The sequence below is a fragment of the Fictibacillus nanhaiensis genome (assembly GCF_036213205.1).
Classification (GTDB): domain Bacteria; phylum Bacillota; class Bacilli; order Bacillales; family Fictibacillaceae; genus Fictibacillus; species Fictibacillus nanhaiensis_E.
In genome coordinates this window covers 402,487-517,829 of sequence record NZ_JARMFC010000001.1, presented here as the reverse complement: position 1 = coordinate 517,829, position 115,343 = coordinate 402,487, and the positions used below count along the sequence as shown (strand labels likewise).

Genomic DNA, 115,343 nt, shown 5'->3' with positions numbered 1-115,343 from the left:
TACCTGCATCTTTAAAGGTGATGAGAATGGATTTTTCTCTCTTTTCAACAGTTATCTCAATACTTCCATCAGGATTATTATATTTAATGGCATTCGTTAAAAGGTTGTCCCATACGGCATTCAATAGAGAAGGATCGCCGAAGAACTCGGTATCTGGTAAGGAATAGCTCAGCATGATTCCTTTTTCATTCGTTAGCCACTGATAATTTCGAACCAGTTCTTTAATCTGCTGTGAAAGATTGAACGATTTTTTCTGTAGGATATCTTCGTTACGATCCAGTGAGGCAAGAAGTAATAATTGTTTCGTTAAGTTCGATAGTCTATTGATCTCACCATTTATAACTGTGATGTATTGCATTCTATCGTTTGAACTCAGATCTTCTTTTTCTAACAGGTTTGTGTACCCCTTTATATTGGATAGTGGAGACTGTATATCATGAGAAATATTTGAAATGAATTCTTTTCGCATCTCATCTGATTGTTGTAGCTTTGTAGCCATCTGTTTGAAGCTCTGAGAGAGCACACCTAATTCATCACTCCGCTTTGTATCGAGCTCAACTGAATAACTTCCTTTTGAAAGTGACTTTGTGGCAATGGTTAATTTTGATATGGGTTTAACTAAATATTTTGCACTTATGACTACCATCAAAATACTGAGGACGATCATCAAGCCAAAAAGCCAGCCGAATAGAACATGCATCTCATTAAAAAGAAGTTTAATATCAGGTCGAATAAACAGTGCATAATTTTCCCCGCGATGCGTTAGCGGTACGCCGATCGAATTACTTAATTCGTTTGCAAAAAAACCAGTTACAAATGTTTGCTTCGGAAAATGAAGAATCCCATGATAGACCTCACCATTTAATACACTCTCTTTTGTTGAAGAAGAAAGTGCAGTGTTACGAAATTTTGCACCGAAGTACGTTTCCTTGCCTGTTCGTTCTACAAGGTAGATTTGATAACCGATCGTAGAAAGGTTCTTTAAGTATTCGTTCAGATCGATGGTGGGGTGATCTTCGACAAAGGAAGCCATCTCATATGCAATCGCTGTATTTTTTTGATCATTAGCTGGTTTTAATTTTTGCTGATAGTATGTATTGGAAGCGACAAAGGCTAATACACCGCTTAAAAGCATAATTCCTATTGTTACGAAAACAAATTTGGTATATAGCGACCTCATTTTTTTGCCTCCAATAAGTATCCGACGCCACGGACGGTTTTAATTTGAAAGTCATCCGTTAATTCAGAGAATCGCTCTCTTAATCTTTTGATATGAACATCTACCGTTCTTTCGTCTCCTTCATAATCCAAACCCCAGATGTGCTCTATTAATTGAACACGTGAAAATACCTGCATTGGATTAGAAGCGAAGAAATACAAAAGTTCAAATTCTTTCAATGGTAAAAGGATCGTGACGTTACCGATATGTACTTCATAGCTCTTTTTGTTGATTATTGTTCTTCCTAAAGTAACAGTTGCTGAATCTGATTGCTTATCATACCGTCTTAACAAAGCTTTAATTCGAAAGAGTAATTCTTTCGGTTCAAACGGTTTAACAAGATAATCATCAGTTCCTGATAGATAGCCTTGTTCTTTATCTTCAATTTGATTTTTAGAAGTTAGTAAAATAATGGGTATGTCAAAATTTTGACGGATCTCTCTTGTTAAATGATATCCATCCATATAAGGCATCATTACATCAACAACGGCTAACTGGCAGTTTGTTTGACGTAAGATTTTTAAAGCTTCTAAACCATCTTGAGCTTGATATACCTTATAACCGACTTCTGATAAAAAAGTATCTATAAGTTCTAAGATATTACGATCATCATCGACGATTAAAATATTTGTCATTTTAGATACTCCTAACCAAATGTTTAGTTTTTTTATAGTATGGGTTAATCACCATATTAAGTTGTAGACCAGTTTTTCTCTATACTAAGTTTGGATGATTCGTTTCCTGTTTACTATGTTAATGTACCTTCTAATGACTTAGGCATATGATGAAATATAAGACATGGAAGGGAATGATTGATCTGGAACAACAAGGACTTGAAGCCCTTTATACGGGAATTGTCAGAGAACAATTACTTGTGGAAATTTACAATCGGTTGGCACCTGAAGCTCCTGATTTGATTCAAAAAAATAATATCCTTTATGCTATTGAATGTAAAAAGTCCAATTTGAATGAATTAGTAAATGTGTTTGCGGCGCTCACAGGAAAACAGCCCCATTACCAAAATGAAGTATTGTCTTTTGGTAGTTATGAAGAGGGATTGAGAATGGCTCATCAAGCAGAACTATTGGATTGCAATCGATATCAGCATGACTATTATCGCTGTAAGCAGCCACATGTACAACAGGTTTTGCTACAGACCTATTATCAGAAGTGTGAAGACGCAACACGAATAGGCTGGTTAAAAAAGCGGTTACCGATAAAATTAAAGGACTATGGCGGACAGCCGTTTGTTGTAAATATAGATGAAGCTGCCAAACAAAACAAGACGTACCGCACCGCTCTTTGGACAGGAGAAAAGCTACAAGTAACGTTGATGAGTATAGCAGTAGGGGATGACATTGGTTTAGAAGTACATCCGACAACCGATCAATTTATAAGGATCGAAGAGGGTCAAGGTGTTGTACAAATGGGGGATAGCCAAGATCAGTTAGATTATACGGCTGAAGTATATGATGACTTTGCGATTATGATACCTGCTGGCAAATGGCATAACTTAACGAATACTGGGAATAAACCAATTAAACTTTACGCTATTTATGCACCACCAGAGCATCCGTTTGGCACCGTTCATGAAACAAAAGCGATAGCGATTGCTTCAGAAGCCAGTGAGTAAGTGGGTTGGAATCTCTTTGTTTTATATGAAAAAAGCTAACCAAAAGGCTAGCTTTTTTTGTGGCTTTAATAGATTTGATTAGCCGATTCTCTTCTTGTTTTTCTTGCTTTTGGCACGTTTTTTAGAAGATAGAACCCCGTTTAAGATACTAATGAAACTCACTATGAATTCCCCCCATATAGAATCTCCGAAAAGAGAATATTCGGTGTATCCTCTCTTCTCCATATCTTATGCAGACTCGATTAAAGTGTTTGGACAAACTGTATCCATACATAAGCAAATAATAAAATACATATGCACCTAATGAAACATTGAAAAAAATTTTCTAAGGTTATGAATAAGTTTGTAAGTTAGTGGGATTCTAAGATTAGAAAAGAAAGGGAGGTGAATAGAATGGCTAAAAACAACAGCAACCAATTATCAGTACCTGGAGCTCAAGGAGCTCTTGATCAAATGAAGTACGAGATCGCTTCTGAGTTCGGTGTAAACCTTGGACCAGACACTACTTCACGTGCAAACGGATCTGTAGGTGGAGAAATCACTAAGCGTCTTGTAGCACAAGCTTTAGGCGGACAACGCTACTAATTTTCAAATCTTTTGCTATGGCTATCTGTTTTATGCAGATAGCTTTTTTTTATGAATTAAAAGTTAAACAACCGTTTAAACTATCTCTGTTGGAGGTGAATGTTTAGATGAATGAAGATAAACCGATCCATTATGATGGGAGTCTTTTAAACCATGAAGTTTTCAATGATGATTTGTCTCAAGAGGCTTTTCTTTTAACGGATGACATGAGGGCGAACATTGCTGGGAATCCTTATAATCATTCGTGATTGCAGTTCATTTAATGAAAGTCGTTGATTTCCGCTCCAGGTTGCTCGCTTTCCATGGGGCGAACGGTGAGCCCCTTGCCGCTTTGCGCCATTAAGGGTCTCCACCCGACCGCTCGTCCCATAGGAGTCTCGCACCTTGCGCTCCAAACAACTTTCTTAGAAGATAAAACATTTAAAAGCAATAAACATCGATAAGAAATCAACAAACTGAAAGGCTGTGTAGGATTACATGACAAAGGTATTATATATTACAGCGCATCCTCATGATGATCAGGTCTCTTACAGCATGGCTGTTGGGAAAGCATTTATTGATGAATACAAAAAAGTTAACCCTGATCATGAATTGATTCACGTGGATTTGTATAAAGAGGACATCCCGCACATCGATCTTGATGTCTTTAGTGGATGGGGAAAACTGCAATCAGGTACAGGATTTGAGGAGCTGTCTTCTGAAGAGAAGACGAAAGTAGGAAGACTTTCAGAGCTTTGCGAGCAGTTTGTTGCTGCTGAAAAATATGTATTCGTAACGCCGATGTGGAATTTTTCATTTCCACCTGTTATGAAAGCGTACATCGATTCAGTAGCTGTAGCAGGCAAAACGTTCAAATATACAGAGCAAGGACCTGTTGGACTTTTAACCAACAAGAAAGCTTTACATATACAAGCTAGTGGCGGGATTTATTCAGAAGGGCCTGCAGCAGCAATGGAGATGGGGCACCGTTATTTAAGCGTGATCATGCAATTTTTTGGCGTACCATCGTTCGAAGCATTGTTTGTAGAAGGACACGCGGCGATGCCGGATAAAGCAAATGAAATTAAAGAAAATGCGATTGCTCGTGCTAAAGATTCTGCACATAGGTTTTAACAGTTAGAAACCTCCCAAAAAGAAAACTTGTAGACCTTGTCTGCAAGTTTTTTTATAATGAAAAATCCTTGTCTACCAAGTAAAAACAACATTTGTAAACAATTGTATGTAAAAAACTCCTTGCAATTTTGAATGCGTTTTCATAGAATAAAAAGCAACATCCATATTGACTGAATTTTTTTAATGTAAAAGGTAGTGATGTTTAATTAAAGGTACCTATGTTAATTCGTTGATTAAAAAGAGGAGGTTTTAAGTTGTCGCATCTAAACCTGAAAGAAGAAAGCCTGATTATTGAGCATGCTAGAGATGATTCATTTAAGAGTTATGGAAAAGTGATCACAGGCTATGATTTTACACGATTAATCAATACGATGAAGCAATCTACGGAAATTCCAGAGCATGAAAATGTATATGTTGCTTCAGAATCGATTCTAGAAGAGGATCCCGTAAAAACACAGATTGAGACTTACTTTTATGGTGAGATGCCTGCCCAGATTGGTTATTGCAATGGTCGTAATTCAACGTTAAATGGCCTTGAATATCACAAAGGAAGTGAGATCAACATAGCTGTGACTGACCTTGTCCTCCTTCTTGGGAAAGTCCAGGAAATCGAAAATAATTCATTTCATTCGAATAATGTAAGGGCTTTCTTTATTCCTGAGGGAACGGCAATTGAATTATACGAGACGACATTGCACTTTGCACCTTGTAAAGTTCAAGAATCAGGATTCAAATGCATTGTTATTTTACCAAAAGGTACGAATGAACCGTTAGAAGTTGCGCCAGCACAGCGTAAAAATAGTACTGATGAAGATCACTTGCTTTTTATGAAGAATAAATGGCTGATCGCACATCCAGAACGAAAACAGCTGATTGAAAAGGGAGCTTATCCTGGAATTGTCGGTGACAACATAGAAGTCTTGTTTTAACTATCACTATTAAAAAGGACAGGGGTGTTCGATATGTTTTCAGGCATTGGATTTACACTTTTATCATGTACATTTTTTATGGGGCAGGTCGCTTGGATCTCCTATTTAAAAACAAAGGGTGAAACAGAAGATTCTACGGGTTATTTTTTAGCAGGGCGAGGGTTGAATGGGACATTTATCGCCGGATCACTTCTTCTTACCAATCTTTCTGCTGAGCACTTGATCGGTTTGAATGGACAAGGGTATCGAACGAACATGTCCAACATGGCTTGGGAAGTAACGGCTGGCTTTGCCATTGTTATCATGGCTCTCTATCTATTACCGAAATATTTAGGAGGAGCTTTTACAACATTACCAGAATTCCTGAGCACGCGATTTGATGAAGGAGTTCGCCGCTATACTGTTTTATTATTTATGCTCGGCTATATTTTAGTTACGATTCCATCAACCCTTTACTCAGGGGCACTGACTATACTTAAACTCTTTGATGTGCCTGGCCTTTTAGGCATTTCCTATACGCAGTCGGTTTGGCTTCTAATTTGGGTGATAGGAATCATCGGTGCAGTATACGCAATCTTTGGTGGACTAAAAGCCGTTGCTGTATCGGATACGATTAATGGCATTGGACTTTTGATAGTCGGACTTTTAGTGCCTGCTCTTGGCTTCTTAGCACTTGGAGACGGGAACATGTTTGAGGGTATGAAGACGATAGCAACAAACAGTCCGGAAAAATTAAATGCGATTGGATCGAGTACCGACTCGGTTCCGTTTGGGACAATCTTTACGGGGATGATTTTTGCCAACTTGTTCTATTGGGGAACGAATCAGTACGTGATTCAACGTACGCTTGGAGCACAAAACTTAAAAGAAGGTCAAAAAGGTGTGCTTTATTCTGGTTTCTATAAGCTTGCGATTCCACTATTTATGATGATTCCTGGGATTATCGCTTTTCACCTTTATGGCGGAGGTTTGAACCCAGTTGACCTTGCTTATCCAACATTGGTAGCAGATGTTCTGCCAAAATACTTATCAGGTTTCTTCCTTGCTGTTTTGTTAGGTGCTGTATTCAGTACATTTAACTCGTTGCTTAATTCAGCAGCAACCATGTTCGCTCTTGATATCTATAAACCGCAATTCAATCCGAAAGCTACTGACGATCAGTTGATTCGTATGAGTAAATGGTTCGGTACAGTAATCGCACTTGTATCATTCTTTATCTCACCATTGTTGATGAACGCACCTGATGGTCTTTGGGATCTGATCAGACGTTTTACAGGGTTCTTTAATATTCCGATCATCACGATTGTTCTTGTTGGTATCTTTTCTAAACGAATTCCTGCACTTGCTGCAAAGGTAGTAATCATTTTTCATGTTATTACGTACTACTTGCTCGTTTGGGGCTTGGATCAGCTGTTTGGCATTCAAACCACCATTAACTTTATTCACATCTACGCGATTCTGTTCTTTGTAGAAGTTGGAATTATGATCGCTATAGGAAAATGGAAGCCTTTGCAAAAACCTTATGTGTATAAAGCGAATGCCCAAGTTGACATGGTACCATGGAAATACGCACTTCCCGTAACGTTTATCTTACTAAGTTTGCTTGTTAGTATGTATATCGTATTCTCTCCGATTGGGTTGGCTTATCAGGATTCGATCGTGTCAGGTTATTTCTGGCCAGCGATTGCAGGATTGGCAATTATAACCGGAATTCTAATCTACCTTTCGCTTAAGGTTTGGAATCGTAAGTATGCAGATTTCTTAAGTGAACAGCACAAAAAAGAAGTAAAAGAAGCAAGAAAGCTAGCATAATAAGGAGGTTCTTATGGCTCTTCAATTAAGTGATACGGCATTAAAATTACGTGAAATCGATAATGGTTTTGAAATAGAAGCTGATGGCAGACTTCTATTTCATCACTCGCTTCAGCAGCCCATGCTATATGTAGGATACGGTGAAGAAACAATCAACATGTACCGAGGAAATTTTGACATTCACGATTATGTAGTAGAGCGCATCGGGCTTCGTTATGTTGATGTTGTTAAAACAGAGAATGGTTTTCAACTTTCTTTCTCAAAATTTGAAGGTGGACCAACTGATCTTGAGATTCTTCTAACCGAAGAGAACGGAAAAGTTAAACTACATTTTACAAAGAGTTCATCAGAAATAAACCGTTTATGGATACGTGTACAAGCAGATGGAAACGAGAAAGTCTACGGTTGCGGTGAACAGCTCTCACTTTTTAACTTGCGTGGCAAAAACTTTCCGCTATGGACTTCGGAACCTGGTGTTGGAAGAAATAAAAACACGTACACAACATGGCAGGCGGATGTAAAGGATAAAGCAGGTGGTGACTACTACAACACGAACTATCCGCAACCAACCTTTATTTCTACTAAAAAATATTATTGCCATGTTGAAACTACCGCTTATGCCGACTTTGACTTTCGAAATGAGAAATATCATGAACTTCAAATATGGGATATTCCGAAATATGTACTCTTTGAAACGGCGGAAAGCTATGTGCAACTTGTTGAAAAGTTAACAGATGTGTTTGGCCGTCAGCCCGAATTACCAGATTGGACGTATAACGGAATCTGGCTTGGTTTACAAGGTGGAACCGACACTGTTCAAAAAAAGCTGGACTTAGCTCTCGAAAAAGGAATAAAAGTCGGAGGCGTTTGGTGTCAGGACTGGCAAGGTAAACGCATTACTTCATTCGGTAAGAGATTGATGTGGAACTGGCGTTGGAACAGTGACGAGTATCCAAATCTTGATCAAAAGATTGAGGAATGGAAAGCAAAAGGCATCCGCTTCCTGGGCTATATTAATCCTTACGTTGCTGTTGAAGGCGATCTCTACAAAACCGCGGCAGAGAAAGGATACCTTGCATTAAATGAAAAAGGGGACATCTACCTCGTTGACTTTGGAGAGTTCAACTGCGGAGTCGTAGATTTTACAAATCCTGAAGCTTGTACGTGGTACAAATTAGTGATTAAAGAAAACATGATTGATTTTGGTCTTGACGGTTGGATGGCTGATTTTGGTGAATACTTACCAACAGATGTTCAACTCTATAACGGTGAATCGGCTAAAATCATGCATAATGCATGGCCGGCACTATGGGCGAAAATAAATTATGAAGCAGTGAGTGAAGCTGGAAAATTAGGTGAAGTCACATACTTCATGAGAGCCGGTTATACGGAAATACAGAAATATTGCCCGTTATTATGGGGTGGAGATCAAAGTGTGAATTGGTCGCTAGATGATGGATTAGCTTCTGTTATACCTGCTGCTCTCTCAGCTGGTATGACGGGCTGTGGGTTACACCATAGTGATATTGGAGGCTACACAAGTCTTCACGGCAACAAACGAAGCAAAGAGCTGCTTCTTCGTTGGTTAGATATGGCGGCTTTTACTCCAGTGATGCGTACACATGAAGGAAATCGTCCTGATGATTGTTTCCAATTTGATGGAGATGAAGAAACGCTGCAGCATTTTGCTCGAATGACAAATCTTTATGTAAAACTTGCACCGTATACGAAAGACATCGTAAAGGAGAATGCTGAAAAAGGAATTCCAGTACAGCGTCCTTTGTTCATGCACTATGAGAAAGACGAAGCAGCTTACGACATTCAATATCAATATTTATACGGAAGAGATCTTCTAGTGGCACCGGTTTATGAAGAAGCTGCAACCCATTGGAACGTCTACTTACCTGAGGATGAGTGGGTGCATGTTTGGTCAGGAAAAGAATATCGTGGCGGATATACGGAAGTTGAAGCACCAATCGGACAGCCGCCTGTATTTTACAGAAAGAATTCTCCGTACAAGGAATTGTTTGAATCCTTAACGAACTAGAATAATAGAGGGGACAGGTGTAGGTTTGTCCCCTTATTCTTTTAAGCTTTTGAAAACTTTTATAAATATTAAGGTAGTAATATATTTTAAAAGGTAGTAACCTTTTGTTATACTTATTTTTAGAAAGCTCTTTTATAAAGATTGTTGCTTTTGGCTTTATCTATTCTCATCATTTGCAAGTTGATTGGAGCGCAAGGTGCGAGACTCCTACGGGACGAGCGGTCAGTCTGAAAAGGGGAAGTGGCTCGTTCAGACCCGACCAGCAAAAGTTGAATGGGCATTTGGAGGCGCAATTTGCCTTCTTGACCGTTAAACTTTTGACATCGAGGGGCTAGCCACTGCAACTAGACAGGTGGAGACTCCTAAGGGCGCAAAGCGGCAGGAGGCTCACCGCACGCCCCGTGGAAAGCGAGCTACCTGGAGCGGAAATCAACTACTTTCAGATAGCAACAAGATATACGAAAACAGCTTTAAAGATAGAACAATATGAAGGATGTGGACAACTATGCAAACGCCATCAATCGTATATATCCCAATTGGCAGAAAGACATTTGATCTAGAAGCTGGTGAGCAATACCGTAAGCAAAGCTCTGAATGGCTCAACAAGACGTACCACACAGTGTATGAACCAGAAGAAATTCTTACGTCTGTGGAAGATCTACAGCAATTCCTTGAAACCCTAGCAAATAAGAACATTGATTCCATCATCTATCAAAGTGTTACGTTTGCAGATGGAGAATTTATCGCGAAGGTCCTTCAATATCGAAACGAACCTGTTGTTGTATGGTCTGTAAGAGAACCAAGTGTAGGCGGGAGGCTGCGACTTAATTCTCTAACTGGAGGAAACAGTACGAGTAATGTTCTCATGCATCAACGTCATCCTTTTACATTCGTACTTGGTAACCCGGACGAAGAACAGCTTCAAAAGCAGCTTTCACGCCAAATCAGAGTGAATGTTCTGGTGAACAAGCTGAAGCAGCTAAAAATTGGAGTGATCGGAGAACATCCACCAGGTTTCTTTTTCTCAGATACAGATGAAGAGCTTCTTCAGCAAAAACTTGGAGTAACCCTTAAAAAGATGGATCTGTTAAAAGCGTTTCAAGAATGTGTAGAGCTGCCAGAGGAAGAATGGACAGGTGCTATAGATAGAGCTGAACAGCAAGTCATTGGATTAAATCGATCTGATGAAACGGTAAAGAAGTTTGCGCAGTTTTCCACGTATGTGAAAAAGTACATCGAACAAGAAGATATTGCAGCACTCGCTGTAAGATGCTGGCCAGAATTTTTCAATGAATTAGGAGCAGCTGCGTGTTCGACTCTATCTCAGTTTACCGAAGATGGTGTGGTATCTTCCTGTGAGTCAGATATTCACGGTGCGGTTTCGATGTTCATTCTACAAGAATTAAGTGGAGGAAACGCTCCGTATCTCGGGGATCTTGTTCATGTGAACGAACCAAATAATTCAGTTGTTTTCTGGCATTGCGGAGCAGGTGCTTATTCGCTCGCAAGTCCGTCAACTGGCGCACAATCAGGCGTACATCCTAACCGTAAAATGGGCTTTACGATGGACTTTGGATTAAAAGCTGGCGAAGTTACGATCTTTAGACTCGGGTATACGCCTGATGGATATCGCCTTCTTGTGATGAAAGGTGAAGCGCTGGATGTTCCGCAGCCGTTTTCAGGTACATCTGTTGAAGTGAGATTAAACGGAAATGTTTCAGAAACGGTAAGTGCACTTATGGAGAGCGGCTATGAACCTCACTTTGCTGTCGTGTATGCAGATGTAGCTGATGATCTATTACAGCTAGGTAAGCAGCTCAATATTCCTACTGAGGTGTACGTATAGGAAGGGAGCGAACTTAGATGGCAAAGAGAGTAGCAATTGGGCAGGCTGGGGGTCCAACAGCCGTCATCAATGCCAGTTTAGTAGGTTTTGTAGAAACGCTCCAACAAGAAGTAGAGTTATTCGGCGTTTATAACGGTTATCAAGGTTTATATGAAAACGACATCGAAAAGCTTGATGCTGAACTTTTAGGATGGATTAAATCACATAAATTTGTCAACGGTGCATGCCTTGGTTCAGGACGTTATGAATTTACAACTGAAAAAATCCAAAAATCACTTTTGCATCTAAAAAAGCATAAAATTGATACGCTTGTTTTTATTGGCGGCAATGGTACGATGGCTGCTCTTCATAAGCTGGCTGAGGAAGCGTGTCACATTCACTATGATCTTCAAGTCATCGGCATACCGAAGACGGTTGATAATGATCTAGCTGAAACGGACCATGCGCCTGGCTTTGGAAGTGCAGCGCGTTATGTAGCAACAGCCGTCAGAGATATTAATAGAGATCTATGTGCGATGCAGAATTTTGAGCAAGTGAGAATATTAGAAACGATGGGGCGTAACTCAGGATGGCTTGCTGCAGCAAGTGGTCTATTGCGAAATGGGGAAGATGATGGGCCACATATTCTTTATGTTCCGGAACGCATCATTGAACCAGAACATTTTTTAGCAAATGTTAGTGAAGCTGTCCGATCTTTTGGCTTTGCAACGATTGTTGTTGCCGAAGGGTGTAAAATTAATATCTTTTCAGATCAGGTCGAGAAAGCGAATGTTCAAGGCAGGACGATTCTAGGTGGCATTTCTGGCGTGCTTGAGAAAATGGTCAAAACAGAACTGGGTGTGATGGCGAGAGCTGAGATTCTTGGTATGAATCAGCGTAGCTCATCAGCTGTTATTTCTAAGCAAGATCAAGTGGAAGCTTATGAAGTGGGACGAGAAGCTGCAAGACTTGTATTACATGGTGAGACGGGGAGTATGGTTACCATACAACGATCGGCAAATATAGATTATACTTTTAGTATGAATAGCTGTCCTCTGCAAGTTGTTGCGCAGGGCGGGGAAAGTTTCCTGCCTGATGCATTTATTGATGACCCGGAAGCCTATTACAAATGGCTCCGACCTCTCGCAGGGGAAGATCTACAGCCTTATCCCACTGTGAGAAAGAGGAGATTATTATATGAAAAGCAATAATACAGCACTTTATCTGCAAGTAAAAGATCATTTGATTGAGAAGATACAACAGCAAATTTGGCGTCCGAACCAACTTATTCCAACTGAACAAGAGCTTATGAAGCAATTTGGTGTGAGCCGCACGACCATTCGTCAAGCGATCAATATGCTTGTAGCTGACGGTCTTTTAGAAAAACAACAAGGTAAAGGAACGGTTGTAAAGCCACAACAACTTGTTGGCTCATTAAAAAGGTTAAAAGGATTTGCAGAAGAAGTGATGGAGAAAGGACAAGTTCCTCACTCGAAAGTTCTCCGTGCAGAATTTATTGATACGCTTTTCTTTGAAAAAACAAAGCTTGGATTAAATGAAGATGAAAAAGTCCTAATCATTGAACGCATCCGATTTGCAGATGATGTCCCAATCGCATTAGAGCGATCATGTTGGCCAGAAGCGATCGGAAAGTTACTGATGAAACACGATCTAGATACTGCTAAATTTTATTCTATCCTTGAAGAAGACAATATTTTGTTAAAGCGTGCAGATGAAAAAATTTCTGCTATAAATTCTACGATATCTGAAGCAGATCTACTTGGAATTCGTGCAGGAGAAGCGCTTTTGGAGATGACTAGACTGAGTTATGGACTCAACGACAAGCCGATCGAGTATACAAAAACAAGATATAGAAGTGACCAATACCATTATGACATTGAACTAAGACGTTAATTTAAAACATTCGGAGGTATTTCAATGGGATATATATCAGGAAAAGAACTGTTAACACAAGCTTACGAGAATCAATATGCTGTTGGGGCATTTAGTGCACATAACGCAGAAACCATTCTTGCGATTTTAGAAGCTGCTGAACAAGAACAAGCACCAATCATGATTCAAGTTGGTCAAAAAGTGATCAACACGATCGGGCTTGAACCGATGAAGGCAATGATTGATGTATTCATGAAAAACATATCTGTTCCTGTCTGTATCCATCTGGATCACAGCAGAGAATATGAACAAACAATGAAAGCCATCCAGCTTGGTTTTCAATCCGTTATGTTTGATGGCTCTGCTCTTTCGTTCGAAGAGAATACGTTTATAACGAGAAAAGTAGTTGACGCTTCACGTGCGCTAGGCATAGGTTCTGAAGGTGAGATCGGTAAGATTGGCGGAACAGAAGATGACATAACGGTTGCTGAAGAAGACGCAATGATTACAGCAACAGAAGAAGCTGTAGCATTTGTGGAAGCGACGGATGTAGATTATCTTGCTGTCTCAATCGGCACAGCACACGGTATCTATAAAAATCCTCCAAAACTGGCATTTGAAAGATTAAAAGAAATCTCAGCAGCAGTTAACCGTCCAATCGTTCTTCACGGTGGTTCTGATGTGCCGGATGAGCAGATTACAAAAGCAATTTCGTTAGGTATTGCAAAAATCAATGTGGATACAGAACTTAGACAATCATTCACAAAAGGAATGCAGCAAGTTTTTGAAGAAAATCCTGAAGAATTTCATCTAGCTGTTTCCCTTGGCAGAGGCCGTGAAGTTATGCAGAAAAAAGTTCAAGAGAAAATTCGTCTATTCGGAAGTGCAGGAAAAGCAAGTGAATTCACAACGCGTGAAAAGGTCGTAACGTTATAAAATAGGGAGTGATGATTTGTGGCGGTAAATACAACGTATCAAACGTACGGACTATGGCTTAACGGTGTTTGGAAAGAAAAATCGGAAGTCTTGGAAGTTCTCAATAAATATACGCATAATGTGGAAGCTACAATTGCGCGCGCTGAAAAAAAGGATGTAGATGAAGCGGTAGAAGGAGCCAAAGAAGCATATAAAGAAACCTTCTCGTCATACGACCGTTATGTTGTGCTGACCAATGCAGCACGAATATTATTGGAGAAAAAAGAAGAGTTTGCTAGAGTGTTAGTTGCTGAAGTAGGTAAGCCGATCCGTGATTCAAGAATAGAAGTAGAACGAGCTGCACAAACACTTGAAATCTCAGCTGAAGAAGCAAAGCGTATTCACGGTGAAGGTGTGCCTGTAGAATCAGCACCTGGCTCTGAAAATCGAATGGCGTTTACATTGCGAGTACCAGTTGGTGTTATTGCGGCAATTACACCATTTAATGTACCATTGAACCTTGTTTGTCATAAGATTGGTCCAGCTCTTGCAGCAGGAAATGCGGTCGTGCTAAAGCCAGCTGAAGTTACTCCATTGTGTGCTCTTATGTTAGCAAAAGTCTTTCAAGAAGCTGGCTTACCTGATGGAAGGCTCCAAGTTATTACAGGTGATGGTGCAGAAGTAGGGAGATGGCTGCTAGAAAATCAAGACGTTAAGATGTTTACTTTTACCGGAAGTCCAAGAGTTGGTGAAATCATTAGGTCAAAGGCAGGACTTCGTAAAGTGTCACTTGAGTTAGGAAACAACTCAGCAACGATCGTTCACAAAGATGCTGATCTTGATAAGGCTGCCGCACTCATCGCGAACAAAAGTTTTAATAATGCAGGTCAAGTATGTATTTCGGTTCAGCGTGTATTTGTTCATCAAGATGTGAAATCGCCGTTTATCCAACTATTAAAAGATAAAACAGAACAGCTGCAATCTGGTGATCCACTGGATGAAACAACCGATATCGGCCCAATGATCCGACAGGCTGAAGCAGAGCGTGTTGAAGAGTGGGTGAATGAAGCAGTGGCTGACGGAGCATCTCTTGTAACGGGTGGTAGACGTAATGGAGCGTTTTACGAGCCAACTATATTATCAGAAGTTAAAAGTGAAATGAAAGTTTGCAAACAAGAAGTGTTTGGTCCTGTTGTTGGGATAGACACATATGCTACGATAGACGAAGTGATCGATCAAGTGAATGACTCGGAGTATGGATTGCAAGCAGGTCTGTTCACAAACGATCTTGCTTTCGCTATGAAAGCGGCGAAAGAGATTGAAGTGGGCGGTCTTATTGTAAACGATGCTTCAGCCTATCGAGTGGATCACATGCCATACGGTGGCGTAAAGAAAAGCGGGACAGGAAAAGAAGGTCCACGCTATGCGATTGAAGAGATGACTGAAGAACGAATCATTGTTTTGAATTTGTAGCGAGAAAAAGTGCTGATCTCTCTTGGTCAGCCTTTTTCCGTTGTAGTTAACAGAGAGAAGGGGTAAGACATGATAGAGTTGCTGAGCATCATTCTTCCGGTATTTGCGATCTTTGGTATCGGATTTATCGGTCAAAAAACGATAGGTTTCGAAACACAAACACTTTCTAAGATGGCACTTTATCTGATGTCTCCTTTTTTAGTATTTCGTACGTTTTATGAAACTACTTTTACGAAAACGTATGGATATATGCTCATCTATACGCTCATTCTATGTTTTACGTTAATCGGTCTTGTGTATGTGATCAGTTATTTTAAAAGATACAATGTAAGGGAAACATGCGGAGTCATTTTGGCTTCTGCTTTCATGAATAACGGGAACTATGGAACACCAGTCGCCCTATTCGCGTTTGGTGCCGCTGGTTTAGATTATGCGGTTGTTCTTATGGTTATCCAGCAGTTAGTCATGTGTACAGTGGGGGTCTATTATGCCGCAAAAGGCAGTCCGGAGAACGATGGGATCTCTTCAGCATTAAGAGCGGTGCGGCGTATGCCGATCGTATACGGAGCGATAGCGGGTGTAGTCTTTCAACAGTTACACATACCGATAAAAGGTTCTGTGTCTGAAGCTCTTGATCTTGTGGCGAACTCTGCGATCCCGACCATCATGATCATACTCGGTATGCAGCTAGCGAAGATATCATTGCGCCATGTACAAGTCGAGAAGTTAACATATTCGTTGCTACTAAAATTAGCGGTATCACCTCTGATTGCATTTTGTATCACGTTGATTCTTCCTGTAGATGATATGCTCGCATCGATTATGATTCTTATGGCCGCGATGCCATCAGCGGCAAACACGACAATGTATGCGTTACAGTTTGGAACAGAGCCCGATTTTGTATCGAGTGCAACGTTAGTGAGTACACTTTTTTCACTGATTACTCTGCCAATGTTGCTCGCGATTTTATTGTAAAAAAACTCACAGATTAGTGAGTTTTTTTCTTTTATCTGTTACTCAATTATCTCATCAGCAATCAATTCCTGACATGGCTTTTACCCTTCGAATCATACTCCGTGAATTACCTGGTACTTACAACAAAAAACGTTCTGTGTGCATCATAGTGAAAGGAAAAGCATCATCAACGAGCTTCACGTATTGTTCATTTTTTTGAAGTGGTGCGAGCTTCCTTTTTCCATAATGGCATCCCTTTGTTTTGCAGCAACTTATACAGAGTGATATAGGTGAATGGAAACAAGAAGGATAGCAAAGTAAAAAAGATGAATCGCCAAGAAAGAATACGGTTTAATAATTCATGTGTTTCAAACATCTCTTATCTTAATCCTCCTGCTGAACTAATTGTCGTATTGATTTGTGTATTTATCTTCACTTGGCTGAAATGATTTTCACCTGTTTCCCAGTCATTTCTTAGTTTTAACCATTCTTTATGATGATGCTTTTCCAAGTAGACACCAAGACCTAGAACATCGGTTTTATATTGGTTTTGAAGTTTATTAATAAATCGCTCTGTTTTTATTGCCAATTGTTTCTCTACCTCTTTTTTTACACGATCTGCTGAAGTGGTACGAGTGTCCATCTGTTTATTGACTTCTTGTATCTCTCCCTCTAGGGAGACAGTAATTTTAAATGTAAGCTGCCCGTTATTTGTTGACTGAAGTTTAATTTTGCTTTTTGATTTATCAACCTTATAGATATAAAGGTTATCCTTAAGTTCAATCAGAAGCATACCTTTTTGGAATTCACCGTTTAGTATGTTTAACGCCTCAGTATCTTTTTCGTTTAGAACATGCGTTAATCTGCTCGATTCTCCTTTTATGATGGCTGCCCCGCCAAGCTTAATCTCATCTGTGCTTTTATAATGCAAGACAGGTAATACGAATGAACGATGAGCTAAAAGATCTTCTTGCAGATCGCCTAGACGCTTTATACTTGCAGTACGTGAATGATTCTGTACATTCGCCGACAGCGTATCAATATAGAGTGAAGGCAGTTTTTCGTTGTTTTCAACATTAAGAAATTGCTTTGTATCCCCTTTTGTAATAAAGACACGAACACTTCGTCTAATATCTTCATGTCTAACAAAAAAGTCTAACAACCGCTCCATTCTTTGGGGTTGTTTGGCCACCTTATCCGAAACCAAAATAATCTGGTTGTGTGCAAAATAGAGTTCTTTGTTTGAGATTTGAGCAATTTTTGAAATCTGTTCTGATATATCGTGACCTTTTTCCTCGAAATTCTGGTATGCTTTACCGTTTGTTACTTCAGGTTTTAGAGACCTTGGAACAGCCACTTGAAACGTACCGTTCATCACCGGCAGACTAGTAGCGTCTTCGTTTTTTCCTTGGTCAATTCCAACTCCGATCACAAAAGCCTTCTTCTCAATCTCTCGTGCTCCGCATCCTTGCAGTAAGAAAGAAAGGAGGAGGATCGATACGACATAACAACGTTTTATCATTTTTTCACTCCTCGAATCTTAGCGATTATATAAAGAGGGACCGGCACGATTGCAGTTAATGCTAAGCTCAGTCTTCCTATGAAAGTTCCCATTGCCTCCATTTCTTCCATACCGATTGGAACCATCGAAACAAAGAAAATAATAGGAGCAAGGATCACGATAAGTGTCTCTTTCTTAGTTTTTTTAAAGAGAGATTCTAAGACAATGAGTGAAGAATCCATAGACATCGATGTTGTATTGAAGATGGTCATGATCCATATCGTAAAATAGACAGATTCAAATCTTTCAAAAAAACCGCCAGGAAGCTCTATTTCCTTACCTAGTTCAATCGTTGGGTTCTCTAAAAAATCAGTACCTAGGTTTGAGAAGACAGCGACACACGAAACAAAGACCATCGCATAGATGATAATAGAGATAAAAACTCCTTTTACTGCAGCAGACGATGCTTTCTCAGGTTCATTAACGAGGTAAGAGTAGCTTATGATAATGGAGATACCCGTAAATGAAAAGAAAATATTGATCATCCCTGAGCCATATCCTTTTAAATCTGTTGTAAGTAAGGGATAAAAGTTATCAAAATGCATGATTCTTATATTTAAAACGACTAATAATAGAGAAACGATTAATACCACAGGTAAAAACATTGAATTAATACGAATGAGTGCTGTACGTGAACCAAAGAGCGCATAGAGTGTGACAAGCAGAAAGAGTAGACTTAAGATATCGGAACTAGTGTTTGGTAGCAGATATTTTTTCGTGATCTCGGCGATTGCACGTATTTCATATGCGGCTAATAAAGCAAAAAAAGATCCATAAACAATGATTAAGAGAAAGGCGATCGGCTTTGGAATGATAGAGAGTAATATTTCATAGATTCCTTTCCTTGGATACATTCGTACAAATTGACCCATGATCCAGACGATAGCTAGAACGAGGCCTCCCATCAGTAGAATACTTATCATACCGTCGATGCCGTTTGTTACGGTTGTGATATAGCGAGGCAGATTAAAGATACCAACACCAATTACCATGGAAGCTACGGCATACATTAACTCTTTAGCACTGATGGAACGATCGGTGTATTTAACTTTGCTCACAGTTTATTCCTCTTTCTCTGAACGGACTTCATCTACAGGATCTAAAAAAACAGGCCGCTTTTTAATAAAAGCAATCGGTAAACGGACGAATAGCTCTTTCCAGTCGTTGATAAATATTGGAGCAAGAGGAGCAGCGTAAGGTATACCTAGACTGGTCAGATTAACAATGTGTATGACGAGTACAATAAAAGCTAGTGATATTCCATATAGCCCCATCATTCCTGCAGCAAAGATAAAGCTGAACAAGAGAATTCTATAGGTCACACCCATGCTATAGACCGGTAATGTGAAGGAAGCGATCGCTGTAATGGCGATTACGATGACCATTACGGTACTAACGATCCCAGCTTGAACAGCCGCCTCTCCAATAACAATTCCTCCCACAATACCAATTGTTTGTCCGATGGGCTTCGGAAGGCGCAGTCCTGCTTCACGAAGAAGCTCCATCGTGATCGCCATCATAAGAGCTTCAATAAATGCTGGGAAAGGAACACCCTCACGTGAAGCTGCGATTGAAAAAGCAAGACGCGAAGGAATTAAGCCTTGATGAAAAGAAACTAGAGCTATATAAAAGGACGGTAGGAATAATGAGATAAAAACAGCGAATGCACGCAACATGCGCAGCAATGAGCCGATGTGCCACCTTTCATAATAATCTTCAGGTGACTGAACCGTATCCAGAATCGAAATGGGAGCGATGAGTGCGTTTGCTGTTTGATCAGGAATGATCGCTAGCCTTCCTTGCAATAGTGAGAGTGAAACTTTATCAGGACGCTCCGTGCTAATAAATTGCGGAAAAGGAGACATAAAGTTGTCTTCTATCGATTGCTCAATAATTCCTGAATCAATTGGAGCGTCAATGCTGATATGGTTTAAACGGTGTCTCGCTTCTTCTACAATGGCAGGATTAATCACATCGCCAATATATAACAAAGCTACTTTTTTCTTTCCTCGTTCACCGATCACAAAGGTCTCTACCTTTAAGTTCTCATCGGTAATCTGTTTGCGAATCATCGCGATATTGACACCGATCTCTTCTGTAAAGCTTAATTTTGGCCCCCGAATAAGAGATTCAGTTTGTGGTTCCTCGATTGCTCGAACTTTGCCGCCATACGTATCCACACTAAAGCATTCATTTATAGAATCCATTAAGATAATCGTTCTTCCGTTTAATAAATGATTGGTCACTTCATTCATTTTTGATATCTTTTCAGTTTGAGCGGTCAGATAGATATCACTATACATTTGCTCAAATAACGATGAATCCACAGGTGGTGCGTATTTTATATATTTGATTGATTTTAAAATGTTCTGCAGCTTATCCGAATCCACTAAATCTGCCATATACAGAATCGTTATAGGTATATTCCTAATCTCGTACTGTAGCATCTTTAAATCAGGGGTAGGACCGAGCGTAGTTTGAATCAGTTCCAGATTGCTCGAAAGACTGTTACATAATAATGGGGAGTGGTCTATATGTGGATTTCCTTCTCTTTTCAAAGCAACAGACCTCCCTCGTTTTTTACTAGGTATGTCCATAGAATGAGGGGTTTATTCTTTTAACAGGGGAGAAGAGAAAATATATAGGGACGTGCAAAAGAAAAGAGAAGCCCATATGCTTAAATGGAGCTTCTCTTTTTAAGCTTTTTTGTTATTTTAAGGCATCATTGAGAAGTTGATTGGAGTGAAGGGTGGAAGACTCCTGGGGGATCAGTGTGCCAGGTGAGCCACCTTATGGCGCAAAGCGTCAAGGTGGCTCACCCACGCCCCCCCCCCGGAAAGCGAGCACCTGAAAAGGAAATCAACCACTTGCAAGAACAACATTGACATTAAGAATAGATTAGTGGCCTTTAATTATTTCTAAATTTACATAAAAACAAAGAACAACTATTATAAATGCATATCCATTTATTTGGAATTCGTTCGCAGTTAGAAAGGAAATCAATCATGGACGTTGATCTTAATATATTATTGCAAGAAATTAAAATCTGCCGTGAGAAAATGTATGATCTTAAACCAAATTCCAATGATTTTTCAGATGCGGATCTCGTCAAACAGAGCCAAAAGCTCGACAAGCTAATCTATCTTTATCAAAAAAGGATAATGGATGAGCGATCTTTAAAATAATTATTTATTTAGTAAATACTTAACCTTCTCTTTAAATTCTTTCGCTTCTACGGACAGCTCTTTTGTTAAAGGATACAATGTCCAAAAGTCTTGGTAGATCAGATCAGGCTGAAGAAACGGAATAATCGCTAGTTTGCCGTTTTTTACATCAGCATTGTTTTTAAAAGTAAAGTTAAAAACAAAAGAAAAAGCATGTCCATCCAAGATAGCTGAACGCATGACTTCAATATTGTTGGAGGAGAATAAGATCTGTTCGTTCTTTACGTACCTATCGTTGAATGTTATACCGCCTTTTGAATTGTAGATTACTAGTTTCTCGTCACTTAATTCATCTGGGGTTAGGAAATCTTTGTAATACAATGATGATTTCTTACCTGCACAAACGCAAACATGTCCTGTATACAGTAAATCATAGTCTACTCCTTTTTCATGCTGCAGGTTAGAAACTTCATAATCTGTAAAAGGGCTTAAACCTATATCGATGTGTCCATTCTTCATCTCTTCTAATATATGATCTTGATCAATCTCTCGAATCATTACGTTTGTTTCAGGAAATTGCTCATGAAATAATAAGAAGGCATCATACACGATGTACATCAGTGCTGGTGCACATCCCACTTTTAATACATGTTTTTTAGCATGTTGTTTATCCGCCAACTCTTCATGAAGCTCCTGCATCTTCTTAAGAATCTCATAAGCTTTTGAGACGATAAATTTCCCATCAGAAGTGGGAATAGTACCTTGTCTTGATCGAGTAAAGATGGTAACTCCGAACTCTTTTTCAAGTTGTGTAATAGATTGCGAGATTGCTGAAGGAGATAGATGTAGTTTATCTGCTGCCTTTGTGATGGAACTTTCTTTAGCTACTTCTACAATATATTTCATCTGTTCTAAGTTCATTGATTATCTCCTTTATTTAAGTTCTATTTAACAAAGTTGATTTTATTTCATTTTATCTTAAATGATGATGAAGTTGCTAGGGTATAAGACATTTAGGTGTAAAGAAATTTAAAGGTGGACCTTCATTTTCTAGAGACTAAGAAAAAGATTTACAGGTAATTCATACTTATTACCGAATACTTGCATTGAAATAGATGCGATGTAATTGGTGTTTCTTAACAATAGTAAACCGATTGAAAAAAAAATAACTGACAGAGAGGGCAAGTATAAATGATTGAAACGAACCGACTCTTATTATTACCATTTACGTTTGAGCTTGCAGAAGCAACGATTATGAGTAAAGAGAATCTAACCAACGTACTGAACTACAATGTCTCCAAAGAGTGGCCAAGTCCGCAATATATGAAGTTGATTAAGATACAAAAAGACAAACTGCAGCAAAATCCTGAAGCTAGTGCATGGGGCAGGATAGCTATCCATAAGGAAACGCAAACTTTAATCGGAGAGATTGGGTGTAAAGCTTTACCCGATGAGAATGGGAAAGTTGAGATTGGATATGGGATGGTAAGTGAAGCACGTAATAAAGGTCTCGCTACAGAAATGGTCATAGGGTTCACAAAGTGGCTGATCTCACAACCAGATGTTAAAAATATCTCTGCAGAGTGTCTCGTAAGCAATATCGCTTCTGCAAAAGTATTAAAAAAATCAGGATTTAACATAGTAAAAGAGGGAGAAGATACGATTTATTGGCAAAAGGCATAAATTATTTACTTTGATAAGTAAAATAATGTTTTAAACCATCTCATTCGGGTATCCAAAGAGTGTTGTCCATATCTTGCCAAACGAAGTGAAACAGCATGTAATTCAATAGAAAGGGTAGATGCAGTATGAACCTTTCAAAGGGTGAATTGAATGGACACACTTTTTTAGCAAAACTCATTACTCAATATGCCCACATTCATAAAAAAGCGATTGGCCCCGCTGCGGAAAGATATATCGAGCAGCTTGGCCTGCGTACTGGTGAATGGATAGAGAGATTCTATGATGATCCATTGGATTGGACGGTTGATCAATACGTTCATGTTATTGTGGATATAAAAAATTCCATCGGCGGGCATTTTGAGATTGTCAGTGTAAAGCCTGACCATGTAATAGTTCGTGCAAAAGAGTGTCCTTTCGGGGAATTTGTTAAGGATGCACCGCACTTATGCAAAATGACATCCAGTGTACTTGGAGGAATAGCTGCACGAAAATTTGGTTACGGAAAAGTTGCTCTACGCCAAAGAATCGCCTTAGGAAGCCCAAATTGTGAAGTAGCTATTTACTTTCAACCTGATGAGCGAGAACAAGGAGATATCTATCAAGATCTTCCGACAACACCTGAGAACGGTGATCCTTTTTCATGGGAAGAAGAAACCATTAGTATGCTGAATAATGAGTTGAAAAAATGCGATGAGATGGTAGAATCGCTTCTACAAGAGTTAGAGGAATTAAAACGTGAGAACTCTTAAAAAATGATTAAAACAGACCCTATATCAGAGTCTGTTCTTTTTGTTTGTATGATCGGTTTTGTTTAATTTTCCATACCCAAAGTCAGCCAATGCCTGAAGCAGATTTCCTTTTAACGTGATCTCATCGAAATCTAAATTCAAACTTACGGATGTTTGTGCGATCTCAGGGCTTAAACCTGTTAGAGTTGTTTTGACGCCTAAGAGTTTCAGTGTTGAGACAAGTTGGAAGAGGCGGTGAGCAACCATTGTATCGATATAACTCACACCGGATAGATCGATAACTAGGGAAGTGATTTCATGATCTAAGCACTGTTGCAGCGTAGCTTCGAGCAGGAGCTTTGCACGGTTCGTATCAATATCACCGACGACCGGCAGAACGGCTACTCCAGGGAAAAGAGGAACAACAGGAACGGATAGTTCTTGAAGAGAGAGATGAAATTGTTTCGTCATTTCTCTGTAATTATTCACATAAGACTTACTGAAAGCTTGTACTGCGTAATCGATCATCGGATTGATCGTAGTTGAAATATGTAAAACCGACTCCAACGACATCGATTGTAGTGAACCTTCTTCTTTTATAAAATCCCATATAACTTCTCGATAGTATGATGTACTCTCAAGTGTCGTATCGAGCGGCTGGCCAGAATGAACGGCAAGCATGCCGATATGTTCACCCCACTCAAAAATCATTTTTCTAGAATCGGAAACCTTTCCAGAAACAGCTTCCCCAATTAAACGTATGAATGAGATAGATTGTTGAAGTTCCTCATATTCATTCAAAGGAGCGTTTTGTTGTAGTGAAACATAGGCGTTACTATTTTGTATGTTAGTTATGATCTTCTCTGCAATTTGAGGTGCATTTTCAGCAATTCTTGTACCGATTTCAATCTGATCTTGTTTCTGCTTCAAGTGAAGATCCATTTTGAACTCCTAATTATTTTAGACGTTAAATGTATTTTAACAAAAATAATTAATACATGTTTGAATTTACTGAAAAATTTTTAAAAAGGTAAAGCTTTTATATTGAGGGCAATAAGAGGGTACAAAAAAACAGGCCTCTTTTTCAAGAGTCCTGTTCATATATTGGGTTATTATGCTTTACGTACGTTAGTAGCTTGAGGTCCGCGTTGTCCTTGTTCAACTTCGAACGTTACGTCTTGACCTTCGTCTAAAGATTTGAAACCGTCAGCTTGGATAGCTGAGAAGTGTACGAATACATCGTCTCCACCTTCGCGCTCGATGAATCCGAAACCTTTTTCTGCGTTAAACCATTTAACCTTACCTTGTTCCATTTTTGTTGCCTCCTGTCGTGCCAATCCGCACAATAATACTATCTCTGCTCAAAAATATCAAGATAATAGGTTACCTGTACAATCGAACAAAAATAATTCCTATTTATCGTAACACTTTACTAACCAATAAACAAGTACAACAAGAAAAAGGAAAACATTAAAAATTAAGTAGGAACATGAAAAGCTGTTGGAACAAGGGATAGTATAGTAAAATGAATGAAAATTTGGTAATAATGATCTATTTAAAGGAATAATTAGTGATTATGAACTAAACTCTTTCTTTAATAGAAGATCAATTTTGTAAGTAGTTCTGGTTTTAACTTCCTTTTATTCGTGGTACATTGATAAAAATACTAAAACAAATGATGTGATGATATGCATGAAAGTAATGGAATCACTGATCGTTTTCATCGTCCGCTTCAGGACTTGCGGATTTCGGTAACCGATCAATGTAATTTTCGGTGTACCTATTGTATGCCGAAAGAAATTTTCGGACCAGAATACCCATTCTTAACTTCAACAGAGCTATTATCGTTCGATGAGATTGTACGGATTGCTTCACAATTTGCAAAAGCTGGCGTTGAGAAAATACGAATCACTGGCGGTGAACCTTTACTTCGAAAAAATCTGCCTGATTTATTGAAGCGTCTTCGAGCAATTGAAGGAATCCGAGATATTGCATTAACGACAAATGGTGTGCTTCTTCCGAAGATGGCTGTGTCATTAAAGAAAGCAGGAATGGATAGAGTAACGGTAAGCTTAGATACGCTTGATAATGATCTGTTCGGCTTTATAAACGGACGAGGTGTTGGGGTATCCCCTGTATTAAAAGGAATAGAAGCTGCACATCGAGCAGGACTTGCAGTCAAAATAAATATGATGGTCAAAAAGGGAATTAACGACAAAGAGATTCTCCCGATGGCTCGTTATTTTAAGAATTCACCGTATGTTTTGCGTTTTATTGAATATATGGATGTGGGGACTTCAAACGGTTGGAATTGGGATGATGTAGTATCAAAGAATGAAATCTTAAACTTGATTAATTCAGAGATGCCGTTAAAGCCGGTCGATCGAAAGTATTATGGAGAGGTAGCAAAACGTTACCAATATGCCGATGGTCAGGGAGAAATCGGTATTATATCTTCAATCAGTGATACGTTTTGTTCGACTTGTACGAGAGCAAGATTGTCCGCTGACGGAAAAGTATACACGTGTCTATTTACAGGGCGAGGAACTGATCTAAAAGAATTTGTACGAGACGGTGCCACTGACGAAGATCTGTATAACCGTATTGTTCAAATATGGCGGGATCGAACTGACCGTTATTCAGATGAAAGAAAAGAACAGAGAATGAGCGAAAGAAAAAAAATAGAAATGTCCTATATTGGAGGCTGATGCGATCAGCCTCTTTTTCTTTGCTACTTATTGCGAGTTGAAGTTTGTTAATAACTATTTTATAATAACTTACATAAAGTAATTTAGTTATGTGTAACGTAAATAATTTCGCTATTAAATAGGAAAGAAGGAAGAAAGATGACGCCTATTCATAAAGATACTCAAATCGGAAGTGTGTCTTTAAAAGTAAGGAATTTGGAGAACCTTGTGACCTTTTACACAGAAACGATCGGTCTACAGATTTTAACAAAACGAAAATCTAGCGTGGAATTAACGGCAGATGGCAAAACGCCACTTATCATTCTAGAAGGTAATCCAGAGCTTCGTCATAGACCAATAAAAAGTGCAGGTTTATATCACTTGGCTTTGCTTGTTCCTACTAGAAAAGATCTTGCGAATACTCTTCATCACTTAATGGAGACAAAGGCGCCTCTAATAGGAGCATCTCACCATAAATTCAGTGAAGCCATCTATCTGCAAGATCCTGAGAATAATGGAATTGAAATTTACAGAGATGTCGATCGGAAAGATTGGGTGCGGGATGAAAGAGGAAAATTACCAGCCGTCAGCGAACCTTTAGATGTACAAAGTCTTTTAGCAGAACGAGAACCAAAATCTTTCAGTCGCCTCCCTGAAAATACGGTGATGGGTCATATACATCTGAATGTAGTGAATATAGCTGAGGCTGAAAATTTTTACAGAAACGTATTGGGTTTTGAAGAACAGACGAGGATCGGGAACCACGCCTTATTCATTTCCGCAGGAGGGTATCATCATCATATCGCCGTTAATATTTGGAACGGATCCGATTCATTATCTAACCGAGAGGACGTTACAGGTCTTCTCCGGTATGAGATCATCGTTCCATCAAAGTTAGAAGTTGAAAAAGTTTTAAATGCTCTAGATCGGGAGCAAGTTCCATATGATATAGAATTGGAAAACATTTTGTTAAAAGACCCTTCAGGTAACGGAGTCATGATTAGAGCCAAACAACGCTAACGTTTACAAACTCTCAGAATCAGGAATATTAAAAGTAAGAAAAAGTGGCAAAGAGGGGGGTTTTATGAAAAGAAGCACATTGGTGAAAATCACAGTAATCGTATTGCTAGTCATGTTTCTATTTGCTCTCAACCACTTTGTCTTTAAAATAACCCCCATATCTTTGCGAGATTGGGTATTATCTTTTGGGATGGTCGCTCCAATCGTCTATATTATCGTAAATGTCATTCGTCCCTTTACTTTATTTCCTATCTCGGTTCTTTCTTTAGCAGGTGGTTTAGCATTCGGGGTAGTATGGGGAACGGTTTATACAGTATTCTCAGCTACGATTGGTGCTATATTATCCTTTTACATCGCCAAGCATCTTGGGGCGAAATGGATAAAACAGAAACCTGATTCTCCTTCAAGAATTGCAAAATGGCAGAATCAATTGAAGGAAAAAGGATTTGTTTATATCTTCCTTTTAAGAATCATCCCAGTGTTGAATTTTGATGTTGTGAGTTATGTTGCTGGGATCTCTAAGCTTAAACTCCGATCATATATACTAGCTACAATGCTTGGTGTTTTGCCTGGAACACTCGCCTACAACTTGTTAGGTGACAGTTTTATAAAAGGAAATGGAACGATCATTGCAGTGGCAGTTGGTTTAGCACTTTTCGTTGCTTGTATTCCTATTCTACTGAAAAACAAACCGGTGATGACCAGTCAAATTCACCAACATAAAGAAGATAATGCATAGCCTCACTCAACATATTTGAGTGAGGCTTTTTTGTGTTTTCTTTATGAGGTGAGCACAATACTTGTTCCTTGTTAATAATTATTATAAATTAGTATTGACTTCAAAAAAGAAGTGAGTATAATAAAGAATGTAAACGCATGATAATGATATTCATTATCATTTAAATAAAAGGAGTGGATTTAAGAATGGCAGAACGTATGGTAGGTAAACAAGCCCCTCGCTTTGAGATGGAAGCGATCATGCCGAACAAAGAAACAAAAAAAGTGAGTTTAGAAAAGAACATGGAAGAAGGAAAATGGACCGTTCTTTTCTTCTATCCAATGGATTTCACTTTCGTATGTCCGACTGAGATCACTGCATTGTCAGATAGATATAGTGAATTTGAAGACTTAGATGCAGAAGTAATCGGGGTTTCAACAGACACCGTTCATACGCATTTAGCATGGATCAACACGAGTCGTGAAGAGAACGGACTCGGTGAATTGAATTATCCTCTAGCAGCTGACACAAATCACCGTGTATCACGTGATTATGGAGTCCTGATCGAAGAAGAAGGCGTTGCACTAAGAGGGATGTTCATCATTAATCCTGAGGGTGAGATGATGTATCAAGTGGTTTTCCACAACAATATCGGCCGTGATGCTGATGAAACACTGCGTGTGCTTCAAGCGTTACAAACAGGCGGACTCTGTCCAGCAAACTGGAAGCCTGGGCAAAAGACACTTTAAGAATGCAGTTTTTGAAAGAAGTTGATTTCCGTTCCAGGTTGCTCGCTTTCCGCGGGACAGGAGGTGAGCCCCTTGCCGCTTCGCGCCTTTAAGGGTCACCTGACCGCTCGTCCCGCAGGAGTCTCGCACCTTGCACTCCAATCAACTTGTCAATGAAGAGGAAACACACCTTTTAAATCAGACTTAATTAAAATAAATAATTAAAATGTATTCAAACTAACGTACAACTTTTGGAGGGAATATTAGATGAAATTACGTGAACAAATGCCTGAACTTGATGGTGCTACAACTTGGTTGAACGAAAAAGTAACGAAAGAAGAATTGGTTGGAGAAAAAGCAACCTTAATCCACTTCTGGTCTGTAAGCTGCGGCTTGTGTAAAGAAGCAATGCCTGATGTTAACGAACTAAGAGATGAGTACGAAGATGACCTAAACGTGGTTGCTGTTCACATGCCTCGTTCAGAGAATGATTTAGACATGAGCGTTATCGAACAGATGGCCATCGGGCATGACATCACACAGCCGATCTATGTAGACAGCGAGCATAAGCTAACGGATGCTTTTGAGAACAAATATGTACCTGCGTACTATGTGTTTGATAAAGAAGGAAAGCTTCGTCACTTCCAAGCCGGTGGAAGCGGAATGGACATGCTTCGCAAGAGATTGAACCGTGTGTTAAACGAAGAAACAAAATAAGGAGATGATACGATGAATACCATTCAAGAAGTATTGAACCGTCAAGTAGCGAACTGGAATGTATTGTTTGTAAAACTACACAACTATCACTGGTATGTAAAAGGCCCTCACTTTTTCACACTTCATGAAAAGTTTGAAGAGCTTTATAACGAAGCAGCAACAAATATTGACGAATTAGCTGAGCGACTGCTCGTCCTAAAAGGAACACCGGTTGCAACGATGAAAGAATATTTAGAGTTGGCGACAATAGAAGAAGCAAAAACAAACGAATCAGCAGAAGATATGGTTCAAAACGTTATTAGCGATTTTGAACTACTGATCGCTGAGATTAAAGAAGGCATGGAAGTAACCGAGCGTGAAGGTGATGAAGTAACGCACGACATGTTATTATCCGTTCGAGAAAGCCTTGCCAAACATAATTGGATGCTTCGAGCGTTCGTGAGCTAATTCTTAAAAGAGTGACTTCGGTCGCTCTTTTTTTGTGCACTAATTATATTTCTAAAAATTATAATTATTCTGCAATTTTAACGAAGCTTATGCTAAACTCTAAGAATAGACTAAATTATTCCAAAAGGAGGAAAAACATGAAAAAGGGGATTGCTTTATTTTTCGTAATAATTCTTGCATTTTCACTAGCAGCTTGTGGTCAGAAGATCGAGACTCCATCTGAAAAGAAAGAATCTGGTGACAAAAGCGCTGCATTAAATCTTGATCAAATTAGTATTGTAACAGGCGGTACAGGTGGTACATATTATCCACTAGGTGGAGAGATGGCGAAGATTGTGAAAGATGAGTTGGATGTTGAAGCGAACTCTCAGGCTTCAGGTGCATCTGTTGAGAACATGCAGTTGCTTCAAGATGGCGATGCTGATGTAGCGTTCACACAAACAGATATCGCTAGCTATGCAGTAGAAGGCAAGGAGATGTTTAAAGAAAAAGTAGATCAAGTAACAGGAATCGGGACATTATATCCTGAAACAATCCAAATCGTTACATTAAAAGATAGCGGGATTAAGAGTGTTGAAGATTTAAAAGGCAAGAAGGTTTCAGTTGGGGCACCAGGTAGTGGAACGTTTGCGAATGCTGAACAAATTTTAAAGATTCATGGTATGACAATGGAAGACATTGATGCCCAGCATCTATCGTTCGATGAGTCTACGGAAGGTATTCAAGATAAGAACATCCAAGCGGCTTTTATTACAGCAGGTACACCTACTGGAGCTGTGGATGCATTATCCGCAACGAAACCTGTAACGATCGTACCGATTTCAGATGACAAGATCAAAGAACTGATCGAAGCCCATCCGTATTATATTGAAGATACCGTTAAAAGCGGAACATACAAGATTGAAGCAGATGTAAAAACGGTAGCCGTTCTTTCTATGCTTACGGTACGTAAAGATATGGAAGACGATGCTGTGTATGCGATCACAAAGGCAATCTTTGAGAACACGGATAAGATCAGTCATGCAAAAGGGGAGCTTATCTCTGCTGAGAACGCTGTAGAAGGTATGGGAATCGAGTTCCATCCAGGAGCTAAAAAGTATTTTGAAGAAAAAGGAATCTTAAAATAAGAGGTGTCGAGCATGGACTAAAAGATTATTTTTTAGTCCATGTATTCTTATGAAGAAAATTTTTATTAGCATACTGATCTTAGTGTCTTTAGCGATTGCTTCAATGGTGCCATTTTTTACATCAGTCGTTATTGAAGAGGGCAAGACAGGTAAATCTTTAGCTTTCTTTGATGTAAAGCAGGATAGTGAATTCAGTATTGAATACATACACTCGATTCATAAAACACCAGTTCGCGAAATCTATCAAGTTCATCATGAAAAGATCAGGCAAACGGAGATGAGGTTTCAGGAATTTGGAGTGGGCATGCCATCAGGTGCAGCTGAAGGGGAAGTTTTTACACAAAAGGGTGAGAACTATGTTTTAACCAACATGAAAAGAACGTTTCCTTCATTAGATATTCGAATCGGACAAATTATCGCTAATCATACACTTCTTCTTAACGATAATGAATATCCTTTTTCTGCATTTAGTGAAAAGGGGTCTTGGGTCCGGATAAAAGTAGTGAAGTTGAACGTATGGCAAAGGTTGATAGGAGGGAAAAAACTTGGATAACAACAATCAAAACGAGCGTGAACAAATTTCAGATCAAGCTGTACAAGAACTTATGGAAAAGTATGATCCGGAAGCAGGATTTCGGAAATTAAAAGGTGTTCTTTATTGGATCACACTTATCGGTCTTATTTCCTTTTCATTATTCCAGCTCTATACTGCCATTTTTGGCGTATTGCCAGCACAACTGCAAAGAACAATTCACCTAGGCTTTGCACTTACGTTGATCTTTTTGCTCTTTCCGGCTTCTAGGAAGAAAAAAGAAGGTAAGCCTCTTTTTCAAGTAGCTTGGTATGACATGATCTTGGCTGTTCTATCGATAGCGGTAGGATCGTATTGGTACATATTTATGGATGACCTTGTTATGAGGGTAGGAAGATTAACGACTCAAGATTTCTTAATAGGTGTACTCGCGATCATACTCGTTTTAGAAGCAACAAGAAGGGTCGTTGGGCTGCCTATCACCATTATTGCAGGTTTATTCTTGCTGTACGCGTATATGGGACCTTATATGCCAGGTTTCCTTGAACATAAAGGTTTGACGATTGAACGGATCGTAAGGACGATGTTCTTTACTACAGAAGGTATTTTAGGAACGCCGCTCGCGGTTTCATCCACATATATCTTTTTGTTTCTTTTATTTGGAGCTTTTCTCGTTAAAACGGGAGTGGGGGAATATTTCAATGATCTATCTATCGTCATTGCAGGGAGACGGGTCGGCGGACCTGCGAAGGTAGCGATTTTCTCTAGTGCTCTTCAAGGAACGATCAGTGGAAGCTCGGTGGCTAACGTTGTAACTTCTGGTGCTTTTACGATTCCGATGATGAAACGATTAGGTTATGATAAAAACTTTGCAGGAGCAGTAGAGGCAGCTTCTTCAACTGGTGGTCAGATCATGCCTCCTGTCATGGGTGCCGCAGCTTTTCTGATGGTTGAATTTATTGGTGGTGGTATTACGTATTGGGATATCGCCAAAGCGGCTGCTATTCCTGCTGTCCTTTATTTTGCAGGGATTTGGATTATGACACACTTTGAAGCAAAACGCATCGGTCTTAGAGGATTAACCCGTGAAGAGATGCCAGAAACTAAAAGAGTAATTAAACAAGTGTATCTGTTGATTCCGATCGTTGTGGTTATTGTTCTTCTTATGACTGGCATGAGTGTTACGAAAGCCGCACTTTGGTCAATCGTGAGTGCGATTGCGGTAGGCATGCTCAATAAGCAAACACGCATGGGGCCGAAGCTCTTTATTGAAGCTCTAGCCGATGGGGCGAGAACGGCTCTTGGTGTTGCTGCAGCTACAGCGGCGGCAGGTATGATCGTAGGGGTTGTCACTGTAACAGGTGTAGGTCTTAAGATGGCGAACGGTCTTCTAGAATTATCAGGTGGGTATTTGATTCCAACCTTAATCTTAACGATGATCGCCTCACTTGTACTTGGAATGGGATCACCGACGACTGCGAACTATGTGATAACATCAACGATCGCGGCACCAGCGATTTTATTGTTTGGTGTTCCTGATCTGTCAGCTCATATGTTTGTTTTTTACTTTGGAATTATCGCAGATATCACTCCACCGGTTGCGCTCGCGGCGTTTGCAGCGGCAGGGGTTTCAGGTGGTGAACCGATACGTACCGGAATTTTATCATCGAAACTTGCCATCGCCGCGTTTATCATTCCATATATTTTCGTAATCTCACCACAGCTCATGTTGATTGATACAACATGGATAGAAGCGATTTGGGTGATCTCGACGGCATTTGTAGGAATGATTGCGATTGGAGCAGGGATGATAGGGTATTGGATGCGTGCTCTTTCATGGTTAGAAAGAATAGGAGCGGTTGTGATTGGATTCTTGCTAATCTATCCAGAAGGTATGTTCAGTGCGATCGGGCTTGCAGCGTTCGCATTAATGCTTGGAAGTCAGTATTGGCTTTTGAAAAAGGATAATACTCAAGCGCCATCTTCACCAGCGCTTTAAATGAAGATTAGCTCAGAGGCAATTAGCTTCTGAGCTTTTTTATGTCTCTAAAGTTTAAAATTTTCAATGTGGGTAAAAGATTGTAAGGTTATACATCTCGGATTTATGATACAATCAGTAAGTATGCATTTTTGTAGGATACGGATTGAATATATGTATGTAAGCTGATTGTAGAAAGACGGTCAGTTATATATTAAAAGGAGAGATATCCAAATGATTACGGTAACTAACGTTGGTCTTCGCTACGGCGACCGCAAGCTGTTTGAAGACGTTAATATAAAGTTTACACCAGGAAACTGCTACGGCTTGATTGGTGCGAACGGTGCGGGTAAATCTACATTCTTAAAAATTCTTTCTGGTGAGATCGAAGCACAAACAGGTGACGTTCACATGACTCCAGGCGAACGTCTAGCTGTATTGAAGCAGAACCACTTTGAATATGAAGAGCAAGAGGTTATGCAGACGGTTATTATGGGTCACGCTCGTCTGTATGAAGTGATGCAAGAGAAAGACGCGATCTATATGAAAGCTGATTTCTCAGACGAAGACGGAATTCGTGCGGCTGAACTTGAAGGTGAGTTTGCCGAACTTAACGGTTGGGAAGCTGAATCAGAAGCAGCGATTCTACTGAAAGGTCTTGGTATTAAAGAAGATCTTCACACGAAGAAACTAGCTGAACTAACTGGTTCTGAAAAAGTAAAAGTATTACTTGCGCAAGCTCTTTTTGGTAAGCCAGATGTTCTTCTTCTGGATGAGCCGACGAACAACTTGGATCTTCAAGCGATTCAATGGCTAGAAGATTTTTTGATTAATTTTGAGAACACAGTCATTGTTGTATCCCATGACCGTCACTTCTTAAACAAAGTATGTACGCACATGGCTGACCTTGATTTTGGGAAGATCCAAATCTATGTGGGTAACTATGATTTCTGGTACGAGTCTTCTCAATTAGCGCTTCGTATGGCACAAGATCAAAACAAGAAAAAAGAAGAAAAGATCAAAGAACTTCAAGCTTTCGTTGCGCGATTTAGTGCGAACGCATCTAAATCAAAACAAGCGACTTCACGTAAGAAGTTATTAGATAAAATCTCTTTAGATGATATCCGACCTTCTTCTCGTAAATATCCGTATGTTAACTTCGGCATCAACCGTGAGATCGGAAATGATCTTCTTCGTGTTGAAGGTCTAACAAAAACAATCGACGGCGTAAAAGTACTTGATAACGTGAGCTTTATCATGAACAAAGACGACAAGATTGCTTTTGTAGGTAAAGAAGAGATTGCCATCACGACTCTATTTAAAATTTTAATGGGTGAGATGGAAGCGGACAGTGGAACATACAAATGGGGTGTAACAACGTCTCAAGCGTATTTCCCTCGCGATAACTCAAAGTACTTTGAAGGCAGCGAGCAGACTCTTGTTGATTGGCTGCGTCAATATTCTCCTGAAGATCAAACAGAAAGCTTCCTACGTGGATTCTTAGGACGTATGCTCTTCTCAGGTGAAGAAGTAATGAAGAAGCCGTCTGTATTATCTGGAGGAGAGAAAGTTCGTTGTATGCTTTCTAAGATGATGCTAAGCGGATCAAACGTATTGATCATGGATGACCCTACGAACCACTTGGATCTAGAGTCCATCACGGCGTTGAACAATGGATTGATCGGCTATAAAGGTTCATTGATGTTCACATCACATGACCATCAGTTCGTTGAAACGATCGCGAACCGTATCATCGAGATCACGCCTAAAGGAATCCTTGATAAGCAAATGTCTTATGATGAGTATCTAGCGAATGACGAATTGAAGAAGCAACGTCAATTGATGTATCAATAAAACAACGAAGGAGTGTTAAGTCTGATTGTAGATTTAGCACTCCTTTTTTGTTGTTCTGTTGCTCTTGAATGAGGTTAATCTTCGTTTCAGGTGCTTCGCTTTTCGGGTGGCGTGCGGTGAGCTACCTCCACACTTTGCGCAAATAGTTGTCTCACCTGTCACGCGGATCCCGAAGGAGTCTCACAATTGTCAACGATGCTGATTGATGAGTCGTCTAGACATCAAGTAATATCTATATGTGAAAGTGGGGCAATAATCATGGATTCATTTACTGAGAAAGTTATTAAAGTCATCAAAAGCATACCGAGCGGCTACGTCATGTCTTACGGACAGATTGCGCGTGTAGCAGGCAATCCACGAAGTGCTAGACAGGTCGTCCGCATCCTTCACTCTATGAGTAAAAAATATAACCTGCCCTGGCATCGTGTAATCAATGCAAAAGGAGAAATCGGCATTCAAGATGAAGAAATGTTTTTTACACAAAAGTCACGATTAGAAAGTGAAGGCGTTAAATTTAAAGGGAAAAATAGAATAGACATCGAAGCATACAGATATTTGGCAGATTGCGAGTATGATATTTAATAACGAATCGCAGGGAGACATGAAGTATGCAGATTAAACAAAATTCAGTAATAAAAGTAGCAAAGTTAAAGGATAAAGAGACCATTCATAATCTTATGCAGTTTTATTTTTATGATTTCTCGGAGTTTATTGATCTTCAAGTGAGCGATAATGGAGTTTTTGGTCAGTATGCATATTTAGATAACTATTGGCAAGAAAGTCGTCGCTTTCCTTATTTGATCGAAAAGGAAGGGAAACTAGCAGGATTTGTATTGGTAAGTGAGGTACAAGAAGGGAGCAATCAACACTGGTCGATCTCTGAATTTTTTATTATGAAAAAGTTTAGGCTTGCTGGTTTAGGCAAACTTGCCGCTCATGAGATATTTGAAAAACATAAAGGCAATTGGGAAGTTTCTCAAATAGAACCGAACAAACCTGCTCAAACTTTTTGGAGAAAAGTGATAGGTGAATATATCAACGAACAATATGAAGAACGGAACGAAGAGGGACGAGTTATCCAATCATTTTGTAATTAAATAATAGCTAGAATGACATGCGATTCTAAAAAAAGAATCGCTTTTTTTATTGTTATAAATGATAGAAAGTTTGACTTTTTTTTAATAGGGCAAAATAGGGTAGGAGCTACTTGTATTTTTTAGAGTTCCAAATAACTGTTGTTTTTACTTCTGAGGGGACGTACACATGTTTAGATTAAAACTATTGGATAATTATTTAAAGAAATATACAAGAATGTCTGAGAGGGAACTTTCACATACCGTACAATCAAATATGTGGTTTACACCTGTGCTTTATATGATGTTTTCTGCTTTACTTGTGACTGCAACTTTAACGACAGATCTTAAGTACGATTTGGGAAATCAAATGCGCCCTTTTTTTGCTGTAGATTATGACCTTACAAGAAATCTTGTAGGCACTCTTACCGCTGCAACCCTAACTCTGACTACCTTTACCTTTAACTTGATTCTTGTAGTGTTTACAACGTTTTCTGGTCAGTTTTCACCTCGTATGCTAAAAAACTTTATTGCTAGTAAGTCCACACAGCGAGTGCTAGGTATATTTACCTCAAGCTTTATTTATATGTTGTTAAGTTTTTTATTCTTGAATAAAAGAATGGCAGAATATTATTTTGCTGTTCCTTTGGCAGCGGCTATTATTGCTGCATTTTCAATGGGAACGTTCATCTTTTTTATTAATCACGCTGTCGCTTGGCTTCAAGTGAATCAGATGACCTATGATATGAAGAACGAAGCGTTATCTATTGTGAAAAGTACGTTAGAGGACGAAGTAGATCCTTATAAAGTAAATGATTTAACGACAGTGAACAGTGAGATATGTGAAAAGAAAGGTAATTTGATTAAAGCTCGTAAATCCGGTTTTATTCAACTTGTGGATTTTATCTCAATCATGAAAGAAGCAGAGCGCGATGATATTGTCATACGATTGGAGTATGCGATCGGAAGTTATGTGTATACTACAACTCCCTTTTTAACGTATTGGAAAAAAGGTGAGAATGAAGTGGATGAACAAAAATATTTGTCTCTTATAAGTATTGGGAGAAGGCAAACAGAAGTACAAGATATCGAATTTAGTATCAATAAACTTGTTGAAGTTGCAATTAGATCTCTCGGCAATAATGATCCAAAAACAGCGACTAACGCCATTTATCAGTTAGGCGAAGTCCTTACAACAATTTCACGTGGATCGATATTTTCGAAGTATTTGGTGGACAAAGAAAATAATCTTCGCGTTGTTTTACAAGATAGAGACTTTAGCCATTATTTATATAATGCTTTTGGATACATTCGACACTATGCGAAAGACAATATATTGGTTTGTACAGAAATCTTAAAGGTCTTGGATTTAATGGCAAAATCTCTTAATGCGCGTGATTACAATGCAGTATGGGAGTTCGGTCTGTTAACCGCGAGCGGACTAGAAAACCATTTCTTATTTCAATTAGATTATCAGCAATTTCACCGTGCACTTCAAAACTTGGCAATGACGACCAAACATGAAAAAGAGTATGACGAGTTCTTGTTGAAAAGTAGACATCCCAAAATTGAGCCTATTAAATAGAATGAGAAAAGCCCGGTGTAAAACCGAGCTTTTTCACATGCAGTATAATGATTTTTTAACGTCAGTAACGGAATGGAACGGCTCGTCAAGCTGAAGCATTTTTCTAAGGACGGATCTAAAAGTGTGTGAGATATCTAATTCCTCTTCCCAGCTTAACTCTTTTTGTGATTGAGGCGTGTAGGAAGAGTATAGAAGAAAGAGTGCAAAATGACCGAGAGCAAACAGGTCGCTTTCCACTTTCACAGCACGCATCCGAAGCTTCTCAGGATGATCATGTGAATCCTCGGTTTCTTTGTCTGATAAATGACAGGCAAGTCCAAAATCAATCACGATCAGTTTGTTATCACGTTGGATGATATTTGGAATACGAAGGTCACGGTGTATGATTCCATTCTTGTGAAAGCGTTCTGTAATGCTTAAAAGCTCTAGCAATATGTCAATTGTTTGTTTTTCGTTATAAGTTTGATTGTCACGAAAAATTAGATCTTCGAATGTTTCTCCCTTAATCCACTCCATAGCAATAAAGTGACCTTGATTGTTTTGAAAGGCATTCAATAGCTTAGGAACAGGATGGTGATGCAGCGTTTCTAAAATCTGAGCCTCTCTTTGAAAGGAGAGAAGGCCTGCTGTGGTCTTCGCTTTTGTGTTCCTAAGCTGTTTTAATACGATAATCTCTTCAGTTAGCGTATCAAGTGCTAAATAAGTTATGCCATAACTCCCCATACCGAGGACTTTTTGAATCTGATATCGCTGTTCATGAACATGTTGTCCAGCTTTAAGAGGTCTATCGAATAACGCCCGCTGCAGGCATTTCCAAAATTCAGTTATCATATTGTATTTATTTTAGAGTAGATCAGGAGCTGAAGAAGCTGCTTCTCTTTTTCTTCTTATAATGCTTGTGTCCATATCCACCATAATGCTTCTTGCTAAAATCACTGCTGCTGTATTTCTTGTAGCTTTTCTTATATTTGTAGTCTGAACTGCTATACCTTTTATGGCTGCTATGTCCTAATAGTGATTTTAAAATTTTCTTTAACATGAAAATCATCTCCTTTAAAGATCCTTGTTAATCATATTCGTCCTTTTCAAGCATTATCCTACTGTACGTACTTTTAAACAGAAAGTTTCAAAGATAAGGGGTCTGACCCCAAACAATTTATTTCCCGCAACAATTTCCTTGTTTTTATCTAAGGAGTTTTGTTAAATTTAGAGAGGTATATTAGAACGTTTACAATAGTTATGTTTTTTTGAGGTGTTCAAGGAGAGGGGTTCTTCGTTTCATGTTGGAGTATATTGTTGCAGCTTTATTGCCTTTTGGTCTACAGCTGCTTTTTAATAGAGTGTTGTTTACTAAATACCTACCTTTAGGGATTACTGTTGTTATTTTAATTTTTGGTTTTGATGGGTTGAATCAACCGTTGCCTCTCCAAGTCGTAGCCATAATTTCTACGTTCATCGGCTTTTTAGTGGGACTTAAAATTTATAACAAACAAAAAAGAAAAGTAAGTTAAAAAAGACGTCACCTTTACGAGGTAGACGTCTTTCTTTTCGTATGAATGATCGTTTCTTTTAAGAAAAGCACGAGCATCGAAAACACATATAGCGTAATGATGCCAAGCCCAGCTTTATCAAGATGAAAGAGCTTCAGTACTACTGAGCTTAAGATTGTGATGTATAGAGCTCCTAAATATTTTTGGATCTGTTCACTAGAATAGATGGTTGTAAGCTTTGCTCCTAGTTGAGTCCCAACCAACGCTCCTAAAATAAGCAGGAGGCCAAGTTTATAATCAATCTGTACGCTCGATGCGTACGTTAAGAAACCAGCACTTACAATGAGAAATACACTGACTAAGCTTGTCCCAACCGCTTTCCTAGAAGGAAACTTCATTAAAGAAATGAGCATAGGGACCATTACGAATCCTCCCCCAACTCCTAAAGTCGTAGAAATGAATCCTCCTGTAAATCCAATAAATATTGCTTTCGGCCATGAGAAGTAGATCTCAGTAGTGCTTTGCGCTGTCTTCTTGCGTTTTGTTTGCTTATAAAGCAGGGAAAGAGCAAAGTAGGCAAGAAGAACAATATAAAATATAGGAATGATCGTATCGTCATAATTCTTCTTCTCTAACCAAACGACAAGTGGATGAGCGATTTGTGTTGCTCCAATCCCTACAATTCCAAGAACAGCAGCAGTTTTCCATATAATATTCTTAAATCTCAGGTGTGCTGCAACTCCAGAAACACTCGTTCCGATTGAGTACATAAGACTCGTCCCAATCGCTGATAGAGGCGGGATGCCGAACAAGATTAAAACGGGTGTAAGAATAAAGCCGCCGCCAATGCCGAAAATGCCTGAAAAGATACCGATGCATAAACCTAGCAGTATATAAAAAAACTCCATAGTAAAACTCCTTTAAGGGGACACACCTTCTACAATTTTTCCAAAAACCTTGGTAATGCTAGCGGGAAATGGGGTCTGACCCCACACAATTTATTTCCCAACTTGCGCCTACCTGTAAGTATAACACTTTACTTTCTTTCCAGAAACTTCTGCGAATATTTGTTCGTAATTATTAGGTTTTTGGATAGGGGCTGTGCTATAATTTGAGTAACCAGAATTTAGGAACGGAGGTTCGGTTTTGTGAGTCAAAGTCGATTGTTCGAAATCAAATCAAACTATCAGCCTCAAGGGGATCAGCCCGCAGCGATCCAACATCTTGTGAACAATATAAACGCAGGAAAGAAGAGTATGACCCTGCTTGGTGCGACCGGGACAGGTAAGACGTTTACGGTATCCAACGTTATTCAGGAAGTAAACAAACCGACTCTTGTTATTGCTCATAACAAAACATTAGCCGGACAACTTTACAGTGAGTTGAAAGAATTTTTCCCTAACAACGCAGTTGAATATTTTGTATCGTATTACGATTATTATCAGCCAGAAGCATACATCGCACATTCTGATACGTATATCGAAAAAGATGCAAGTATTAATGATGAGATCGATAAACTTCGTCACTCGGCTACTTCATCACTTTTTGAACGAAATGACGTTATTATTGTAGCCAGTGTTTCGTGTATATATGGCCTAGGTTCTCCTGAGGAATATAAAGACATGGTGATTTCCTTAAGAGAAGGAATGGAGAAAGACCGAGATCAACTTTTACGTGATCTCGTAGATGTTCAATACAACCGAAATGATATTAACTTTACTCGTGGTACGTTTCGAGTTAGAGGAGATGTCGTGGAAATCTTCCCAGCCTCACGAGACGAACATTGTCTTCGTGTGGAGTTTTTTGGTGATGAGATCGACCGAATTACAGAAGTGGACGCACTAACAGGTGAAATTCTTGGTGAACGTAACCACGTTGCCATTTTCCCTGCTTCCCACTTCGTAACACGTGAAGAGAAAATGAAGGTAGCGATCAAGCGCATTGAAGCTGAACTCGAAGATCGCCTGAAAGAGTTGAACGAAGCTGGCAAACTACTAGAAGCGCAGCGTCTCGAACAGCGTACAAGATATGACTTAGAGATGATGGCGGAAATGGGTTTTTGCTCAGGGATCGAGAACTATTCTGTTCACCTGACTTTAAGACCCCTAGGATCGACGCCTTACACGCTTCTAGACTATTTTCCGGATGACTCATTGATTGTTATCGACGAGTCTCATGTTACTCTTCCGCAGATTCGTGGAATGTTTAATGGAGACCAGGCGAGAAAAGGGGTTCTTGTCGATCACGGCTTTCGACTGCCTTCCGCAAAAGATAACCGCCCTTTAACATTTGAAGAATTTGAACGTTACACAAAATTTCAGCATATATACGTATCGGCAACACCAGGTCCGTATGAGCTTGAACACGCGCCTGATCCGGTTGAGCAGATTATTCGTCCTACAGGGCTACTTGATCCTACACTTGAAGTCCGTCCAATTAAAGGGCAGATCGATGACCTACTCGGGGAGATCAATGATAGGATTGCAAAAAATGAGAGAGTCCTCGTTACTACATTAACCAAAAAGATGTCCGAGGATCTTACCGATTATTTTGTGGAGCTTGGTATAAAAGTTCGTTACCTGCATTCAGAGATTAAGACGTTAGAACGGATACAGATCATACGTGATCTTCGTCTTGGAGTGTTTGATGTACTAGTCGGAATTAACTTGCTCAGAGAAGGACTGGATATACCTGAAGTATCTCTCGTTGCCATTTTAGATGCAGATAAAGAAGGCTTTTTACGTTCAGAACGTTCGCTCATCCAAACGATCGGTCGTGCGGCTCGTAACTCAAATGGTCACGTTATTATGTATGGTGATAAAATTACAAAATCCATGCAGATCGCGATTGATGAGACGCAGCGCAGACGTCAGAAACAGATGGAACACAATGAAAAGCATGGAATCACACCGACTACGATCAGAAAAGAAGTGCGTGACGTGATTCGAGCAACACAAGCTGCCGAAGATACAGAAACGTATACAAGTTCAAAAGCTCCTAAGCAAAAGATGAGCAAGAAAGATCGCGAAGCGTTTATCGAGCGTATGGAAAAAGAGATGAAGGATGCTGCAAAGAACCTTCAGTTCGAGCGTGCAGCAGAGCTTCGTGACCTCATTCTTGAGTTAAAAGCGGAAGGATGATACCAGTTGGCTACCAATCAGAACATAATTGTAAAGGGTGCTAGAGCCCATAACTTAAAGAATATAGATATTACCATACCTCGTGATAAGCTGGTTGTTTTAACCGGCTTATCAGGTTCAGGTAAGTCTTCATTGGCTTTCGATACGATTTATGCAGAAGGACAGCGTCGTTACGTTGAATCTCTTTCTGCTTATGCCCGTCAGTTTTTAGGACAGATGGATAAGCCGGATGTTGACTCGATCGAAGGACTATCACCTGCGATTTCAATCGATCAGAAAACAACAAGTCGTAACCCTCGTTCAACAGTAGGTACGGTTACGGAAATCTATGATTATCTTCGACTTCTATTTGCTCGTATCGGTCGGCCGGTATGTCCTGTTCATAACGTGGAGATCACTTCCCAAACGATTGAGCAAATGGTAGACCGAATTTTAGAATATCCCGAGCGTACGAAGCTTCAAATTTTAGCACCAGTTGTTTCCGGTAGAAAAGGGGAACATGTAAAAGCGCTTGAAGATATTAAGAAGCAAGGATATGTTCGTGTTCGTATTGACGGCGAGATGCGTGAGATATCTGAAGAAATTAAGCTTGAAAAAAATAAAAAACATACTATTGAAATTGTAATTGACCGTATTGTCGTAAAAGAAGGAGTTGCTACTCGTCTAGCTGACTCTCTTGAAGCAGCACTCAACCTTGGTGGAGGTAGCGTTGTCGTTGATGTAATGGAAGAAGAAGAACTTTTATTCTCTCAAAATCATGCCTGTCCTCATTGCGGATTTTCAATTGGTGAATTAGAGCCACGTTTATTCTCATTTAACAGTCCATTCGGGGCGTGTTCCTCATGTGATGGTCTAGGAGTAAAGCTTGAAGTGGATCCAGAGCTTGTCATTCCTGACTGGAGTCGTTCATTACGCGACAACGCCATTGCACCATGGGAGCCGATCAGTTCACAATACTATCCACAGCTTCTTGAGAGTATCTGTAACCATTTTGGTATTGATATGGATATACCGGTTGAAACCCTTCCTAAGGATCAGATGGATAAAATTCTGAACGGAAGCAAAGAGTACCTTACTTTCACATACAAAAACGATTTTGGCCAAGTGAGGAAAAACGAGATTCAATTTGAAGGTGTATTAGGCAACATTCAGCGCAGATATCGCGAAACAAGCTCTGATTATATTCGTGAACAGATGGAAGGATACATGGCACAAAAGCCTTGTCCGACATGTAAAGGACACCGTCTGAAAAAAGAAGCTCTGTCTGTATTGATCAACGGAAAGCATATCGGTGAAACGACGGCACTTTCCATTACGGAAGCAAAAGAATTCTTCGATAATCTTGATCTAACAAATAAAGAGCGTGCGATTGCAAAGCTTATTCTACGCGAAATCGTGGATCGCTCAGGCTTCTTGATTAATGTTGGATTAGATTATCTGACGCTAAGCCGAGCGGCTGGTACTCTATCCGGTGGTGAAGCACAGCGTATTCGCCTTGCGACTCAAGTTGGATCACGCTTGATGGGTGTTCTTTATATTTTAGATGAGCCTTCAATCGGCCTTCATCAAAGAGATAATGATCGACTGATTCGAACACTCGAAGAAATGCGTTCTCTTGGGAATACGTTGATTGTCGTTGAGCATGACGAAGATACGATGCTAGCGGCAGACTATGTCATCGATATCGGTCCTGGCGCAGGTGCGCACGGAGGCGTGATTACGTCACAAGGTACACCACAGGAGATCATGGAGGATCCTGCCTCTTTAACTGGGCAATACTTGTCTGGCAAAAAGTTTATCCCACTTCCAAAAGAAAGACGGAAACCAGATGGGAGATACATTGAGGTTAAGGGTGCAACAGAAAACAACTTAAAGAATGTTTCAGCTAAGATTCCACTAGGATTATTTACCGGAGTTACAGGTGTTTCTGGATCTGGGAAAAGTACGCTTGTCAATGAGATCCTTCACAAAGCTCTTGCACAAAAGCTGCACCGTGCAAAGGACAAGCCTGGTGCTCATAAGTCCATTAAGGGTCTGGAGCATATTGATAAGGTTATCGATATTGACCAATCACCAATCGGCCGAACACCTCGATCAAATCCAGCGACATATACCGGAGTTTTTGATGATATTCGTGATGTATTTGCATCTACGAACGAAGCGAAGATACGCGGATATAAAAAAGGACGTTTTTCTTTCAACGTTAAAGGTGGACGTTGTGAAGCATGCCGTGGTGATGGAATCATTAAAATTGAAATGCACTTCTTGCCTGATGTATACGTTCCATGTGAAGTTTGTCATGGTAAACGTTATAACAGAGAAACGTTAGAAGTGAAGTATAAAGGGAAAAATATCGCAGACATCTTAGACATGACGGTAGAGGATTCTGTGGAGTTCTTTGCCAATATACCTAAAATCAATCGTAAGCTAAAGACCATTCTCGATGTGGGTCTTGGATACATCAAGCTCGGCCAATCTGCAACAACTCTTTCGGGAGGAGAAGCACAGCGTGTTAAGCTTGCATCACAGCTTCATAAGCGTTCTACCGGGAAAACGATCTATATTCTGGATGAACCAACAACTGGTCTTCACGTAGATGACATTTCTCGTTTGCTTGTTGTTCTTCAAAGACTTGTAGATAACGGAGACTCTGTGCTTGTAATTGAGCATAATCTGGATGTTATTAAGCAGTGTGATCATTTAGTCGACCTTGGACCTGAAGGTGGGGATAAGGGTGGTACAATCGTTGGTGCTGGTACGCCAGAGGAGTTAGCTGAGATTGAAGCTTCTCACACCGGTCGCTATCTTGCTCCGATCTTAAAGCGTGATAAGAAACGGATGACGGGGAAGATTAAAGAAAAAGAAAAGATAGCTAAGTAAGATTAATAGAGATTCAGACCTACATAAGGGCTGAATCTTTTTTTGTTCCTTAAAATTTAAGTCACTTGAATTTAGAGAAAATTAGTATCCATAACGAGAAACAATGGTTAACAGTGCAAGATATCACGCAAAAAAAAGCACCTCTGTTTCACCAGAAGTACCTTGAATGTGTTATTTATACTTTTTCTCAGAAGACGAAGAGTTTTTTGTACCTTTCTTATCCTTTTCTTCGCGCTTTTCTTGTTTAAGATCTTCCATCGGAATAGAATCTACACTCTGCTCGCTTTCAAATTTATCAAACAAGCTTTGTTGATCCGTCTTGTATTGTTCAGGATTGTCCATTTTGCCTTTTAGTTTCTTTTTCTCTTCAGCCATAACAAATCACTCCTGTCTTAGTTATATATCCATTCCTTTTTTACGGTTTTGTTAAACAAAATCTCCTCAAAGCGACAAATTTCGTATAAAATAGATAGGTGTTTTTATTTCCATATCTTAGAAAGAAGTTTGTAAATTACATAGTTTATCAAGATTACGATGAATGTCCCGAACATCCCCGCTAGAATTCGGTCACTAACTGTAAGTTCTATAGCATTTTCAGTCATGACGCCGAATATAATGCTAGTGATCATCAGTATAGCTAATACTATAAAAAGTATTTTTAATGTTCGAATCTGTTTCAATGGTGGTAGCTCCCTTGGGTGTTTTTGTCATTATGATACGGAATTTTAGAAGTTATGTCGAATGGCTATAGAGATAAAGGAAGATTGTTTAAAGGGGTCGAAGTAAAAAAGGCACATGCCTTTTGCTGAGAGACCCATTTCGTTATTGTTCTATTAAAGCAGGAGGTCTTGTTTCATGAAGGAAGGCTCAAAAAAAGTTATTTCTGCACTATGTTATTTTAGTCTGTTCTTTGCACCATTTTTATTTCCGATATCAGTATATCTTATCGCAGATGAGCCTGAAGTGATGGAGCACGCAAAGAAATCATTTTTGTCTCATCTATTGCCTATTATCGCTGTTCCATTAGGTATTATTATCATTTTTGAAACGCAATATCATCTTATCGCTATTATTATAAGTGCACTCATTTTTGGAACGCTGACATTAATTGTGATGATCTGGAATATTGTTAAAGGAATAAAGGTAATCGTTTCATAACGATTTTTGTACAAGTAATACCGGAAAGTCTCAGACATCTTAGAATCAGCCGACGCCGGTGACGGAACCCCAAAAAGGAGGCGTCAATGTATGGAAGAACGCAAAATGATTTTAAACATGCTGAACGAAGGTAAGATCTCTGTTGAAGAAGCGGAGAAACTTTTGTATGCCCTTAACGATAAGAAGAAGTTGCAGCTAAGCTCGATCAGTCCTCTCAACCTCAAAAATAAAGCCATTAACGGTGCGACTGCTGTGAAACTGCCCACTTCCGGTTATAAAGTGGCAAAGTTTTTTGATCGTGTTGTAAAACGAATCAAGACGGTTGATTTTGATTTGAATTTCGGACCTTCTGAACCTGTTCATTATGTCTTTCAAGATAGCCATGTCATGTTTCAGGCGATGGATGTTGAAGTATACAACGGTTCAGTTACTGTCGTACCTTGGGACCGAAAAGACGTGCAAGTAGAGTGTGATGCACATGTTTATAAAGTGCCAGAAGGTTCTTCAGCAAAAACCAAATTTAGAAATGAAACGTTCTATGATTGTGATGCGACCAAGATGCGATTCTATTCAAGAAACAAGCATCAAAAGGTGAACGCCGTTATTTCAATTCCAAGAGAAGCTTATGACGAGATCAAGATTACAACCTTTAATGGTCCTGTGAAAATAAGTGATTCGCATGCAAAAACGCTTACGGTCAAAACGACTGTAGGAGCGATTGCGATGAACCACTGTACAGGGGATAACGTGAAAGCTTCGGCTGCTAACGGCTCATTAACGCTTAACGATTGTCAGTTTAAGGACGTAGAAGCAGAAACGATGAACGGACCCGTACGTCTTTCGGTAGATGCTTCACAAGTCCGTTCAGAAACGATAAATGGCTCAATCTACTGCCGTTTTACATCAGCTGTTGAAGGGTATGCATCTTTTAAGACAGTGACGGGAAAAATAGAAACAGAATTCCCAGAAACACTAGAGCTTGATGCCGTTCTTAAAACAATCGTCGGCGGATTTGTTTGTGATTTTGAATCCGTTGAGGTGCGAGAAGAAAAGAAAGAAGTGACTCGGAAGTTTCTTTCGTTTATTGCGAATGGAGGTAAGAGCTGGCCGTCATTTAAATTGGAGGCAGAAGCAAAAACAGGCTCTGTTGTGGTTCTAAAAGCGAAATAGAGGTGACTTACATCATGAAAAAGCTGAAAAGGTCGAACGATGCTAAAATTTCAGGGGTTTGCGGTGGGATTGCAGAGTACATGAATGTGGATCCAACGGTTGTACGATTAGGAACGGTAGCACTTGCTCTGTTTACAGCGGTAATCCCAGTTGGATTAGCTTACATTATCGCTCTAGCTGTCATGCCAGAGGATGGCTTATAAAATGATGAGTTGGTTGGCATCTTTACTGATCAATACCATTGCGCTAATGGTAGTAGCAGGGTACTTTGATGGTTTTCATATCGAAAACATCAGTGCTGCATTATTAGCCAGCGTTTTATTATCACTATTTAACGTTTTTCTAAAGCCGATCCTAGTCCTGTTGACTTTGCCTGTAACGATTTTCTCTTTAGGTCTATTTTTAATCGTTATTAACGCAGCGCTATTATCGTTAACGGCGGAATTAATGGGTAGCTCGTTTAACATTGATGGATTCGGAATGGCATTACTCGCTGCAGTCATCATTTCACTTCTAAACATGTTCCTGACGAATTTTGTTTTGGAACCTTTAAAAAAGAAGCGGAAAAGAAAATAAAGTAGCTGTTTTATTTATTGAAATAAGCATCTTTCATACAAGCTTGAAAAAACCGGTGGATTTTCGCTGGTTTTTCTTTTTTAAAAGACTGTTTTTATATTCATTGTTGCTTTTGAAAGTAGTTGATTTCCGCTCCAGGTTGCTCGCTTTCCGCGGGGCAAGCGGTGAGCCACATTCGTACGTTTCCGTATAAGTGTCTCACCTGGCTAGTTGCAGTGGCTAGCCCCTCGAGGTCAAAAGTTAAATAGACCATTAAGGCAAAGAGCGCCTTCCTGTTCCATTCACCTTTTGCTTGTCGGGGCTGGACGAGCCACTTCCACCTTTAAGACTGCCCGCCTGTCCTAGCCGAGAGTCTCGCACCTACCACTACAATCAAAAGTCAAAGAAGAAAATAAAAAACACTTAAAAGCACCGATCTTTTAGAAAACAACTTTTTAAATTTAAAATGATGATAATTAAGTTTCATTTTTCGTGCAGAATAGGTTTTGCATGAAAGAAAAAATGGTCATGCCTTGTTTACCTCTATGAGTGTTTTCGTTTAATACATTCTTTGTTCATCACAATCAAATCAAAAATGCCCCTTTAAAACTAGAGAGTGTTGACGGTTGTTTATTATCATCTGGTATAACCCATAATTACTTAAGTTCTTGTAATTTTTTAAAGATTCAGTTTCCATATTTTATAATTTATAGTAATATTAAGGTATTCTGTTTGAAGAAAGGACCTAATGTGACCTGTATGCCAACATTTAACCTGTAATGGAAAACAATTTAGATCGCTTCTCAATCGTTAAGAAACGCTGTGTTTCTGACCACGGGAGAAGTCTGTCTACAACCCATTACAGAGGAAATACAGCGAACTGCAGTCCGTTATTTCGGGTAACATTGCGTTCAAAGCTCTCCTTGTATGAGGGGGGCTTTTTTTACGTTCTGCAAGATTTCAAATAGAAGTTGTATTTCTTCACTACTAATTCCAGAGGTGAAGAAAAATGCAGATTCAACAATATGCTTTAGCACTACATCAACAAATGAAAGCGAACACGGTAAAAAAACAGTGTAAAATGTGCGGTAAAGTTACCACGTTCACGGATACGACCATTCGAAGGCATAACGCAAACGGTAAGAACATCTATCAGTTTGCGATATACAAATGTCCGAAAAACCATTCATGGAACAAAAAGCTCAACATCTATAAATCGTTCACAGGCCATGTCGATCCCTTATCGATCATACCTACATCCTTCAAAGAAATAGAGCCAGGAAGTAAGATTACTTCTGTTGCAAGAGGCGATTCTGCATGCGAAATAAAAATAACATCGGTCAATGGAATTTTCCGGCTGGATCGGACTCTTGCGGATCATCTAGAAGGATGGAGCAGAACTGAAATTGCACAGAGCATAAAAACGGGTAAGATTCTGTTAAACGATTGTTTAAGTAAACCAAGTCAAAGGCTCTCTGTACATGATAAGATTTTTATAGATGTAAAATAATGATATTCATTCCAGCCGTTTGCTTCGAATTCGATCAAACGGCATTTTTCATGAAAAGGAGCTGGTAATCTTGCATACGAATAGATTGACATTCCGACCGTACACAAATGAGGATTTTTCTTTTTTTGCGTCTTTATGGGCAGATCCTGATGTCGTTCAATTCATCGGAAAAGGGATAACTCGTTCAGAAGAAGAAGTTCGAAAAACATTTGATGAATGGCTTCTTCCGGGATATCGTGATGGTAGAGGTTTGTTTCTGATCGAACATAGGGAAAGTCTAGTTCCAATCGGCCACGCGGGTATTGTACAGCAATCGATTGATGGGAAGAAAGAGTTTGAGATCGGCTATTGGTTGGCCAAGGAATTTTGGGGAAACGGCTACGCAACAGAGGCTGCGATTCACTTCAAAAATTACGCTGTTCATGAACTAGGAATCACGCGTTTGATCTGTTTGATTCAGCGAAATAATAAAAAGTCTATTTCTGTTGCCTCTCGATTAGGGATGACACTCCAAAAAGAAGCGACTTTTAATACGATACCTGTAGACGTGTACAGTTGGGAGGAAAGTCAGAAATAAGCCTATAGTACTCTTTGGTTAATCAGTGGTTGAAGTGATACAATAGAATCATTGAAAAATGTCGAGGAGGACCCAATGGCTAAGGTACATATTCATGAACTCATAAAAAAATTTCATCTAGAGCTTGTTAGTGGTGAAGAAGGGATTCATCGCACGATTCGAACGAGCGACATCTCACGGCCAGGTCTTGAGATGGCTGGTTATTTTACCTTCTATCCGGGCGAGCGACTACAGCTTCTTGGTAAAACAGAGCTTTCGTTTATTTCAGAGCTCGATCCTGAAACACGAATGGAGCGTTTAACCGCGCTTTGCACGGATGAGACACCGGGAATCATCGTTTCTAGAGACATCGAAGTTCCTAAAGAACTGCTTAAAGCTTCTCATAAAAGTGGAGTGCCAATCATGCGTTCACCGGTTACGACGACGCGTTTGTCCAGCCGTATCACCAATTATTTAGAAAGTCGTTTAGCACCAACTACAGCTAAACATGGTGTTTTAGTTGATATTTATGGAATTGGTGTTTTGATCACAGGTAACTCTGGAGTTGGGAAAAGTGAAACCGCACTCGAACTCGTAAAACGTGGGCACCGGTTAGTAGCGGACGATTCAGTCGAAATCCGACAGGAAGATGAAGATACGCTCATCGGCAGTGCACCTGAACTTATACAGCATCTCCTTGAGATTCGTGGTCTTGGTATCATCAACGTGATGACTTTGTTCGGTGCTGGAGCGATTCGCAACTATAAGAAGATCTCTATCGTTATGAATCTGGAAGCTTGGGATTCTAAAAAGGTATATGACCGCTTAGGATTGGAAGAAGAGACAACAAAGATCATTGACACTGAGATTCCGATCTTAACGATTCCTGTTCGACCTGGACGAAACTTAGCGGTCATTATTGAAGTAGCAGCGATGAACTTCCGTTTGAAGAGAATGGGCATGAATGCCGCACAGCAATTCTCAGATCGTTTGACAGATGTAATTGAAGCTGGAGATGAAGAAGACCTATAAGAATGTGAAGGAAGTGTAGACTGTGGAAGAAACGATTCAACCTTTAAATCGTGTAGCACTCGAACTAGGGCCGCTCACGATCTATTGGTACGGACTTATTATTGGGTTTGGTGCGATGCTTGGTCTTTGGCTCGCAGTAAGAGAATCAGAGAGACGCGGGCTTGCTAAGGATACGTTCGTTGATGTAGTCATGATTGCAGTGCCTGTGGCCATTTTATGTGCAAGGCTTTATTATGTAGCGTTTGAATGGGACTTTTATAAAGACCATCCAGGAAAGATCCTAGCTGTTTGGGAAGGCGGTATCGCAATCCATGGTGCTTTGATCGGTTCCTTCTTAACGGCACTCGTGTTTTCAAGAGTTAAGAAAATTTCTTTTTGGAAACTAGTTGATATCGCAGCTCCTAGTATCTTGCTCGGTCAAGCGATCGGACGCTGGGGCAACTTTATGAATCAGGAAGCTCATGGCGGGGAAGTAACGCGAAACTTTTTAGAATCACTTATGCTGCCAGACTTCATCATCAATCAGATGTATATTGATGGGACTTATTATCATCCAACCTTTCTCTATGAATCACTTTGGAGTTTCATAGGTGTTATCGTCTTGCTTTATCTACGCAGAGTTAATCTTCATAGAGGAGAATTGTTCTTAACGTACATCATCTGGTATTCGATCGGACGTTTCTTCGTAGAAGGTCTTCGTACGGATAGCTTGATCGTTTGGGGAACTTCTCTTCGAATCGCACAAGTGGTTAGTTTGGTCTGGATTGCGGCAGCCGTTATCATCTGGATCTATAGAAGGAAAGCAGGATTGGCTAAACAACGATATCTTGAAAGTTAAGGGAGGCGAATGAAAAGTGGAAACGTTAAAAAAAGGCACAATTGCAGGCTTAAAAACCACTTGGACGCTAGGGAAAATTATTTTCCCAGTCACACTACTGATCACTTTGTTGAGTCACACCCCGGTGTTAGATTGGTTGATCGCTGTTTTAGCACCAGCCATGAAATGGATTGGTCTACCGGGTGAAGCGGCCATTCCGCTCGTTCTTGGTAATTTTCTGAATCTATATGCAGGAATCGGGGGAATTCTAACTCTCGATTCTTTAACGGTGCAGGATGTGTTCATTCTCGCAGTTATGCTTTCGTTTTCTCACAACCTATTTATTGAGTCTGGTGTTGCAGCGAGTGTTGGCATCAAATTGTGGGTCATTTTACTCGTGCGTATCGGCTTGGCCCTCTTCTCTGCGTTTATGATCAATCTTTTATGGGATGGCGGAACGGAAAAAGCACAATATGGTTTTATCTCAAAGCCTGAAGTGGCGCCGAACGGTTGGGGAGAGATCACGCTCACCGCTCTTGAAAAAGCATCACTCGGTATTCTGCAACTCGCACTTATCGTCATACCGCTCATGATCATCATGCAATATATGAAGGACAAAGGTTGGCTGAATAAGTTTTCAAACTGGATGGCACCTGCTATGAAACTCTTAGGGATGAAAGAGAACACATCCATGACGATGGCAGCCGGCCTTACGATTGGTCTTGCATATGGTGCAGGTGTGATGATGCAGGCTGCAAAAGAGGATGGCGTCTCAAAGAAAGATCTGTATCTAGCTTTTATCTTTCTCGTAAGCTGTCATGCCGTTGTTGAGGATACACTTGTTTTTGTACCATTAGGAATCCCGGTTCTGCCGCTGCTGATCATTCGAGTAGTAACGGCGATTGTTCTTACCGTATTAGTAGCTTACGTATGGAATAAGCTTGAACGGAAAAATCGTTTAACAAGAAAGGAACGACAACATGAAACGCAACACCATACTATTTGATCTAGACGGAACATTAATTAATACAAACGAGCTGATCATCGCTTCTTTTCTTTATACACTAGATAAGCATTTCCCAGAACAATACAATCGTGAGAGCGTTTTGCCGTATATGGGGATGCCGCTCGTAGAGACGATGGAACTGTTTGATAAAGAAAAAGTATCGGACTTGGTTCAAACGTACCGTGAACATAACATCTCACATCATGATGAACTCGTTACTGAGTTTGAAGGAGTTTTCGAAACAGTAGAAGAATTGTATAAAAAGGGCTACAAACTGGGCATCGTAACTACAAAAATGAGAAATACAGTCGAGATGGGCTTACGTCTTGTCGGTCTAGATCAATTCTTTCAAACGGTCGTTACGCTAGATGACGTGAAAAACGCGAAGCCAGATCCAGAGCCAGTTCAAAAAGCGCTAGCCTTGCTAGGCTCAACACCAGAACAAGCGATCATGGTAGGCGACAGCAAGTACGATATTCTTGCAGGGCAGAACGCTGGCACACAAACGGCTGGTGTAGCATGGACCATCCGCGGCAACGATTATTTGCAGCAGTTTAATCCAGACTTCATGCTGAATGAAATGACGGATTTGCTGGATGTTTTAGGAGAGAGATAATTGCGAAATACGGAGCGTTATCCGGTAAAAGGAAGAAACTCATTGTACCAGGTCTATGACACTGTTCCGTTCTGGAAAGTGGTAAAGAATTTCATTGCCATACAAGTAGCTCGATACACACCATTTCTACCGATGAAAAATTGGATCTACCGTACTTTTTTGAGGATGAAGGTCGGTGAAGGAACAGCATTCGCGTTGATGGTCATGCCAGACATCATGTATCCGGAACGCATTTCAGTCGGGAAAAACTGTGTGATCGGCTATAATACAACGATATTAGCTCATGAATATTTAATAAAAGAATACCGTTTAGGTGACGTGATCGTGGGCGATGAAGTGATGATCGGTGCGAACTCTACGATCCTCCCAGGTGTTAAGATCGGTGACGGTGCCATCGTATCCGCTGGAACACTCGTCCATAAAAATGTCCCAGAAGGATCTTTCGTCGGCGGTAATCCGATGCAGGTCATCTACACGAAGGAAGAACTTCTTAAGAGGGAAATGGAAAGCTAGAAATTTGTCGGAAGTTCCCCTCTTGGGTTTTCTTGTTTTTCGTCGTATACTTAAATCAGGCAAAAAAGCGAAAGCTGGAGGCGCATACTATGAGAAGGAAATCATTCTCGATCGTATTTATGAAAAACACGTTTAAAATTGGACACCTCGTTGAAGACAACTGTCAGTCTCAGCATGCACCGAAAGCATCTCATCCTCAAAATAAGGCCGAACAACTGGCTGCCCGTGATACCTACCGTTTCCGGACTGCTGTGTCAAAAATGAAAGGTCATGGCCTTGTTAAGCATTACGAACTTCAAAGCAAACGTGCAAAGCTGGTTTTTTACGGCGACTATTCTACCTACAAACGAAACGTACCTCATATTGCGTTTACACGCGAACATTTTCAACACTACTTTGGAACAGAAGATTTAATCTGTGAATTTCTCCTTGATACTTCTATTTATTTATTTAAAGAACTCCATTTTTTAGAAGAGATCCAACTGGATATTCCGAGTCATGGCAAGATGTATACCGTCGAACTGACACGACAGGAACTGGATGATTACATGAAATGTGATCTGGCCGAAATGAAAGATGGTCATCACCATAGATTCTTCTACATCTACCGAGACGAAGAGCTGGATCTATTTACGAACCAATTTGTGAAAGTAAAACGATTAAGACGAAAGAAATTATAAAGTGATTAAAAACTGGCGCCCACACGTCTTAGGAATGGGTACCAGTTTTTTTGATGTGCAAAGGGAGTGGGGGATAGCGAGTATGTGGTTTAGGGGCTAGTGACACACATCGAAATTTGTCGAGGATTGTAGACTCGTGGATAAACAGCCAAAACTTCTGGATTCAGCACCAAAACTCGTGGATAAATAGCCAAAACTCGTGGATTCAACACCAAAACTCGTGGATAAACAGCCAAAACTTCTGGATTAAGCACCAAAACTTCTGGATTGATAGGTCCTTATGTGCCATGCCACCTTGTTTTGGCTGCTAACAAGCTCCAATACTAGAAGTCTTTCGAAAAATTTCTATTCCTTTTGTCGAAAAATGTATTTATAATAAAAATGTTCCTTTTTTAATTTTTAAAAAATTGAAAGCGTTTTTACAACAAGAAAAGGCAGGAGGAAAACTGAATATGGATTATGGCGTTATTTTTTCAATTAGTGTGTACATGATCGGGATGGTGCTGATCGGGCTTTATGCGTATCGAAAGACCGACAACCTTACAGATTACATGCTTGGCGGAAGAAATCTTGGACCAGCTGTTACTGCACTAAGTGCGGGTGCATCAGATATGAGCGGATGGCTGTTGATGGGTCTTCCAGGTGCAATGTACGTATCTGGTTTGAGTGCGGGATGGATCGTGATTGGACTGTGCGCAGGAGCATATTTGAACTGGCTTTTTGTGGCACCGCGTCTACGTACGTATACAGAAGTAGCAAACAACTCGATTACGATTCCAGATTATTTTGAGAACCGATTCAAAGATACTTCACGTATTCTGCGTATTACGTCTGCATTAGTTATCGTGATTTTCTTTACGTTCTATTCATCATCAGGAATGGTTGCTGGCGGACAATTGTTCGAGACAGCGTTTGGTCTGAATTACATGTGGGGAATCTTGCTTACAGCTGGAGTAGTTATTATTTATACATTATTCGGCGGTTTCTTAGCGGTAAGTTATACAGATTTCGTACAGGGTGCGATCATGTTTGTAGCGTTGATCCTTGTACCATTCGTTGCCATTCTAAAAGTTGGCGGATGGGATGCGTCGTTTAACGAGATCGAAAGCATCAGCCCGACTTTGCTTGATGCCTTTACGGGGACAAGCTTGATAGGGATCATCTCTTTGCTCGCATGGGGATTAGGATACTTTGGCCAGCCACATATTATCGTTCGTTTTATGGCGATCTCGTCTGTAAAAGAGATGAAGAGCGCAAGACGAATTGGAATGGGATGGATGGTTTTCTCGATCGTTGGAGCAATGTTCACAGGTCTTGTTGGGATTGCTTACTTCAACCAAGCAGGTGCTCCACTAGGGGAAGCAAAAGCAGAAACAGTATTTATCTTATTATCTGAGGTACTGTTCCACCCGATTATTACGGGCTTCTTGCTTGCTGCAATCTTAGCAGCAGTAATGAGTACGATCTCATCTCAGTTACTCGTAACATCTAGTGCTTTGACTGAAGACTTTTATAAAGCGTTCGTAAAACGTTCTGCATCAGATAAGGAACTCGTGTTAGTAGGGCGTTTAGCTGTATTGGCTGTAGCTGTCATTGCATTTGTTATGGCTCTAAATCCGAGTGAAACGATCCTGAACCTTGTAGGCTATGCATGGGCTGGGTTTGGTGCAGCATTCGGTCCAGTCGTCTTGCTGAGTCTGTATTGGAAGCGAATGACGAAATGGTCTGCCTTTGCTGGTATCGTTGTAGGAGCTGTTACTGTTATCGTTTGGGAGCTCATTCCGGCTATGGCTGATGTATATGAGATCATTCCAGGATTCATCGCATGTACACTAACGATCGTAGTAGTTAGCTTGATGACAAAAGCACCAAGTGCAAGCATTCAAGAAGAGTTTGAAGAAACGAAAAGATTAGTAAGTTAATAATGAGGATATGGACTGACCAAATAGCGGATTTAATTGCTGATTTGGTCAGTTTTTTCTTAGAATAAAGTTACTGAAAGAGGAGGACGTAGAATGGAATTCATGATTCTTGAAGGAATGCCAGAAGAGGATCTATTGAAGCGAATCCTTCAGCTAAATGAAGTAATCTTTGGTGCATCAAATGACGATCTCCTTTTTAATATGAAATTGAAGAACAAACTAACGATCTTTACAGCAAATCATCATTTAAAGGTAGTTGGCTATAAAATGGGTTATGAAATCGATCATAATACTTATTATAGCTGGCTTGGGGGAGTCGATCCCGTTTATAGGAGGCAAGGAGTAGCTTCGAAGTTAATGAAACAACAGCATGAGTATCTGAAAATGAAAGGGTATTCTGTTGTTCGAACCAAAACGATGAATAAGTGGCGCCACATGCTGCTGTTAAACATTAAAAATGGTTTTGATGTGATGGAAACGTATACGAATAAAAATGGGTTACATAAAATTGTACTCGAAAAAAAGTTATGTGATTAAACAATTGTTTAAGGCTGTCACCCAGAGTAGCTGCGCCTGCATATGATGGTATAAGCGGGGTGACGGACATGAGTATTAAAGATAGAATGAAGCTTTGGTTCTTAGGGTCGCTTTATCCAGAGAAATCAATACGACTGATCAACAGCAGGGAGCAGTTTAAGAACGACTTAAACAAAGGCTATCCAGTAATCTTTACGTTAAGAGATGTTTACGGATTAATTTTATTTGATAAAGAAGAGCAACTCGGAACGCTTTATACTAAAGATGTGTTCGGTATAACAGAAGACTATAGAAGCTATTATTCAATGCATGAGCTGCTCACGTTCTATAGTGAGCATGTTAGTGAAGGAATTTCATTCTATACAGAGAATAGTTAAAGAATCATATTCTGTAGAGCACCTCATTTTTTTGAGGTGTTGTTTTTTACATCCTAAGAAAGTGAGTCATCATTATATGCCTATTATCATACACCGAGAATTTGTACAGGCTTCTGCAGAAACCTGCTTTGATCTCGCACGAAACGTAGATATACATACTGAAACAACTTCTCATACAGGAGAAAGAGCGGTGGGAGGAGTAACGTCAGGCTATATGGAAAAAGGAGATCATGTGACGTGGGAGGCTGTTCATCTTGGCGTGAAACAAAGATTAACTGCAAAAATTATTGAGATGGAAAGACCTCATATGTTCGTAGATGTAATGGTAAAGGGTGCTTTCCATTCATTCGTGCATACTCACACCTTTGAACCGAAGGGGAACGGGACCGTTATGGTGGATCATTTTCATTACACGTCTCCGTTTGGCGTGATTGGAAGATTAGCAGACTGGTTGTTCCTAGAAAAGTACATGACGAATTTTTTAGTAGGACGAGCGAGAGCGCTAAAAGAAATCGCAGAAAATACGTACAACACATAAAGAGAGAAAGCAGTGATCAGTGATGAAGATAGGAATGGTACGTCATTTCAAGGTCAAACGAGGTTATCCGACTGAAAAATGGATCACACCCTCTGAATTTGATCAGTGGCTTAAAGAATACGAAGAGTCTGATGTAGAAGAAACTGACGTTGATCTAGGCGGAATCAACTGGAATACTTGCTATTCGAGTACCGTTCGACGTGCAGAATATACTGCAGGAAAGATATATAGTGGTGACTTCATTAGAACGGATGATCTTCGTGAGATCCCCGTCTATCCGTTTTTTAAGAGAGATATTAAGATTCCAATGATTCTATATCCTCTTTGCATTCGAACAGCATGGTTCTTTAACCACAAATCACAGCTTGAGCGTAGAACGGATGTAGAAATGCGTGTTTCAAAGATCGTTGACCGTATATTAGAAGAAAACAAAGAAAATGCACTAATTGTTAGTCATGGTGGACTTATGATGTTTATGAGAAAAGAACTGATTCGTAGAGGGTTTAAAGGACCTAGATTAGGCAGACCGGAAAATGCGAAGCTGTATTTGTTTGAAAAGAGGTAGGTGAGTCTGAGTCTGTCGAGGTGTGTCGAAAATCGGATAAATAATTTTATCCGTGAAATTATGGATGCTATCCCTGAATATAATGGGCATTACCGTGAATATAAAAGAGATTACCGTGAAATTGTACACTTTCAAGCTTATGTATAGAAAGAAAACTGGCTGATACCCCACACGAAAAGGGCATGTAGCCAGTTTTCTTTCGTAAAACCTTCATTTATTGAGCGTTCTTATAAAATTCTTCCATCATCTCGTAGCTCATCGGGCCGATATGTTTTTGCTCGATGATTCCCTTTTTATTAATAATAAAAGTGGTCGGAATCGTCACCGTTTTGTACGTGTTTCCGACTTTACCGTCTGGATCTAATAAAACGGGAAAGTTCAGTTTGTATGATTGAGCAAACTTTTTAACTTCCTTTTCAGAATCGCTGTCTGTTAAGTTTACAGCTAAGATTTCTACTTTCTTAGAGGAGTGGTCTCTATAGAAACGTACCATTTCCGGCATTTCTGCACGACAAGGCGGACACCATGTGGCCCAAAGGTTTACAAATACGACCTTTCCTTTTAGATCTGAAAGTTTTACGGTTTCGCCTTCAATTGTTTTTAATTCAAAATCCGGTGCACGGTCACCTTTTTTGATTCCGTAGGATACCGCTTCTACTGCTTCACCGTTCGTTTTTTGTTCACCGAGCGGGGAATTCGTTAGAACGGAAAAGAAAAGGGCTGTGACTAACATAGACAGAACGGTTTTTCGTATCTCAAACGAACCCTTCGTATATAAGTAAAGCGACAAGATCGAAAAGAACAAGGAGATCAAGCCGTCCGCGAAGAGGGTGCTTGAAGCAAAATGTGCACCATAATAAGCAGCAAAAAATAGAGTTAACCCTAATATTCCGATATAAAATACCCGAGTTCTATCTAGCTCACGTTTACTCGCAGTCCTTAGAATGTAAAGGATTGAAAAGATGATCCCGAGAACGATGCCTGTTTCTCCTCCATTAAAGTACAAGACGCTTAATGGATGTTCAACGATCAATAGGGGATGTAGAACAGCATAACTGAACTTCCAAACTAATAGAAAAATTCCTACCGCATTACTCAATACGTCTAACAGCTGCTTTTTATCAGGTTCTTTTCTTACTTTCACATACAATATGCCATACGCGATTAACGCTGATCCTATAATCGCAAGCCAAACCATCTTTATTGGAGTAGATCCAATCGTTAAATAATCCTCCATCGTTACACCCACCTTAAACTTGTCCTCTATTCTAAACTTTATCAAAGTTTTGCTATTTTTATTCCAAATTTGCTTGTTTCATAAAAAAAACCAGTGAAGGGTTCCTCCCTGCACTGGTCCTATACTACATTTCTTTTTTACATACTTCTTTTGGCTTTTAAATTTTTTTACTTCTTTGACTAGTAGATTGTAATGGAAGGTGCGTGCCTACCACTTGAAAAACATCTCGTAAGGCATGCGACGAGGAAGCTTACTCCGGTAGTCTTAACTTTTAGACGCAGGAGCAAAAATCCTCTAGTGTCGAGCAGTCCAAGAAGTTAATGTGGCTAACCAACTGCCCCGCGAAAAGCGAGCAACCTAGAATTGAAATCAACTACTTTCATAAGCAATACTGAATTCGAAACATGCACTTATAAAAGATAAAACCCAACTCCCATGATCAGGTAGGCAGCAAGAAGGGTAAGCCCTTCAAACCAGTTCGTATCGCCATCACTTGTTAACGAGATCGTTAAGAATACGGCGAGGACCATTGCTACAAGTTCAGGAAGTGTAAAGACGAGTGCCATCGATTTTTCAAAAAATAAAGAAACCAACACGAGTAGTGGTGCGACAAACATCGCAATCTGAAGGGTTGAACCAATTGCGATCTCTACGGCAACATTCATCTTATTCTTGTAAGCCATGATGATCGCTGAAGCATGCTCAGCCGCGTTACCGACGATTGCAACTATGATGATTCCGATAAACACTTCACTCCAGCCTAGCGTTCTGCCTACTTCTTCAAACGTATGCACGAGTTTTTCAGAAACATAAGCAACCGCAAGAGTAGCTAGAGCGAGGACGATAAGCGCTCTCCACTTACTCCATTCTGCTTTTTCATCACTATGAGCAACATCGTGTTCCGATTGATAGACACCGCGGTGAGTAACGAGCTTAAACAGAAGTGCAGCAATATAAAGAATAATCATGATAACAGATACCCAAACACTTAACGTGAGTGAATCGGCGTCGTTCAGTTTATAAGAAAAGACCTCAGGGAAAACAAAAGCGACTACTACAGCGAAAATCAACAGACCCGCGTTATGACGTGCATCATAAACGTTAAATTTTTGTTGTTTAAACTTTAATCCGCCTATAAAAAATGATAAACCTCCAACTAGTAAAAGATTTCCGAGTACAGAACCAGTCAAAGACGCTAATACTACACTTATCAAACCTGCTTTTAATGCAAATATTGAAATGATGAGCTCGACCGCATTACCGAAAGTGGCGTTGAGCAACCCGCCGATCCTCGGTCCGGCAATGATGGCTAAGCTTTCAGTGGCGCGTCCCATGTAACCGGCTAGTGCGATAATCGTCGCACAATAGATCACAAAAAGTAGGACAGCTGGCCAGTGCATGATGCTGCCGATAACGGATAGCGGTACGCCAATTATGATGGCAATAAAAAAGATGCGATTAAACAAGACGCATTCCATCCCTTCTTATGTATTTATTTTTACATACTATTCCCTGAAATCTGTTTTCTTAACTCTTGTTAAGTTAACAAGGTTTTTGTGTGAATTGGTTGACAGTTTCGACAAGGACGTGTAGACTAACTACTAAATCTTTATCATGGTAGTATATTAGCGAACTAAAGTGTTTTGGTGGAATTTTTGTTTTTCACTAAGCTCTTATTCCATAGAACATTTCTATTCATTTCATAAATAAAGGATGAAGGATCATGTCAAAACCGTTTGTCTTTGAAAAACCAGCAGGTATGCGCGATACACTTCCTGCCTTTTATCAAAAAAATGAAGATATAAAAAATAGAATCAAACAAGAGATGGAGTCTTGGGGATATCAGTTCATTCAAACTCCTACTTTGGAATATCACGATACAGTCGGTGAAGCATCTGCAATACTAGATCAACAATTGTTTAAGCTTCTTGATATGGAAGGCAAAACATTGGTACTGCGACCAGATATGACAGCTCCGATCGCGAGGGTCGTATCATCAAGTATGAAGCACGTTGCTTATCCGCTTCGCCTCGCATACAGTTCTCCTGTTTTTAGAGCTCAACAGCGAGAAGGCGGAAGGCCAGCCGAATTCGAACAAGTTGGTATCGAATTGATCGGTGAAGGAACGGCAAGTGCTGAAGCAGAAGCGCTCGCTCTAATGTCTGAAGTGTTCAAAAAGAGTGGAATTGCTGCATTTACTGTAGCTGTTGGACATATTGGATTTGTGCAAGAACTACTTTCCGATATTTTAGGAAATGATGACCGAGCGGCTGATCTGTTGCGTTATCTTAATGAAAAAAATTATGTAGGCTACACTTCCCATGTGAAGAAGCTTCCTCTATCTTCAATCGATACACAGCGATTATTAAAATTGCTGGACTTAAGAGGCGGAATTGAAGTGCTTGATGAAGCATCTTCATTAAACCCGAATAGAAGAGGACAGCAAACTTTACAAGAATTAAAAGACTTATACAATCTATTAGAAGATTACGATGCGGCACAAAACATTGTCTTTGATTTTACACTGTTCAGTCACATGAGTTATTACACCGGAATCGTGTTTGAGGGATACGCTGCTGGAATCGGCGCACCGATCGCGAGCGGTGGACGTTATGATGACTTGCTCAGCCGATTTGACCGAAAAGCACCAGCTATTGGTTTTGCGATTCGAATGGACTATTTTGTAGAAGCGCTTGGAAACAAAAGGAATGAGACAAAGAGACATTGCATTCTATACACGGACGAGCGGAGAAAAGAAGCGCTCAAGTTGGCGAAAGGTAAGCGTAGTGAAGGTAAGCATGTTGTGATGCAGAATCTTTCTGGAGTCAAAAATGTAGATGAATTCAGCAAACGTTTTGATGATGTGCAATATTTAATCGGAACACAGCAAGGAGAGGACTTTTCATGAGTACGGTGTTAACGATGGCAATGCCAAAAGGGCGAATATTTGAAGAAGCAGTCGATCTTCTCAGACAAGCTGGATATCCGCTTCCTCCCGAGTTTGATGAATCTAGAAAATTAATTATCGATGCGCCTGAAGCGGGTCTTCGTTTTATTCTGGCAAAACCGATGGATGTCCCGACCTATGTGGAACATGGTGTAGCTGACATCGGAATCGCAGGAAAAGATGTGATGCTTGAAGAAGAGCGTGACGTATATGAGGTGCTCGACCTGAAAATCTCAGAATGCTATCTGGCAGTTGCTGGACTTCCGAACGGACATGACCAAAAAGTTGCGCCAAAGATCGCTTCAAAGTATCCGAATGTTGCATCTCATTATTTTAGAGAACAGGGCCAGCAAGTTGAAGTGATCAAATTAAACGGATCGATCGAGCTCGCACCATTAATTGGATTAGCAGATCGAATCGTTGATATCGTTTCGACAGGGCGAACGTTAAAAGAAAACGGTCTTGTGGAACTGGAGAAAATAGCTGAAATTACGTCGAGATTGATCGTGAATCCCGCGAGCTACAGACTTCATGCTGCGCGCATCAACGATCTTGTTGAGCGACTTCGAACACTTGTAGAGAGCAAGGAGGAAGTTCAATGAAAATACAACCTGTAACTGAACTAAAGAGCCTTGTAAGAAGTGTTGAACAAAACACGGAAAAACAAAGAAAAGCAGTTCTCGATATTTTGCAAAATGTAAAAATAAAGGGTGATAGAGCTCTTTTTGAATATACGGAAACATTTGATGGTGTATCTCTTTCATCTCTTGAAGTAACGAAGAAAGAAATAGATGAAGCGATCTCTTCCCTTGATCCTAAAATGGTGGAAATTATTTCAGAAGCAGCAGACAACATTCGTGAATATCACGAAAAGCAACGACGACAGTCATGGTTTTTTACCCGTGAAGATGGAACACTTTTAGGTCAAAAAGTAACACCTCTTGATTCAGTCGGTGTTTACGTACCAGGGGGAACAGCTGCTTATCCGTCATCTGTGTTGATGGGCGTCATACCTGCCGTTGTTGCGGGCGTAGAGGAAATCGTACTCGTCTCACCACCAGGGAAAGACGGAAAACTACCATCTGCTGTGTTGGCTGCAGCTTCTATCTCCGGCGTTAAACGTATGTTTAAAATCGGTGGTGCACAGGCGATCGGAGCGCTGGCATATGGAACGGAATCGGTTCCGAAAACGGATAAAATCGTTGGTCCGGGTAACATATTCGTTGCGCTAGCAAAACGCGAAGTTTTTGGTGTATGTGACATTGATATGATCGCAGGTCCGAGCGAAATTGCTGTTCTTGCGGATGAAACAGCAAACGCTCGTTACATTGCAGCTGACCTTTTATCACAAGCCGAACACGATCCTCGATCTGCTGCTGTATTGGTTACAACTTCAAAAGCGTTAGCAGAAGAAGTTGCTACGGAAGTAGAGTCACAATTATCTGAACTTCCGAGAAGAGATATTGCCATGCAAGCAATTCAAGATCATGGAATCATCTATATCGTGAATTCGCTTGAAGAAGGTGCAGAAGTGATCAACGAGATTGCTCCTGAACATCTTGAGATCATGACGAAAGATACGATGAGCCTTCTCGGAAAAATAAAACACGCTGGTGCCATTTTTCTTGGAGAATATAGCTCAGAGCCTGTTGGGGATTATTTTGCAGGAAGTAATCATGTTCTTCCGACAAGTGGAACTGCGCGTTTTTCAAGTCCGCTTAACGTAGACGATTTTACAAAAAAGTCGAGCGTGATTCGATACAGTGAACAAGCACTAAAAGAAAATGGAGAGAAAATATCAGCTTTTGCTCGCCTAGAAGGACTTGAAGCACACGCGAGAGCAATAGATGTTCGACTGGAGGACAAGTAGATGGAAAATCAAGTGCGACAACATACGATTGAAAGAAATACAAAAGAGACACAGATCAGCTTATCTCTAAATATTGATGGTGAAGGACAAGCAGATATTCAAACGCCTGTTCCATTCTTAAACCACATGTTAGACGCGATCGCACGTCACGGACATTTTGATCTAACGGTAAACGCTGCAGGAGATGTGGAAATCGATGACCATCACACAACAGAAGATATTGGAATCTGCCTTGGCCAAGCCATTCAAGGAGCATTAGGTGAAAAGCGAGGGATCAAGCGATACGGTAATGCATTTGTACCGATGGATGAAACACTCGCACAAGTAGTGATCGATCTATCCAATCGTCCGCACCTTGAATTTCGTGCAGAATTTCCAAGTCAAAAAGTAGGAACGTTTGATACCGAACTTGTTCATGAATTTTTCTGGAAGCTCGCATTAGAAGCGAGAATGAACCTTCACGTGATCGTTCATTATGGCACGAACACACACCATATCATCGAAGCTATTTTTAAAGCTTTTACAAAAGCATTAGATGAAGCCACACAGATCGACCCTCGTGTAAAAGGAGTGCCTTCTACGAAAGGAATGTTATAAAATGATCGGAATTATTGACTACGGAATGGGCAACCTGCACTCTGTCTGTTCGGCTTTAAAAAGAATCAATCAGCCTTACATTCTTTCCGGAAAACCAGAGGAACTTCAGAAAACAGATGGCCTTTTGCTACCGGGAGTTGGTTCTTTTAAAGATGCGATGACCGAGCTCGAGAAAACGGGTCTCGCTGATTTTATAAAAAATGAGGCGGCGGCTGGGAAACCTTTGATGGGCATCTGTCTAGGCATGCAGCTCCTTTTTGAAGAAAGCAGTGAGAACGGCTTAACGAAAGGACTTGGATTACTACCAGGGAGAGTAGAGCGTTTTACAGGCACTACGAGTGACGGACGTTCATATAAAGTACCACACATGGGGTGGAACGATCTAAACTTTTTACAGAGTGATCAGTCGCTAGTAAAAGGTATAGACGAAGGGTATGTTTATTTCGTTCATTCCTTTGTTGTACAGACTGAAAATAGAGAGGTACTGGCTGCGGTCGCTCACTACGAAGACGTGGAAGTTCCAGCTGTAGTTGGAAGCGGAAGAATAATGGGGACGCAATTTCATCCTGAAAAAAGTTCGGAGACTGGCATGAGCATGCTGAAAAACTTTTGCCGTTTCGTTGAGGAGGGAAAACAAAGATGAATGCATTTGTATTATATCCGGCGATCGACATGCGTAATGGAAAATGCGTAAGGTTGATGCAAGGTGATTATGACCAAGAAACGATCTATGGAGATTCTCCTTTTGATATGGCAAAACAGTTTGCAGAACAAGGGGCACAGTGGATTCACATGGTAGACCTTGATGGTGCGAAGGACGGAAAGAAAATCAATCACGAGCATGTATTGCGTGTTGCGAAAGAACTGTCTGTAAAAGTTCAAATAGGTGGAGGAATCCGCTCGATGGAAGACGTTTCGTTTTATTTAGACAGAGGGGTAGACCGAGTGATTTTAGGCAGTGCTGCGGTTTCGAATCCAGAGTTTGTTAGAGAAGCATTACAGCAATACGGTGGTTCAAAAGTGGCGATCGGACTTGATGCTCGTGATGGATTTGTAGCTACAGAAGGATGGCTCGAAACGTCCCACATCAAAGCTGTTGATCTAGCGAAAAGGTTAGTAGAAGAAGGTGCAGAAACGTTTATTTTCACTGACATCTCAAAAGACGGTATGTTAATGGGACCAAATGTTGAAGCGATCGGAGAATTGGCGAGCATCACTGGAAAAGAAGTGATAGCTTCAGGTGGTGTAAGCTCAGTCGATGATCTCGTTTCTTTAAAAGCAGATGAACGTAAGATCGCTGGTGCGATTATAGGTAAAGCTCTTTATACAAATCGATTCTCGTTGCCTGAAGCGTTGGGAAGTGTGAAATAATGCTTACGAAAAGAATCATTCCATGTCTAGATGTTAAGGAAGGAAGAGTTGTTAAAGGAATTCAGTTTCTTAATTTAGTCGATGCTGGTGACCCTGTTGAGCTAGCACGATTTTATGATGAAGAAGGAGCAGACGAGCTCGTTTTTCTCGATATCTCTGCTAGTCATGAAGGACGGGACACGATGGTTGAAGTCGTTGAACGAGTTGCAGCAGAGCTCGCGATACCGTTTACAGTCGGTGGTGGTATCAATAAACTTCAAGATATGAAACGTGTGCTGCGTGCAGGAGCTGACAAAGTCTCTGTGAATACTGCAGCGGTATTACGACCAGAACTGATTACTGAAGGATCGGATTATTTTGGCGCTCAATGTATCGTAGTTGCGATTGATGCAAAGTATGACGAAGCGTTAAAATCATGGCGAGTATACACACATGGAGGTCGCAAACCCACTCAATGGGAAGTCACTGAATGGGCGCGAGAAGCAGTAAATAGGGGTGCTGGAGAAATTCTGTTAACCAGCATGGATAAAGATGGAGAAAAGTCTGGTTTTAATCTAGAGCTGACGAAAGCAGTGAGTGAAGCTGTAACTGTTCCTGTTATCGCGTCAGGCGGAGCAGGGTCCTCCGAGCATTTTAATGATGCGTTCACGATCGGAAAAGCAGATGCTGCGCTTGCTGCAAGTATTTTTCATTATAAAGAAACATCGATTACAGAGGTAAAAGCAGATTTACGAAAGTTAGGGGTGTCTGTTCGATGAATTTAGAAAAACTGAAATTTGATGAAAAAGGACTGATTCCTGCCGTAGTCCAGGATATTCAATCAAAAGAGGTACTAACGGTCGCGTTTATGAACCGAGAATCTTTGGAAAAAACAATCGAAATTGGCGAAACGGTATTCTTTTCAAGGTCACGTCAAGAATTGTGGCACAAAGGTGAAACTTCCGGAAATACACAAAAGGTTAGAAGTATCCGCTATGATTGTGATCAAGATGCTGTGGTTGTGCTTGTAGAGCCTAAAGGTCCTGCTTGTCACACGGGCACATATAGCTGCTTTTCAGAAACGCTTTATGAGGTTGATGAGAGAGTAGATGCGCCAAATCCTGATCGTTATAGAATTCTGACGGAACTGCAAGAGATTATCGCAAAACGAGAACATGAGATGCCTGAAGGTGCTTACACAACCTATCTTTTTGAACATGGAGTCGATAAGATTCTGAAGAAAGTTGGAGAAGAAGCAGGGGAAGTAATCATCGCAGCTAAAAATCGTGATGCAGAAGAACTGAAATGGGAAGTTTCTGATCTTTTCTATCATGTTTTGGTTCTGTTACAGGAGCAAAAAGTGCCTTTAGACGAAATTTTGGCCACATTAAAGGAAAGACATACGAAAAAGGACAACTGAAGCTAGCAGCTCGGTTGTTTTTTTGTGATTTTCTTTCGTTTGAGGGGATTTATAATCGATTCCAGGGATTTATGATCGATTCCAGAGATTTATGATCGATCCCAGAGATTTATGATCGATCCCAGGGATTTATGATCGATTGCAAAGATTTATGATCGATCCCAGGGATTTATGATCGATTCCAGGGATTTATGATCGATTCCAGAGATTTATGATCGATTCCAGAAATTCTATATCAATTAACGAGTTTACGAATCAGAAGCTATGATGATCTCTTCACAATAAAGAATTCAGAACTTTTTCCAAGGACATACAAACTTCGGACTCCTTGCTCTCATACATGTTGTCACGCATCCAACATTTTTTGTCGAAAGTTTCCTGCACATTATTTACAGTCTAAGGGGTGTTAGTCTTTTTAGCCTGTGTTATAATTTTTTGGTTGAAAACTTTGTAAACGGAACGATATAGAAGTATATATGTTTACATAAGTAGATGGAGGAACCAAATATGCATAAACAAAAACGGGCCAGTGCAGCTAGCGGCCGTGTTCTTCCCTTCATCCAAGATGGGGATTACTTTTTTGAAAAAGGAATAAAAGCCTATAACAGGCGTGATCTATATACAGCAAAAAAAATGTTTGAGCGGGCCGTTACCTTCCAGCCGGAAGAGCCCTCTTTTTTATGTCAGCTTGCCTCAACGCTCGCTGAGATCGGAGAATATGAAGAATCCAATAAGTACTTGCTTAATGCATTAGAGCAGTCTGGTTCTGATCTTTCAGAATGTCATTTTTTCCTTGCGAATAACTTTGCGCATCTAGGTATGTATAGTGACGCTGAAGAACATGCTCGTTTATATATGGCGATTGATCCAGACGGCGAATTTGTGGATGATACGCAAGAATTGTTAGATCTAATCTCACTCGAAACAGGAAGTAAGTCTTCTAGCTTGCCACTTTCGACGGAAGAAGAGCTGATCAAGCTTCATGATGAAGCAAGGCAATCGATCGAAAGAGGAGATCTACCACTAGCGCAGCAACAATTAAGAGAAATCATTACGAATCATCCTAAGTTTTGGGCGGCTTATAACAACTTAGCACTCACTCACTTTTATAAGAGTGAATTTGATGAAGCGATGGATGTTCTTCAAGATGTGTTGGAAAAGAATCCTGGTAACTTAAACGCGCTATGCAATCTTGCAATTTTTCTGTTTCATCTAGGGATGGACGAACCAGGTGGCAAGCTGGTTGAGCGGTTAAAAACGGTGCACCCGATGCACCCTGAGCATCGTTACAAATTAGGGAATACTTTCGGGTTATTAGAGGAACATTTATATGCAAACAAGTGGCTTCAATCTCTTAGAAAATCGTCATTTGTCTATGATCCGGTAACCACACATATGCTTGCTGTGTCGTACTATGCGCTTGGACAAAAAGACCTTTCCATAAGAACTTGGAAAAAGGTAATCGATTTGGATCCGGAAGGCCATGTTGCTCCTTTTTATCTAGAAAAAGTGCAAAATGGCGAGTTGAAGGTAACAGGCGGGGACTACCAATATCGCATTCCGACTAACAATCAGAATAAGCCGAAAAAAGATCGTCAAGTGAAAGCGATGGAGCATATTCAGCAGGTGCGTAAAGGACTGGAAAAAAAACAAAATTACGCATTTAATTCTTTTAAGAGGGAATAAAAATGAAGAGGCTTATGCAACGCTTCGTGATTTTTGTCTTAGAAAAGAAGAGTCGTTATTTGTAAAAGAGATCGCAGCAACAATCATGCTGGAACATCAGCCTGAAAAAGCTGTAGATCTTGCACATGATGATGCTCGTGTGGAAGTGAGCACACCATCTGGAATCATTAGTATGGCGCTAGATGTTCTTCTTTCTATAAAAGAAATGGGTTCTGTGCTTGATGAGCATGTATTGTTTTATTGGGCAGAAGCTATTAAGTTTGCGGAAACAACAGGCGAACGAATCTTTGATAACCAAAAGGCAGTTGCTGCTGCAATCGATCACTTAGCTCGTAAGCAAAAAGGACGTTCTACCCAAAAGAGTGTTGCTGAGCAGTATGAGATCACAGTTTCTGTATTGTCGTTACGCATAAAAAAACTGATTGGTTGGGTAAATCGCAACGTTTGAGCAGAATGATGGACTTTACTCCTATGTGGGAATAGGATAGAGATATAGTAAATAAGAATTTCCTTATATAAGGAGTGGGCATTAATGACTGAAGAAAGAATTTATGATGTAGCTATTCTTGGTGCAGGACCAGCTGGTATGACTGCAGCGGTTTATACATCACGCGCGAACTTGGATACGATCATGATCGAACGAGGTATCCCGGGCGGACAGATGGCTAATACGGAAGATGTAGAAAACTATCCTGGTTTTGATCACATTCTTGGACCAGAACTATCAAACAAAATGTTTGAGCACGCAAAAAAGTTCGGTGCTGAATACGCTTATGGCGATGTAAAAGAAATCATCGATGGTGAAGAGTACAAAACAATCCATGCAGGCAGCAAAACGTACAAAGCGCGTTCGATCATCATCTCAACGGGTGCTGAGTATAAGAAGCTAGGCATTCCAGGAGAAAAAGAATTCTCTGGGCGTGGTGTTTCATATTGTGCTGTTTGTGATGGTGCATTCTTTAAGAACCGTGAATTAGTCGTTGTCGGCGGTGGTGATTCTGCCGTTGAAGAAGGTGTGTACCTGACTCGATTCGCTTCTAAAGTAACAATCGTTCATAGACGTGACAAACTTCGTGCACAAAAGATTCTTCAACAGCGTGCGTTCGATAATGATAAGATTGATTTTATCTGGAACCACTCTGTTAAAGAGGTTCACGGTGAAAACAACAAAGTGAACAAGGTGACGTTAGTTCATTCTGAAACCGGAGAAGAACAAGACTTCTCAGCAGAAGGTGTGTTCATCTATATCGGGATGCTGCCACTTAACGCTGCCTTTAAAGATCTTGGCATCACGAACGAAAATGGCTATGTAGAAACGAACGAACAGATGGAGACAAGAATTCCTGGTATCTTTGCAGCAGGAGATATTCGTGAAAAAACTCTTCGTCAAATCGTTACGGCTACAGGTGATGGAAGTATTGCGGCACAAGCTGCTCAGCATTACGTGGAGAGTTTAACGGAGAAATTAAAAAACGTAACTTCCAATTAATGTGATTGTAACAGTGATGAAATAATTGTGGGGTATTATAAAAATAAGAAATTGACCCCCTTTTTATAAAGGCAAGACTTTGGCACGAAGCTATGCTTCGTGTCCTTTTTTATGAGTTAATTTATGCGAAGAAGTGGTTGATTTCCGCTCAAGGTGTTTCGCTTTCCGCGGGGCAGGCGGTGAGCCACATTTGTTCGTTTCACTCTTAAATGTCTCACCTGCCCGCCTGTCCCGCAGGAGTCTCACACCTTGCGCTCCAATCAACTTTGCCAAAGAAGAGGTATTGCCTTAAAGCTAGCTTTTAGTTTAAAGATCTCGTTTTAAACAAGCAATCATAGTGAACGGAGTATTTTGCTCAAAAGCTTCTCAGTTAAATGTCACAAAGGTATTACCCGTATTGAAATAATTCCTTTAATTTAATAGGTTCCTTTTTCACATAATAAGAAAAGCAAAATACCATAAATTAGAATGCTAAAATACGTCAAACCCTTGAGGCCTCTGTATTGTGAGGGGTTACATAATTTAGTATACTAAAAAGTAGGACATAGCCCTGAGGTGAAAACAAGTGCAAAGAGTAACAAACTGTGTGTTAATAAGAGATAATCAAGTGCTTTTACTTCAAAAGCCTAGACGGGGCTGGTGGGTAGCACCGGGCGGAAAGATGGAGTCTACCGAATCAATCCGTGATTCTGTTATTCGAGAGTACCGTGAAGAAACGGGAATCTATCTGAAAAATCCGCAGCTTAAAGGTGTCTTTAATTTTATTATCAAAGAAGGCGACAAAATCGTTTCAGAGTGGATGATGTTTACCTTTTTTGCAACAGAATCAGAAGGTGTGGCATTAGACGAATGTGAAGAAGGAATCCTTTCGTGGAAGCCGGTTGAAGTAGTACGTGAACTTCCGATGGCGCCAGGAGACCATCATATTCTTGACTATATGACGAATGGCAGCAACATGATATTTGGCACGTTTACGTATACACCTGATTTTGAACTGCTTTCTTATCGTTTAGACCCAGCATAAGTGGAGATGGGTCGCATAAAAATGGAACATAGCTAACTGGGGGGAAATGGCATGGAAAGACATGATGTACAAATGGTGATTATTACAGGAATGTCAGGGGCCGGAAAGACGGTGGCCATGCAGAGCTTTGAAGATTTAGGCTTTTTCTGTGTAGATAATCTACCACCTGCACTACTCCCTAAATTTGTAGAATTAATGCAAGAATCTGCTGGCAAGCTGAACAAGGTGGCACTTGTTATGGACCTTCGTGGCCGTGAGTTTTTTGATCAGTTGTTTTCGACACTCGATCAACTTGCTCTCTCATCAGACGTTCAGCCGCAGATTTTATATTTAGACTGTAAGGATGCAACACTTGTACGCAGATACAAAGAAACGCGCCGCTCTCATCCTTTGGCTAAGAGTGGAAACCCGCTTCAAGGCATTACGCAAGAGCGTGAGATGCTTGAAGAATTAAAAGGAAGAGCTCAGCAAGTATTAGATACTTCTGACTTAAAGCCCCTTCAGTTACGTGAACGTATCATTCAGCGCTTTTCAGCAAATGCCGCTCACCCGTTCACGATTAACGTGATGTCATTCGGTTTTAAGTATGGGATGCCGATCGACGCTGATTTAGTGTTCGATGTTCGCTTCCTACCGAATCCACATTACATCGAACATATGAGACCGCGAACAGGGCTTGAAGCAGATATTTCAGAGTATGTATTAAAGTGGCCGGAAACGAACATGTTTTTAGAAAAGCTGCTCGATCTTCTTCAGTTCATGATTCCTCAATATAAAAGAGAAGGCAAGAGTCAGCTGATCATCGGGATCGGATGTACAGGCGGAAAACATCGTTCTGTAGCTCTAGCTGAATACATCGGAAATGCACTTTCCAAAGAATATGTGACATTCAGCTCTCACAGAGATATGGGAAAGGATAAAGTTTAAATGAATAAGCAGCCGAAAGTGGTAGTGCTTGGCGGAGGAACAGGTCTTTCTGTTCTTCTCCGCGGTTTAAAGCGCTATCCAGTTGATATCACTGCTATCGTTACGGTTGCAGATGACGGCGGTAGCTCTGGAAGGTTGAGGAGGGATTATGATATGCCTCCTCCAGGGGATGTGAGAAACGTGATCGCCGCCCTTTCTGAAGTGGAACCGCTTGTAGAAAAAATGTTTCAGCATAGGTTTAAAGTTGGAGACGGAATTACAGGTCATTCGCTTGGAAACTTGCTTCTTGCTGCCATGCATGATATTACTGGAGATTTTTTAACAGGAATTCGGGAACTTAGCCGCGTCTTAAACGTAAGAGGACAAGTACTACCTGCAGCGAAAAACAGCATTATTTTATGTGCCGAGTTAGAAGATGGGACGATTGTTCAGGGGGAATCTAAGATCCCGCTGTCGAATAAGAAAATCAAGCGAGTCTTTTTATCTGATGAAAAGATCGAGCCTCTTCGTGAAAGTGTGAAAGCGATTCAAGAAGCGGATTTGATCGTGATCGGACCAGGTAGTTTGTATACGAGTATCTTGCCGAATCTTCTTGTGAACGGAATCTCTACAAGCATCCGTGAGGCAACGGCTCCTAGAGTTTATGTGTGTAATGTTATGACTCAACCTGGTGAGACTACGGGTTACACGGCTGGTGATCACATTCAGGCGTTGATTGATCATGTGGGCCACAACTTTATCGATGTTGTCATCGCGAACAATGAAAAGATTCCTTCAGAATACTTGGATTTGTACTTAGAAGAAGGTGCTTCGCAAGTTACCTTTGATGAGGAACGGTTAAAGTCGTTCGGCATCGGTTTGTTGTGCGACAACATCATTCAGTACGGAACGCTTGTGAGACATGATGCACAGCGTGTTTCTGACTTGTTGTTAGGACTTATTGAAAAATAGAATACGGATTGAAATGGATAGAAGAGAGGTGGTGATGCAGGTGTCTTTTGCTGCAGATACAAAAAAAGAATTAACGCAGCTCGAACTGAAGGATTGCTGTAAAAAAGCAGAGTTAGCTGCCTTAATTCGAATGAATGGTTCCATCTCTTTCAGCAACAGAAAATTGATTCTCGATATCCCGACTGAAAATGCTGCTATTGCAAGAAGAATCTATACGTTGATCAAACGTGTATATCCTTATCACGTAGAGCTATTAGTACGAAAAAAGATGCGCTTGAAAAAGAATAATGTCTACATTGTACGTGTTTCAGAAGAATCAAGAGCATTGTTGGAAGATTTGAAGATTATTGACGGAGCTTTTACGTTTACCCGTAACATTGCAGAGGAATTTAATAAGAAGAGCTGCTGCCGCCGTGCATACATGAGAGGGGCGTTCTTAGCAGGTGGGTCTGTAAACCACCCAGAGACAAGCTATCATCTAGAGATATTCTCTATGTATGAAGAGCATACGGTTGCATTAGCTGAACTGATGAACAAATTTGAACTTAAAGCAAAAGTTCTAGAACGAAAAAAAGGTTATATTATCTATTTAAAAGATGGCGAAAAGATTTCAGAGTTCCTGACACTAATCGGCGCTCATCACGCGGTATTATTTTTTGAAGATATTAGAATCTTAAAAGATATGCGCAACTCAGTGAACCGACTTGTAAACTGTGAGACAGCGAACCTCAACAAAACAGTAGGCGCTGCTATGAGACAGGTCGAGAACATTAAATTTATTGACGAACAGGTAGGACTTGAAACACTTCCAGATAAGCTACGCGAAATTGCGCAACTGAGAGTCACACATCAAGAAATTACCCTCAAAGAGCTTGGCGAGATGGTATCATCCGGCCCTGTTAGTAAATCAGGTGTTAACCACCGATTACGTAAAATTGATGAAATCGCGACGAAGATTAGGAACGGTCAACCCATCCATTGATGTTTTTATAGAGAGATAAGGTTAGAGGAGGTAAGGTAGAATGGTTGAAAAGAAAGTAACCGTGCAGTTGAAGAGCGGACTGCAAGCTCGCCCAGCGGCATTGTTCGTCCAAGAAGCAAACCGTTATACATCAGATGTATTCGTTGAAAAGGAAGGCAAGAAAGTAAATGCAAAGAGCATTATGGGGATCATGAGTTTAGCCGTAGGATCTGGCAGTGAATTAGTACTAGCTGTCAATGGCCCTGATGAGAACGAAGCAATCGAAGCCCTAACTGCTTTTGTTTCCAAAGCAGAATAATGGGGGTCAGACCCCACACAATTACAAAACCGCTAATCTGTCCATGTGGAAAGGACGAATTAGCGGTTTTTTAAATTTTACAGGGTTGGCCAACATCGTTCTCTCTATATACTATTAAAGAGGAAAAGGGAGGCGATTATTTTGCATCATACAAGTTTCATGCATGACTGGTCGTTTGCCGCTGGATTAACGATTGTAAATATCCTTCTGACCCTTTATCTTATTAAACCTCGAAGAAGTACAGCGCGTTTAATCTTTTGGGTTTTGATGTTGATCTTTATTTTTCTATATCCTTTGGCATTGGCAGGATTTTCGCTGTTAAGTCCAGCAAGTTCAGGGCTGTTTCTGGGGCTCGCCTTTATGATTACAATCATATTCAGCCTAATCTTATTTTTTAGCGTTTGCTGGGTATGGGTGATACGGCATTCGTTTTATCGATAAATAACGCTATAGAAACTACATCAAATAGCTCACTTCAAAACAGATCTCTCTCCTTAATTGACAGTTGACAGAAAAGAGCTAACCCTATATATTAATCACTAATCAGGAGAATAGTAAGAGTTGAGATGAGTGGAGAAAAGAGAGCATAGTTTGAGCTGAGTTGAGAGTATTTTAATCCTCCGATTAAACCTCTTTCTTAGTTTATTTATGATGCAAACATCAGCCTCCGCTGTAACAAGCGAGAGGTTTTTTTATTTTTTGAAAGAGGTGAAATGAACATGTTTATACCAAATATAGAGGAAGTCTTTTCTCTATCAAAAGAAAACTTTAATGTGATACCGATCGGTTTTACTTACCTATCCGACCATGAAACATGCATCTCTCAGTTTGAGAGAGTACGTCATGAAGAACATGCTTTTTTGCTTGAAAGTGTTGAAGGGGGAGAGCGTTGGGCGAGGTATTCGTATATTGGCAGGAAGCCTTTTCTGGTAGTATCTTCATCAGGGAAGACCGTAGACATCACGTTTATAAATGAAAAGCAAAGTATACAAAAGCAAGGTTCTCCGTTAGATATCGTGAAAGAGTATGTTTCACGATACAAATCTCCTAAACACTCTTCTCTTCCTCCGTTCACAGGAGGTGCTGTTGGTTTTTTCGGCTATGATCTGATTCATACGTTTGAAAATGTGCCAAGACCAAAATCTCCATCTGAACAAGAAAACGAAATGGAATTTTTGTTCACAGATGAGGTTATCGTATTCGACCATCTTAAGCAAAAAACAACGATTGTGTGCAATCTGCACGTTTCTCCCGATGATAGCGAAAAAACCTTACACCAAAAATATGAACAAGTGTGCAACAGAATTCGTAAAACGTATGACGAGCTGCAGCAGCCGACAAAAATGAAAGCTGTTCAGACTGAATTTCCTTTAACGGAAATGAGAAAAAATGAGGTTCGTTCTTCACATACAAAAGAAGAATTTTGCTCGATGGTGAAGCAAGCGAAGGAATATATTAAAACTGGTGATGTTTTTCAGGTTGTTTTATCACAGCGATTCGAGCAAGAAACCGAAGCGGATCCGTTCGATGTGTATCGACTCCTACGCTCGATGAATCCTTCACCATATATGTATTTTTACAAATCTAAGGATGCCTATATCGTTGGTGCGTCTCCTGAGCTTCTTGTAAAAGTGGATGATGGATGTGTGGAGAACCGACCGATCGCGGGCACCCGTCCAAGAGGAAAGACGCTTCAAGAGGATATAGCTTTTGAAGAAGACTTACTTGCTGATGAAAAAGAAAGAGCAGAGCATGTCATGCTTGTTGATCTAGGAAGAAACGATGTAGGAAGAGTCAGTGAATACGGAACTGTTGAACTAGATTCATATATGGAGATCGAGCGTTATTCACATGTTATGCATATGGTGTCACACGTGAAAGGAAAGTTGCAGAAAGATAAGGATTTCTTCGATGCGCTTCGCTCCTGCATGCCGGCTGGAACCGTGTCAGGCGCGCCAAAGGTCAGAGCCATGCAAATCATATCTGAACTAGAGCAACAATCACGAGGCGTTTACGGTGGAGCCATCGGGTACTTAGGATTTAACGGCCAGATGGATTCTTGCATTGCGATTCGAACCATCGTATTTCAGGATGGAAAAGCCTATGTGCAAGCAGGTGCTGGAGTCGTTGCGGATTCTGTTCCTGAGCGAGAATACGAGGAAACGGTCAACAAAGCAAAAGCTATGTTGAAAGCAATCGAGGGGGGGACAGACCCCAGACAAATACAAACTCCCGTTTTGTCTATTCGGTGAAGACACTCACGACATGAGTAATCAAGTCATCAAACCTCAAGCAATCATCGTCTTATCGTCTGAGCAGATTGCTATTATCAGAAGCTGAAAATGGATATACTGTCCCTTATATTCTTTTAAATTACCAACTTAAAGGGGCGAGTATAGATGAAAGCTTTAATGCTTGAAGATAAAAATATGTGGCGTGAGATGAAAGTTCAGGAAACGGAAAAACCTTCACCAGGACCAGGTGAAGTCTTGATCAAAATTAAGGCAGCTGGCCTTAATCCTGTAGACTACAAAACTGCTACAAACGGAAACCCAGCCTGGAATTACCCACACATCCTTGGTGTTGATGCAGCGGGCATTGTTGATGAAACAGGTGAAGGCGTTTCAGAATTCAAACAGGGAGATCGAGTTTTTTATCACGGAAATTTCACGAAAAATGGCGGGTTTGCTGAGTATGCTGTAACAACGGCTCATTCTTTGGCTAGAATTCCTGATGAGCTAACATTTGAAGAAGCTGCGGCTCTTCCTTGTGCAGGGATGACAGCATACCAAGCACTTTTTAGAAAAATGAACCTTCAAAAAGGTGAGACGATCTTGATTCACGGTGGAGCTGGTGGAGTAGGCGGATTTGCTATCCAGTTAGCGAAACAGATCGGGGCAAGCATCCTTACAACGTGTTCACCTGAAAATGAGGAATATGTAAAAAGTCTGGGAGCAGATCACGTCATTTTTTATAAATCAGAAGACGTTCATGCACGCGTGATGGAACTTACAGACGAAGTTGGAGTAGATGCTGTCCTTGACACGGTTAGCCGCGAGAATGCTACAGAATCTTTAAAGAGCGTCGCATTTAATGGTCGTATAGCCTTTATTGCAGGAAACCCAGATTATTCTGCTGTTAAACCGTTCAGTCAGGCTCTCTCTTTCCATGAAATCGCGTTAGGTGCTGCTCATTTCTCAAATTCATTAAAAGCTCAAAAAGATTTAGCGACAATGAATGAAGAATTAGCCCAGCTTGTCGTAGAAGGAAAGATTTCTGCTATGATTTCTGAGAAAATCACACTTGAAGAAATACCAGCTGGACTCATCAAACTTTCTGAGAGACACGTTAAAGGAAAAATCGTTGCTGTTATATAGCACATAAAAAAAACAGGACTGCATATCCCGCAGTCCTGTTTTTCATTTCCTTATTACTTTTTAATATCTGTGCTGTCTACAGATGTGATCAGTTTATCAACCAATCCGTATTTAACCGCATCTTCTGCAAGCAAGAAATTATCACGGTCTGTATCGCGCTCGATAACTTCAAGCGGTTGACCTGTTTTTTCAGATAAGATTTTGTTCAATTGTTCACGCATTTGAATGATACGACGAGCGTGAATTTCGATATCACTCGCTTGACCACGTGTTCCTCCAAGAGGTTGGTGAATCATAACTTCAGAGTTAGGAAGTACATAACGCTTTCCTTTTTCCCCTGCAGCAAGTAAGAATGCACCCATAGATGCAGCCATACCGATACAGATTGTAGAAACGTGAGGCTTGATGAAGTTCATCGTGTCGTAGATCGCCATACCAGCTGTGATGGAACCACCTGGGCTGTTTATGTATAACGAGATGTCTTTATCAGGATCTTCAGCAGCTAAGAATAGAAGTTGTGCTACGATTGAGTTTGAAACATTATCGTCGATCGCACTACCAAGCATAATAATACGGTCTTTTAATAGACGGGAGTAAATATCGTATGCGCGCTCCCCACGGTTCGTTTGTTCAATTACTGTTGGAATTAAGTTCATGGAAATCCTCCTTCTCCTTTTTCAAGTTAAACTGTACTGTCATCATACAAAAAAGGTCAAACAAGGTCAAACGATATGCTGTATGTAATTCATTTCGCCAGCAATGCTCAATATCCTTCTTACACCTTATGTATGGGCTACCATCATAATGCCCGCTATAAGCAGGATTTTAAACCTCTAGATTAGAAAACAATACCCTTAATCGAGAAAAATAAGCCTAGTTTTCGTTTTTAATCTCGATATAAGCTGTTTCTAGGTTACGTATGCGACGCACGATCTCACTGTTTTTGTTAAGGTTATCATTTATAAGTGTGCCGACGATCGAACGGTAGTAGGCATTCATCGCATGTGTTTTCGTAAAAACATCTTTGTTGCGTTCTATGTATTGCTGAAAGTTCTCTTTAAAATAAGGTACTGAAAATGCTTCGCTCACTCGGTTGTTCCTCCTTCATTCGTAAAACCAATTCTGAAAGGTTTGTGTTCTCTATCTATCATAGCCTATCTTAATGTTTAAGCAAAAGTATAATAAAATTTCTATCCCTTGTTTTGACAATTGGATTTTCCCATGTTATAGTTAATTCAACCATTTACGTTGTGAATATTTTTTGGATTTAAAGCGGTCGTACTTTTTGAATAAGAAGTGGAACACTTAAAATCCGCTTCTGATTATTCAGATGAGTGCGTATTTTTTTATGCATTTTTATTTACATAGTAATTCGGTTAAAAGAGTTAAAACGCTTACATAGCGTTTGTAAGGAGGAAACACCCATGCAAAATGGTAAAGTAAAATGGTTCAACGCTGAGAAAGGTTTCGGCTTCATCGAAGTTGAAGGCGGAAACGACGTATTCGTTCACTTTTCTGCGATTCAATCAGAAGGCTTCAAGTCTCTTGAAGAAGGACAAGAAGTATCTTTCGAAATCGTTGATGGCGAGCGTGGACCACAAGCTGCTAACGTAACAAAACTTTAATAATAAAGTTTAGAATGCCAGACTGCCTTTTAGGCGGTGCTGGCATTTTTTTGTTGTCTTGAGAGCTTGAGAAGTCGTTGTAATCTACGATCAGCAAAGAACTAGATGTCTTTCTCACAAATACAAATTTGAAGAATTTGTATTTGTGTGGGGTCAGACCCCAGATTTTGTAGGATGTACAGCGCTTACATCTGTAGTATGATGAAGGAATAGGGGGGATCTAAAATGGAAATGGGTTTGTTTCAACAACAGAGCATGAACCTTGTCATGACAACTGAATTGCGTCAGGCCATTGCCATCTTACAAGTTCCCAGTTATGAACTGACTTCATATCTTCAAGAGCAGGCGTTAGAAAACCCGCTTATTGAAATTTCAGAACCTAAGGGCATGTTTACGACTTTGAAGCAAAGCGTACGGAAAAATGGAGTCAATGGCCGTTCTGATGCACAGCAGCCACTCGAGCATCTTATCATAGAGAAAGAAACATTGTATGATTATCTTTATAAACAATCGATCCTTTTGCCGATTAAAGAGCAGGATCAAAGAATATTTCAATACTTGCTGTTAAGTATAGACGAGAGCGGATACCTTACCGTCTCTGCTGAGGATACGGCACATCGGTTTCAAACAACAGTCGAAAAATGTGAGGAGCTTATCTTTCACCTTCAAACGTTAGAGCCTGTTGGAATCGGTGCTCGAGATCTCAGGGAGTGTCTTTTGCTGCAGCTCCGAGAACAGCATCTCGACCATACGTTAAGCTACATAATCGTAGATCGGTATTTAGACCAGCTTGCAGAGCGTAAGATGAAATGGTTAGCATCTCACCTAAACGTAACACCACATGAAGTAGAAGCAGCAGCAGATTTTCTTCAAACACTTGATCCTAGACCAGGCTCAGCATACGCTCCTGTTAGCGATCAAGCATATTTATATCCAGATGTCTCTGTAACCGAAGAGAACGGAATGTTTCACATTGCGGTTAACGAGCAATATTCACCGATGTTAAAGCTGAACGAGAGCTATGGCACACTTCTAAATGGAAAGAACGCAACATCGAAATTTCTAGATGAATCATTCCAAAAGTTCAATTGGTTAAAAAAAGCGCTTGATCAAAGAAAAGAGACGTTACTTAACATAACGAAAGAAATCGTCAGAGTGCAAGAGAAATATTTTCTAACATTCAACCGATCGGATCTAATACCGCTCACCTTAAAAGAAGTAGCAGACGAAATTGGTGTACACGAATCAACGGTAAGTCGTGCTGTGAAAAACAAAGTACTTCAAACATCAAAAGGCGCAGTAGATCTAAAATCTTTTTTTACAGCTAAAATCTTTACGCAAGATGGAGGAAGCGTTTCGGCAACTTCCGCCAAATTGGAGATTAAGAAACTAGTAGAAAGCGAAGATAAAACCAAACCTTTATCCGACCAAATACTTGCCTCTCTCTTAGAAAAGAACAGCGGTGTCACAATTTCCCGAAGGACGGTCGCGAAATATCGGGAAGAATTAAACATACCATCTTCTTCAAAACGGAAACGGTATTCCTCTTAAATATAAGGTCTTTTCCTTCACGGAGAAGTCCTTTTTGTTTGAAGGTTGTTGCTTTTAAAGCTACTTCTTTGACTTTTGACCTCTATGGGCTAGCCGCTGTCACTAGACAGATGAGGCACTTATACGGAAACGTGCGACTGTGGCTCACCGACTGCCCCGTGGAAAGCTAGCAACATGGAGCGGAAATCAACAACTTTTAATAATCAACAACTATCAAAAGCAACAACGCATACAAAACAACCTAATAAAAAACGAAGGAGCAATTTAAATGGGTGAAAAAAAAGTCATACTTTATACGAAAATACATTGTCCACTTTGTGATAAAGCACATAAACTATTACAGAAGCTGCAGCAGGAGATACCGTTTTCAATAGAGTCGATCGACATCTATAAAGATGATATCCTTCTTGAAAAATACGGTCTGATGATTCCTGTTATTGAAGTCGAAGGGAAAGAAATCGACTACGGAATGATATCGGAAGGTAAAGTAAAGAAAGCGCTTACTAATTTTTAATAAGTAAAAGTTGTTGAAATGTAGTGAGACTATTTGATAATATAAACTTGCCAGAGAGAAATCTGACACTTTTATGACAAAAAGTGAAGTCTGGCACGTTTTAAAAGATCACTTTCAGGGTAAGCTACAATAGGTAATATTGGGACTTGGGTCAAACCAAGTTATTTTCTTAAGCTGCTGGGACAAAAAATGACTAACCGGGACACGAAAAGTCCACCAGGGCATGCATTTAAGTTCCAAAAAAGCATTAATCGTTCATCTCATTGAATCAGGAGAAAAGTGCAATGAAAAAACTTATAGAGATACAAAAGAAGTTGCTGCCAGATCTTCTAGAAACGATGCGAAAGCGATACAACGTTTTAAACGTGGTAAGAATCCATGAACCTATTGGAAGAAGAAGTTTAGCATCAACCTTGAACCTGACAGAACGCGTACTTCGATCAGAGGTTTCTTTCCTAAAAGATCAAGGACTTCTAAACATTCAGACCGCTGGGATGTCATTAACATCAGAGGGGCACGATATTTTACTAGAACTTTCTGAGATGATGAAAGAATTGTCGGGTTTGCATGTTTTAGAATCAAAACTTAAGGAAATGTTAAATCTGTCAGAAGTCATCATAGTACCAGGTGACAGTGATCAAGATATGTGGGTAAAAAATGATATGGGTAAGGCTGCAGCAGATCGATTGAAACGTCAGCTGTCAGCGAAGAACATCATTGCTGTAACGGGTGGAACAACGCTCGCTTCAGTAGCAGAGATGATGTCACCTATACAAAAAGGACAACAGCTATTGTTCGTTCCTGCCCGAGGCGGACTTGGTGAAAAGGTTGAAAACCAAGCGAACACCATTTGTTCCACGATGGCTCAAAAAGCGAACGGGGAATACAGGCTGCTTCATCTACCAGATCAGTTAAGTAAAGAAACGTATCTTTCTTTGATGGCTGAGCCTGGAGTTAAAGAAGTCATGGAGCTCATACACTCCGCTGGTATAGTGCTTCACGGGATTGGCGATGCTAAAACAATGGCAGTACGTCGAAACTCTAACCTATCCGTTTTGCAAAAGCTGGAGAAAGAAAAAGCTGTTGCAGAAGCATTCGGCTATTACTTTGATCAGCAGGGTGAAGTGGTTCACCGCGTACGCACGATTGGCCTGCAGCTAGATGAGCTGCAGAATAGTGATTTCATCATGGCTGTAGCAGGCGGATCATCTAAATCCGATGCGATCGCAGCATTCATGAAACACGGACCGAAAAAGGTTTTAATCACGGACGAAGGAGCTGCCCGGCAATTATTGGGTCACTCATAAGTTCATTTTCAATTCGTTATTAAGGGGATTTCCCTTTATATAAAAAATAAATTCTCTCTTAAATCAAGGAGGTCATTTTACATGGCAACAAAAATTGGTATTAATGGTTTCGGTCGTATTGGCCGTAATGTATTCCGCGCAGCATTCAACAACCCTGAGGTAGAAGTTGTAGCTGTAAACGACTTAACAGATGCTGACACTCTTGCTTTCCTATTAAAGCATGACACAGTACACGGCAAGTTCGCTGGTTCTGTTGAAGTTAAGGAAAATGCACTTATTGTAGATGGCAAAGAAATCAAAGTTTTAGCTGAGCGCGATCCAGCACAACTTGGCTGGGGAGACCTTGGTGTAGAAGTAGTTGTTGAATCAACTGGACGTTTCACAAAGCGTGCAGATGCTGCTAAACACTTAGAAGCTGGCGCTAAAAAAGTAATCATTTCTGCTCCTGCTTCTGATGAGGATATCACTGTAGTTCTTGGTGTAAACGAAGACAAGTACGATGCAGCTAGCCACGATGTAATCTCTAACGCATCTTGTACGACTAACTGTCTTGCACCATTCGCAAAAGTTCTTCACGAGAAATTCGGCGTGAAGCGCGGTATGATGACAACTGTTCACTCATACACAAACGATCAACAAATTCTAGATCTTCCACATAAAGATCTTCGTCGTGCTCGTGCGGCAGCTGAGAACATCATTCCAACTTCAACTGGTGCTGCAAAAGCAGTTTCTCTAGTGCTTCCTGAACTTAAAGGTAAGCTTAACGGTATGGCTATGCGTGTTCCAACTCCAAACGTATCTCTAGTTGACTTAGTTGTTGAATTAGACAAAGAAGTTACAGTTGACGAAGTGAACGCAGCACTTAAAGCTGAAGCTGAAGGTAACCTTAAAGGAATCCTTGGCTACTCTGAAGAGCCGCTTGTATCTACTGACTACAATGGCGACACTCACTCTTCTACAATCGATGCTCTTTCCACGATGGTTATGGAAGGAAACATGGTTAAAGTTGTATCTTGGTACGATAACGAAACTGGATACTCAAGCCGCGTTGTAGATTTAATTGACTATATCGCTAAAAAAGGACTTTAATAGATAGAGAAGAACAATAAGGAGGGGGAGAAGTCGTTTCAAAGGGGCTTCTACTCCTCTTTCCCATGTAAAACCTGGGGATTGTCGTTTCTTTAATCTTTTTACTAGTCAGGAGGCTGCATGTACTTATGAACAAAAAAAGTGTTCGTGACATCGATCTAAAAGGCAAAGTGGTATTTTGCCGTGTTGATTTTAACGTACCTATGAAAGATGGAAACATTACGGATGAAACGCGTATCAACGCTGCTCTTCCTACCATCAAATACTTAACAGAGCAAGGCGCTAAAGTTCTTTTAGCAAGTCACTTAGGACGTCCAAAAGGACAAGTTGTTGAAGAACTTCGTCTAACTCCTGTAGCAGAACGTTTAAGCGAGCTTCTTGGTAAAGAAGTTGTAAAAACGGATGAAGCATACGGCGAGGAAGTTGAAAAGGCAGTTGCTAACCTAGAAGAAGGCGGCGTGATCTTACTTGAGAACGTTCGTTTTTATCCAGGAGAAGAACAGAACGATCCTGAATTAGCAGAAAAATTTGCTGCACACGCTGATGTGTACGTAAACGATGCTTTTGGAGCAGCCCACAGAGCGCATGCCTCAACAGAAGGAATCGCGAAACATCTTCCGGCTGTTTCAGGTTTGTTGATGGAAAAAGAACTTGAAGTGCTAGGAAAAGCTCTATCTAATCCTGATCGTCCTTTCACTGCTATCATCGGTGGTGCAAAAGTTAAGGATAAGATCGACGTAATCGACAATCTATTAGACAAAGTAGACAACCTGATCATCGGCGGTGGTTTAGGGTATACATTCATTAAGGCGCTTGGTCATGATGTAGGGAAGTCTCTTTTAGAAGAAGATAAGATTGAAACTGCTCGCGGTTTCATGGAAAAAGCAAAAGAAAAAGGCGTGAACTTCCTGATTGCTGAGGATGTTTTAGTAGCCGACGACTTCTCGAACGACGCTAACACGAAAGTAGTAGCGATCGATTCTATCCCATCTGACTGGGAAGGGCTTGATATCGGAACAAAAACGATCGAAAAGTACGTAAAGGTTATTAAAGAATCGAAGCTTGTAATATGGAACGGACCGATGGGTGTATTTGAGATCGACGCATTCGCAAACGGTACTCGTTCAGTAGCAAACGCACTAGCAGAAGCAACTGACACGTACAGCGTTATCGGTGGTGGAGACTCAGCTGCAGCGGTTGAGAAGTTTGGTCTTGCTGATAAAATGAGCCACATCTCAACAGGCGGCGGTGCTTCTCTTGAGTTCATGGAAGGTAAAGAGCTTCCTGGAGTTGTAGCACTAAACGATAAGTAAGCTTTTGTGGGCGGTTGATTTCCGCTCCAGGTGCTTCGCTTTCCGCGGGGCAGGCGGTGAGCCACATTCGTACGTTTCACGTATAAGTGTCTCACCTGCCCACCTGTCCCGCAGGAGTCTCACACCCTGCGCTCCAATCAACTTTTCAATGATGTTTTAGAATGCTATTAGCACTACCCTAAAAGAAACACTTTTAAGAGGTGAAAAGAATGCGTAAACCTATTATTGCAGGTAACTGGAAAATGAATAAGACGTTAACAGAAGCACGCAGTTTTGTAGAAGAAGTGAAAGGTCTTGTGCCATCAGCTGAAACTGTTGACTCTGTAATCTGTGCTCCTGCTCTGTTCCTTGACAGCTTAGCAGACGAGTCAGAAGGTACACCGCTTGCGATTGGTGCACAAAACATGCACTTTGAAGAGAGTGGTGCATTCACAGGTGAAATCAGCCCTGTTATGCTAAAAGATCTTAACGTTCAATATGTTATTCTTGGACATTCTGAGCGTCGTGAACTTTTTGGTGAAACAGATGAGCTGGTTAACCAAAAGACACATGCTGCATTCAAACATGGTCTAACTCCGATCGTATGTGTGGGTGAAACGCTTGAGCAGCGTGAAGCAGACAAAACGAAGGACGTTGTAAAAGCACAGACTGAAAAAGGTTTGTCTGGGTTAACAGACGAGCAGATGAAACAAACGGTTATCGCATACGAGCCAGTTTGGGCGATCGGAACAGGCAAAACAGCTTCTTCTGAAGATGCGAACGAAGTATGTGCTTACATCCGTAGTGTTGTAGCAGATCAATTCTCTCAAGATGTTGCAGATGCTGTTCGTATTCAATACGGCGGCAGTGTAAAGCCTGACAACATTAAAGAATTAATGGGTATGTCTGATATTGATGGCGCTTTGGTTGGTGGAGCTAGCCTTGAGCCAAAATCTTACCTTCAGCTTCTGGAGGGCGTTAGCCGATGAGTAAAAAACCAGTAGCTTTAATCATCTTAGACGGTTTTGCTTGCCGTAATGAAGACAAAGGTAATGCTGTTGCACAAGCGAAAAAGCCCAACTTTGACCGCTACTGGGAAACGTATCCGCACGCTCAACTAACAGCTAGTGGGGAAGCCGTTGGACTTCCAGAAGGTCAAATGGGTAACTCTGAAGTAGGTCACTTGAACATTGGTGCAGGACGTATCGTCTATCAAAGTTTGACTCGCGTGAATCTATCGATCAAAGAAGGAGATTTTTACGAAAATCAAACGTTTATTGATGCGATGGACCATGTGAAAAAGACCGGCAAAGCGCTTCATATTTTTGGATTGCTTTCTGATGGTGGAATCCACAGCCACATCGATCACATTCTTTCGCTGTTAGAACTAGCTAAAAAGCAGAACGTGGAAAAAGTATATCTGCACGGATTCTTGGACGGGCGTGATGTACCACCTCAATCTGCTAAAGGCTATATTCAAAGAACAGTGGACAAGATGAACGAACTCGGTGTTGGTGAGATCGCAACACTTTCTGGCCGCTACTATTCCATGGACCGTGATAAGCGTTGGGACCGAGTTGAAAAATCATATCGCGCTATGGTTTACGGTGAAGGACCAGACTACAAAGATCCGTTTGAAGTCGTTGAAGATTCATACAGCAACGGGGTTCATGATGAATTCGTTCTACCGTCTGTTTTGAAAAAAGAAAACGGAGAGCCTGTTGCGACGGTTCAAGATGGAGATGCAGTTATCTTCTGTAACTTCCGTCCTGACCGTGCGATCCAAATTTCACAAGTGTTTACGAACGAAGATTTCCGTGGATTTGACCGCGGAGAAGCGTTCCCGAAAAACCTTCACTTCGTTTGTTTAACACACTTTAGTGAGACAGTTGATGGGAATGTAGCGTTTAAACCTACTAACCTAGACAACACTTTGGGTGAAGTTTTATCACAGCAAAACTTTAAACAGCTTCGTATTGCTGAAACTGAAAAGTATCCACACGTAACGTTTTTCTTTAGTGGAGGACGTGAAGCAGAGTTTCCTGGTGAGACGCGTATCTTAATCGACTCGCCTAAAGTAGCAACATATGACTTAAAGCCTGAGATGAGTGCTTATGAAGTTACGGATGCTCTTGTAGGTGAGATTGAAGCAGATAAGCACGATGCGATCATCTTAAACTTTGCCAACCCTGATATGGTAGGTCACTCAGGTATGCTTGAGCCTACGATTAAAGCGGTTGAAACAGTGGATGAGTGTTTAGGAAAAGTGGTCGATGCGATCCTTGCAAAAGGAGGAGCAGCGATCATTACAGCTGACCATGGTAATGCTGATGAAGTAATTACGATGGAAGGCAATCCGATGACGGCTCATACAACAAATCCTGTTCCTGTAATTGTGACACAAGAAGGATTGGAACTGCGTCAAGACGGAATCTTGGCCGATCTTGCACCAACGGTTTTAAACCTTTTAGGTGGAGAACAACCAAAAGAAATGACAGGTAAATCATTAATTAAATAAGTTTATTTTACGGAATATGTACAGAGCCTCTTGTGCATAGTGCTCGAAATACCTTATTCTCAAATTACATTTTCTTTTAAAAAGGAGAGACAAATATGTCAGCTATTATTGAAATTTATGCTCGCGAAGTTCTAGACTCTCGCGGTAATCCAACAGTTGAAGTAGAAGTTTACACAGAATCAGGTGCTTTTGGACGCGCAATCGTTCCATCTGGTGCTTCTACAGGTGAATACGAAGCAGTTGAGCTTCGTGATGGCGACAAAGAGCGTTACCTTGGAAAAGGTGTTATGAACGCTGTAAACAACGTAAACGAAAACATCGCTCCAGAACTTATCGGTTTTGATGTACTTGATCAAGTTGGAATCGACCAAACGTTGATCGAGCTTGATGGTACAGAAAACAAAGGTAAGCTAGGCGCTAACGCAATCCTTGGTGTTTCCATGGCTGTTGCACACGCTGCTGCTGATTTCTTAAACGTACCTCTTTACATGTACCTTGGAGGATTCAACTCTAAAACTCTTCCAGTTCCAATGATGAACATCTTAAACGGTGGAGAGCATGCTGATAACAACGTAGACATTCAAGAATTCATGGTTATGCCTGTTGGTGCTGAAAGCTTCCCTGAAGCACTTCGCATGGGTACTGAAATCTTCCACAGCCTAAAAGCAGTTCTTAAAGAAAAAGGATTGAACACAGCTGTAGGTGACGAAGGTGGATTCGCTCCAAACCTTGGTTCAAATGAAGAAGCTCTTCAAACAATCATGGAAGCGATCGAAAAAGCTGGTTACAAGCCAGGTGAAGAAGTTCGCCTTGCAATGGACGTTGCTGCTTCTGAATTGTTCAACAAAGAAGACGGAAAATACCACCTTTCTGGTGAAGGTGTTGTTAAGACTTCTGAAGAGATGGTTGCATTCTACGAAGATCTTGCTAACAAATATCCGATCGTTTCAATCGAAGACGGTCTTGACGAGAACGACTGGGATGGTTTCAAACTATTAACAGAGCGTATCGGTGACCGCGTACAGCTTGTTGGTGACGACTTGTTCGTAACAAACACAACTAAGCTTTCTGAAGGTATCGAAAAAGGAATCGGTAACTCCATCCTTATCAAAGTTAACCAAATCGGTACGTTGACTGAAACGTTCGACGCGATCGAAATGGCTAAACGTGCTGGTTACACAGCAGTTATCTCTCACCGTTCTGGTGAATCAGAAGACAGCACGATCGCTGACATCGCTGTTGCGACAAACGCTGGACAAATCAAAACTGGTGCTCCTTCTCGTACTGACCGTGTTGCGAAGTACAACCAACTTCTTCGCATCGAAGACGAGCTAGGCAACCTTGCTGTATACCCAGGAATGAACGCATTCTACAACCTAAAAAAATAATTGGGGTCTGACCCCAAACAAAGACAAATTCGCCATTTTGTCTTTGTGAAAAAGACAAGCCCCCGGATCAAGCACAGAAAGTGCTGATTCGGGGGCTGTCTTCATTTCAAACGAGGTGAGTTGACTTTACTGCTTATCGAGAGCGATTGTTAGAATGAAGGATAGTAACAATGAGCATTGAGAAACTGATCATGAGCGACATCGTTTCAAAAACAGTCATCTTTGATCCCTCCAATCATGTTACCTTTAAGATTCGTAAAAGCAGGGTTGTCCTATACCAAAAAAGAGAAAGATAGGTAATAAGGCTTGTCTTTTTTGCTTAAAGGATTTCAGGATTAATTACATACAGTGTTTTCATAGGGTTGTGAGCGATTTAAAGGTTTATGAGCGATTCCAGAATTTTGTGAGCGATTCGAGAGTTTTATGAGCGATTCCAGAATTTTGTGAGCGATTCGAGAGCTTTATGAGCGATTCCAAGACTTTATGAGCGATTCAAGAACTTCAGGAACCTTCTCAGAATCTCCATTTCACAACAATTCTTCACGAGCGTTCCCAAGTTTCTAAATCACCAAGTATCTACCAACGGCTTTTGACCAAATTTCTCACAAAACCTCATAATCCTTCTATTTTTAACGAAAATCATTTAAAATGCTTATAACAAGTACTTGCTTGATGTACGGGGGAATATTTGATGAACGATAGTTTATACATACGCATTGAAGCTGGGGATCCTTATGACACGGGGAGCCTTATGCCATTGAAACCTGAAGGAGAAGCACTCGTCTTTGGACGATCTTCTCAAACGAACGAAACAGATGTGTCATTTATTAGCCCATATGTATCTCGGAAGCATGCAGAGATTTATATGCAAGATGGGGTATCTTTTATTCGAGATCTAGATTCAAAACACGGAACAGCGCTCAACAATCAGCTGCTCGAGCCGCATATCCCGAAACAGCTGCAATCTGGTGATGTGATCAGCTTGGCAAAGGGAGTTATTCTGTTAACTTACTTGAACACTCAAGCTGATCAATCGGATCTTACGATGGAGTTTACGTCACCTATTCAACCTGCAGAATCACAGATCACGAGTGGGTTGCATATCATTCCTGAACGCCGTCAGATCTCGATTGATGGGGAGCCTTTATTTCTATCTGGAAAGCATACCGATCTTCTTGTGTTTTTGTATCGCAAAAAGAATCAAGCAGTTAGTAGCGATGAAATAAAGATCCAAATATGGCCAGAGCGAATGGTTGCCGGTTCGAACGACATCCCTGACGTTGGAAACGATGAGATTAACGCGCTCGTCTACCGTCTGAGAAAGAAGCTAGGACCGTATGGAGATTCAATTGTTACCGTTCCACGCTACGGCTATATGCTGCAAATCAATTAAATGCAATTTTACCCTTAAGCTTATTAGAACTTCATAGTTCTATTAGGCTTTTTTTTATAAGACTACATGCTTTTAATTATCAGAAACTTATCATTTTCGTATAAGAAAAGAGTCATGATAAATCCATTTTAGACTAGACAAAAAGAGAGTAAATTAAATAAAAGGAAAAAACTCCTTTTTAACATGTTTCTTTTAAATAGGTGTGGTGAAGAAAAAATGAGGGTAGAGGAAACTAGACGGGATCGAAGAGGAAGATCATATCGGTTTCGATTAATCCGAGCATTTATCGTTCTACTATTTACGATTTTGTATATACGAACCTATGACTTGCAGATCACGAATGGAGAGAAGGCTCGTTTGAAATCAGAGACTTATGAAGATGTTGTAATCAAAAAATCCATATTCAATGATAACTACTACTCTTCAAAAAAAGACACACCACTAGAAACAGACATAAAACACAACAAGTAACAGTAAAATGAAAATGGGGGATGTCCCCATTATTGCGAAGAGGGGATGTTTATGATGCAACCACTTAAACAAGAATCTTCGGATGGTGCAGAAAACAAACTGGAAAAATTAAATCCGATCAGCTTTATTGGAAAAGTGAAAGAAACGAATGGCCAAGTATTTACCATCTCTCATAAGAAAACGTTGATGAAAGTAAAACTGGACGCTAAGACAGAGCTGCTCGATGGTGATAAGACGCTGGATATTGCACCAGACGAAGCGGTGCAACCAGGAGCTACCGTTCAAGTAGTAGGGATGTTAAACAAAAGATTGAATGTTATTAGAGCGGTTCGCCTCTATATTTTTCATAAAGAATTTGATATCAACTATTCAGGAACAAATTAAGGAAGGTTCTGAAAAAAGCTTTGCCTCGCCCATTCAAGTTATGGTACATTTAGGGTAATGTAACGTGGAACGGTGGAGGTGTAACATACATGCTAACAGCAGCAAAAATCCTTCTTATTTTAGTATCAGTCGCATTAATCGTTGTCGTTGTTCTTCAATCAGGTCGTTCGGCAGGGTTATCAGGCGCGATTACTGGTGGAGCTGAACAGCTTTTTGGTAAACAAAAAGCACGTGGAATTGACGCATTGCTAAGTAAGTTAACGATCATTCTTGCAGTGTTGTTCTTCATTCTAACGATTTCAGTAGCATACTTTATTCCTATGAATTAAGGAACAGTCAAAAAACAACAAGCGGTGTATGCCGCTTGTTGTTTTTTTAGTCTATAGAAACGCCACATAACCTTTATGAGAGTGGTTGTGATATGATTTGATACGAGGATAAAAGGGTAACCTATAGACAAAAAAGGTGGTAGCATGATCGGGTGTCTTTGTTTGCATGGGTTCACAGGTGGACCTTATGAAATTGAGCCAATTACAGAGTATCTAGAGAAGCATACGGATTGGTTGTTATCTGTGCCAACGTATCCTGGACACGGAACAGAGCTTTCGCTAAGAGGAAAAACGCATACCGAGTGGCTTCAAGAAGCTGAAAGTGCCTATTTAGAGCTTCGAGAAAAGGTTGAACAGATCTATATTGTCGGCTTTTCAATGGGTGGCATGATCGCAGGTTATTTAGCTTCGAAATACGGGTGCGACAAGTTAATTCTGTTGAACGCAAGTGCGTACTATTTCAACCCTGCACAGATGATTAAAGATATTGCCAATATGATGATCTCTGGGTTGAACGGTCAACTAAGAGATCATGAATTATATAAGAGGTATAGAAAAAAATTCCTTGATACGCCTTTTAGTGCAACGAGAGAGTTTCAGAAGCTTGTAAGAATGATCAAACCTGAATTCGCACAGGTTTCAGCACCTACTTTAATCGTTCAAGGGGAATGTGATGGTCTTGTTCCGAGAAGAAGTGCTGAATACCTTTACAGAGCGATAGCAGCCTCTAACAAGCGACTTTGTTATTTTAAAGAGTCCAAGCACATGATCTGTCATGATGTAGAGAAAGATGAATTAATTCAAGAAGTTTATCAATTTTTAATGAATGAATAGGAGAGAGACAACATGAAAATCGCAGCACCAAAACCGTTTTTCTTTGAAGGAGGAAAACGGGGAGTCTTAATGCTTCATGGGTTCACGGGCAGTTCAGCCGATGTACGAATGATGGGGAGATTTCTGCAGAAGAAGGGCTATACATGCCACGCCCCTCAGTATAAAGGACATGCAGTTCCTCCTGAAGAATTAGTACACACAGGACCCAAAGACTGGTGGGAAGATGTGATTGGCGGCTACAATCATTTAAAAGAAAAAGGCTATGATGAGATTGCTGTTTGCGGGCTTTCGTTAGGTGGAGTTTTCTCATTAAAACTTGCTACAGAACATCCTGTAAAAGCTGTTATTCCGATGTGCGCACCGATGTCCATCAAGAGTGAAGAAGTGATGTATAAAGGGGTTTGTGCGTACGCTGAAGAATATAAAAAGCGTGAACAAAAAACAGCAGAACAGATAGAGCTAGAGATGGAAGACTTCAAAAAAACGCCGATGAACACGTTGAAAGCTCTTCAAGAACTCATTCAAAGTGTAAGAAATTCAGTAGATCTCGTATACGCACCTACGTTTGTTGTGCAGGCTAGAAATGATGAAATGATAAATACAGATTCTGCAAATATTATCTATGAAGAAGTAGAAAGCGATAAGAAAGATCTTAAATGGTATGAAAATTCTTCACATGTAATTACATTAGACAAGGAAAAAGAACAGCTGCATGAAGATGTTTATGCTTTCTTAGAAGACCTTGATTGGTCAGAATAGAACCTTTTTTCCTTAAAAAGGAGGTCAGTTTTTGGATAAACTGCATATACTCCAGCTCATGAAAGATTCGGAAAAACCGATGACAGTGACAGAAATTGAAGAAGCTCTTCAACTTCCTGACGCTGAAGCTTTCAAGAAACTGGTTTTAACACTTAACGAACTAGAAGATGAAGGTTCAGTCGTTCGAACACGCACGAACCGCTATGGATTACCTGAAAAAATGAGCCTGATCAAAGGTCGCGTTCAAGGACATGCGAAAGGCTTCGCATTCCTTATCCCTGAAGACTCTGAACAAAAAGATGTGTATATCTCACAATCTGATATGAATGGTGCGATGAGTGGAGACACGGTTCTTGTGCGTTTAAACCAAACCTCTTCAGGATCACGCCCTGAAGGTACGATTATTCGTATTTTAGAAAGAGGCGTTACAGAGGTTGTCGGAACGTTCCAGGAAAGCCGTAAATTCGGTTTTGTTGTGGCGGATGATAAACGGATTCCAAATGATATTTTTATTCCAGCAGACGGCGTTAACGGCGCTGTAGAAGGTCATAAGGTTCTAGTGAAGATCACAAAATACCCTGAAGGCAGAAACAGTGCTGAAGGAGAGATCATTCACATCATCGGGCATAAAAACGATCCAGGTGTAGATATCATCTCTGTTATCTTTAAACATGGACTGCCAAGAGAGTTTCCAGTTGAAGCACTCGAGCAAGCTCATAACACACCAGATGAGATCGATCCGAAAGATATTGAAGGACGTCGCGATCTTCGCAACGAAACCATCGTAACGATTGATGGAGCAGACGCGAAAGACTTGGATGATGCGGTTCATGTGATCAAGCTGCCAAATGGTCATTATAAGCTTGGCGTACATATCGCAGATGTTACGCACTACGTAACCGAAGATTCTCCCATCGATAAAGAAGCGCAAGAGCGTGGTACGAGTGTGTACTTAGTCGATCGTGTCATCCCGATGATTCCGCATCGTCTATCTAACGGGATCTGTTCCTTGAACCCAAAAGTAGATCGTTTAACGATCTCATGTGAGATGGAGATCAACCACGATGGGGAAGTCATTAAACATGAAATCTTCCCGAGTGTGATCAAAACAACAGAGCGAATGACGTATACAGATGTTCGAAAAATTTTGCAGGATGAAGACGAGGCGGTTAATAAGAAATACGAATCACTCATCCCTTTCTTTAAGTTAATGGGAGAGCTTGCTGAAATTCTTCGCAAAAAACGTTTTGCACGAGGTGCGATTGACTTCGATTTTTCTGAAGCAAAAGTACTCGTTGATGAAAATAGCGATCCACAAGATGTTGTACTTCGTGAACGATCTGTTGCAGAAAAACTGATCGAAGAATTCATGCTTTGTGCCAACGAAACTGTTGCTCAGCATTTCCATGAGCTTGAGCTTCCGTTCATGTACCGAATCCATGAAGATCCTGATGAAGGAAAATTAGAGCGTTTCTTAGAGTTCATCGGCATGTTCGGTTATGCATTAAAAGGAACGGCGAGTGATATTCACCCGCGCAGCCTTCAACAGCTATTAGAAACGGTTAAAGGTGAGCCTGAAGAAATGGTCATTTCCAAGATCATGCTTCGATCTATGAAGCAAGCGAAGTACGATCATATGTCATTGGGTCACTACGGATTAGCGACAGAGTTCTATACGCATTTCACGTCACCAATTCGGCGTTACCCAGACTTAATCGTCCATCGCTTGATTCGTACGTATCTGTTTAAAAAAGATACAGGTCCAAAAACAGTCAGTCATTGGAAAGCGGAACTTCCTGGAATCGCTAAGCATTCATCAGCGATGGAACGCCGTGCCGTGGATGCGGAACGCGAGACCGATGAGTTGAAAAAATCACAGTTCATGCTCGATAAGATCGGGGAAGAGTTTGACGGAGTGATCAGTTCTGTTACGAACTTTGGATTATTCGTTGAACTTCCTAACACGATTGAAGGCCTCGTACACGTTAGTTACTTAACGGATGATTACTACCGATTTGATGAGAAGTTTATGGCGATGATCGGTGAGCGAACTGGGAACGTGTTCCGGATCGGTGACGAGATTGCCATTCGGGTTGCGAACGTAAATGTAGATGAGCGCGCGATTGATTTCGAGATCGTCGGTATGAAAGGCACACCTCGTAAACGCTTTAAAGATCGCCAAAAAGTGATCGATATTGGGGATACACCAAAACGCGGACGAGGAAGAAGAAGCAAGAACCGCACAAGTGAAACTGAGCGTTCAAGCGGCCCTCAAGATTCAAAGAAAGGGAAGAAAAAACCTTTCTACAAACCAGTAGCTAAGAAAAAAGGCAAGAAAAAGAAGAAATAAGAAGGCAAGTTGGTCAAGGTTCATCCTCGGTGGTGAACCTTGACGTTATTTGACCATATTGCTATAATTAAACTTCACTTGCTGTGGGGAGGATTGAGTTTTACATGCCAAAAGGAGAAGGGAAAGTAGTCGCACAGAATAAAAAAGCGCGGCACGATTACCACGTCGAAGAAACATTTGAAGCAGGAATTGTCCTTCAGGGCACGGAGATTAAATCCATTCGCGCAGGCAGGGCAAATTTAAAAGATTCCTTCGCACGTGTGCAAAATGGCGAGTTGTTTCTACACAACATGCACATTAGCACATACGAACAAGGAAATCGGTACAACCATGATCCACTTCGTACGCGTAAGTTGCTTTTACACCGCAAAGAGATCAATAAGCTGTTAGGTGCTACAAAAGAACAAGGGTATTCTATCGTTCCTTTGAAAATGTATCTGAAGAATGGTTTTGCGAAGCTTTTGATCGGACTTGCAAAAGGGAAGAAGCATTACGACAAGCGTGACGATCTGAAGAAGAAGGATGCGAAGCGAGAGATCGAACGTGCATTCCGAGATCGACAAAAGGCTTAATTGGCTCCTTTTACAGGAACTTACAATTGAGACGATGAAGTAAAAATGTTATACTGAGTACACAAGTGAATAGAAGCGATTGAGCTTTTATCTCTTTCCGAGGTTCGGCAGAATTAAGTTTCTGCTTACCATTTTATAATGGGGACGTTACGGATTCGACAGGGGTAGTTTGAGCTTAAGTTGCGAGTCGAGGGGGTCGGCCTCGTTAAAACGCCACAGCCAATAACTGGCAAACAAAACAACAACTTAGCTTTAGCTGCATAATAGCACTTTAGCTGTTCCTCCCTCCATCGCCCATGTGGTAGGGTAAGGGACTCACTCTTAGTGGGCTACGCCGGTTGTCCTCCGCCTGAGGACGATGGAAGAGAATAATCAGGCTAGCGGTCCAGGCGCCTGTCGGCTGGCAGACGGATCCGCGAAATGCGAATAAACCGACTACACTCGTAGAAGCTTAAGTGCCAATATCTTTGGACGTGGGTTCGATTAATAATTAGTCGCCTTATGTGGTAACACATAAGTGATAATTCGGCTTTATCGGTGAAACCTAACCAACGCCTATCGTTGCAAGGCAATGCCGAGCGGTATGTGGAGCGATCCAACAGCCGTGTATCGACTTATAGGCTGCCATTCTGGTAGTACTAGGATACGAAATTTGCTTGGAATTAAGTAAAATTATATTTCGTATAATACGCCGAAGGACCTGATTCTTCAGGTTCAAGATATAGTCAGTGCCATGACGAAAGCATGGAATAACATGTCCCACCGTCTCCACCATACATAGGTGGATAACAGGACTTGCCCAACTAGGGTGAGTCCTTTTTTGTATGCTAAATTTGGCAAATGTCGATATAATCTGATTTTCGCTGATATATTTAAAATCTTGCCGATATAATTCTAAAGTTGCTGATAAAATACTCATTCTCGCCGATATAACAAAAAAGTTGCCGATATCTATTTTCCTCACAGGATTTTGCACCCAGACAAAAGAATTATTAACAATATAATCACGAAAGGAGTTAGATTTTGATCATCAAAAAACGAACAAAGCCGATTAAATTATTTAAGTTTGAGGCACTATTTAGACGACTTGATCTTGATCATCCAAAAAGACAAATTGCTTCTGAAACATATGCAAAAAATATCGCTGGATATCGAGGTGAGCGTTCATTAGATTTTCCGCTAAGTTTTTTACCCGAACAGAAGTATCACATCTTTCATGACCTTCGTCTTTATGATGGTTCACATTATTTCCAGATCGATTGCCTTCTACTATCCTCAAATTTCATGATTATCATCGAAGTAAAAAACATAACTGGAACTCTTATTTTTGACTCAACATTTAACCAGTTGATCAGGATCAATGATAATAAGGATGAAAGAGCGTTCAGCAGTCCAATAATTCAAGTAAATAGACATGTAGAGCAATTTCAAAAATGGCTTGCCTTTTATAAATACCCTTCCATTCCAATCGAACCGCTTGTAATTATCGGAAATGATAAATCAGTAATCAAATCCACTGAAAAAGGAAAATCTCACACTCTCTCCCAATTCGTATTACCCTACTATGTTTTGCCTGAAAAAATAAAAGAACTTGAGATCAGACACACCACCCATCTCCTTACTAAGGAATCTCATCATAATCTTTCCGTACAACTTCAATTACAACACCATCCACTAAAATTCAATATTCTTCAGCATTTCCAAATCTCAGAAAGTGATTTAATAAAAGGAATTCAGTGTACGAATTGTAAATTATATAGTATGCACAGAACGTTTGGTACATGGGCTTGTTCTAGATGTATGACCACTTCTAAAGACGCTCATATACTAGCCTTACGCGACTATTACTTGCTAATAGGAAACACTATAAATAACCGACAAATGAATGATTTCCTCCATATCAACTCACCTCATATCACGAAACACCTTTTAAACTCACTATGTTCTAAAACAATCGGAACGAATAAAGGAAGAAAATATGAACTAACCTTCAATATTGAATAATTTCATTCTCCTTCTGAAAAAGAACGTATTCAAACCGTATATTTTCCCCATCCTATAAAGTAGGAAGGTGAAAAATGATGGACTTATTAAAAGAGTTAACAGAAACGAATGGTGCCCCTGGTTTTGAAAAAGCGATCCGCGAGATCATGAAACGCGAGATCAGCAAAACCGGTGCCACATTAATGAACGACCATATCGGTAGTGTATTTGGTGAAAAACACGGATCTACGAATGACGGTCCTAAAATCCTTCTTGCAGGTCACATGGACGAAGTCGGTTTCATGGTCAGTGAGATCACAGAACAAGGGTATTTGCGCTTTGTTCCTTTAGGAGGCTGGTGGTCACAAGTTCTCCTCGCGCAACGTGTCCATGTTCAGACGAAAAGTAAGACGTTCACCGGTGTCGTTGGATCAAAGGCACCTCATATCTTAACAGCAGATGAACGAAACCGGGTTTATCCGATGAAAGAGATGTTTATTGATATCGGTGCTAAAGATAAAGACCAGGTGAAGGAGTGGGGGATTAGAGTAGGTGATCCGATCCTTCCGATATGCCCCTTTGAACTGATGCCTGACGGTGACACCATTCTTGCTAAAGCACTCGATAATCGAGCAGGCTGTTATACAGCGCTTCAGGTTTTAGAACAACTTCAAAACGTCAAGCATCCAAACACCGTCTATTGTGGTGCGACCGTTCAAGAAGAAGTGGGGCTTAGAGGAGCAATAACTGCACCAGCCATTATGGAGCCAGATGTCGCGATTGCTCTTGATGTGGGCGTTGCAGAAGATGGTCCTGGCGGTAACGCGAACAAGGCGAAGCTCGGAAAAGGACCCCTCATTACGTTTCTCGATTCGTCGATGATTCCGCACACCGGTTTTCGTGATTTAATTATCGAGGTTGCAGAGAAACATAACATACCTTACCAAGTAGATGTGATGCTCGGCGGGGGAACTGATGCTGGAAAGTTCCATCTCTTCAAAAAGGGTATCCCAAGTCTTGTAGTGGGAGTGGCGGCTCGCTACATTCACAGTCATACATCCATGATCAGTAAAAGCGACTTAGAAAATAGCACAAAGCTTTTAGTAGAGCTAGTAAAGGTTCTAGATAAAGAAAAACTTCATTCGCTTCTGGATTACTAAACACTACTCAAAAAAACCTCGTTGGATTTTATTCCGACGGGGTTTCTCACTTTATCGCAATATGTTACAGTGTTATAAAAAGTTTTACATCATTCTTTGCTAATCATCAAAAAACGTCTATTATATAGAGATGAGAGTATAAGTTGTTAAAGGAGATCAGTAATTTTTATGGACATCCTATTGTTGTTAAAAGCCCTTATTCTAGGGTTAGTTGAAGGTTTGACGGAGTTTGCTCCTGTTTCATCTACGGGACATATGATTCTTGTCGATGATATGTGGTTAAAATCACAAGACTTTTTAGGTAAATACCCAGCGAATACATTTAAAGTTGTGATTCAGCTTGGTTCGATTTTAGCGGTAGTCGTTGTTTTCAGACAACGATTCATCGATATGCTGGGACTTAGCCGAAACAAAGCAACAAATGAAATTACGGGGAGCCGTTTAAAATTAACGCAAGTCATCGTAGGTCTCTTACCTGCAGGTGTTCTTGGCTTGTTGTTTGAAGATTATATTGATGAGTACCTTTTCACGACGAACACCGTACTTATTGGACTCGCGATTGGTGCGTTTCTCATGATTTTTGCTGATCGATTTGCTGCTAAAAATCAAAATCCTGTTATTGACACAGTAGATAAGATTACGTACAAACAAGCTTTCTCTATTGGATTGATTCAGTGTTTATCCCTGTGGCCAGGATTTTCACGCTCTGGTGCTACGATTTCAGGTGGTGTCCTTCTAGGGCTTAGTCACCGTGCTGCAGCTGATTTTACATTTATCATGGCTGTTCCGATCATGGCAGGTGCGAGTGGTATCTCCTTATTAAAGAACTTAGAGTATTTTAGTATGGATGCTATGCCGTTCTTTATTGTTGGATTTATCAGTGCGTTTGTATTCGCTATGTTATCCATCCGATTCTTCTTAAACGTTATTGAAAAAGTTAAACTAACACCATTCGCGATCTATCGTTTAGTGCTAGTAGCTGTAATCTTTTTTGTTATCATGTAATTAAAAGGCTGTTTTCGTAAACTTTGATGCTTTTAAAGTAGTTTATTTCCGTTCCAGGCCGCTCGCTTTCCGTGGGGCAGGCGGTGAGCCACATTCGTACGTTTCACTCTTAAGTGTCTCACCTGCCCGCCTGTCCCACAGGAGTCTCGCACCTTCCACTCCAATCAACTGTCAAAGAAGCAAGAATTAAAAAACCCCCACTTTGGTTTTAACAACCTAGTGGGGGTTCTACTATTTTTAATATTGATCCATTCTGCTGTACCAATCGTCGTATTCACGCTCAGCTTCTTCACGTTTTCTTCCGTGTCTTTCTTGAATCTTTCCGATCATCTTTTCACGGTCACCTTGAGCTTGATCGTAATCATCATCTGTCAGGTTGCCCCATTGTTTTTGTGCTTCACCTTTAAGCTGTTTCCATTTGCCTTCCATTGTATCGTTTTTCATTCTTACTCTGCCTCCATTCTTTTATTTAGTAGAATACGTATCTTCGTATCGATGTGAATTACTCGAGCGATACGTGCGGAACGTGTCATTTACTTGTCTATGTCGATTGATATCAATTGCATCAACGAGAACAAGGATGTCTCCCTCTTCAACAGATTCTTCATATTCTTTTGCTTTATTTTCAGGAATTCCTAAACCTACTAGTGCTCCTACAATTCCTCCAGCACCCGCGCCAACTGCAGCTCCACCTAAAGCTGCAGCAATGGGTCCTGCTGCTACGATCGGTCCGATTCCTGGAATAGCAAGAGCACCTGCACCTAATAATAGCCCGCCAAGTCCTCCAAGAATGCCACCTGTAGCCATTCCTGTGGCAGCCCCTTCAGGAGCTTTTGAACCGGTTTCTTCATGAATGTGTTTTACTTCTTTTTTATCTTTGGCGATTACTGAGATTTCGTTGTCACTATAACCTTGCTCCCTCAGCTCTTTAATAGCATCAATTGCATCATCTTCTGTACGGAAAACGCCAACCACTTTACCATGAGTATTCATCGATTTCCTCCTTTTGTAGAAGATTAGTACGTAGTTTGTGTTCCCAATGACTATTGAGATGAAACATGAACTTGCAGGTTCGACAAAAGTATACATACAGGATATAACGAAGCATTTGGAAGGATTTAACACAAAAACACGTATTGTACTTGTTTACAATTTATGGTTTGATGTCTATATAAAGGAAAAATGATTGTGAATGGGGATTGAAATGGATATTTTTATCGGCAGACAACCAATCCTAGACAAGGAAGAGAACGTTGTCGCTTATGAACTTTTATATAGAAACAGTGAGAACAATAGATATGATGGCTTGGATCATGATAGTGCAACGATCGATGTGATGGTGAACAGCTTTGCCGGAATCGGGATTAAAGAAGTTGGAGAACGCAAGAAATGTTTTATTAACTTTACGGAAAACCTTTTATTAAATCGAATTCCTACTTATATATCTCCTCAATATATCGTTGTTGAAATCTTAGAAGATGTTCGTCTAACGGACGAAGTCCTTGAGGTTTGTAAAGAGCTGAAGAATAAAGGCTATATTATTGCGCTGGATGATGTTTCGGTAAACCGCAACCTTGATAGAGTGCTGCCTTACATCGATATTATTAAAGTGGATTATTTATTAATGGACGTCCAAGAGATGAAGATTATGATTGAAACATACCGCGATCAGATTACTTTTCTGGCAGAAAAGATCGAAACGCGAGAGCAGTTTGAAGAAGCTAAAGAGCTTGGATTTGAGTACTTTCAAGGCTATTTCTTCAGCAGACCAGTCGTGTTGCAAGGAAAGGACATCGCTCCTATTCCGACGAACTATCTTCTATTATTAGAAAAGCTAAATGGTTCAGATCCGGACATTCATGAGATAAGCAGCTTGATCCAACGAGACCTCTCGCTTTCTTATAAGCTTTTGAAAGTGATGAATTCTGGCACCTACTTTTTTAAAAGTAAGATTACAACGATTAAACAAGCTGTTGTTCTAGTCGGACTATATGAGATCAAAAAGCTCGTCATGATTCTGATGATGTCGAGCTTGAACAGAGTTGATAATGGATTGGAAATCGTAAAAATGAGTCTTACTCGTGCCTTCTTTTTTGAACGCATCGCAAAATCAGTTGGTGTATCCAAGAACCATCTCTACATGTTTGGAATGTTTTCTCTTATCGACACTCTACTGAGTAAAGAGATGAAAGATGTGATCGCAGACATACCGATTACGAATGAGCTGGCTGAAGCTCTTTTAGGAAACATGGACTCTTATAACCTCGCTTTAAAAATAGTGCAAGGATTAGAGAGAGGTTCATGGCTGGAAATTCAGTCGATATGCCGTACGATCAATTTAACAGAAGCAGAACTCTTTACTCATTACCGAGCAAGTACATTATCTGCTGATCAGTTTGTAAAGGCGGATACTGAAATAAAAGTTTAGCTTTATCGAACCTCAAGTGGGGTTCTTTTTTTATTATATAATCCTCAAAAAAAGTAAAGAGAGTCAGATTGGAGTAAAATACAAGAATACAAGGGAGGATGCACCTAATGAAATTAAGCATACTCGATCAATCACCAATCTCCTCTGGTAAAAGTGCTCAAGATGCTCTTCAAGCTTCAATGGATCTGGCAAAAGAGGGAGAAAAGCTCGGATATATTCGTTATTGGATCGCGGAACACCATAACTTTAGTGGTTTATCATGCTCAGCACCAGAAGTGATGCTAAGCTACATTGGTGCAAACACAGAAAAGATACGACTCGGCGCAGGAGCTGTACTTTTACCGCATTATAACCATACAGAGTCGCGGAAACGTATAACATGCTTGCTACACTTTTTCCAGAAAGGATAGATTTAGGTATCGGTCGTGCACCTGGAGGATCAGCAGAAGCGTCGATCGCTCTTTCGGACAATTTTTTGGGTAATGTTCGAAAAGTTCCTGAATTGACTAAACAACTGCTGCATTTTCTGCGTAACGACTTTCCTAAAGACGATATGTTTTCTAAGATACAGGCCGCTCCAGTCCCTGAGATTTCGCCCGTTCCATGGATTCTTGGTACAAGTCAAAAAAGTGCTGATTTAGCTGCAGAATTCGGAACAGCTTATGCGTTCGGTCATTTTATGAGCGATAAGCCAGGACCCGAAATTATAGCATCATACCAAAAATCATTTCAGCCAAATCCATACTTAAAAACACCAAGGACTATTGTTGCGGTATCTGTGATCTGTGCAGAAACAACAGAACGTGCTGAGGAACTCGCATTACCAGGAATTCTATGGAGAAAACAGAATGCTGCTGGCGAGGGAAGTGGCGTTCCAACACTAGAAGAAGCTCAGAGCTCTTTCTCTATAGAAGAACAGAAACAATTAATACTTGAGGCAAAAAGAAAAATGATGATAGGCACACCACAAGAGGTAAAGAGAGAGCTTTATAGACTTCAAGAAATCTATCATACAAATGAAATAATGATTGTGACGATTACTCACTCTTATGAGGCACGTATAAAGTCATACGAGCTAGTAGCCAAACACGTACTAACCACATGAGCGATAAGCAGTTTTTTTTATTAAAGAAAGTAAACTTGTTATACTAATAGCGAATTATTAAAATATAGTAGCTAATTTTTTGTTGCTTTAAATAAGGAGGACGTTACGATGTCCAGTAAAAAAAGTTTAAGTGATGTGAAATGGTCAGTTCTTGACCTTGCTCCAGTCGTTGAAGGAGGGACCGTTACAGAATCGTTCCAGAATACGCTAGATCTTGCTCAGCATGCTGAAAAATGGGGATACAATCGTTATTGGCTTGCTGAACATCATAACATGCCTGGAATCGCGAGCTCTGCTACTTCGGTCGTGATCGGTCATGTAGCGAGTGGTACGTCAAAAATTCGTGTCGGCTCTGGTGGGATCATGCTTCCTAACCACGCGCCGCTCGTGATTGCTGAACAATTCGGCACACTTGATGCACTGTATCCAGGTAGAATCGACCTCGGACTGGGCCGAGCTCCGGGAACTGATCAGGTAACAGCACAAGCACTTCGCCGAGATTTAGGTAACATGGGTGATGATTTTCCGTACCAGCTAGATGAGCTGCGAACGTATCTCGATCCAGACCGAGCAGACTCACCTATGAAAGTAAGAGCGGTTCCTGGAGAAGGACAAGATATTCCAATCTGGCTTTTAGGTTCAAGCGGATTTAGTGCACGATTGGCAGGGAGAGAAGGACTGCCGTTTGCATTTGCGAGTCATTTTTCGCCAGATAACACGATTCCTGCACTAGAGCTCTATAGAAATACGTTTACGCCATCTGAAGTATTAGAGAAACCGTATGCGATGGTTGGGGCAAACGTGGTAATCGCAGATACCGACGAGGAAGCAGCACGAATCGCTACCTCTCTTCAGCAGCAGTTCGTCAACTTAGTGCGTGGAAACCCAACTAAGCTGAAGCCACCTGTTGAGAGCATGGATGGCATCTGGAGTCCGTATGAAAAAGCGGCACTCGACCAGCAATTACGCACATCCTTTATCGGCAGTTCTGAAACAGTTAAAGCCAAGCTGCAATCGTTCTTGGACGAAACACAGGCAGATGAGATCATCGTGAATGGCCAGATCTATGACCATTCTGCAAGATTGCGTTCTTTCCAGTTGTTATCTGAGATCGTAAAATAGAATGTGTGGTGATCAGCGTGCTCCTAAGGGGAGTGCGCTTTTTTAATGATGGAGAGGTATCCGAGTTGCTGAATTTGTCGAGAATTGTAGACTCGCGGATAACTTTTGGATTGAGAAGCAAAACTCGTGGATAAAACCGCAAAATTTCTGGATTAAGAAGGAAAACTTCTGGATTGAGACCTTCAAATACCTCGCTAGGTATTCGTTGCTCGCTGCAAAAGCTATAGGGTACGAATGTCGCTCACCGCCTACCCACCGGAAATAAGACTCAACTACTTCCCAAAACAGCACTTTCTTAAAAAAAGAACACTTGTTTGCGTTTTTTAAAGGATTTATTCACCCCTATATCGAAATTAGTACCTGGAATAACAAACTTGGAGGTAAAAACAATGGATAAATCGTTACAGCTTCAACAATTCAACTCTTGGGCTAATGAGAAAGTATTTGAGAAACTTAAAGAACTCCCAACCGAAATGTACAGAAAAGAGGTTGAAAGTGTTTTTCCTACGATTGCCGATGTTCTCGTACATATGTATCAAGTCGATTATGTATGGCTACAGGTACTAAAAGGTAGAACATTCGAAGATATTTTTAACTCCATAAAACAGCTACACGAAGAATTAAAAGCGGCGGATCTAAAAAACATGCAAATGAAGTTTGAGTCATTGTCTGAAGACTACCAGAACTTCATCAAAGGAATAGGAGATTTATCCGCTGATATCACCGTTCATCACCCTCATTTTGGAACACTTCATTCATCCTATGGTGATCTTGTTCAGCATATCGTGAATCACGGCACGTATCATCGCGGTCATCTATCGGCGATCGTCAATCAGCTTGGCTATAAAGGAGCGTCGATCGATTATATTTTTTATCTCTATTCGCTACAAGAAAAAAAGCAAACCTTATAAGAAAGATGAAGAAGGCATATCTAAAGAGATATGTCTTTTTTGTTACGTTTAAACAAATCTCTGTAAATGTTATAGCAGAGTGATTGACAAGCTGCTTGTCCACCATGTAATCTAAATCTGGAAATAGATAGTTCAATTATTGAACAGTTAAAAAAATGAACCAACAGGAGGTTAAGATGTCACAACTATCCATTAAAGAACTTGTTGATCGTTATATCGATCTCACATTTGCTGTTCATAAAAAAGGGGAGTCTCTTGTAAAAGAACAGCTGCAGAGTGAACTTTCAAATGATCAATTTTATACATTGAAGTATATCTACAAGACAGAGAACTGCACGTCAACAGAACTAGCAAAAGTTTTTGATGTGAAGAAAAGTGCGATTACAGCTGTTATAACAAAACTTTGGGATCAAGATTTGATTGAGAGAACGAGAGATCAAAATGATCGCCGAGTTGTTTATCTAACATTGACGGAAGCGGGACTCGAGCTTTACAAAAAAACAGAAGAGCGAATCTATAACTTAGTTGAATCCATCATTACTCAGTTTGAAGAGCAGGAGATCAAGCAGTTTATTGAAACATACGAAAAGATCAATAACATCTTATCGGCACTTCAGGAAAAACAATAGGCAGGGGGAGAAATCGTGCGGTTTATTTTAAAACAAAAATGGCTTGTGCTTGTTGCATGGATCGCTGTCGTTGCCGTTCTTATGCTCTCGGCACCTAATATGGCAGAGTTGGTTCGAGAAAAAGGACAAGTCGATGTACCGGATGGCTATTCGTCATCATTAGCCTCAGACATTATGAGCGAAGTCCAGGAACAAGAAGGCGGTGGAGATGAGTCTACGGTAGCGCTGGTCTTTACAGATGAAAAGGGACTTAGTGCTGCAGATAAAAAAGAAGTTGAGCGTGCGATCCGCCAACTTGAAAAGAATAAAGAAGAACTAGGAATCACGGAGATCCTAACTCATTTTAACGAGAAAAGTCTTGAGAAACAGTTAGTATCAAAAGATGGAAACTCGATCTTAACGTCTATTAAAGTAGCTTGGAATGACCGAGAGCCAAGTGAAGTGAATGAAGTTCTATATCAAACGATTAAAGACAACAAAGTCGATCACTATTACACAAGTAACTGGATGATTAACGAAGATCTTGTTAAGAGTTCTGAAGAAGGTCTTAAGAAAACAGAGGGAATTACAGTTGTTTTCATTCTAGGCGTGTTGCTCTTAGTTTTCAGATCCGTTGTTGCGCCACTCATTCCATTGCTAACTGTTGGTGTGACATATCTTGCTTCACAATCAGTCGTGGCGATGTTAGTAGATTCGTTTGATTTTCCAATCTCCAACTATACACAGATCTTTTTAGTCGCTGTATTATTTGGAATCGGAACGGATTATTGTATTCTTTTGCTAAGTCGATATAAAGAAGAATTATCGCTTACAGAAAGTAAAACAGAAGCGATCATCGCAACGTATCGTCAGGCTGGACGTACCGTTTTCTTTAGCGGTTTGGCGGTAATGATCGGATTTGCAGCGATTGGTTTTTCTCAATTTATTCTCTATCAATCAGCAGCAGCCGTCGCGGTAGGTGTAGGTATTCTTTTAGTTGCTCTATTCACGATCGTTCCATTCTTCATGATGGTTTTAGGTCAGAAGATCTTTTGGCCATCTAAGAAAAAAGCAGAGCATGGCGAGAGCAAGCTTTGGGCCGTTGCAGGGAACTTTTCATTAAAGCGTCCACTGCTATCTCTCATACTCGTTGCGGTCATATGTGTACCGTTTCTTGTGACGTATGATGGAAAGCTATCGTTTAACTCATTAGAAGAAATCTCAGGGGATGTTTCATCGATCCAAGCGTTTAATGTAATTGAAAAAAGCTTTGGAGCGGGAGAATCAATGCCAACCAACATTGTTATAAAAAATGATGAAAAGATGGACTCGACTTCATACATGGAGCTTGCTGAAAAGATTAGTCAGGAACTAGAAAAGGTTAATCATGTTGATTCAGTAAGATCTGTTTCTAGACCTACAGGCGAACCTGTTGAAGATTTCTTCGTCTACAAGCAGGCAGAAAGCTTAGAAGATGGCCTAGGTGATGGAAAAGATGGGATTAATAAAATCAGCAGTGGGCTTATGGAAGCGAGCGGAGAGTTATCGAAATCTGAGCCACAGCTGACTGGTGCGACTGACGGCATTCAGCAGCTTATCGACGGCACAAGTGCTACTCAATCTGGTTTGACTGAGATTCAAAAAAATCTGGTGAAGATAGAGGATGGCATCCGAAAAGGAACGATGGGAGCAGCTGACGCACAAAAGGGATTACAACAGATAAAATCTAAACAACAAGAACTTTTAGTTGGTTATCAAAAGATTCAGCAGGGTTATGATCGAGCAGGATCAAATCTATCAACGATCCAATCAAACTACGTAAAACTAGGGCAAGGATTAGGAAGCTTGAATACTGCATTGGCATCAATTACAGATCAAGACTTTCAAGCGTTGGAAGACCGTTATGAAATACCTGATAACGATGCAGAGTATCAAAAAATAAAGAACACAGTGAAAGCAACTCAAACACAATTGCCTGGTCTTAAAAGTAAATTGGACCAATTAAACGGTGGATTGAATCAAATTTCATCAGGTGTTCAACAAGCTAATGGTAATTTTAAAGAGATTAACGGCTATCAACAAAGCATTATCGGTGGACTGCAGCAAGTGATCGATGGTACAGATCAACTTCAGTCAGGCCTAGGGCAACTTGCTGACGGTCAAGGTCAGATCGTTGATAATGTGCCTAAGTTAACAAACGGCTTAAACGGTATCAATAGTGGCCAACAGGAACTTTTAAAAGGTTTTGAAGATCTTGGTGGCCAGTTTAATCAATTAACGACTGGCTTAGATCAGAGTGCTGACGGGTTAAATCAAGTTTCAGATGGTCTTGGTTCTGCTCAAGATTACTTGAACAAACTAGCTGAAACAAAGGATAAGAGTGCTTTTTATATGCCCGAAGAGGTCCTTCAAAGCAAGGATTTTGAACAGGCACTGAATGCTTATCTATCAGAAGATCGCAAAACGATGACGATGGATGTTGTGTTTGGAATCAACCCTTATTCTAATGAGTCTATAAATGAAGTAGCTGAGATAAAAGAAGCGATCAATCGAGTGACAAAAGGAACAGAGCTAGAGAACGCAAAAGTGGCAGTTGGGGGAATCACTAGCTCAAATGCAGACTTACAAACTGTTTCTAGTAATGATTTTTCAAGAACAGTTCTGCTCATGCTAGTAGGAATCTCAATCATTCTCGTATTTTTGTTCCGTTCATTGATCATGCCTGTATACTTGATCGGTTCACTCATTTTAACGTATTACACGTCAATGGGGATCAATGAATTCATCTATGTAAACTTACTCGGATACACAGGAATTAGCTGGGCTGTTCCGTTCTTTGGATTCGTCATCCTAGTCGCGCTCGGCGTTGATTACAGCATCTTCTTAATGGATCGATTTAATGAATATAAAGATCTCACGGTTGCAGATGCGATGCTTCTTGCTATGAAAAAGATGGGGACGGTTATCATTTCCGCCGTTATTATATTAGGTGGAACGTTTGCTGCGATGATGCCTTCTGGAATGCTTTCATTATTGCAGATCGCTTCCATCATCTTAGTAGGATTGCTTCTATACGCATTTGTCGTTCTGCCGTTACTCATTCCAGTTCTAGTTAAGAACTTTGGAGAAGCAAACTGGTGGCCGTATAAACGAAGCTAAGCAATAAAAAAGATGGTTTTAAAGTGCTCTAAGACTAGACACTTTAAACCATCTTTTTTAAGTCTTTTTCATTTCCTTCTTTGACTTTTTGATTGTAGTGGAAGGTGCGTGCCTGCCACATGAGATACTTCTTGCAAGGCATGCGACGAGGAAGCTTACTAAGAAGTATTAACTTGTAGACGCAGGAGCAAGGAACCTCTAAAGGTAAGCAGGTGAGACACTTATACGGTCTTACGAATGCGGCTCACCGCCTGCCCCGCGGAAAGCGAGCATCTGCAACGGAAATCAAATACTTTCAAAGTAACCACATTGTATACAATTATTCAGCTGTCTTACTTTCTTTTTGAATCTTTTGCTTCAATTCCTCAATGTATTTCTTTTTAGCCTTCTCATCCTCTAGATTTCCTGGCTTTTTTTGTTGTAGATATTTTTGGAGAGCGTTGTTGATCTCTTCTGTTGTGGCATCCTCAGGAATCTCTCCTTTATCTTTAAGCATCTGAATAATTCTTTCATCATTCGCGATCATGGCAGTCACCTCGTTTTGTTCTGCAGATTTAGAACCAGAGGAATCTTTTGGATCAGATTCAGCCTTTTCTTCTGATTCCTTTGTGTTTTTCCCAGGAAGATTATCACTTTCTTGTGAGCTGCAGCTCATAAGAAAAGTTAATGTAGAAACCGTTAAGAATACGCGTATAAACTTTTTCATCTCATACCCTCCTTATTAACAGTTTACCCTAGTAAAATAAAACCCAACTGCATGTACACAGTTGGGTTTATTAATAATGTTTATTTCTTACGAGAGATCTTGATCTTCGCTACAGAATTATCTTTACTCTTTCCTTCAACTGAGAACTTCAGACCGTATTGTGGAACATTTCTTCCAGCGTCAAGAAGTCCAGGGTTAGAGTAGTCATCTTTATCATTGAAAACTGAGTTTGGATGGATCGCGTTATCTGTAAGCGATGTTCCATTGATTGCTTTGTAATCTAAGAACATCGGTTTACCTTTATCAGTGTTGAACGCAGCGTCGTGAATTAGGTAGCGAGTTGAAGCTACTTTACCATCGCTCCATTTAAGTGTTTCTTGGTTCGCATCGACTACGCCTAAGAAACCATCTCCAGGGTGGATACCTGTCCAGTTGTCAGAATAGCTGTTATCCACGTACCAAACAACAAGTCCGCCATCATAAGACATTAAGCTCTTACCGCGAGCGATGTGAGCAAGACCTTCATCAACACCTTGGTGATTTCTCCATTCTAATAAGTAGTAATGATCAGAAAAGAATTTACCTTGGTTCTTCGTGAAGCCTTCTTGTTTAAATGTAGACGTTCCTTCAGCATTATCAAACAATACTTCAGTTCCATCAACGTTTACAGAAATGTCATCTACAAAGAATCCAGGCATTGTTGCAGCTACATCTGTCCAATAGTTGAACTTCAGATCGATCTTCTTACCAGCATAAGCAGATAGATTGAACGCTCCGTTTACCCATTCACCATTCGTGCTTCCTGTAATTCCATGGCCAGGGTTTTGGTCATGCGGATTCGTATCCGTAGTCAGGTTTCCTTTAACAGTTACCCAATCCGTTCCTTCTTCTTTTACTTGAATAGAAGCATAATCCCAATCTGTTTCAATGTCATACCACGTTTTAAAGTTTAGTGTAGCAGTTGAAGCTTTTGAAAGATCAAGAGAAGTAACTAATGAGTTATCTAAGTCATCTCCGCTACCACTGAAATATTGATATTCACCGCTATACGGTTTGTTAACGACTGTTTCTTTTTGTGGAAGGTCAACGCGGACGGCATCGTTGTTCGTGCCTTTCGTGTTTGCCTGATCAAGAAGAACGTCGATTCCTTTACGATCGATCTCTTCGTAAACGAACGTTTCTCCACTTAACCAGTTACCGCCGATATACGATTGTAAGAACTCTTTAGACCAAGCACTGAATCCAGTTGGCTCAGTCCCAGGAACTTTACCAGCCCAGCTTCCACTAGACATAATCGACCAGTAAGCAACAGGCTCACCTTGGCCAGAGTATTGTGTATCGTACTCATCTGGAAGTTCGAGGTCATGGCCATACTCATGAGAGAATACACCAGCTGCTCCATCAGCAGGTTGAACTGTATAATCGTAAGCTCCCATCATGCCGTTCCAATAATCAACTTCAGACTCTGAGCCTGCAATTGGGAAAGGTGAGCCTAGGTTCCAACGGTGGCTCCAGATTGCGTCACCAGCAAGTGCACCTCCGCCAGCTTCTTCACCAACGCTTGAGTGAACGATCATGAGGTGATCTACTAAACCATCAGCTTCACGTGTATTGCCATCTCCATCTAGATCGTAGCGATCTTCTTGGTCATAATCTCCTAGATGAATGTTAGGATCTTTTGCCGCTGCTTCTAATGCTTCTTTTACTAGAGAACGAGCGTCTTTGTCGTTGCCATCTGGAGTAGGAACATTTCCTCCATAATAAGCAGCTGGATGTTTAGCTTTATACCATCCTCCAACACTACCTTTTACAGAATAGCTTCCGCCAGATTGTTGTTCATAATATTGCTTCATGGAGATCAACTTTTCCCCATTCGGTCCTTTATATCCTTTATTTCCAAAGACTAAGTCTTCATAATGTTTTTTTGTATATTCATCATAGAACATGTCTGTTTCTTCTTTTGTTATGTTCGTAGCAGGGTAGTCCGGAAACTCTACTAAAAGAACAAGAACGTTATCTACGCGCTTTTGTCCTTTCCATTTTTCTTCTTTTACGTTTTTAATCTTATCTTCTTTTCTACCGTCTTTTTTAAGTCCTTCTCTTTTATGCTTCTTTCTAATTTCTTTACGTTTTTCACTATGTTCGTCTTCTAATGCACCTTCAGAGAATTTAGATGCGTTCTCTTGTTTTTTGTGTAAAAATTGCTGTAATTTTTTCTGTGCATCTGCTTCAGACGCATTTTTACTGATTTCGCCTTGTTTCTTCAGCATTTCAATCAATTTTTCATCGTTCGCGATGCCTAAATCAAAAGGACCGCCTCCGTGCTTATGTCCTTTGTGATCTTCGTGTTGTTGTGGTGCTGGTAAATCGGATGATACATTAGCTGGTGCAGCACCAACACTTGAAAAAGCAGAGCAACTTAACATTGTAGCGAGTGCAGCAGATACCCATTTCCCTTTTTTCACCAAGATTCCCCCTAAATCGTAGTAGTTACCGAAAACCGACATATATTGTCGGATAATTCCGTGTATTCAAAATGTTACCACGATAACCCAACTACTAGAATAGGAGATAACTCCCGTGTTTTTTATATAGAATAGGGATTATTTACTATTTAAAGAACTATTTTCTAACATTTTTAATTTGAAAAAATGGTGAAGAATGTTTTATTTTAGGAGTTTTCATATAGTTCTTTAGACACAAAAAAACAACTCTCGTTCAAAGAGTTGTTTTTTTTTAGCTTTTAAAAAAGTTTAGAGTAAATCGTTTAGTTGCCGTTCGATTTTTTTAAAATGAATATAAAAGATTAAATAGATGAAGCTGTAGATGATAACAAAGCCCGTGAAGCAAATTATGAGTGGAGAAGGTTCAATAGGCACCCATTTTGCGAGTATGGCAACAGGGAAGAAGAATGCTAATGAAATTAAAAAGTGGATAATCGTTTGTTTAAGGGTGCTCCACTTTTCAATATCGAAAATTACAGATGCTGTTGAAAAATAGATTCCAACCAGTAGTGAGCCTAAAAAGTTTAGCCATAGTTCTTTTAGCGTTATCTCAATTTCTAATAGCATGTAACTGGTTAAAGCAATGAAAAATATTATCCCGCCAAAACTTAACCCGATCACCAGATTATTGATAAATCTTTTATTTTCAATCATTCATTGGTACCTCCGTTTAATAGACTTTCTTTTAATGCTCTAACATATTTTTTGCTCACATACTCCCGATTCCCAGAATGAAAATACACACACAGATTTCCGTTAAACGATAACTCAAACCGTTTGATCTGATTCACGTTGCCAACTACTGATTTAGAGAAGCGTGCAAAATAGTGGTTCGTCAAATGACTTTCTAACGTAGTGAGATTCATGTTTACTTCATATTGTGTATGTTTTGTTCTCGCAAAAGTTTTCCGGTTTTCAGAATAAAAATAATCAATTTCTGATGGTTGTAAAATGAACGTTTGATCTTCCTCCGTTCCAAAAATTCTTACGTGATTTGTTTTACTGTTCTTAAGGCAAAGGAGAACCCTTTCTAACTCAGTAGTCATCTCATTCGTTTGA

The 115,343-nt window shown here is 40.4% G+C and carries 117 protein-coding genes, 1 other RNA gene and 1 pseudogene (2 of these 119 only partly in view); 95 read left to right on the top strand and 24 right to left on the bottom strand.

Annotated features, from left to right (window positions below):
- Both P4V41_RS02595 and P4V41_RS02590 read right to left on the bottom strand, forming a co-directional pair.
- Nucleotides 1-1,180, bottom strand: partial view of a HAMP domain-containing sensor histidine kinase gene (locus tag P4V41_RS02595; RefSeq protein ID WP_328083281.1) — the 5' portion only. Its footprint begins 200 nt before the window's first position; 1,180 of the gene's 1,380 nt are visible here — the first part of the coding sequence; its start codon is at nt 1,178-1,180; its stop codon lies beyond the left edge, outside the window.
- A complete protein-coding gene (locus P4V41_RS02590; RefSeq protein ID WP_328083280.1) occupies nt 1,177-1,854 on the bottom strand; it encodes a response regulator transcription factor in 678 nt (225 codons plus the stop codon). The genes P4V41_RS02595 and P4V41_RS02590 overlap by 4 nt, the downstream gene beginning before the upstream one ends.
- A 146-nt stretch (nt 1,855-2,000) precedes the next feature.
- Between P4V41_RS02590 and P4V41_RS02585 the strand changes: the two genes are divergently transcribed.
- The 13 genes from P4V41_RS02585 (at nt 2,001) to P4V41_RS02525 (ending at nt 16,419) form a co-directional block, all read left to right on the top strand.
- Nucleotides 2,001-2,852: a cupin domain-containing protein gene (locus tag P4V41_RS02585; protein ID WP_328083279.1), complete on the top strand. Its 852-nt coding sequence runs from the start codon at nt 2,001-2,003 to the stop codon at nt 2,850-2,852.
- Between the two features lie 393 nt (nt 2,853-3,245).
- Nucleotides 3,246-3,437 carry an alpha/beta-type small acid-soluble spore protein gene (locus P4V41_RS02580; RefSeq protein WP_066397779.1) on the top strand — a complete coding sequence of 64 codons (192 nt, stop codon included), beginning with the start codon at nt 3,246-3,248 and terminating at the stop codon, nt 3,435-3,437.
- 107 nt (nt 3,438-3,544) lie between these two features.
- Nucleotides 3,545-3,685 carry a hypothetical protein gene (locus tag P4V41_RS02575; RefSeq protein WP_328083278.1) on the top strand — a complete coding sequence of 47 codons (141 nt, stop codon included), beginning with the start codon at nt 3,545-3,547 and terminating at the stop codon, nt 3,683-3,685.
- A 229-nt stretch (nt 3,686-3,914) separates the two neighbouring features.
- A complete protein-coding gene (locus P4V41_RS02570) occupies nt 3,915-4,550 on the top strand; it encodes an FMN-dependent NADH-azoreductase (protein WP_328083277.1) in 636 nt (211 codons plus the stop codon).
- A gap of 254 nt (nt 4,551-4,804) precedes the next feature.
- Nucleotides 4,805-5,479 (top strand): DUF4867 family protein, encoded by a 675-nt coding sequence (locus tag P4V41_RS02565; protein WP_328083276.1) that lies wholly within the window; start codon nt 4,805-4,807, stop codon nt 5,477-5,479.
- Between the two features lie 33 nt (nt 5,480-5,512).
- Nucleotides 5,513-7,291 carry a solute:sodium symporter family transporter gene (locus P4V41_RS02560; protein ID WP_328083275.1) on the top strand — a complete coding sequence of 593 codons (1,779 nt, stop codon included), beginning with the start codon at nt 5,513-5,515 and terminating at the stop codon, nt 7,289-7,291.
- A 13-nt stretch (nt 7,292-7,304) separates the two neighbouring features.
- Complete coding sequence (locus tag P4V41_RS02555) at nt 7,305-9,338, top strand: alpha-glucosidase (protein WP_328083274.1); 2,034 nt, start codon at nt 7,305-7,307, stop codon at nt 9,336-9,338.
- Nucleotides 9,339-9,843: 505 nt separating this feature from the next.
- Nucleotides 9,844-11,184 (top strand): sulfoquinovose isomerase, encoded by a 1,341-nt coding sequence (gene sftI, locus P4V41_RS02550; RefSeq protein ID WP_328083273.1) that lies wholly within the window; start codon nt 9,844-9,846, stop codon nt 11,182-11,184.
- A gap of 17 nt (nt 11,185-11,201) precedes the next feature.
- Nucleotides 11,202-12,374, top strand: a complete 1,173-nt coding sequence (locus P4V41_RS02545) for a diphosphate--fructose-6-phosphate 1-phosphotransferase (RefSeq protein ID WP_328083272.1) — start codon at nt 11,202-11,204, stop codon at nt 12,372-12,374.
- A complete protein-coding gene (locus tag P4V41_RS02540) occupies nt 12,361-13,077 on the top strand; it encodes a GntR family transcriptional regulator (protein WP_137791625.1) in 717 nt (238 codons plus the stop codon). Before P4V41_RS02545 ends, P4V41_RS02540 begins: the two co-directional genes overlap by 14 nt.
- Nucleotides 13,078-13,101: 24 nt before the next feature.
- Nucleotides 13,102-13,992 (top strand): class II fructose-bisphosphate aldolase, encoded by an 891-nt coding sequence (locus P4V41_RS02535; protein WP_328083271.1) that lies wholly within the window; start codon nt 13,102-13,104, stop codon nt 13,990-13,992.
- A gap of 18 nt (nt 13,993-14,010) precedes the next feature.
- Nucleotides 14,011-15,444, top strand: coding sequence for an aldehyde dehydrogenase family protein (locus tag P4V41_RS02530; RefSeq protein ID WP_328083270.1), 1,434 nt, complete (start codon nt 14,011-14,013; stop codon nt 15,442-15,444).
- A 72-nt stretch (nt 15,445-15,516) separates the two neighbouring features.
- Complete coding sequence (locus P4V41_RS02525) at nt 15,517-16,419, top strand: AEC family transporter (protein WP_328083464.1); 903 nt, start codon at nt 15,517-15,519, stop codon at nt 16,417-16,419.
- Nucleotides 16,420-16,777: 358 nt separating this feature from the next.
- Here the strand turns inward: P4V41_RS02525 and P4V41_RS02520 are convergent, their stop codons facing one another.
- The 3 genes from P4V41_RS02520 to P4V41_RS02510 are packed head-to-tail and all read right to left on the bottom strand — an operon-like array spanning nt 16,778 to nt 20,517.
- A complete protein-coding gene (locus P4V41_RS02520) occupies nt 16,778-17,920 on the bottom strand; it encodes a Ger(x)C family spore germination protein (RefSeq protein WP_328083269.1) in 1,143 nt (380 codons plus the stop codon).
- Nucleotides 17,917-19,017, bottom strand: coding sequence for an endospore germination permease (locus P4V41_RS02515; RefSeq protein WP_328083268.1), 1,101 nt, complete (start codon nt 19,015-19,017; stop codon nt 17,917-17,919). The genes P4V41_RS02520 and P4V41_RS02515 overlap by 4 nt, the downstream gene beginning before the upstream one ends.
- Nucleotides 19,018-19,020: 3 nt before the next feature.
- Nucleotides 19,021-20,517 (bottom strand): spore germination protein, encoded by a 1,497-nt coding sequence (locus tag P4V41_RS02510; RefSeq protein ID WP_328083267.1) that lies wholly within the window; start codon nt 20,515-20,517, stop codon nt 19,021-19,023.
- 447 nt (nt 20,518-20,964) lie between these two features.
- On the opposite strand from P4V41_RS02510, the gene P4V41_RS02505 reads away from it, so the two are divergent.
- Nucleotides 20,965-21,144, top strand: a complete 180-nt coding sequence (locus P4V41_RS02505) for an aspartyl-phosphate phosphatase Spo0E family protein (protein WP_328083266.1) — start codon at nt 20,965-20,967, stop codon at nt 21,142-21,144.
- Here P4V41_RS02505 and P4V41_RS02500 read toward each other — a convergent pair whose 3' ends face one another.
- On the bottom strand, nt 21,145-22,044 hold the full coding sequence (locus P4V41_RS02500) for a LysR family transcriptional regulator (protein WP_328083265.1): 900 nt from the start codon (nt 22,042-22,044) through the stop codon (nt 21,145-21,147).
- A 270-nt stretch (nt 22,045-22,314) separates the two neighbouring features.
- On the opposite strand from P4V41_RS02500, the gene P4V41_RS02495 reads away from it, so the two are divergent.
- Together P4V41_RS02495 and P4V41_RS02490 are read left to right on the top strand one after the other, a co-directional pair.
- On the top strand, nt 22,315-22,806 hold the full coding sequence (locus P4V41_RS02495) for a GNAT family N-acetyltransferase (protein ID WP_328083264.1): 492 nt from the start codon (nt 22,315-22,317) through the stop codon (nt 22,804-22,806).
- A 125-nt stretch (nt 22,807-22,931) separates the two neighbouring features.
- The gene (locus P4V41_RS02490) at nt 22,932-23,555 is read left to right on the top strand and encodes a methanogen output domain 1-containing protein (protein WP_328083263.1); all 624 of its coding nucleotides are present in this window, start codon (nt 22,932-22,934) and stop codon (nt 23,553-23,555) included.
- A 24-nt stretch (nt 23,556-23,579) separates the two neighbouring features.
- On the opposite strand, the gene P4V41_RS02485 is transcribed toward P4V41_RS02490, so the two are convergent.
- Nucleotides 23,580-24,476, bottom strand: coding sequence for an STAS domain-containing protein (locus P4V41_RS02485; RefSeq protein WP_328083262.1), 897 nt, complete (start codon nt 24,474-24,476; stop codon nt 23,580-23,582).
- A 170-nt stretch (nt 24,477-24,646) separates the two neighbouring features.
- Nucleotides 24,647-24,847 (bottom strand): cold-shock protein, encoded by a 201-nt coding sequence (locus tag P4V41_RS02480; RefSeq protein ID WP_066397748.1) that lies wholly within the window; start codon nt 24,845-24,847, stop codon nt 24,647-24,649.
- A gap of 375 nt (nt 24,848-25,222) precedes the next feature.
- Between P4V41_RS02480 and moaA the strand changes: the two genes are divergently transcribed.
- From moaA to P4V41_RS02415, 13 genes are all read left to right on the top strand, one after another.
- Complete coding sequence (moaA, locus tag P4V41_RS02475; RefSeq protein WP_328083261.1) at nt 25,223-26,242, top strand: GTP 3',8-cyclase MoaA; 1,020 nt, start codon at nt 25,223-25,225, stop codon at nt 26,240-26,242.
- A gap of 138 nt (nt 26,243-26,380) precedes the next feature.
- Nucleotides 26,381-27,241, top strand: a complete 861-nt coding sequence (locus tag P4V41_RS02470; protein WP_328083260.1) for a VOC family protein — start codon at nt 26,381-26,383, stop codon at nt 27,239-27,241.
- A 64-nt stretch (nt 27,242-27,305) separates the two neighbouring features.
- On the top strand, nt 27,306-27,980 hold the full coding sequence (locus P4V41_RS02465) for a TVP38/TMEM64 family protein (RefSeq protein ID WP_328083259.1): 675 nt from the start codon (nt 27,306-27,308) through the stop codon (nt 27,978-27,980).
- A gap of 185 nt (nt 27,981-28,165) precedes the next feature.
- Nucleotides 28,166-28,708, top strand: a complete 543-nt coding sequence (locus P4V41_RS02460; protein WP_328083258.1) for a peroxiredoxin — start codon at nt 28,166-28,168, stop codon at nt 28,706-28,708.
- A 246-nt stretch (nt 28,709-28,954) separates the two neighbouring features.
- Nucleotides 28,955-29,404, top strand: coding sequence for a TlpA disulfide reductase family protein (locus tag P4V41_RS02455; protein ID WP_328083257.1), 450 nt, complete (start codon nt 28,955-28,957; stop codon nt 29,402-29,404).
- Between the two features lie 12 nt (nt 29,405-29,416).
- Nucleotides 29,417-29,851, top strand: coding sequence for a Dps family protein (locus tag P4V41_RS02450; protein WP_328083256.1), 435 nt, complete (start codon nt 29,417-29,419; stop codon nt 29,849-29,851).
- A 137-nt stretch (nt 29,852-29,988) separates the two neighbouring features.
- Nucleotides 29,989-30,978 (top strand): TAXI family TRAP transporter solute-binding subunit, encoded by a 990-nt coding sequence (locus P4V41_RS02445; protein WP_328083255.1) that lies wholly within the window; start codon nt 29,989-29,991, stop codon nt 30,976-30,978.
- A 49-nt stretch (nt 30,979-31,027) separates the two neighbouring features.
- A complete protein-coding gene (locus P4V41_RS02440; RefSeq protein WP_328083254.1) occupies nt 31,028-31,531 on the top strand; it encodes a DUF1850 domain-containing protein in 504 nt (167 codons plus the stop codon).
- A gap of 52 nt (nt 31,532-31,583) precedes the next feature.
- Nucleotides 31,584-33,509 (top strand): TRAP transporter permease, encoded by a 1,926-nt coding sequence (locus P4V41_RS02435; protein ID WP_328083463.1) that lies wholly within the window; start codon nt 31,584-31,586, stop codon nt 33,507-33,509.
- A 213-nt stretch (nt 33,510-33,722) separates the two neighbouring features.
- Complete coding sequence (locus P4V41_RS02430) at nt 33,723-35,342, top strand: ABC-F family ATP-binding cassette domain-containing protein (RefSeq protein WP_328083253.1); 1,620 nt, start codon at nt 33,723-33,725, stop codon at nt 35,340-35,342.
- Between the two features lie 258 nt (nt 35,343-35,600).
- Nucleotides 35,601-35,924, top strand: coding sequence for an MGMT family protein (locus tag P4V41_RS02425; RefSeq protein WP_328083252.1), 324 nt, complete (start codon nt 35,601-35,603; stop codon nt 35,922-35,924).
- Between the two features lie 26 nt (nt 35,925-35,950).
- The gene (locus P4V41_RS02420; RefSeq protein ID WP_328083251.1) at nt 35,951-36,439 is read left to right on the top strand and encodes a GNAT family N-acetyltransferase; all 489 of its coding nucleotides are present in this window, start codon (nt 35,951-35,953) and stop codon (nt 36,437-36,439) included.
- A 166-nt stretch (nt 36,440-36,605) separates the two neighbouring features.
- A complete protein-coding gene (locus tag P4V41_RS02415) occupies nt 36,606-38,000 on the top strand; it encodes a DUF2254 domain-containing protein (RefSeq protein ID WP_328083250.1) in 1,395 nt (464 codons plus the stop codon).
- Nucleotides 38,001-38,033: 33 nt separating this feature from the next.
- Here the strand turns inward: P4V41_RS02415 and P4V41_RS02410 are convergent, their stop codons facing one another.
- The gene (locus tag P4V41_RS02410) at nt 38,034-38,831 is read right to left on the bottom strand and encodes a serine/threonine protein kinase (protein WP_328083249.1); all 798 of its coding nucleotides are present in this window, start codon (nt 38,829-38,831) and stop codon (nt 38,034-38,036) included.
- Nucleotides 38,832-38,853: 22 nt separating this feature from the next.
- A complete protein-coding gene (locus P4V41_RS02405; protein WP_328083248.1) occupies nt 38,854-39,039 on the bottom strand; it encodes a hypothetical protein in 186 nt (61 codons plus the stop codon).
- Between the two features lie 241 nt (nt 39,040-39,280).
- Here P4V41_RS02405 and P4V41_RS02400 point away from each other — a divergent pair, with 241 nt between their 5' ends.
- The gene (locus P4V41_RS02400) at nt 39,281-39,511 is read left to right on the top strand and encodes a DUF2198 family protein (protein ID WP_328083247.1); all 231 of its coding nucleotides are present in this window, start codon (nt 39,281-39,283) and stop codon (nt 39,509-39,511) included.
- A 14-nt stretch (nt 39,512-39,525) separates the two neighbouring features.
- On the opposite strand, the gene P4V41_RS02395 is transcribed toward P4V41_RS02400, so the two are convergent.
- Nucleotides 39,526-40,398, bottom strand: a complete 873-nt coding sequence (locus P4V41_RS02395) for a sulfite exporter TauE/SafE family protein (RefSeq protein ID WP_328083246.1) — start codon at nt 40,396-40,398, stop codon at nt 39,526-39,528.
- A gap of 240 nt (nt 40,399-40,638) precedes the next feature.
- Between P4V41_RS02395 and uvrB the strand changes: the two genes are divergently transcribed.
- Entirely contained in the window at nt 40,639-42,630 is a 1,992-nt protein-coding gene (gene uvrB, locus P4V41_RS02390) for an excinuclease ABC subunit UvrB (protein ID WP_328083245.1), read from the top strand.
- Nucleotides 42,631-42,636: 6 nt separating this feature from the next.
- On the top strand, nt 42,637-45,510 hold the full coding sequence (uvrA, locus tag P4V41_RS02385; protein ID WP_328083244.1) for an excinuclease ABC subunit UvrA: 2,874 nt from the start codon (nt 42,637-42,639) through the stop codon (nt 45,508-45,510).
- 171 nt (nt 45,511-45,681) lie between these two features.
- Here uvrA and P4V41_RS02380 read toward each other — a convergent pair whose 3' ends face one another.
- Nucleotides 45,682-45,885 (bottom strand): hypothetical protein, encoded by a 204-nt coding sequence (locus tag P4V41_RS02380; RefSeq protein ID WP_328083243.1) that lies wholly within the window; start codon nt 45,883-45,885, stop codon nt 45,682-45,684.
- Nucleotides 45,886-45,989: 104 nt separating this feature from the next.
- Nucleotides 45,990-46,190 (bottom strand): hypothetical protein, encoded by a 201-nt coding sequence (locus P4V41_RS02375; RefSeq protein ID WP_328083242.1) that lies wholly within the window; start codon nt 46,188-46,190, stop codon nt 45,990-45,992.
- 175 nt (nt 46,191-46,365) lie between these two features.
- Here P4V41_RS02375 and P4V41_RS02370 point away from each other — a divergent pair, with 175 nt between their 5' ends.
- From P4V41_RS02370 to P4V41_RS02290, 17 genes are all read left to right on the top strand, one after another.
- The gene (locus tag P4V41_RS02370) at nt 46,366-46,668 is read left to right on the top strand and encodes a hypothetical protein (RefSeq protein ID WP_328083241.1); all 303 of its coding nucleotides are present in this window, start codon (nt 46,366-46,368) and stop codon (nt 46,666-46,668) included.
- A 90-nt stretch (nt 46,669-46,758) separates the two neighbouring features.
- Complete coding sequence (locus tag P4V41_RS02365) at nt 46,759-47,838, top strand: DUF4097 family beta strand repeat-containing protein (protein ID WP_328083240.1); 1,080 nt, start codon at nt 46,759-46,761, stop codon at nt 47,836-47,838.
- A 14-nt stretch (nt 47,839-47,852) separates the two neighbouring features.
- Nucleotides 47,853-48,041, top strand: a complete 189-nt coding sequence (locus tag P4V41_RS02360) for a PspC domain-containing protein (RefSeq protein ID WP_328083239.1) — start codon at nt 47,853-47,855, stop codon at nt 48,039-48,041.
- Nucleotide 48,042: 1 nt separating this feature from the next.
- Complete coding sequence (locus tag P4V41_RS02355; protein WP_328083238.1) at nt 48,043-48,414, top strand: phage holin family protein; 372 nt, start codon at nt 48,043-48,045, stop codon at nt 48,412-48,414.
- A 988-nt stretch (nt 48,415-49,402) separates the two neighbouring features.
- Nucleotides 49,403-49,903, top strand: a complete 501-nt coding sequence (locus tag P4V41_RS02350) for a cytoplasmic protein (protein WP_328083237.1) — start codon at nt 49,403-49,405, stop codon at nt 49,901-49,903.
- A 70-nt stretch (nt 49,904-49,973) separates the two neighbouring features.
- Complete coding sequence (locus P4V41_RS02345) at nt 49,974-50,480, top strand: GNAT family N-acetyltransferase (protein WP_328083236.1); 507 nt, start codon at nt 49,974-49,976, stop codon at nt 50,478-50,480.
- A 75-nt stretch (nt 50,481-50,555) separates the two neighbouring features.
- Entirely contained in the window at nt 50,556-51,491 is a 936-nt protein-coding gene (gene hprK, locus P4V41_RS02340) for an HPr(Ser) kinase/phosphatase (RefSeq protein ID WP_137791665.1), read from the top strand.
- 22 nt (nt 51,492-51,513) lie between these two features.
- Entirely contained in the window at nt 51,514-52,329 is an 816-nt protein-coding gene (gene lgt / locus P4V41_RS02335) for a prolipoprotein diacylglyceryl transferase (RefSeq protein ID WP_328083235.1), read from the top strand.
- Nucleotides 52,330-52,345: 16 nt separating this feature from the next.
- Nucleotides 52,346-53,314, top strand: coding sequence for a nucleoside recognition domain-containing protein (locus P4V41_RS02330; RefSeq protein ID WP_328083234.1), 969 nt, complete (start codon nt 52,346-52,348; stop codon nt 53,312-53,314).
- Nucleotides 53,289-53,930, top strand: coding sequence for a pyrophosphatase PpaX (gene ppaX / locus P4V41_RS02325; RefSeq protein ID WP_328083233.1), 642 nt, complete (start codon nt 53,289-53,291; stop codon nt 53,928-53,930). The genes P4V41_RS02330 and ppaX overlap by 26 nt, the downstream gene beginning before the upstream one ends.
- The gene (locus tag P4V41_RS02320) at nt 53,931-54,443 is read left to right on the top strand and encodes an acyltransferase (RefSeq protein ID WP_328083232.1); all 513 of its coding nucleotides are present in this window, start codon (nt 53,931-53,933) and stop codon (nt 54,441-54,443) included.
- An 89-nt stretch (nt 54,444-54,532) separates the two neighbouring features.
- Entirely contained in the window at nt 54,533-55,123 is a 591-nt protein-coding gene (locus P4V41_RS02315) for a hypothetical protein (RefSeq protein ID WP_066397668.1), read from the top strand.
- Nucleotides 55,124-55,575: 452 nt separating this feature from the next.
- A complete protein-coding gene (gene putP / locus P4V41_RS02310) occupies nt 55,576-57,045 on the top strand; it encodes a sodium/proline symporter PutP (protein WP_328083231.1) in 1,470 nt (489 codons plus the stop codon).
- Between the two features lie 93 nt (nt 57,046-57,138).
- Nucleotides 57,139-57,582, top strand: coding sequence for a GNAT family N-acetyltransferase (locus P4V41_RS02305; RefSeq protein WP_328083230.1), 444 nt, complete (start codon nt 57,139-57,141; stop codon nt 57,580-57,582).
- A gap of 68 nt (nt 57,583-57,650) precedes the next feature.
- Entirely contained in the window at nt 57,651-57,959 is a 309-nt protein-coding gene (locus P4V41_RS02300) for a hypothetical protein (RefSeq protein WP_328083229.1), read from the top strand.
- A 76-nt stretch (nt 57,960-58,035) separates the two neighbouring features.
- Entirely contained in the window at nt 58,036-58,497 is a 462-nt protein-coding gene (locus P4V41_RS02295) for an SRPBCC family protein (RefSeq protein WP_328083228.1), read from the top strand.
- Between the two features lie 22 nt (nt 58,498-58,519).
- On the top strand, nt 58,520-59,062 hold the full coding sequence (locus tag P4V41_RS02290; RefSeq protein ID WP_328083227.1) for a histidine phosphatase family protein: 543 nt from the start codon (nt 58,520-58,522) through the stop codon (nt 59,060-59,062).
- A 214-nt stretch (nt 59,063-59,276) separates the two neighbouring features.
- Here the strand turns inward: P4V41_RS02290 and P4V41_RS02285 are convergent, their stop codons facing one another.
- Nucleotides 59,277-60,299 (bottom strand): TlpA disulfide reductase family protein, encoded by a 1,023-nt coding sequence (locus P4V41_RS02285; RefSeq protein WP_328083226.1) that lies wholly within the window; start codon nt 60,297-60,299, stop codon nt 59,277-59,279.
- 410 nt (nt 60,300-60,709) lie between these two features.
- On the bottom strand, nt 60,710-61,765 hold the full coding sequence (gene cax, locus P4V41_RS02280; protein WP_328083225.1) for a calcium/proton exchanger: 1,056 nt from the start codon (nt 61,763-61,765) through the stop codon (nt 60,710-60,712).
- A gap of 257 nt (nt 61,766-62,022) precedes the next feature.
- Between cax and P4V41_RS02275 the strand changes: the two genes are divergently transcribed.
- The 19 genes from P4V41_RS02275 (at nt 62,023) to P4V41_RS02185 (ending at nt 79,217) form a co-directional block, all read left to right on the top strand.
- A complete protein-coding gene (locus P4V41_RS02275; protein ID WP_328083224.1) occupies nt 62,023-63,207 on the top strand; it encodes an ATP phosphoribosyltransferase regulatory subunit in 1,185 nt (394 codons plus the stop codon).
- Entirely contained in the window at nt 63,204-63,848 is a 645-nt protein-coding gene (gene hisG / locus P4V41_RS02270) for an ATP phosphoribosyltransferase (protein ID WP_198768262.1), read from the top strand. Before P4V41_RS02275 ends, hisG begins: the two co-directional genes overlap by 4 nt.
- Nucleotides 63,845-65,116 carry a histidinol dehydrogenase gene (hisD, locus tag P4V41_RS02265; RefSeq protein WP_328083223.1) on the top strand — a complete coding sequence of 424 codons (1,272 nt, stop codon included), beginning with the start codon at nt 63,845-63,847 and terminating at the stop codon, nt 65,114-65,116. The genes hisG and hisD overlap by 4 nt, the downstream gene beginning before the upstream one ends.
- Nucleotides 65,117-65,713 (top strand): imidazoleglycerol-phosphate dehydratase HisB, encoded by a 597-nt coding sequence (hisB, locus tag P4V41_RS02260; protein ID WP_328083222.1) that lies wholly within the window; start codon nt 65,117-65,119, stop codon nt 65,711-65,713.
- 1 nt (nt 65,714) lies between these two features.
- Nucleotides 65,715-66,356, top strand: coding sequence for an imidazole glycerol phosphate synthase subunit HisH (gene hisH, locus P4V41_RS02255; RefSeq protein WP_328083221.1), 642 nt, complete (start codon nt 65,715-65,717; stop codon nt 66,354-66,356).
- A complete protein-coding gene (hisA, locus tag P4V41_RS02250; RefSeq protein ID WP_328083220.1) occupies nt 66,353-67,084 on the top strand; it encodes a 1-(5-phosphoribosyl)-5-[(5-phosphoribosylamino)methylideneamino]imidazole-4-carboxamide isomerase in 732 nt (243 codons plus the stop codon). Before hisH ends, hisA begins: the two co-directional genes overlap by 4 nt.
- Entirely contained in the window at nt 67,084-67,842 is a 759-nt protein-coding gene (gene hisF / locus P4V41_RS02245) for an imidazole glycerol phosphate synthase subunit HisF (RefSeq protein ID WP_328083219.1), read from the top strand. Before hisA ends, hisF begins: the two co-directional genes overlap by 1 nt.
- On the top strand, nt 67,839-68,483 hold the full coding sequence (hisIE, locus tag P4V41_RS02240) for a bifunctional phosphoribosyl-AMP cyclohydrolase/phosphoribosyl-ATP diphosphatase HisIE (RefSeq protein ID WP_328083218.1): 645 nt from the start codon (nt 67,839-67,841) through the stop codon (nt 68,481-68,483). Before hisF ends, hisIE begins: the two co-directional genes overlap by 4 nt.
- Nucleotides 68,484-68,990: 507 nt before the next feature.
- A complete protein-coding gene (locus P4V41_RS02235; RefSeq protein WP_328083217.1) occupies nt 68,991-70,169 on the top strand; it encodes a tetratricopeptide repeat protein in 1,179 nt (392 codons plus the stop codon).
- 85 nt (nt 70,170-70,254) lie between these two features.
- Nucleotides 70,255-70,617, top strand: a complete 363-nt coding sequence (locus P4V41_RS02230; RefSeq protein WP_328083216.1) for a hypothetical protein — start codon at nt 70,255-70,257, stop codon at nt 70,615-70,617.
- A gap of 84 nt (nt 70,618-70,701) precedes the next feature.
- Nucleotides 70,702-71,658 (top strand): thioredoxin-disulfide reductase, encoded by a 957-nt coding sequence (gene trxB, locus P4V41_RS02225; RefSeq protein WP_328083215.1) that lies wholly within the window; start codon nt 70,702-70,704, stop codon nt 71,656-71,658.
- A 565-nt stretch (nt 71,659-72,223) separates the two neighbouring features.
- Complete coding sequence (locus tag P4V41_RS02220) at nt 72,224-72,682, top strand: 8-oxo-dGTP diphosphatase (RefSeq protein WP_328083214.1); 459 nt, start codon at nt 72,224-72,226, stop codon at nt 72,680-72,682.
- 51 nt (nt 72,683-72,733) lie between these two features.
- Nucleotides 72,734-73,609, top strand: coding sequence for an RNase adapter RapZ (gene rapZ / locus P4V41_RS02215; protein ID WP_197129333.1), 876 nt, complete (start codon nt 72,734-72,736; stop codon nt 73,607-73,609).
- Complete coding sequence (locus P4V41_RS02210; protein ID WP_328083213.1) at nt 73,610-74,560, top strand: YvcK family protein; 951 nt, start codon at nt 73,610-73,612, stop codon at nt 74,558-74,560.
- Nucleotides 74,561-74,600: 40 nt separating this feature from the next.
- Nucleotides 74,601-75,542: a DNA-binding protein WhiA gene (gene whiA, locus P4V41_RS02205; protein ID WP_191752265.1), complete on the top strand. Its 942-nt coding sequence runs from the start codon at nt 74,601-74,603 to the stop codon at nt 75,540-75,542.
- A 40-nt stretch (nt 75,543-75,582) separates the two neighbouring features.
- Complete coding sequence (locus P4V41_RS02200; RefSeq protein ID WP_328083212.1) at nt 75,583-75,840, top strand: HPr family phosphocarrier protein; 258 nt, start codon at nt 75,583-75,585, stop codon at nt 75,838-75,840.
- A gap of 141 nt (nt 75,841-75,981) precedes the next feature.
- Nucleotides 75,982-76,281 carry a hypothetical protein gene (locus P4V41_RS02195; RefSeq protein WP_328083211.1) on the top strand — a complete coding sequence of 100 codons (300 nt, stop codon included), beginning with the start codon at nt 75,982-75,984 and terminating at the stop codon, nt 76,279-76,281.
- A gap of 278 nt (nt 76,282-76,559) precedes the next feature.
- Nucleotides 76,560-78,092 carry an anthranilate synthase component I gene (trpE, locus tag P4V41_RS02190; RefSeq protein ID WP_328083210.1) on the top strand — a complete coding sequence of 511 codons (1,533 nt, stop codon included), beginning with the start codon at nt 76,560-76,562 and terminating at the stop codon, nt 78,090-78,092.
- 147 nt (nt 78,093-78,239) lie between these two features.
- The gene (locus P4V41_RS02185; RefSeq protein WP_328083209.1) at nt 78,240-79,217 is read left to right on the top strand and encodes a zinc-binding dehydrogenase; all 978 of its coding nucleotides are present in this window, start codon (nt 78,240-78,242) and stop codon (nt 79,215-79,217) included.
- A gap of 53 nt (nt 79,218-79,270) precedes the next feature.
- Here P4V41_RS02185 and clpP read toward each other — a convergent pair whose 3' ends face one another.
- Nucleotides 79,271-79,873: an ATP-dependent Clp endopeptidase proteolytic subunit ClpP gene (gene clpP / locus P4V41_RS02180; protein WP_137791692.1), complete on the bottom strand. Its 603-nt coding sequence runs from the start codon at nt 79,871-79,873 to the stop codon at nt 79,271-79,273.
- Nucleotides 79,874-80,090: 217 nt separating this feature from the next.
- On the bottom strand, nt 80,091-80,306 hold the full coding sequence (gene yvfG, locus P4V41_RS02175; protein ID WP_066245683.1) for a protein YvfG: 216 nt from the start codon (nt 80,304-80,306) through the stop codon (nt 80,091-80,093).
- A 335-nt stretch (nt 80,307-80,641) separates the two neighbouring features.
- On the opposite strand from yvfG, the gene cspD reads away from it, so the two are divergent.
- The 9 genes from cspD to eno all read left to right on the top strand — a co-directional run bounded on the left by cspD (nt 80,642) and on the right by eno (nt 90,501).
- On the top strand, nt 80,642-80,842 hold the full coding sequence (cspD, locus tag P4V41_RS02170) for a cold-shock protein CspD (RefSeq protein ID WP_066245685.1): 201 nt from the start codon (nt 80,642-80,644) through the stop codon (nt 80,840-80,842).
- A 225-nt stretch (nt 80,843-81,067) separates the two neighbouring features.
- Nucleotides 81,068-82,393, top strand: coding sequence for an RNA polymerase factor sigma-54 (gene rpoN / locus P4V41_RS02165; RefSeq protein WP_328083208.1), 1,326 nt, complete (start codon nt 81,068-81,070; stop codon nt 82,391-82,393).
- A gap of 268 nt (nt 82,394-82,661) precedes the next feature.
- Entirely contained in the window at nt 82,662-82,907 is a 246-nt protein-coding gene (locus P4V41_RS02160) for a glutaredoxin family protein (RefSeq protein WP_328083207.1), read from the top strand.
- Between the two features lie 284 nt (nt 82,908-83,191).
- The gene (locus P4V41_RS02155) at nt 83,192-84,214 is read left to right on the top strand and encodes a sugar-binding transcriptional regulator (protein WP_328083206.1); all 1,023 of its coding nucleotides are present in this window, start codon (nt 83,192-83,194) and stop codon (nt 84,212-84,214) included.
- Nucleotides 84,215-84,295: 81 nt separating this feature from the next.
- Nucleotides 84,296-85,303 carry a type I glyceraldehyde-3-phosphate dehydrogenase gene (gene gap, locus P4V41_RS02150; RefSeq protein WP_066397583.1) on the top strand — a complete coding sequence of 336 codons (1,008 nt, stop codon included), beginning with the start codon at nt 84,296-84,298 and terminating at the stop codon, nt 85,301-85,303.
- Nucleotides 85,304-85,431: 128 nt separating this feature from the next.
- Nucleotides 85,432-86,616, top strand: coding sequence for a phosphoglycerate kinase (locus P4V41_RS02145; protein ID WP_328083205.1), 1,185 nt, complete (start codon nt 85,432-85,434; stop codon nt 86,614-86,616).
- Between the two features lie 209 nt (nt 86,617-86,825).
- The gene (tpiA, locus tag P4V41_RS02140; protein ID WP_328083204.1) at nt 86,826-87,584 is read left to right on the top strand and encodes a triose-phosphate isomerase; all 759 of its coding nucleotides are present in this window, start codon (nt 86,826-86,828) and stop codon (nt 87,582-87,584) included.
- Nucleotides 87,581-89,113, top strand: coding sequence for a 2,3-bisphosphoglycerate-independent phosphoglycerate mutase (gpmI, locus tag P4V41_RS02135; protein ID WP_328083203.1), 1,533 nt, complete (start codon nt 87,581-87,583; stop codon nt 89,111-89,113). Before tpiA ends, gpmI begins: the two co-directional genes overlap by 4 nt.
- A 95-nt stretch (nt 89,114-89,208) precedes the next feature.
- On the top strand, nt 89,209-90,501 hold the full coding sequence (eno, locus tag P4V41_RS02130; protein WP_137791699.1) for a phosphopyruvate hydratase: 1,293 nt from the start codon (nt 89,209-89,211) through the stop codon (nt 90,499-90,501).
- 133 nt (nt 90,502-90,634) lie between these two features.
- Here eno and P4V41_RS21610 read toward each other — a convergent pair whose 3' ends face one another.
- Nucleotides 90,635-90,721, bottom strand: coding sequence for a putative holin-like toxin (locus P4V41_RS21610; RefSeq protein WP_225218726.1), 87 nt, complete (start codon nt 90,719-90,721; stop codon nt 90,635-90,637).
- 471 nt (nt 90,722-91,192) lie between these two features.
- Between P4V41_RS21610 and P4V41_RS02125 the strand changes: the two genes are divergently transcribed.
- The 12 genes from P4V41_RS02125 to P4V41_RS02070 all read left to right on the top strand — a co-directional run bounded on the left by P4V41_RS02125 (nt 91,193) and on the right by P4V41_RS02070 (nt 101,741).
- Complete coding sequence (locus P4V41_RS02125; protein WP_328083202.1) at nt 91,193-91,894, top strand: FHA domain-containing protein; 702 nt, start codon at nt 91,193-91,195, stop codon at nt 91,892-91,894.
- 216 nt (nt 91,895-92,110) lie between these two features.
- Nucleotides 92,111-92,365, top strand: coding sequence for a hypothetical protein (locus P4V41_RS02120; protein ID WP_198768245.1), 255 nt, complete (start codon nt 92,111-92,113; stop codon nt 92,363-92,365).
- A gap of 51 nt (nt 92,366-92,416) precedes the next feature.
- Nucleotides 92,417-92,749, top strand: a complete 333-nt coding sequence (locus P4V41_RS02115) for a hypothetical protein (protein WP_144698119.1) — start codon at nt 92,417-92,419, stop codon at nt 92,747-92,749.
- A gap of 89 nt (nt 92,750-92,838) precedes the next feature.
- Nucleotides 92,839-93,078, top strand: a complete 240-nt coding sequence (secG, locus tag P4V41_RS02110) for a preprotein translocase subunit SecG (protein WP_066397553.1) — start codon at nt 92,839-92,841, stop codon at nt 93,076-93,078.
- Between the two features lie 144 nt (nt 93,079-93,222).
- Entirely contained in the window at nt 93,223-93,912 is a 690-nt protein-coding gene (locus P4V41_RS02105; protein ID WP_328083201.1) for an alpha/beta hydrolase, read from the top strand.
- 12 nt (nt 93,913-93,924) lie between these two features.
- The gene (locus tag P4V41_RS02100; protein ID WP_328083200.1) at nt 93,925-94,671 is read left to right on the top strand and encodes a carboxylesterase; all 747 of its coding nucleotides are present in this window, start codon (nt 93,925-93,927) and stop codon (nt 94,669-94,671) included.
- Nucleotides 94,672-94,729: 58 nt separating this feature from the next.
- Nucleotides 94,730-97,021 (top strand): ribonuclease R, encoded by a 2,292-nt coding sequence (rnr, locus tag P4V41_RS02095; protein ID WP_419181280.1) that lies wholly within the window; start codon nt 94,730-94,732, stop codon nt 97,019-97,021.
- A gap of 104 nt (nt 97,022-97,125) precedes the next feature.
- The gene (gene smpB / locus P4V41_RS02090) at nt 97,126-97,593 is read left to right on the top strand and encodes an SsrA-binding protein SmpB (RefSeq protein WP_066239234.1); all 468 of its coding nucleotides are present in this window, start codon (nt 97,126-97,128) and stop codon (nt 97,591-97,593) included.
- A gap of 148 nt (nt 97,594-97,741) precedes the next feature.
- Nucleotides 97,742-98,079: a transfer-messenger RNA gene (gene ssrA, locus P4V41_RS02085) on the top strand.
- Nucleotides 98,080-98,616: 537 nt separating this feature from the next.
- A complete protein-coding gene (locus P4V41_RS02080; RefSeq protein WP_328083198.1) occupies nt 98,617-99,597 on the top strand; it encodes a nuclease-related domain-containing protein in 981 nt (326 codons plus the stop codon).
- A gap of 77 nt (nt 99,598-99,674) precedes the next feature.
- A complete protein-coding gene (locus P4V41_RS02075; RefSeq protein WP_328083462.1) occupies nt 99,675-100,736 on the top strand; it encodes a M42 family metallopeptidase in 1,062 nt (353 codons plus the stop codon).
- A gap of 168 nt (nt 100,737-100,904) precedes the next feature.
- Nucleotides 100,905-101,741 (top strand): undecaprenyl-diphosphate phosphatase, encoded by an 837-nt coding sequence (locus tag P4V41_RS02070; RefSeq protein WP_328083197.1) that lies wholly within the window; start codon nt 100,905-100,907, stop codon nt 101,739-101,741.
- Nucleotides 101,742-101,978: 237 nt separating this feature from the next.
- On the opposite strand, the gene P4V41_RS02065 is transcribed toward P4V41_RS02070, so the two are convergent.
- Nucleotides 101,979-102,185 carry a CsbD family protein gene (locus P4V41_RS02065; protein ID WP_328083196.1) on the bottom strand — a complete coding sequence of 69 codons (207 nt, stop codon included), beginning with the start codon at nt 102,183-102,185 and terminating at the stop codon, nt 101,979-101,981.
- 21 nt (nt 102,186-102,206) lie between these two features.
- On the bottom strand, nt 102,207-102,734 hold the full coding sequence (locus P4V41_RS02060) for a general stress protein (protein ID WP_328083195.1): 528 nt from the start codon (nt 102,732-102,734) through the stop codon (nt 102,207-102,209).
- A 211-nt stretch (nt 102,735-102,945) separates the two neighbouring features.
- Here P4V41_RS02060 and P4V41_RS02055 point away from each other — a divergent pair, with 211 nt between their 5' ends.
- The 6 genes and pseudogenes from P4V41_RS02055 to P4V41_RS02030 all read left to right on the top strand — a co-directional run bounded on the left by P4V41_RS02055 (nt 102,946) and on the right by P4V41_RS02030 (nt 111,074).
- Nucleotides 102,946-104,169: an EAL and HDOD domain-containing protein gene (locus P4V41_RS02055; protein ID WP_328083194.1), complete on the top strand. Its 1,224-nt coding sequence runs from the start codon at nt 102,946-102,948 to the stop codon at nt 104,167-104,169.
- Nucleotides 104,170-104,276: 107 nt separating this feature from the next.
- A pseudogene (locus P4V41_RS02050) lies at nt 104,277-105,274 on the top strand (LLM class flavin-dependent oxidoreductase).
- A 108-nt stretch (nt 105,275-105,382) separates the two neighbouring features.
- Entirely contained in the window at nt 105,383-106,396 is a 1,014-nt protein-coding gene (locus P4V41_RS02045) for an LLM class flavin-dependent oxidoreductase (protein WP_328083193.1), read from the top strand.
- 389 nt (nt 106,397-106,785) lie between these two features.
- Entirely contained in the window at nt 106,786-107,307 is a 522-nt protein-coding gene (locus P4V41_RS02040; protein WP_328083192.1) for a DinB family protein, read from the top strand.
- 176 nt (nt 107,308-107,483) lie between these two features.
- Complete coding sequence (locus tag P4V41_RS02035; RefSeq protein ID WP_328083191.1) at nt 107,484-107,936, top strand: MarR family transcriptional regulator; 453 nt, start codon at nt 107,484-107,486, stop codon at nt 107,934-107,936.
- Between the two features lie 15 nt (nt 107,937-107,951).
- Nucleotides 107,952-111,074, top strand: a complete 3,123-nt coding sequence (locus P4V41_RS02030) for an MMPL family transporter (protein WP_328083190.1) — start codon at nt 107,952-107,954, stop codon at nt 111,072-111,074.
- Nucleotides 111,075-111,393: 319 nt separating this feature from the next.
- Here P4V41_RS02030 and P4V41_RS02025 read toward each other — a convergent pair whose 3' ends face one another.
- From P4V41_RS02025 to P4V41_RS02010, 4 genes are all read right to left on the bottom strand, one after another.
- Nucleotides 111,394-111,780 (bottom strand): hypothetical protein, encoded by a 387-nt coding sequence (locus P4V41_RS02025; protein ID WP_328083189.1) that lies wholly within the window; start codon nt 111,778-111,780, stop codon nt 111,394-111,396.
- A gap of 80 nt (nt 111,781-111,860) precedes the next feature.
- Nucleotides 111,861-114,245, bottom strand: coding sequence for an immune inhibitor A domain-containing protein (locus P4V41_RS02020; RefSeq protein ID WP_328083188.1), 2,385 nt, complete (start codon nt 114,243-114,245; stop codon nt 111,861-111,863).
- Nucleotides 114,246-114,533: 288 nt separating this feature from the next.
- The gene (locus P4V41_RS02015; protein ID WP_328083187.1) at nt 114,534-114,938 is read right to left on the bottom strand and encodes a DUF3021 domain-containing protein; all 405 of its coding nucleotides are present in this window, start codon (nt 114,936-114,938) and stop codon (nt 114,534-114,536) included.
- Nucleotides 114,935-115,343, bottom strand: the 3' portion of a protein-coding gene (locus P4V41_RS02010; RefSeq protein ID WP_328083186.1) for a LytTR family DNA-binding domain-containing protein. 53 nt of this gene lie beyond the right edge of the window; 409 of the gene's 462 nt are visible here — the last part of the coding sequence; the start codon falls outside the window, past its right edge; its stop codon occupies nt 114,935-114,937. The genes P4V41_RS02015 and P4V41_RS02010 overlap by 4 nt, the downstream gene beginning before the upstream one ends.

Coding starts and splice junctions, on each gene's coding strand:
- P4V41_RS02590 (WP_328083280.1), bottom strand. CDS start 1,854: ATGACAAATATTTTAATCGTCGATGATGATCGTAATATCTTAGAACTT.
- P4V41_RS02585 (WP_328083279.1), top strand. CDS start 2,001: ATGATGAAATATAAGACATGGAAGGGAATGATTGATCTGGAACAACAA.
- P4V41_RS02580 (WP_066397779.1), top strand. CDS start 3,246: ATGGCTAAAAACAACAGCAACCAATTATCAGTACCTGGAGCTCAAGGA.
- P4V41_RS02575 (WP_328083278.1), top strand. CDS start 3,545: ATGAATGAAGATAAACCGATCCATTATGATGGGAGTCTTTTAAACCAT.
- P4V41_RS02570 (WP_328083277.1), top strand. CDS start 3,915: ATGACAAAGGTATTATATATTACAGCGCATCCTCATGATGATCAGGTC.
- P4V41_RS02560 (WP_328083275.1), top strand. CDS start 5,513: ATGTTTTCAGGCATTGGATTTACACTTTTATCATGTACATTTTTTATG.
- P4V41_RS02555 (WP_328083274.1), top strand. CDS start 7,305: ATGGCTCTTCAATTAAGTGATACGGCATTAAAATTACGTGAAATCGAT.
- sftI (WP_328083273.1), top strand. CDS start 9,844: ATGCAAACGCCATCAATCGTATATATCCCAATTGGCAGAAAGACATTT.
- P4V41_RS02545 (WP_328083272.1), top strand. CDS start 11,202: ATGGCAAAGAGAGTAGCAATTGGGCAGGCTGGGGGTCCAACAGCCGTC.
- P4V41_RS02540 (WP_137791625.1), top strand. CDS start 12,361: ATGAAAAGCAATAATACAGCACTTTATCTGCAAGTAAAAGATCATTTG.
- P4V41_RS02535 (WP_328083271.1), top strand. CDS start 13,102: ATGGGATATATATCAGGAAAAGAACTGTTAACACAAGCTTACGAGAAT.
- P4V41_RS02520 (WP_328083269.1), bottom strand. CDS start 17,920: ATGATAAAACGTTGTTATGTCGTATCGATCCTCCTCCTTTCTTTCTTA.
- P4V41_RS02505 (WP_328083266.1), top strand. CDS start 20,965: ATGGACGTTGATCTTAATATATTATTGCAAGAAATTAAAATCTGCCGT.
- P4V41_RS02500 (WP_328083265.1), bottom strand. CDS start 22,044: ATGAACTTAGAACAGATGAAATATATTGTAGAAGTAGCTAAAGAAAGT.
- P4V41_RS02495 (WP_328083264.1), top strand. CDS start 22,315: ATGATTGAAACGAACCGACTCTTATTATTACCATTTACGTTTGAGCTT.
- P4V41_RS02490 (WP_328083263.1), top strand. CDS start 22,932: ATGAACCTTTCAAAGGGTGAATTGAATGGACACACTTTTTTAGCAAAA.
- P4V41_RS02485 (WP_328083262.1), bottom strand. CDS start 24,476: ATGGATCTTCACTTGAAGCAGAAACAAGATCAGATTGAAATCGGTACA.
- P4V41_RS02480 (WP_066397748.1), bottom strand. CDS start 24,847: ATGGAACAAGGTAAGGTTAAATGGTTTAACGCAGAAAAAGGTTTCGGA.
- moaA (WP_328083261.1), top strand. CDS start 25,223: ATGCATGAAAGTAATGGAATCACTGATCGTTTTCATCGTCCGCTTCAG.
- P4V41_RS02470 (WP_328083260.1), top strand. CDS start 26,381: ATGACGCCTATTCATAAAGATACTCAAATCGGAAGTGTGTCTTTAAAA.
- P4V41_RS02465 (WP_328083259.1), top strand. CDS start 27,306: ATGAAAAGAAGCACATTGGTGAAAATCACAGTAATCGTATTGCTAGTC.
- P4V41_RS02460 (WP_328083258.1), top strand. CDS start 28,166: ATGGCAGAACGTATGGTAGGTAAACAAGCCCCTCGCTTTGAGATGGAA.
- P4V41_RS02455 (WP_328083257.1), top strand. CDS start 28,955: ATGAAATTACGTGAACAAATGCCTGAACTTGATGGTGCTACAACTTGG.
- P4V41_RS02450 (WP_328083256.1), top strand. CDS start 29,417: ATGAATACCATTCAAGAAGTATTGAACCGTCAAGTAGCGAACTGGAAT.
- P4V41_RS02445 (WP_328083255.1), top strand. CDS start 29,989: ATGAAAAAGGGGATTGCTTTATTTTTCGTAATAATTCTTGCATTTTCA.
- P4V41_RS02440 (WP_328083254.1), top strand. CDS start 31,028: ATGAAGAAAATTTTTATTAGCATACTGATCTTAGTGTCTTTAGCGATT.
- P4V41_RS02435 (WP_328083463.1), top strand. CDS start 31,584: ATGGAAAAGTATGATCCGGAAGCAGGATTTCGGAAATTAAAAGGTGTT.
- P4V41_RS02430 (WP_328083253.1), top strand. CDS start 33,723: ATGATTACGGTAACTAACGTTGGTCTTCGCTACGGCGACCGCAAGCTG.
- P4V41_RS02425 (WP_328083252.1), top strand. CDS start 35,601: ATGGATTCATTTACTGAGAAAGTTATTAAAGTCATCAAAAGCATACCG.
- P4V41_RS02420 (WP_328083251.1), top strand. CDS start 35,951: ATGCAGATTAAACAAAATTCAGTAATAAAAGTAGCAAAGTTAAAGGAT.
- P4V41_RS02415 (WP_328083250.1), top strand. CDS start 36,606: ATGTTTAGATTAAAACTATTGGATAATTATTTAAAGAAATATACAAGA.
- P4V41_RS02410 (WP_328083249.1), bottom strand. CDS start 38,831: ATGATAACTGAATTTTGGAAATGCCTGCAGCGGGCGTTATTCGATAGA.
- P4V41_RS02405 (WP_328083248.1), bottom strand. CDS start 39,039: ATGTTAAAGAAAATTTTAAAATCACTATTAGGACATAGCAGCCATAAA.
- P4V41_RS02400 (WP_328083247.1), top strand. CDS start 39,281: ATGTTGGAGTATATTGTTGCAGCTTTATTGCCTTTTGGTCTACAGCTG.
- P4V41_RS02395 (WP_328083246.1), bottom strand. CDS start 40,398: ATGGAGTTTTTTTATATACTGCTAGGTTTATGCATCGGTATCTTTTCA.
- P4V41_RS02380 (WP_328083243.1), bottom strand. CDS start 45,885: ATGGCTGAAGAGAAAAAGAAACTAAAAGGCAAAATGGACAATCCTGAA.
- P4V41_RS02370 (WP_328083241.1), top strand. CDS start 46,366: ATGAAGGAAGGCTCAAAAAAAGTTATTTCTGCACTATGTTATTTTAGT.
- P4V41_RS02365 (WP_328083240.1), top strand. CDS start 46,759: ATGGAAGAACGCAAAATGATTTTAAACATGCTGAACGAAGGTAAGATC.
- P4V41_RS02360 (WP_328083239.1), top strand. CDS start 47,853: ATGAAAAAGCTGAAAAGGTCGAACGATGCTAAAATTTCAGGGGTTTGC.
- P4V41_RS02355 (WP_328083238.1), top strand. CDS start 48,043: ATGATGAGTTGGTTGGCATCTTTACTGATCAATACCATTGCGCTAATG.
- P4V41_RS02350 (WP_328083237.1), top strand. CDS start 49,403: ATGCAGATTCAACAATATGCTTTAGCACTACATCAACAAATGAAAGCG.
- hprK (WP_137791665.1), top strand. CDS start 50,556: ATGGCTAAGGTACATATTCATGAACTCATAAAAAAATTTCATCTAGAG.
- ppaX (WP_328083233.1), top strand. CDS start 53,289: ATGAAACGCAACACCATACTATTTGATCTAGACGGAACATTAATTAAT.
- P4V41_RS02315 (WP_066397668.1), top strand. CDS start 54,533: ATGAGAAGGAAATCATTCTCGATCGTATTTATGAAAAACACGTTTAAA.
- putP (WP_328083231.1), top strand. CDS start 55,576: ATGGATTATGGCGTTATTTTTTCAATTAGTGTGTACATGATCGGGATG.
- P4V41_RS02305 (WP_328083230.1), top strand. CDS start 57,139: ATGGAATTCATGATTCTTGAAGGAATGCCAGAAGAGGATCTATTGAAG.
- P4V41_RS02300 (WP_328083229.1), top strand. CDS start 57,651: ATGAGTATTAAAGATAGAATGAAGCTTTGGTTCTTAGGGTCGCTTTAT.
- P4V41_RS02295 (WP_328083228.1), top strand. CDS start 58,036: ATGCCTATTATCATACACCGAGAATTTGTACAGGCTTCTGCAGAAACC.
- P4V41_RS02290 (WP_328083227.1), top strand. CDS start 58,520: ATGAAGATAGGAATGGTACGTCATTTCAAGGTCAAACGAGGTTATCCG.
- P4V41_RS02285 (WP_328083226.1), bottom strand. CDS start 60,299: ATGGAGGATTATTTAACGATTGGATCTACTCCAATAAAGATGGTTTGG.
- P4V41_RS02275 (WP_328083224.1), top strand. CDS start 62,023: ATGTCAAAACCGTTTGTCTTTGAAAAACCAGCAGGTATGCGCGATACA.
- hisG (WP_198768262.1), top strand. CDS start 63,204: ATGAGTACGGTGTTAACGATGGCAATGCCAAAAGGGCGAATATTTGAA.
- hisD (WP_328083223.1), top strand. CDS start 63,845: ATGAAAATACAACCTGTAACTGAACTAAAGAGCCTTGTAAGAAGTGTT.
- hisB (WP_328083222.1), top strand. CDS start 65,117: ATGGAAAATCAAGTGCGACAACATACGATTGAAAGAAATACAAAAGAG.
- hisH (WP_328083221.1), top strand. CDS start 65,715: ATGATCGGAATTATTGACTACGGAATGGGCAACCTGCACTCTGTCTGT.
- hisA (WP_328083220.1), top strand. CDS start 66,353: ATGAATGCATTTGTATTATATCCGGCGATCGACATGCGTAATGGAAAA.
- hisF (WP_328083219.1), top strand. CDS start 67,084: ATGCTTACGAAAAGAATCATTCCATGTCTAGATGTTAAGGAAGGAAGA.
- hisIE (WP_328083218.1), top strand. CDS start 67,839: ATGAATTTAGAAAAACTGAAATTTGATGAAAAAGGACTGATTCCTGCC.
- P4V41_RS02235 (WP_328083217.1), top strand. CDS start 68,991: ATGCATAAACAAAAACGGGCCAGTGCAGCTAGCGGCCGTGTTCTTCCC.
- P4V41_RS02230 (WP_328083216.1), top strand. CDS start 70,255: ATGCTGGAACATCAGCCTGAAAAAGCTGTAGATCTTGCACATGATGAT.
- trxB (WP_328083215.1), top strand. CDS start 70,702: ATGACTGAAGAAAGAATTTATGATGTAGCTATTCTTGGTGCAGGACCA.
- rapZ (WP_197129333.1), top strand. CDS start 72,734: ATGGAAAGACATGATGTACAAATGGTGATTATTACAGGAATGTCAGGG.
- P4V41_RS02210 (WP_328083213.1), top strand. CDS start 73,610: ATGAATAAGCAGCCGAAAGTGGTAGTGCTTGGCGGAGGAACAGGTCTT.
- P4V41_RS02200 (WP_328083212.1), top strand. CDS start 75,583: ATGGTTGAAAAGAAAGTAACCGTGCAGTTGAAGAGCGGACTGCAAGCT.
- trpE (WP_328083210.1), top strand. CDS start 76,560: ATGTTTATACCAAATATAGAGGAAGTCTTTTCTCTATCAAAAGAAAAC.
- P4V41_RS02185 (WP_328083209.1), top strand. CDS start 78,240: ATGAAAGCTTTAATGCTTGAAGATAAAAATATGTGGCGTGAGATGAAA.
- clpP (WP_137791692.1), bottom strand. CDS start 79,873: ATGAACTTAATTCCAACAGTAATTGAACAAACGAACCGTGGGGAGCGC.
- cspD (WP_066245685.1), top strand. CDS start 80,642: ATGCAAAATGGTAAAGTAAAATGGTTCAACGCTGAGAAAGGTTTCGGC.
- rpoN (WP_328083208.1), top strand. CDS start 81,068: ATGGAAATGGGTTTGTTTCAACAACAGAGCATGAACCTTGTCATGACA.
- P4V41_RS02160 (WP_328083207.1), top strand. CDS start 82,662: ATGGGTGAAAAAAAAGTCATACTTTATACGAAAATACATTGTCCACTT.
- P4V41_RS02155 (WP_328083206.1), top strand. CDS start 83,192: ATGAAAAAACTTATAGAGATACAAAAGAAGTTGCTGCCAGATCTTCTA.
- gap (WP_066397583.1), top strand. CDS start 84,296: ATGGCAACAAAAATTGGTATTAATGGTTTCGGTCGTATTGGCCGTAAT.
- P4V41_RS02145 (WP_328083205.1), top strand. CDS start 85,432: ATGAACAAAAAAAGTGTTCGTGACATCGATCTAAAAGGCAAAGTGGTA.
- tpiA (WP_328083204.1), top strand. CDS start 86,826: ATGCGTAAACCTATTATTGCAGGTAACTGGAAAATGAATAAGACGTTA.
- gpmI (WP_328083203.1), top strand. CDS start 87,581: ATGAGTAAAAAACCAGTAGCTTTAATCATCTTAGACGGTTTTGCTTGC.
- eno (WP_137791699.1), top strand. CDS start 89,209: ATGTCAGCTATTATTGAAATTTATGCTCGCGAAGTTCTAGACTCTCGC.
- P4V41_RS21610 (WP_225218726.1), bottom strand. CDS start 90,721: ATGACTGTTTTTGAAACGATGTCGCTCATGATCAGTTTCTCAATGCTC.
- P4V41_RS02125 (WP_328083202.1), top strand. CDS start 91,193: ATGAACGATAGTTTATACATACGCATTGAAGCTGGGGATCCTTATGAC.
- P4V41_RS02120 (WP_198768245.1), top strand. CDS start 92,111: ATGAGGGTAGAGGAAACTAGACGGGATCGAAGAGGAAGATCATATCGG.
- P4V41_RS02115 (WP_144698119.1), top strand. CDS start 92,417: ATGATGCAACCACTTAAACAAGAATCTTCGGATGGTGCAGAAAACAAA.
- secG (WP_066397553.1), top strand. CDS start 92,839: ATGCTAACAGCAGCAAAAATCCTTCTTATTTTAGTATCAGTCGCATTA.
- P4V41_RS02105 (WP_328083201.1), top strand. CDS start 93,223: ATGATCGGGTGTCTTTGTTTGCATGGGTTCACAGGTGGACCTTATGAA.
- P4V41_RS02100 (WP_328083200.1), top strand. CDS start 93,925: ATGAAAATCGCAGCACCAAAACCGTTTTTCTTTGAAGGAGGAAAACGG.
- rnr (WP_419181280.1), top strand. CDS start 94,730: ATGAAAGATTCGGAAAAACCGATGACAGTGACAGAAATTGAAGAAGCT.
- smpB (WP_066239234.1), top strand. CDS start 97,126: ATGCCAAAAGGAGAAGGGAAAGTAGTCGCACAGAATAAAAAAGCGCGG.
- P4V41_RS02075 (WP_328083462.1), top strand. CDS start 99,675: ATGGACTTATTAAAAGAGTTAACAGAAACGAATGGTGCCCCTGGTTTT.
- P4V41_RS02070 (WP_328083197.1), top strand. CDS start 100,905: ATGGACATCCTATTGTTGTTAAAAGCCCTTATTCTAGGGTTAGTTGAA.
- P4V41_RS02065 (WP_328083196.1), bottom strand. CDS start 102,185: ATGAAAAACGATACAATGGAAGGCAAATGGAAACAGCTTAAAGGTGAA.
- P4V41_RS02060 (WP_328083195.1), bottom strand. CDS start 102,734: ATGAATACTCATGGTAAAGTGGTTGGCGTTTTCCGTACAGAAGATGAT.
- P4V41_RS02055 (WP_328083194.1), top strand. CDS start 102,946: ATGGATATTTTTATCGGCAGACAACCAATCCTAGACAAGGAAGAGAAC.
- P4V41_RS02045 (WP_328083193.1), top strand. CDS start 105,383: ATGTCCAGTAAAAAAAGTTTAAGTGATGTGAAATGGTCAGTTCTTGAC.
- P4V41_RS02040 (WP_328083192.1), top strand. CDS start 106,786: ATGGATAAATCGTTACAGCTTCAACAATTCAACTCTTGGGCTAATGAG.
- P4V41_RS02035 (WP_328083191.1), top strand. CDS start 107,484: ATGTCACAACTATCCATTAAAGAACTTGTTGATCGTTATATCGATCTC.
- P4V41_RS02025 (WP_328083189.1), bottom strand. CDS start 111,780: ATGAAAAAGTTTATACGCGTATTCTTAACGGTTTCTACATTAACTTTT.
- P4V41_RS02015 (WP_328083187.1), bottom strand. CDS start 114,938: ATGATTGAAAATAAAAGATTTATCAATAATCTGGTGATCGGGTTAAGT.